Source organism: Mycolicibacterium sp. CBM1 (genome assembly GCF_054073305.1).
Map to the genome: position 1 here is coordinate 57,672 of NZ_JBSXPP010000013.1, position 115,343 is coordinate 173,014.

The 115,343-nt window shown below is 67.8% G+C and carries 102 protein-coding genes, 1 tRNA gene and 2 pseudogenes (2 of these 105 cut by a window edge); 45 read left to right on the forward strand and 60 right to left on the reverse strand.

Annotation, left to right across the window (positions count from 1 at the left end; all coding sequences use genetic code 11):
• The 4 genes from ACXDF8_RS17720 to ACXDF8_RS17735 all read right to left on the reverse strand — a co-directional run.
• A protein-coding gene (locus ACXDF8_RS17720; RefSeq protein WP_457224589.1) for a beta-ketoacyl synthase N-terminal-like domain-containing protein crosses the window boundary here: on the reverse strand, positions 1–2,135 show its 5' end (the start). 4,285 nt of this gene lie to the left of the window's left edge; 2,135 of the gene's 6,420 nt are visible here — the first part of the coding sequence; it begins with the start codon at positions 2,133–2,135; its stop codon lies off the left edge, out of view.
• Positions 2,132–8,635, reverse strand: coding sequence for an SDR family NAD(P)-dependent oxidoreductase (locus ACXDF8_RS17725; RefSeq protein WP_457224590.1), 6,504 nt, complete (start codon positions 8,633–8,635; stop codon positions 2,132–2,134). Before ACXDF8_RS17725 ends, ACXDF8_RS17720 begins: the two co-directional genes overlap by 4 nt.
• A gap of 28 nt (positions 8,636–8,663) precedes the next feature.
• A complete protein-coding gene (locus ACXDF8_RS17730; RefSeq protein WP_457224591.1) occupies positions 8,664–10,274 on the reverse strand; it encodes a PfaD family polyunsaturated fatty acid/polyketide biosynthesis protein in 1,611 nt (536 codons plus the stop codon).
• Positions 10,275–10,524: 250 nt separating this feature from the next.
• Positions 10,525–10,842, reverse strand: a complete 318-nt coding sequence (locus tag ACXDF8_RS17735; RefSeq protein ID WP_457224592.1) for a hemophore-related protein — start codon at positions 10,840–10,842, stop codon at positions 10,525–10,527.
• Between the two features lie 529 nt (positions 10,843–11,371).
• On the opposite strand from ACXDF8_RS17735, the gene ACXDF8_RS17740 reads away from it, so the two are divergent.
• A complete protein-coding gene (locus ACXDF8_RS17740) occupies positions 11,372–11,530 on the forward strand; it encodes a hypothetical protein (RefSeq protein WP_457224593.1) in 159 nt (52 codons plus the stop codon).
• Positions 11,531–11,875: 345 nt separating this feature from the next.
• Here ACXDF8_RS17740 and ACXDF8_RS17745 read toward each other — a convergent pair whose 3' ends face one another.
• From ACXDF8_RS17745 to ACXDF8_RS17800, 12 genes are all read right to left on the reverse strand, one after another.
• On the reverse strand, positions 11,876–12,550 hold the full coding sequence (locus tag ACXDF8_RS17745; RefSeq protein ID WP_457224594.1) for a pyridoxamine 5'-phosphate oxidase family protein: 675 nt from the start codon (positions 12,548–12,550) through the stop codon (positions 11,876–11,878).
• 4 nt (positions 12,551–12,554) lie between these two features.
• Positions 12,555–13,724, reverse strand: coding sequence for an alpha-hydroxy-acid oxidizing protein (locus tag ACXDF8_RS17750; RefSeq protein WP_457224595.1), 1,170 nt, complete (start codon positions 13,722–13,724; stop codon positions 12,555–12,557).
• A complete protein-coding gene (locus tag ACXDF8_RS17755) occupies positions 13,721–14,656 on the reverse strand; it encodes an LLM class flavin-dependent oxidoreductase (protein WP_457224688.1) in 936 nt (311 codons plus the stop codon). Before ACXDF8_RS17755 ends, ACXDF8_RS17750 begins: the two co-directional genes overlap by 4 nt.
• Positions 14,657–14,747: 91 nt before the next feature.
• Positions 14,748–15,872, reverse strand: coding sequence for a TDT family transporter (locus ACXDF8_RS17760; protein ID WP_457224596.1), 1,125 nt, complete (start codon positions 15,870–15,872; stop codon positions 14,748–14,750).
• 214 nt (positions 15,873–16,086) lie between these two features.
• Positions 16,087–16,560, reverse strand: coding sequence for an Rrf2 family transcriptional regulator (locus ACXDF8_RS17765; RefSeq protein WP_457224597.1), 474 nt, complete (start codon positions 16,558–16,560; stop codon positions 16,087–16,089).
• Positions 16,561–16,661: 101 nt separating this feature from the next.
• The gene (locus tag ACXDF8_RS17770; RefSeq protein WP_457224598.1) at positions 16,662–16,907 is read right to left on the reverse strand and encodes a hypothetical protein; all 246 of its coding nucleotides are present in this window, start codon (positions 16,905–16,907) and stop codon (positions 16,662–16,664) included.
• Between the two features lie 211 nt (positions 16,908–17,118).
• Complete coding sequence (locus tag ACXDF8_RS17775) at positions 17,119–18,285, reverse strand: hypothetical protein (RefSeq protein WP_457224599.1); 1,167 nt, start codon at positions 18,283–18,285, stop codon at positions 17,119–17,121.
• 341 nt (positions 18,286–18,626) lie between these two features.
• On the reverse strand, positions 18,627–19,229 hold the full coding sequence (locus ACXDF8_RS17780; RefSeq protein WP_457224600.1) for a cysteine hydrolase family protein: 603 nt from the start codon (positions 19,227–19,229) through the stop codon (positions 18,627–18,629).
• 9 nt (positions 19,230–19,238) lie between these two features.
• The gene (locus tag ACXDF8_RS17785) at positions 19,239–19,967 is read right to left on the reverse strand and encodes a 3'(2'),5'-bisphosphate nucleotidase CysQ (RefSeq protein WP_457224601.1); all 729 of its coding nucleotides are present in this window, start codon (positions 19,965–19,967) and stop codon (positions 19,239–19,241) included.
• The gene (gene cysC / locus ACXDF8_RS17790; protein WP_457224602.1) at positions 19,964–21,814 is read right to left on the reverse strand and encodes a sulfate adenylyltransferase subunit CysN; all 1,851 of its coding nucleotides are present in this window, start codon (positions 21,812–21,814) and stop codon (positions 19,964–19,966) included. The genes ACXDF8_RS17785 and cysC overlap by 4 nt, the downstream gene beginning before the upstream one ends.
• Positions 21,814–22,743, reverse strand: a complete 930-nt coding sequence (gene cysD / locus ACXDF8_RS17795) for a sulfate adenylyltransferase subunit CysD (RefSeq protein WP_457224603.1) — start codon at positions 22,741–22,743, stop codon at positions 21,814–21,816. The genes cysC and cysD overlap by 1 nt, the downstream gene beginning before the upstream one ends.
• A 170-nt stretch (positions 22,744–22,913) precedes the next feature.
• Positions 22,914–23,105, reverse strand: a complete 192-nt coding sequence (locus ACXDF8_RS17800; protein ID WP_457224604.1) for a hypothetical protein — start codon at positions 23,103–23,105, stop codon at positions 22,914–22,916.
• 131 nt (positions 23,106–23,236) lie between these two features.
• On the opposite strand from ACXDF8_RS17800, the gene ACXDF8_RS17805 reads away from it, so the two are divergent.
• From ACXDF8_RS17805 to ACXDF8_RS17820, 4 genes are read left to right on the forward strand one after another with little or no spacing between them, the layout of a single operon-like run.
• Entirely contained in the window at positions 23,237–24,214 is a 978-nt protein-coding gene (locus tag ACXDF8_RS17805) for an oligopeptide ABC transporter permease OppB (RefSeq protein WP_457224605.1), read from the forward strand.
• Positions 24,211–25,152: an oligopeptide ABC transporter permease OppC gene (locus ACXDF8_RS17810; RefSeq protein ID WP_457224606.1), complete on the forward strand. Its 942-nt coding sequence runs from the start codon at positions 24,211–24,213 to the stop codon at positions 25,150–25,152. Before ACXDF8_RS17805 ends, ACXDF8_RS17810 begins: the two co-directional genes overlap by 4 nt.
• Complete coding sequence (locus tag ACXDF8_RS17815) at positions 25,149–26,996, forward strand: oligopeptide ABC transporter ATP-binding protein OppD (RefSeq protein WP_457224607.1); 1,848 nt, start codon at positions 25,149–25,151, stop codon at positions 26,994–26,996. The genes ACXDF8_RS17810 and ACXDF8_RS17815 overlap by 4 nt, the downstream gene beginning before the upstream one ends.
• A 49-nt stretch (positions 26,997–27,045) precedes the next feature.
• Positions 27,046–28,692 (forward strand): oligopeptide ABC transporter substrate-binding protein OppA, encoded by a 1,647-nt coding sequence (locus tag ACXDF8_RS17820; protein ID WP_457224689.1) that lies wholly within the window; start codon positions 27,046–27,048, stop codon positions 28,690–28,692.
• On the opposite strand, the gene ACXDF8_RS17825 is transcribed toward ACXDF8_RS17820, so the two are convergent.
• Complete coding sequence (locus ACXDF8_RS17825) at positions 28,682–29,938, reverse strand: alpha/beta hydrolase (protein ID WP_457224608.1); 1,257 nt, start codon at positions 29,936–29,938, stop codon at positions 28,682–28,684. The genes ACXDF8_RS17820 and ACXDF8_RS17825 overlap by 11 nt on opposite strands.
• A 128-nt stretch (positions 29,939–30,066) precedes the next feature.
• Here ACXDF8_RS17825 and ACXDF8_RS17830 point away from each other — a divergent pair, with 128 nt between their 5' ends.
• Positions 30,067–31,323 (forward strand): acyl-CoA dehydrogenase family protein, encoded by a 1,257-nt coding sequence (locus ACXDF8_RS17830; RefSeq protein ID WP_457224609.1) that lies wholly within the window; start codon positions 30,067–30,069, stop codon positions 31,321–31,323.
• 292 nt (positions 31,324–31,615) lie between these two features.
• On the forward strand, positions 31,616–32,980 hold the full coding sequence (locus ACXDF8_RS17835; protein WP_457224610.1) for a wax ester/triacylglycerol synthase domain-containing protein: 1,365 nt from the start codon (positions 31,616–31,618) through the stop codon (positions 32,978–32,980).
• A 54-nt stretch (positions 32,981–33,034) separates the two neighbouring features.
• On the opposite strand, the gene ACXDF8_RS17840 is transcribed toward ACXDF8_RS17835, so the two are convergent.
• From ACXDF8_RS17840 to ACXDF8_RS17875, 8 genes are all read right to left on the reverse strand, one after another.
• Entirely contained in the window at positions 33,035–33,715 is a 681-nt protein-coding gene (locus ACXDF8_RS17840; RefSeq protein ID WP_457224611.1) for an L-ribulose-5-phosphate 4-epimerase, read from the reverse strand.
• Positions 33,712–34,809 carry an aldose epimerase family protein gene (locus tag ACXDF8_RS17845; RefSeq protein WP_457224612.1) on the reverse strand — a complete coding sequence of 366 codons (1,098 nt, stop codon included), beginning with the start codon at positions 34,807–34,809 and terminating at the stop codon, positions 33,712–33,714. Before ACXDF8_RS17845 ends, ACXDF8_RS17840 begins: the two co-directional genes overlap by 4 nt.
• On the reverse strand, positions 34,809–35,825 hold the full coding sequence (locus ACXDF8_RS17850) for a carbohydrate kinase family protein (RefSeq protein ID WP_457224613.1): 1,017 nt from the start codon (positions 35,823–35,825) through the stop codon (positions 34,809–34,811). The genes ACXDF8_RS17845 and ACXDF8_RS17850 overlap by 1 nt, the downstream gene beginning before the upstream one ends.
• On the reverse strand, positions 35,822–36,712 hold the full coding sequence (locus tag ACXDF8_RS17855; RefSeq protein WP_457224614.1) for a sugar phosphate isomerase family: 891 nt from the start codon (positions 36,710–36,712) through the stop codon (positions 35,822–35,824). Before ACXDF8_RS17855 ends, ACXDF8_RS17850 begins: the two co-directional genes overlap by 4 nt.
• 57 nt (positions 36,713–36,769) lie before the next feature.
• A complete protein-coding gene (locus ACXDF8_RS17860) occupies positions 36,770–38,005 on the reverse strand; it encodes an ROK family protein (RefSeq protein WP_457224615.1) in 1,236 nt (411 codons plus the stop codon).
• Positions 38,002–39,459 carry an APC family permease gene (locus ACXDF8_RS17865; RefSeq protein WP_457224616.1) on the reverse strand — a complete coding sequence of 486 codons (1,458 nt, stop codon included), beginning with the start codon at positions 39,457–39,459 and terminating at the stop codon, positions 38,002–38,004. Before ACXDF8_RS17865 ends, ACXDF8_RS17860 begins: the two co-directional genes overlap by 4 nt.
• Before the next feature lie 254 nt (positions 39,460–39,713).
• On the reverse strand, positions 39,714–42,332 hold the full coding sequence (locus tag ACXDF8_RS17870) for an AAA family ATPase (protein WP_457224617.1): 2,619 nt from the start codon (positions 42,330–42,332) through the stop codon (positions 39,714–39,716).
• Entirely contained in the window at positions 42,329–43,480 is a 1,152-nt protein-coding gene (locus tag ACXDF8_RS17875) for a metallophosphoesterase family protein (protein WP_457224618.1), read from the reverse strand. Before ACXDF8_RS17875 ends, ACXDF8_RS17870 begins: the two co-directional genes overlap by 4 nt.
• 79 nt (positions 43,481–43,559) lie before the next feature.
• On the opposite strand from ACXDF8_RS17875, the gene ACXDF8_RS17880 reads away from it, so the two are divergent.
• Positions 43,560–44,066: a SixA phosphatase family protein gene (locus ACXDF8_RS17880; protein WP_457224619.1), complete on the forward strand. Its 507-nt coding sequence runs from the start codon at positions 43,560–43,562 to the stop codon at positions 44,064–44,066.
• A gap of 76 nt (positions 44,067–44,142) precedes the next feature.
• Here the strand turns inward: ACXDF8_RS17880 and ACXDF8_RS17885 are convergent, their stop codons facing one another.
• Together ACXDF8_RS17885 and ACXDF8_RS17890 are read right to left on the reverse strand one after the other, a co-directional pair.
• Positions 44,143–44,691 (reverse strand): DUF3558 domain-containing protein, encoded by a 549-nt coding sequence (locus ACXDF8_RS17885; protein WP_457224620.1) that lies wholly within the window; start codon positions 44,689–44,691, stop codon positions 44,143–44,145.
• The gene (locus ACXDF8_RS17890; protein ID WP_457224621.1) at positions 44,688–45,254 is read right to left on the reverse strand and encodes a DUF3558 domain-containing protein; all 567 of its coding nucleotides are present in this window, start codon (positions 45,252–45,254) and stop codon (positions 44,688–44,690) included. Before ACXDF8_RS17890 ends, ACXDF8_RS17885 begins: the two co-directional genes overlap by 4 nt.
• Before the next feature lie 167 nt (positions 45,255–45,421).
• Here ACXDF8_RS17890 and ACXDF8_RS17895 point away from each other — a divergent pair, with 167 nt between their 5' ends.
• Positions 45,422–47,176, forward strand: a complete 1,755-nt coding sequence (locus tag ACXDF8_RS17895; protein ID WP_457224622.1) for an ABC transporter ATP-binding protein — start codon at positions 45,422–45,424, stop codon at positions 47,174–47,176.
• An 11-nt stretch (positions 47,177–47,187) separates the two neighbouring features.
• Positions 47,188–49,080 (forward strand): ABC transporter ATP-binding protein, encoded by a 1,893-nt coding sequence (locus ACXDF8_RS17900; RefSeq protein ID WP_457224690.1) that lies wholly within the window; start codon positions 47,188–47,190, stop codon positions 49,078–49,080.
• Between the two features lie 4 nt (positions 49,081–49,084).
• Here the strand turns inward: ACXDF8_RS17900 and ACXDF8_RS17905 are convergent, their stop codons facing one another.
• Together ACXDF8_RS17905 and ACXDF8_RS17910 are read right to left on the reverse strand one after the other, a co-directional pair.
• A complete protein-coding gene (locus ACXDF8_RS17905; protein WP_457224623.1) occupies positions 49,085–49,642 on the reverse strand; it encodes an ATP-binding transcription factor AbmR in 558 nt (185 codons plus the stop codon).
• Positions 49,643–49,784: 142 nt separating this feature from the next.
• Entirely contained in the window at positions 49,785–50,948 is a 1,164-nt protein-coding gene (locus ACXDF8_RS17910; RefSeq protein ID WP_457224624.1) for an adenylate/guanylate cyclase domain-containing protein, read from the reverse strand.
• On the opposite strand from ACXDF8_RS17910, the gene ACXDF8_RS17915 reads away from it, so the two are divergent.
• Positions 50,942–51,460, forward strand: coding sequence for a DNA-deoxyinosine glycosylase (locus ACXDF8_RS17915; RefSeq protein ID WP_457224625.1), 519 nt, complete (start codon positions 50,942–50,944; stop codon positions 51,458–51,460). The genes ACXDF8_RS17910 and ACXDF8_RS17915 overlap by 7 nt on opposite strands.
• Before the next feature lie 18 nt (positions 51,461–51,478).
• On the opposite strand, the gene ACXDF8_RS17920 is transcribed toward ACXDF8_RS17915, so the two are convergent.
• The 3 genes from ACXDF8_RS17920 to ACXDF8_RS17930 form a co-directional block, all read right to left on the reverse strand.
• Positions 51,479–52,513: an N-acetylglucosamine kinase gene (locus ACXDF8_RS17920; protein WP_457224626.1), complete on the reverse strand. Its 1,035-nt coding sequence runs from the start codon at positions 52,511–52,513 to the stop codon at positions 51,479–51,481.
• Positions 52,501–53,784: a 6-phospho-beta-glucosidase gene (locus tag ACXDF8_RS17925; RefSeq protein WP_457224627.1), complete on the reverse strand. Its 1,284-nt coding sequence runs from the start codon at positions 53,782–53,784 to the stop codon at positions 52,501–52,503. The genes ACXDF8_RS17920 and ACXDF8_RS17925 overlap by 13 nt, the downstream gene beginning before the upstream one ends.
• Before the next feature lie 164 nt (positions 53,785–53,948).
• Positions 53,949–55,121, reverse strand: coding sequence for an ROK family transcriptional regulator (locus tag ACXDF8_RS17930; RefSeq protein WP_457224628.1), 1,173 nt, complete (start codon positions 55,119–55,121; stop codon positions 53,949–53,951).
• A gap of 193 nt (positions 55,122–55,314) precedes the next feature.
• Here ACXDF8_RS17930 and ACXDF8_RS17935 point away from each other — a divergent pair, with 193 nt between their 5' ends.
• The 6 genes from ACXDF8_RS17935 to ACXDF8_RS17960 all read left to right on the forward strand — a co-directional run bounded on the left by ACXDF8_RS17935 (position 55,315) and on the right by ACXDF8_RS17960 (position 61,976).
• Complete coding sequence (locus ACXDF8_RS17935) at positions 55,315–56,247, forward strand: ROK family protein (RefSeq protein ID WP_457224629.1); 933 nt, start codon at positions 55,315–55,317, stop codon at positions 56,245–56,247.
• A gap of 215 nt (positions 56,248–56,462) precedes the next feature.
• Complete coding sequence (locus ACXDF8_RS17940; RefSeq protein WP_457224630.1) at positions 56,463–57,998, forward strand: ABC transporter substrate-binding protein; 1,536 nt, start codon at positions 56,463–56,465, stop codon at positions 57,996–57,998.
• A 35-nt stretch (positions 57,999–58,033) separates the two neighbouring features.
• The gene (locus tag ACXDF8_RS17945) at positions 58,034–59,023 is read left to right on the forward strand and encodes an ABC transporter permease (protein WP_457224631.1); all 990 of its coding nucleotides are present in this window, start codon (positions 58,034–58,036) and stop codon (positions 59,021–59,023) included.
• 13 nt (positions 59,024–59,036) lie between these two features.
• Positions 59,037–59,987, forward strand: coding sequence for an ABC transporter permease (locus ACXDF8_RS17950; RefSeq protein ID WP_457224632.1), 951 nt, complete (start codon positions 59,037–59,039; stop codon positions 59,985–59,987).
• Positions 59,980–60,990 (forward strand): ABC transporter ATP-binding protein, encoded by a 1,011-nt coding sequence (locus ACXDF8_RS17955; protein WP_457224633.1) that lies wholly within the window; start codon positions 59,980–59,982, stop codon positions 60,988–60,990. Before ACXDF8_RS17950 ends, ACXDF8_RS17955 begins: the two co-directional genes overlap by 8 nt.
• Positions 60,987–61,976, forward strand: coding sequence for an oligopeptide/dipeptide ABC transporter ATP-binding protein (locus tag ACXDF8_RS17960; protein WP_457224634.1), 990 nt, complete (start codon positions 60,987–60,989; stop codon positions 61,974–61,976). The genes ACXDF8_RS17955 and ACXDF8_RS17960 overlap by 4 nt, the downstream gene beginning before the upstream one ends.
• A 4-nt stretch (positions 61,977–61,980) precedes the next feature.
• Here the strand turns inward: ACXDF8_RS17960 and ACXDF8_RS17965 are convergent, their stop codons facing one another.
• Positions 61,981–63,372, reverse strand: coding sequence for an amidase (locus tag ACXDF8_RS17965; RefSeq protein WP_457224635.1), 1,392 nt, complete (start codon positions 63,370–63,372; stop codon positions 61,981–61,983).
• 73 nt (positions 63,373–63,445) lie between these two features.
• Between ACXDF8_RS17965 and ACXDF8_RS17970 the strand changes: the two are divergent.
• The 4 genes and pseudogenes from ACXDF8_RS17970 to ACXDF8_RS17985 all read left to right on the forward strand — a co-directional run.
• A pseudogene (locus ACXDF8_RS17970) lies at positions 63,446–63,523 on the forward strand (hypothetical protein); the annotation flags it as partial.
• A gap of 13 nt (positions 63,524–63,536) precedes the next feature.
• On the forward strand, positions 63,537–63,671 hold the full coding sequence (locus ACXDF8_RS17975; protein ID WP_457224698.1) for a hypothetical protein: 135 nt from the start codon (positions 63,537–63,539) through the stop codon (positions 63,669–63,671).
• Between the two features lie 25 nt (positions 63,672–63,696).
• The gene (locus ACXDF8_RS17980; RefSeq protein ID WP_457224636.1) at positions 63,697–64,128 is read left to right on the forward strand and encodes an HIT family protein; all 432 of its coding nucleotides are present in this window, start codon (positions 63,697–63,699) and stop codon (positions 64,126–64,128) included.
• A 9-nt stretch (positions 64,129–64,137) separates the two neighbouring features.
• The gene (locus ACXDF8_RS17985; RefSeq protein WP_457224637.1) at positions 64,138–64,578 is read left to right on the forward strand and encodes a nitroreductase family deazaflavin-dependent oxidoreductase; all 441 of its coding nucleotides are present in this window, start codon (positions 64,138–64,140) and stop codon (positions 64,576–64,578) included.
• An 18-nt stretch (positions 64,579–64,596) separates the two neighbouring features.
• Here the strand turns inward: ACXDF8_RS17985 and ACXDF8_RS17990 are convergent, their stop codons facing one another.
• Both ACXDF8_RS17990 and ACXDF8_RS17995 read right to left on the reverse strand, forming a co-directional pair.
• Positions 64,597–65,628, reverse strand: coding sequence for an LLM class flavin-dependent oxidoreductase (locus ACXDF8_RS17990; protein WP_457224638.1), 1,032 nt, complete (start codon positions 65,626–65,628; stop codon positions 64,597–64,599).
• A 39-nt stretch (positions 65,629–65,667) separates the two neighbouring features.
• Positions 65,668–66,495 (reverse strand): uracil-DNA glycosylase, encoded by an 828-nt coding sequence (locus ACXDF8_RS17995; protein WP_457224639.1) that lies wholly within the window; start codon positions 66,493–66,495, stop codon positions 65,668–65,670.
• A gap of 30 nt (positions 66,496–66,525) precedes the next feature.
• On the opposite strand from ACXDF8_RS17995, the gene ACXDF8_RS18000 reads away from it, so the two are divergent.
• Genes ACXDF8_RS18000 through ACXDF8_RS18010 form a run of 3 tightly spaced genes read left to right on the forward strand, consistent with a single transcriptional unit; the run spans position 66,526 to position 69,515 of the window.
• Complete coding sequence (locus tag ACXDF8_RS18000; protein WP_457224640.1) at positions 66,526–67,779, forward strand: multidrug efflux MFS transporter Tap; 1,254 nt, start codon at positions 66,526–66,528, stop codon at positions 67,777–67,779.
• A gap of 9 nt (positions 67,780–67,788) precedes the next feature.
• On the forward strand, positions 67,789–69,156 hold the full coding sequence (locus ACXDF8_RS18005; RefSeq protein ID WP_457224641.1) for an FAD-binding oxidoreductase: 1,368 nt from the start codon (positions 67,789–67,791) through the stop codon (positions 69,154–69,156).
• A 35-nt stretch (positions 69,157–69,191) separates the two neighbouring features.
• Positions 69,192–69,515 carry an EthD family reductase gene (locus ACXDF8_RS18010; protein ID WP_457224642.1) on the forward strand — a complete coding sequence of 108 codons (324 nt, stop codon included), beginning with the start codon at positions 69,192–69,194 and terminating at the stop codon, positions 69,513–69,515.
• Positions 69,516–69,720: 205 nt separating this feature from the next.
• Here the strand turns inward: ACXDF8_RS18010 and ACXDF8_RS18015 are convergent, their stop codons facing one another.
• From ACXDF8_RS18015 to ACXDF8_RS18025, 3 genes and pseudogenes are all read right to left on the reverse strand, one after another.
• Positions 69,721–70,896 carry an alpha/beta fold hydrolase gene (locus ACXDF8_RS18015; protein WP_457224643.1) on the reverse strand — a complete coding sequence of 392 codons (1,176 nt, stop codon included), beginning with the start codon at positions 70,894–70,896 and terminating at the stop codon, positions 69,721–69,723.
• Positions 70,897–70,948: 52 nt separating this feature from the next.
• Positions 70,949–72,119 (reverse strand): annotated as a pseudogene (locus ACXDF8_RS18020) (IS3 family transposase).
• 135 nt (positions 72,120–72,254) lie between these two features.
• Positions 72,255–72,328 (reverse strand) — tRNA-Met (locus ACXDF8_RS18025).
• 315 nt (positions 72,329–72,643) lie between these two features.
• On the opposite strand from ACXDF8_RS18025, the gene ACXDF8_RS18030 reads away from it, so the two are divergent.
• Complete coding sequence (locus ACXDF8_RS18030; protein ID WP_457224644.1) at positions 72,644–73,156, forward strand: hypothetical protein; 513 nt, start codon at positions 72,644–72,646, stop codon at positions 73,154–73,156.
• Here the strand turns inward: ACXDF8_RS18030 and ACXDF8_RS18035 are convergent.
• The 3 genes from ACXDF8_RS18035 to ACXDF8_RS18045 all read right to left on the reverse strand — a co-directional run bounded on the left by ACXDF8_RS18035 (position 73,153) and on the right by ACXDF8_RS18045 (position 78,193).
• The gene (locus ACXDF8_RS18035) at positions 73,153–74,070 is read right to left on the reverse strand and encodes a ribonuclease Z (protein ID WP_457224691.1); all 918 of its coding nucleotides are present in this window, start codon (positions 74,068–74,070) and stop codon (positions 73,153–73,155) included. The two genes, ACXDF8_RS18030 and ACXDF8_RS18035, sit on opposite strands and share 4 nt — an antisense overlap.
• A complete protein-coding gene (locus ACXDF8_RS18040; RefSeq protein ID WP_457224645.1) occupies positions 74,071–77,067 on the reverse strand; it encodes a UPF0182 family protein in 2,997 nt (998 codons plus the stop codon).
• Between the two features lie 103 nt (positions 77,068–77,170).
• On the reverse strand, positions 77,171–78,193 hold the full coding sequence (locus ACXDF8_RS18045) for a YlbL family protein (protein ID WP_457224646.1): 1,023 nt from the start codon (positions 78,191–78,193) through the stop codon (positions 77,171–77,173).
• A 202-nt stretch (positions 78,194–78,395) separates the two neighbouring features.
• Here ACXDF8_RS18045 and ACXDF8_RS18050 point away from each other — a divergent pair, with 202 nt between their 5' ends.
• The 3 genes from ACXDF8_RS18050 to ACXDF8_RS18060 are packed head-to-tail and all read left to right on the forward strand — an operon-like array spanning position 78,396 to position 82,039.
• The gene (locus ACXDF8_RS18050) at positions 78,396–79,763 is read left to right on the forward strand and encodes a zinc-dependent metalloprotease (RefSeq protein ID WP_457224647.1); all 1,368 of its coding nucleotides are present in this window, start codon (positions 78,396–78,398) and stop codon (positions 79,761–79,763) included.
• Positions 79,764–79,821: 58 nt separating this feature from the next.
• Positions 79,822–80,661, forward strand: a complete 840-nt coding sequence (locus ACXDF8_RS18055; protein WP_457224648.1) for a TOMM precursor leader peptide-binding protein — start codon at positions 79,822–79,824, stop codon at positions 80,659–80,661.
• A gap of 1 nt (position 80,662) precedes the next feature.
• Entirely contained in the window at positions 80,663–82,039 is a 1,377-nt protein-coding gene (locus ACXDF8_RS18060; RefSeq protein WP_457224692.1) for a macrolide-binding ATPase MABP-1, read from the forward strand.
• 18 nt (positions 82,040–82,057) lie between these two features.
• On the opposite strand, the gene ACXDF8_RS18065 is transcribed toward ACXDF8_RS18060, so the two are convergent.
• Positions 82,058–82,327, reverse strand: a complete 270-nt coding sequence (locus tag ACXDF8_RS18065; protein ID WP_457224649.1) for a WhiB family transcriptional regulator — start codon at positions 82,325–82,327, stop codon at positions 82,058–82,060.
• Between the two features lie 523 nt (positions 82,328–82,850).
• On the opposite strand from ACXDF8_RS18065, the gene tpx reads away from it, so the two are divergent.
• The 3 genes from tpx to ACXDF8_RS18080 all read left to right on the forward strand — a co-directional run bounded on the left by tpx (position 82,851) and on the right by ACXDF8_RS18080 (position 84,493).
• The gene (tpx, locus tag ACXDF8_RS18070) at positions 82,851–83,345 is read left to right on the forward strand and encodes a thiol peroxidase (protein WP_457224650.1); all 495 of its coding nucleotides are present in this window, start codon (positions 82,851–82,853) and stop codon (positions 83,343–83,345) included.
• A 218-nt stretch (positions 83,346–83,563) separates the two neighbouring features.
• A complete protein-coding gene (locus tag ACXDF8_RS18075) occupies positions 83,564–83,971 on the forward strand; it encodes a hypothetical protein (RefSeq protein WP_457224651.1) in 408 nt (135 codons plus the stop codon).
• Between the two features lie 90 nt (positions 83,972–84,061).
• Positions 84,062–84,493, forward strand: a complete 432-nt coding sequence (locus ACXDF8_RS18080; protein WP_457224652.1) for a hypothetical protein — start codon at positions 84,062–84,064, stop codon at positions 84,491–84,493.
• Here ACXDF8_RS18080 and ACXDF8_RS18085 read toward each other — a convergent pair.
• Positions 84,490–86,625: an ATP-dependent DNA helicase UvrD2 gene (locus tag ACXDF8_RS18085; RefSeq protein WP_457224653.1), complete on the reverse strand. Its 2,136-nt coding sequence runs from the start codon at positions 86,623–86,625 to the stop codon at positions 84,490–84,492. The two genes, ACXDF8_RS18080 and ACXDF8_RS18085, sit on opposite strands and share 4 nt — an antisense overlap.
• Positions 86,626–86,656: 31 nt before the next feature.
• On the opposite strand from ACXDF8_RS18085, the gene ACXDF8_RS18090 reads away from it, so the two are divergent.
• Positions 86,657–86,908 (forward strand): mycoredoxin, encoded by a 252-nt coding sequence (locus tag ACXDF8_RS18090; RefSeq protein WP_457224654.1) that lies wholly within the window; start codon positions 86,657–86,659, stop codon positions 86,906–86,908.
• Positions 86,909–86,978: 70 nt separating this feature from the next.
• Here ACXDF8_RS18090 and nudC read toward each other — a convergent pair whose 3' ends face one another.
• Together nudC and ACXDF8_RS18100 are read right to left on the reverse strand one after the other, a co-directional pair.
• On the reverse strand, positions 86,979–87,896 hold the full coding sequence (gene nudC / locus ACXDF8_RS18095; RefSeq protein WP_457224655.1) for an NAD(+) diphosphatase: 918 nt from the start codon (positions 87,894–87,896) through the stop codon (positions 86,979–86,981).
• Between the two features lie 5 nt (positions 87,897–87,901).
• Positions 87,902–88,975: a potassium channel family protein gene (locus tag ACXDF8_RS18100; protein ID WP_457224656.1), complete on the reverse strand. Its 1,074-nt coding sequence runs from the start codon at positions 88,973–88,975 to the stop codon at positions 87,902–87,904.
• A gap of 63 nt (positions 88,976–89,038) precedes the next feature.
• Between ACXDF8_RS18100 and ACXDF8_RS18105 the strand changes: the two genes are divergently transcribed.
• The gene (locus ACXDF8_RS18105; protein WP_457224657.1) at positions 89,039–89,443 is read left to right on the forward strand and encodes a DoxX family protein; all 405 of its coding nucleotides are present in this window, start codon (positions 89,039–89,041) and stop codon (positions 89,441–89,443) included.
• Here ACXDF8_RS18105 and ACXDF8_RS18110 read toward each other — a convergent pair.
• The 3 genes from ACXDF8_RS18110 to ACXDF8_RS18120 form a co-directional block, all read right to left on the reverse strand.
• The gene (locus ACXDF8_RS18110) at positions 89,418–92,714 is read right to left on the reverse strand and encodes an ATP-dependent helicase (protein ID WP_457224658.1); all 3,297 of its coding nucleotides are present in this window, start codon (positions 92,712–92,714) and stop codon (positions 89,418–89,420) included. The genes ACXDF8_RS18105 and ACXDF8_RS18110 overlap by 26 nt on opposite strands.
• On the reverse strand, positions 92,648–95,791 hold the full coding sequence (locus tag ACXDF8_RS18115) for a PD-(D/E)XK nuclease family protein (RefSeq protein ID WP_457224659.1): 3,144 nt from the start codon (positions 95,789–95,791) through the stop codon (positions 92,648–92,650). Before ACXDF8_RS18115 ends, ACXDF8_RS18110 begins: the two co-directional genes overlap by 67 nt.
• A 71-nt stretch (positions 95,792–95,862) precedes the next feature.
• Complete coding sequence (locus ACXDF8_RS18120) at positions 95,863–96,777, reverse strand: DMT family transporter (RefSeq protein ID WP_457224660.1); 915 nt, start codon at positions 96,775–96,777, stop codon at positions 95,863–95,865.
• A gap of 120 nt (positions 96,778–96,897) precedes the next feature.
• Between ACXDF8_RS18120 and ACXDF8_RS18125 the strand changes: the two genes are divergently transcribed.
• On the forward strand, positions 96,898–97,695 hold the full coding sequence (locus ACXDF8_RS18125; RefSeq protein ID WP_457224661.1) for an alpha/beta hydrolase: 798 nt from the start codon (positions 96,898–96,900) through the stop codon (positions 97,693–97,695).
• 2 nt (positions 97,696–97,697) lie between these two features.
• Entirely contained in the window at positions 97,698–97,994 is a 297-nt protein-coding gene (locus ACXDF8_RS18130; RefSeq protein WP_457224662.1) for an MGMT family protein, read from the forward strand.
• Here ACXDF8_RS18130 and ACXDF8_RS18135 read toward each other — a convergent pair.
• The 3 genes from ACXDF8_RS18135 to ACXDF8_RS18145 all read right to left on the reverse strand — a co-directional run bounded on the left by ACXDF8_RS18135 (position 97,991) and on the right by ACXDF8_RS18145 (position 101,197).
• A complete protein-coding gene (locus tag ACXDF8_RS18135; RefSeq protein ID WP_457224663.1) occupies positions 97,991–98,845 on the reverse strand; it encodes a TIGR02569 family protein in 855 nt (284 codons plus the stop codon). The genes ACXDF8_RS18130 and ACXDF8_RS18135 overlap by 4 nt on opposite strands.
• 36 nt (positions 98,846–98,881) lie before the next feature.
• Positions 98,882–100,048: an adenylyltransferase/sulfurtransferase MoeZ gene (gene moeZ, locus ACXDF8_RS18140; protein ID WP_457224693.1), complete on the reverse strand. Its 1,167-nt coding sequence runs from the start codon at positions 100,046–100,048 to the stop codon at positions 98,882–98,884.
• A gap of 108 nt (positions 100,049–100,156) precedes the next feature.
• Positions 100,157–101,197 carry a DUF3152 domain-containing protein gene (locus ACXDF8_RS18145; protein WP_457224664.1) on the reverse strand — a complete coding sequence of 347 codons (1,041 nt, stop codon included), beginning with the start codon at positions 101,195–101,197 and terminating at the stop codon, positions 100,157–100,159.
• 164 nt (positions 101,198–101,361) lie between these two features.
• On the opposite strand from ACXDF8_RS18145, the gene ACXDF8_RS18150 reads away from it, so the two are divergent.
• The gene (locus ACXDF8_RS18150) at positions 101,362–102,030 is read left to right on the forward strand and encodes an HTH-type transcriptional activator FasR (RefSeq protein WP_457224665.1); all 669 of its coding nucleotides are present in this window, start codon (positions 101,362–101,364) and stop codon (positions 102,028–102,030) included.
• Here the strand turns inward: ACXDF8_RS18150 and ACXDF8_RS18155 are convergent.
• A complete protein-coding gene (locus ACXDF8_RS18155; protein ID WP_457224666.1) occupies positions 102,027–102,278 on the reverse strand; it encodes a DUF3107 domain-containing protein in 252 nt (83 codons plus the stop codon). The genes ACXDF8_RS18150 and ACXDF8_RS18155 overlap by 4 nt on opposite strands.
• Positions 102,279–102,453: 175 nt before the next feature.
• Between ACXDF8_RS18155 and ACXDF8_RS18160 the strand changes: the two genes are divergently transcribed.
• Positions 102,454–103,023, forward strand: a complete 570-nt coding sequence (locus tag ACXDF8_RS18160) for an MmpS family transport accessory protein (RefSeq protein WP_457224667.1) — start codon at positions 102,454–102,456, stop codon at positions 103,021–103,023.
• Between the two features lie 3 nt (positions 103,024–103,026).
• Here ACXDF8_RS18160 and ACXDF8_RS18165 read toward each other — a convergent pair whose 3' ends face one another.
• The gene (locus ACXDF8_RS18165) at positions 103,027–103,707 is read right to left on the reverse strand and encodes a ferritin-like fold-containing protein (protein ID WP_457224668.1); all 681 of its coding nucleotides are present in this window, start codon (positions 103,705–103,707) and stop codon (positions 103,027–103,029) included.
• A gap of 253 nt (positions 103,708–103,960) precedes the next feature.
• Here ACXDF8_RS18165 and ACXDF8_RS18170 point away from each other — a divergent pair, with 253 nt between their 5' ends.
• Positions 103,961–105,493 (forward strand): DEAD/DEAH box helicase, encoded by a 1,533-nt coding sequence (locus ACXDF8_RS18170; RefSeq protein WP_457224669.1) that lies wholly within the window; start codon positions 103,961–103,963, stop codon positions 105,491–105,493.
• A gap of 20 nt (positions 105,494–105,513) precedes the next feature.
• The gene (locus ACXDF8_RS18175; RefSeq protein WP_457224670.1) at positions 105,514–106,743 is read left to right on the forward strand and encodes an Rv3212 family protein; all 1,230 of its coding nucleotides are present in this window, start codon (positions 105,514–105,516) and stop codon (positions 106,741–106,743) included.
• Between the two features lie 8 nt (positions 106,744–106,751).
• Here ACXDF8_RS18175 and ACXDF8_RS18180 read toward each other — a convergent pair whose 3' ends face one another.
• Positions 106,752–107,552, reverse strand: a complete 801-nt coding sequence (locus tag ACXDF8_RS18180) for a ParA family protein (protein WP_457224694.1) — start codon at positions 107,550–107,552, stop codon at positions 106,752–106,754.
• Between the two features lie 73 nt (positions 107,553–107,625).
• Between ACXDF8_RS18180 and ACXDF8_RS18185 the strand changes: the two genes are divergently transcribed.
• Genes ACXDF8_RS18185 through ACXDF8_RS18195 form a run of 3 tightly spaced genes read left to right on the forward strand, consistent with a single transcriptional unit; the run spans position 107,626 to position 109,807 of the window.
• Positions 107,626–108,237, forward strand: coding sequence for an acid phosphatase (locus tag ACXDF8_RS18185; RefSeq protein WP_457224671.1), 612 nt, complete (start codon positions 107,626–107,628; stop codon positions 108,235–108,237).
• Entirely contained in the window at positions 108,234–109,331 is a 1,098-nt protein-coding gene (locus ACXDF8_RS18190; RefSeq protein ID WP_457224672.1) for an isochorismate synthase, read from the forward strand. Before ACXDF8_RS18185 ends, ACXDF8_RS18190 begins: the two co-directional genes overlap by 4 nt.
• Positions 109,332–109,378: 47 nt before the next feature.
• Positions 109,379–109,807 (forward strand): GNAT family N-acetyltransferase, encoded by a 429-nt coding sequence (locus tag ACXDF8_RS18195; protein ID WP_457224695.1) that lies wholly within the window; start codon positions 109,379–109,381, stop codon positions 109,805–109,807.
• Between the two features lie 4 nt (positions 109,808–109,811).
• Here ACXDF8_RS18195 and ACXDF8_RS18200 read toward each other — a convergent pair whose 3' ends face one another.
• Positions 109,812–110,201: a hypothetical protein gene (locus ACXDF8_RS18200; protein ID WP_457224673.1), complete on the reverse strand. Its 390-nt coding sequence runs from the start codon at positions 110,199–110,201 to the stop codon at positions 109,812–109,814.
• A gap of 20 nt (positions 110,202–110,221) precedes the next feature.
• Positions 110,222–110,695: a GtrA family protein gene (locus ACXDF8_RS18205; protein ID WP_457224674.1), complete on the reverse strand. Its 474-nt coding sequence runs from the start codon at positions 110,693–110,695 to the stop codon at positions 110,222–110,224.
• Between the two features lie 91 nt (positions 110,696–110,786).
• On the opposite strand from ACXDF8_RS18205, the gene ACXDF8_RS18210 reads away from it, so the two are divergent.
• Positions 110,787–111,767, forward strand: coding sequence for a diacylglycerol/lipid kinase family protein (locus tag ACXDF8_RS18210; protein ID WP_457224675.1), 981 nt, complete (start codon positions 110,787–110,789; stop codon positions 111,765–111,767).
• 248 nt (positions 111,768–112,015) lie between these two features.
• Positions 112,016–112,270, forward strand: a complete 255-nt coding sequence (locus ACXDF8_RS18215; RefSeq protein ID WP_078020443.1) for a WhiB family transcriptional regulator — start codon at positions 112,016–112,018, stop codon at positions 112,268–112,270.
• An 86-nt stretch (positions 112,271–112,356) separates the two neighbouring features.
• Here the strand turns inward: ACXDF8_RS18215 and ACXDF8_RS18220 are convergent, their stop codons facing one another.
• Positions 112,357–113,853 (reverse strand): two-component system sensor histidine kinase PdtaS, encoded by a 1,497-nt coding sequence (locus tag ACXDF8_RS18220; protein WP_457224676.1) that lies wholly within the window; start codon positions 113,851–113,853, stop codon positions 112,357–112,359.
• Between the two features lie 4 nt (positions 113,854–113,857).
• Positions 113,858–114,073, reverse strand: coding sequence for a biotin/lipoyl-binding carrier protein (locus tag ACXDF8_RS18225; protein WP_457224696.1), 216 nt, complete (start codon positions 114,071–114,073; stop codon positions 113,858–113,860).
• A 116-nt stretch (positions 114,074–114,189) separates the two neighbouring features.
• Here ACXDF8_RS18225 and ACXDF8_RS18230 point away from each other — a divergent pair, with 116 nt between their 5' ends.
• Entirely contained in the window at positions 114,190–114,264 is a 75-nt protein-coding gene (locus ACXDF8_RS18230; RefSeq protein ID WP_011728008.1) for a 50S ribosomal protein bL37, read from the forward strand.
• Between the two features lie 75 nt (positions 114,265–114,339).
• Here the strand turns inward: ACXDF8_RS18230 and rsrA are convergent, their stop codons facing one another.
• Together rsrA and ACXDF8_RS18240 are read right to left on the reverse strand one after the other, a co-directional pair.
• Positions 114,340–114,657, reverse strand: a complete 318-nt coding sequence (rsrA, locus tag ACXDF8_RS18235; RefSeq protein ID WP_457224677.1) for a mycothiol system anti-sigma-R factor — start codon at positions 114,655–114,657, stop codon at positions 114,340–114,342.
• Positions 114,654–115,343, reverse strand: partial view of a sigma-70 family RNA polymerase sigma factor gene (locus tag ACXDF8_RS18240; RefSeq protein ID WP_457224697.1) — the 3' portion only. The gene runs 3 nt beyond the window's last position; only the last 690 of its 693 coding nucleotides appear in the window; its start codon lies off the right edge, out of view; it ends in the stop codon at positions 114,654–114,656. The genes rsrA and ACXDF8_RS18240 overlap by 4 nt, the downstream gene beginning before the upstream one ends.

The following is a 115,343-nucleotide window of genomic DNA, read 5'->3' on the forward strand; positions in this document are numbered from 1 at the left end:
CCCGGCGCGGGCTGCGCCCCGTTCCGGTCGACCCGCACCCGGGTACGCAACGCCTGTGTGCGCGAGGCAATTTCGACAGCCGCGCTGGCCGCGTGAGTGCGGCCGAAGCGCTCCGCGGCGACGTTGGGATCCGACGTGCCGACGGTGCCGTCGGTGTCGATGACGGCGATGATGTCGTCACCCGCGGCTTCGGCGTCGGCGCGCCGTTTGAGGACGAAGGCCACCGCGGCGTCTCCGTGGGGTCCCCACCCGCCGGCTCCGACCGCGTCGGCGGCACGCTCATGTGCCGGTTCACAGCACATGTCGACTGCACCGGCGACGACGGCGTCCAGTTCACCGCGCCGCAGGGCACGCACCGCGATCCGCAGCGCGGTGATCGCGGAGAGCTCCTCGCTGGACACCGTGAAGCCGAACCCGCGGAAATCCCGTTGTGCGTGAATGCGGTTGGCCGGGATGTTGGGCATGGTGCCGACCACGCCGTCGGCGGTCAGCCTTGGAGCCGCATCGCTGTTGGCGGTCAGCCAGTCCTGGTCGTCGGCGTGCAGAACTCGAAGCCGCTGGCGCGCGATGGTGGCGTCACAACCCATCCCGACGATCACCCCGGTGCGTTCCGGGTCGATGCCGATGCCCTCGAGTGCCTGCCCGGCCGCGGCCAACATGGTGGTCTGCTGACTCAGGCTGGCCTTGAGCTCGCTGGGCGGGAAGCCCAGCCGGACGAGGTCGAGTTCCACGGTGTCCAGCGCGGTGGGATGGGCTTCCGGGCCCAGGGCCCTACGCCGGAACGATTCGGCGTCACCGGCGTCTCCGGTTACCACGCCCATACCGCAGATGACGACGTCGCCGGTCGGTGCCGACGGTGGCCGCACCGGACGTGTGGCGGGTATGTAGTTTTCAACGATGAGGTGGGCGTTGTTTCCGCCGAACCCGAAGTTGCTGACGGCTGCCCGCTTGGTGGTCGCGTCCCATGACGTCGGTGCGGTCGCCAGGGTGAACGGTGTATCTCCCAGTGCCGCTGTGGGTTTCTCGCACAGCGCCGGCGGGATGGTCGCGGCGTGCATGGCTGAGAGCACGTTGACCAGGCTCGCCGCGCCGGAAACGGTGATGGTGTGACCGAGGTTGCCCTTGAGTGCGCCCAGCCGTAGCGGCACGTCACCGTAGGCGGCGACGATGCTCTGCAACTCCGTCGCGTCGCCGAGTGGGGTTCCGGTGGCGTGGCAGTCCAGGTAGTCGATGTCGGCCGGCCTAAGCCCGGCCTGTTCGAGGGCGGCCAGCATCGCGCGCGTCTGACCCGCGACAGCCGGTGCCAGGAAGCCGCTTTGCCGGCCGTCGTTCGAGAGGCCGACACCGCGGATCACACCGAGGATCCGGTCACCGGCCTGTTCGGCGTCGGTCAGGCGTTTGAGGGCCACCAGCGCCGCACCGGATGCCGGGACCAGGCCGTCGGCATCGCTGTGGAAGGGCCGGGAGCGCCCAGACGGGCTCAGTGCCTGCAGCGCAGTGAAACCCAGGTGCAGGAACAAGTCGTCGGCGCCGTTCACGCCGCCCGCCAGCATCATGTCGGCCTCACCGTCGTGAAGGGCGTCGCAGGCGAGCTTGATCGCATACAGCGACGATGCGCACGCCGCGTCCAGTGCGAACGCCGGCCCGGTCAGGCCCATCGCACCTGCGACGAGCGCCACGGGCAGACCCGAGGAGAAACGGTTGCGCGGATCGACCTGGCCGCGGCCGGTCCACACACTTTCGACGAACTCGGTGTTGCCCGCCGACGGATAGGAGAGGTTGCCGACGATCAATCCCGTTCGCGGCGCTGCCAGCGGCCCGCCCAACGCTTGTTGCGCACAGTGCGCCAGCCAGTGGGCGATGGGATCGAGGTGTTCGACATCGGTTATCCGCGAGGCAATTTCTCCGAGGGCGGCCGAGGCGTCGATGTAACCACCGGTGGCCGACGAGACCCGCAGCCCGGGCTCGGCGCTGGCCAGCAACGCCGCTGGGTCCACCCCGCGCCAATGTTCGGGGCGAGTGGGTGTCAGCAGGCAGCGTCCGGCCAGCGTTGCGTCGAACAGGGCCTCGGGTGTGGTCGCGCCGGGCAGAATGCAGCCGCGCCCGACGATCGCGACGGGGTCGAAACCACTCACGCCGTCGTATCCGCCCCAGTGCCCGCGACATAGAACTCGACACCCTGCAACTCGGCGACCAACCCTCCGTCGGCGGTCTGCAGCGCGATGTCGAAGTCGACGCGCTTGTCGTTGACCGGGGTGGCGGCGATCCGGCACCGCAGACTGCCACCGTCACCGAGCGGTCGATGCAAGACTGCGCGCCCGATACGCACCGGTAGCACCAGCGGCCGGCCGTGCGCGCAGGCCCACAGGATGCCCAGTTGCAGCCCGCCGTCCACGCTGACCGGATCGAACGCCCAGTCGTTGTCGGGCCAGCCGAGGTCGCGCAGTCCCTTGAGGGTGGCGCTGCCACCGGCGGGCCCAACCGCTCCCAGCTCTTCAATGGCCGCAAACCGGGGCCCGTGGAACAGCGGACCGCCGTAGATCTCTGCCACCGTGAACAGCCACTGCTCACCACTGGCATCCGGGATTGAAATGCTTGGTGCGGAAGCGGATTCGGTCTCCAGGACCGCGCGATAGCGTTTACGGCCCTCGGGATCGGAAACGCTGACGGTGTAAGCCGACCCGGTTGGCTCGAGCCCGAGGGTCAGCGCCTGCTGCTCGCATTCGGCGAAGGTCACTCCGGAGAGCACCTGGAAGTCGTGGACCACCGGCGCCGAGTCCGGCACCAGACCGCGCACCGCGCGCAGCATGGCGTCGAGCACGACCACCACCGGCACCACCACCCGGCCGCGGACCTGATGGTCGGCGAGCACCGGCAGGTTCTCGGTCGACACGTCCCAGTCCAGCCGGGTAGCGCGCAGGCGGCCCTCGGCGGGTGCTGTCACCACGATCGCGGTCGCCGGGGAACGGCGCAGCGCGTGTTCGGCGAAGAACTGTGCGCCCTCGTCGATGGGGATCACGCCGACCCCGGATTCCAGGAACCGATTCTTGAGCGTGGCATCGACCATGCCGCCGTCCCACGGCCCCCACCCGAAGGCACGCGCGACGCACCCGTCACCACGGCGAGCGGCCTCGCGCGCCGCAATGGACTCCAGTACCGCGTTGGCGGCAGCGTAGGCGCACTGCCCCGGGTTGCCCGCTCGCGCCGCGATGGAGGAGAACAGCGAGATGAAGCGCAGGTCGTCCGACGACGTGGCCGCCAACAACGCTTCTGCCCCGATCACCTTGGTGCTGAACACCCGGACGAACTGCTCGTCGTCGAGGTCTTCCAGGCGCCGGTCGGCCAGGACACCCGCGCCGTGAACGACGCCGACGATCGGGCCGACGTTGTGACGTACCTCGTCGAGGACGCTGCGCAATTGCTCCGCGTCGTTGATGTCGGCGGCGAAGTACCGAGCCGCAGTGCCCTGCTGCTCGGCGGCGGCCAGGGTGGCCCGGACTTCTCGCTCGGCGAGCAGGCGCTCAGCCTGTGCCCGCGCCTGCGGCAGGCTGAGGGCCTCGCCCCGGGCCCGGGCAGACGCCGCCAGAGCCGTGGCGATTTCGGTGACGGTAGCGCCTTCCGGCTCGTCTGTGCTCGCGTCCCGCAGGGCGGTGCGGCCGAGCAATACCAGGCGCAGGCCGTGGCGCGCGGCGAGTGCGAGCGCCGACCTGGCGGTGACGCCACGTGCGCCGCCGGTGACCACCACGACGCCGTCGGCGGGAACGCTGACCGTCTCGCCGGTGGGTTCGGCGTCGATGTCGTCGACGACGACCGACCGGGTGCCGTCACTGCGCAGCGCGACCTCCACACCGCTCCCACCGGCGAGCAGTTCTGCGACAAGGCGCTGCGGGTCTAGGGTTTCGATGTCGATGGCCCGCACGGATGCGTTGGGCCACTCCCACGCGGCGGTCTTCGCGACGCTGGCGACGCCGACCGGGGTGTCCGCTTCGGCGAAACGCGCGCCGGTCGACTGCACTGTCACGAAAAGCCTGGAGCGCGAAGAGCTCTTGGCGACACTGCGGGCGGCGTGGAATGCCCTCAGGTGCGTGTCGACGCAATCCTGCGGCGAGCCGGCCGGTCCGAGAGCGGCCAGGCTGATGACCGCGGCGGCTTCGTGCGGTACGACGTCGACGGCGCGGGCCTTGATACCGTGGCTGATCATCACCCGTTCGAGGTCCTCGGCGAAGGCCGCGTTCTCACGGGTGATCAAGACCTCGCCGTCCCGCAGGCCTGCCATGGCGAAACCACTAGGCGGGACCTCGCGAAAGTTCGGCTGCGTGCACTCCAGCCCACCGGACGGCGCGGACGCCGTGGCCGAATGGGCGGCGGGTGCGGATGGTTGGGATCCTCCTCCGGAGGAGGCCATCCCCGATACGGAGTCGACGACGTCCTGCAGGGTGCGCAGGTTAGCCAGCTCGGATGCCGGAATCTCAGGCGCACCGGGGAATTTGGCCTGCAGTGCCGCCAGGATCTCCACCTGCTTGATGGAGTCGATTCCGAGTTCGGACTCCATCTCCATGTCCAGCCCGAGCATGTCGGCCGGGTATCCGGTCTTCTCCGAGACGATCGCCAACACCACCGCACCGGCGGACTGTGACGAGACCGGGGCCAGCGAGGGGTCAGAACTCGCACCGGCGGGGGCCGGTGCACTGGTACCACCGGAGGCGAAGTCGGCGATGGAATCCACGACGTCCTGCAGGGTGCGCAGATTCGACAACTCCGACGCCGGAATCTCCGGGGCGCCAGGGAACTTCGCCTGCAACGCCGCCAAGATCTCCACCTGCTTGATGGAGTCGATCCCCAGCTCGGACTCCATCTCCATGTCCAACCCGAGCATGTCAGCCGGATAACCCGTCTTCTCCGAGACGATCGCCAACACCACCGCACCGGCATCCACCGCCGGCGCCACAGCCACAGGTGCCGGAGCAGCCGTCACACCACCCGGCGCACCCACCGACGCGAAATCAGCCACCGAATCCACCACATCCTGCAACGTGCGCAGATTCGACAACTCCGACGCCGGAATCTCAGGCGCACCAGGGAACTTCGCCTGCAACGCCGCCAAGATCTCCACCTGCTTGATGGAGTCGATCCCCAGCTCGGACTCCATCTCCATGTCCAACCCGAGCATGTCAGCCGGATAACCCGTCTTCTCCGAGACGATCGCCAACACCACCGCACCGGCATCCACCGCCGGCGCCACAGCCACAGGTGCCGGAGCAGCCGTCGCCGGAGCGACCGCCATGGGAGCGGGCTGGACCACCGCAGTCACGGGGACGGATTGGACCGCGGGCACTACCGGCGCCGCAACAGCATGTACGACCGGTGTGGGAGCCTGCACGGGCATGGTCGGCGCCGGTGACGGTGCATGCTGAACAGCGGCGCGTTCACCGACGATCTCAGCCATCATCTGCGCAGACATGTCCAGGAACGCCTGATGGGTGTTGGCCACCGCATCCAAGTAGCGCTCGTGCTGCTGCGCGGTCTCCCGCTGGATGCGGTCGATGACACTCCACGCGTCGGAGGACAGCTCCGCCGGCGCCGCGGTGACGGCCGGCACGCTGGTGCGTGGCAGAGCGGGAGCCGGGGCTGGAACCGTCTGCAGCGCGGGCGCGGCGGCGACGTCGTTGCGTGGCGGCACCGGTGTCGGCGTGGGCATCGCCTGGACCGCAACCGCGGCGGGCGCACCGTTGTGCGCCGCTACCTGCGCGGGAGCTGCCGCCGGCGGCGGCGCGCTCGGCGCGCTCGGCGCGCTCACGCGAGTGCGCTTCGGGGTGATTGTGACCTTGCCGCCAGCAGGCGGATAAGGCTTTCCAACGTTGGCTCCTCCTACCAGGACCGCATGCTTGGGGGCGGGCACATGCTTGGTGGGCTCGTCATAGTCGTCATAGAGCGCCGCGAGGTCGAGTTGCACACCGTCTGCCGCCAGGGCTGCCAGTCCGCGGTGCCAGCCGCGCAACCCGTCGGCCTTCGGATCGTCGAGTGCGACGGCGAGATGCTCTGTCCCCGGCAGGATCTGGCCGACGAGTTTGGTCAGCACCCGGGCGGGGCCGACCTCGATGAAGCGAGTGACACCGTCGCGCGCCATTGCCTCGATCATTTCGCGGAAGTGCACGGGCCTGCGCACCTGATCACCGAGCTGCTCGGCGACCCGATCCCCGTAGACCTGCGCTGTGGCGTTGGCGTACACCGGGAATCGGGCCTGACCGAATTCCATCGTCTCCAGGAACGCCGTCAGCGGCTCGGATGCCGCAGCCACGATCGGCGAGTGGAACGCCGACGCAACCGGTAGCCGGACCGAGGTCCAGCCCGCCGACTTGACTGCCGTCTCGGCCCAGGCGATATCGGCGGCCGGACCTGCGAGCACCACCTGTCCGGGAGCGTTGTCGTTGGCGATCACCAACGCAGCGGCCGCCTCCGGGTGGGAATCGAGCAGTGCCTGAACATCGTCGGCGCCGGCGCTGACCGCGAGCATTGCACCGTCGCGTCCCTGGCCGGCTTCGGCCATCAGCACCCCACGGGTGCGGGCGGTCTCGACCAGTCGCTGCCTCGGGAGCACACCCGCTGCAGCCAGTGCGCTGACCTCGCCGAAGCTGTGTCCGGCAGCAGCTTCGGGGCGCACACCGAGCACGTCGAGCAGCGCGAGCTGCACCAGGCTGGTGGCGGCGATGGCCGGCTGGGCGTTCTGCATCGCGGTGAGCTCGGTCTTCTGGGCGTCACGGGAGACGGCGTCGAAGACGGGTTCGGGGAACACCACGCGGTGCAGGTCGGTGAGGTCGCCGGCCAGCGAGTCCCACACCGCGACCGCCTGGGGGAAGGCCAGCGCGAGATCGGCACCCATGCCGACGTACTGGCTGCCTTGTCCGGGGAACAGGAACGCGGTCTTACCTTCGCGAGGCGCACCGACTCCGACGACGATGTTGGGATCTTTCAGCTGGGTTGCAGTGCCCGCCGTGAGCGCCGCGCGCAATTTCTCAGCGAGTGTCTCCAGCCCAGTCACATCCGCGGCCACCAGACCGGCGCGTGCGGCCTCAGCAGCATCGAACTCGCGCGCCGACTCGAAGGCGATCCGCGCCAGACTCTCGCCGGCGCGTGCCGCGGCGACGATGTCGGCGGCCCGCTTGGCCAGGTCGGCCTCAGATCCCGCGCTGAGCACCACCAGTTCGCTGGGCATCGCCCGTAACCGCTTGGCGCGGTGGTCGCCCCGATACTCCTCGATCGTGACGTGGAAGTTGCTGCCCCCGAATCCGAACGAGCTGACCGCCGCCCGGCGCGGTTGCCCGCCGGTGCGCACCCAGGGGCGGGTCTGAACATTGACGTAGAAGGGCGTCTCTTCCAGGCCCATCGCGGGGTTCGGGCGATCAACCTTCAAGGTACCGGGCAGTGTCGAATGCTGCAGTGCTAGAACAGCTTTGATAATTCCTGCCGCGCCCGCCGCCGCCTTGGTGTGACCTATCTGCGACTTCACCGAGCCCAGCGCGATACGGGCTGAATCGTCGGTGAAGACCTGCTTGAGGCCGGCGAATTCGGCGACGTCACCGGCCTTGGTCGCTGTGCCGTGCGCTTCGAGGAGTTCGACGGTTGACGGCGCATAGCCGGCATTCTCATAGGCGCGACGCAGGGCCTTGGCCTGACCTTCCGAGCGCGGGGCATAGACGCTGGAGGCGCGGCCGTCCGACGACGAGCCCAGACCCCGGATGACGGCGTGGATCGGGTCACCGTCCCGTTCGGCGTCGTCGAGACGTTTGAGGGCCAGCATGCCGACCCCCTCCCCGATGATCGTGCCGTCGGCGGTCTCGGAAAACGGTCGACAGTCCCCGGTCGGCGAGAACGCCGGCGTCTTGGAGAAACACATGTACATCATCACGTCGTTGAGCGCATCGACACCGCCGGTCAACACCATGTCCGACTCGTGTAGGTACAGCCGATGCATGGCGGCCTGCAGCGCCGAGAGCGAACTGGCACAAGCGGCATCGACGACGAAGTTACTGCCGCCGAGATCCAGTCGGTTGGCCACCCGGCCGGCGACCACGTTGCCGAGCAGGCCCGGGAAGGTGCTCTCCTGCCATGCCGGGTACTCGTTGGCGATGTCGCGGCAGATCTCGTCGGCGTCTTCCTCGGAGAGCCCGTTCTCGAGTAGCGCCTTGCGCCAGATCGGCCGCTGCATTCGCGAGCCCATCTGGACCACCAGTTCGGTCGTGGAGGCGACGCCGAGCACCACATCGACACGGTCGAGGTCGACCTCGACGCCCGACCGCATCGCCTCGTCGAGCACCTTGCGGGCGGCGATGAGCGCGAGCAGCTGCGCTGAATCGGTCGACGGCAACGCGTTGGGGGGCAGGCCGAATTTGACTGGGTCGAACAGCACGGGATCGATGAACCCGCCACGCTTGCAATAGGTTCGGTCGACGGCCTTGGGGTCGGGGTCGAAGTAGTCCTCGATGAGCCAGTGGGTGGACGGCACGTCGCTGATCGCGTCGCGGCCACCGGTGATGGTGCGCCAAAAGCCCTCAAGCCCAGGCTCACCCGGATAGATGGCTGTCATACCGACAACGGCGATCGGGGTGACAAGGGGGTGCTGCGTCTGGTCTGTCATAGCGCCTTATCCGGAGAAGGGGAGGAAACTATCCGAGGGGACGTGGACGAAAGTCGAAGGCGGAAGCGGGCATCTGGACGCCCGCGGTGCGCAGTTGGCCGGCGCGGGTCACGGTGGCGGCGCCCTCAAGCAGATTGAGGGCGATCTGGCGGACCGTACGCGCCTGCACCGGCTCCAGGAAACTTCCCCGCACCCACTCGTTGAAGCCACCCATCGCCGGGCCGCACCATATCTGGTAGTCAGCGCGCCGCTCCGATATGCCGTCGCGGGCCCACTGGGACCCCATGAACAGATACCAGCGGAACACGAGCGCCATCCGGTGTTTCGGATCGGTTCGGCCACGTTCGGCCTGCTGCGGGTCGCTTCGGGCGAAGAACGCCTCAGTCTCGGTCCAGATGTCGTCGACGGTGCGGCCAAGCACCGCGGTCTCGAGGCTGCGTATCTCCTCGGCGGGGGCTTCCTCGAACGACGCGTAGCGCCGGTAGAAATCGGCAAGGCGCTGTCCGCGCTGGGCGAACATGGTGCCACGCTTGAGCACCTGCACCGTCACCCCCATCTCGAACATGTCCGAAGCGGGGGCCATCGTCACGTCAGTGGCTTCGGCCTGTGCCAGCAGGGCGCGCGCGTCCGGTGCGAGCCCACTTTCCACCGCAGACTGGTTCACCGACCCGGTCAAGACGTAGGCCGCGCCTGCGGCGAACGCCGCCGCGACGGCCGCGGGGGTGCCCAGACCGCCGGCCGCACCGACCCGCGGCAGCACGGCGTACCCATGGGCGGCCGCGATCTCGTCGCGCAGGGCGATCAGTCCAGGCAGCAAGACCGTCAACGCGCGATTGTCGGTGTGGCCACCGGAGTCGGCTTCGGCGGTGATGTCCTCCGCGATCGGGATCCCGCCGGCGAGCTGAGCTTCATCCGCCGTGATGCGGCCGGCGGCGACCAACGCATTCAACATCGCCTCGGGCGCGGGCGACAGGAACTGACGCGCGACCTCGTCGCGGGACACCTTGCCGAAGATTCGACCGGCCCGGACGATCTGTCCGTCCGGGCCTCGGCGGAGACCCTTGACGGCGTACAGCACGATCGCAGGTGTGAGCCGCATGAATGCTGAGGCGGACACGTATCGGACACCGAGGCGGTGGAAGAGGTCGACGGTCGCCAGCTCAGCGCTTTCGTTGTGCAGGTTGTGGATCAGGTTGGCGCCCCAGCCACCGGCCTCTGGTCCGAGAGCGGCTTGAATTTCCCGCACACCGGCTTCGATGGTGGGCAGATCCAATCCCGCGCTGCCGTAGAAGGCCATCACCCCGGCGCGGACGCCCTCGATCGTCATGTGCGGCGTGGCGATGCCACGCGCCATCTCACCGATCACGTACGGAAACCGCACCCCATGCGTCGCAGTGAAGGCGCGTTCGCCCAGCCACTCCGGATAGATCGCGGGCACGAGCGCCAGCAGATCGCGCCCCTGCAGTTCGGGCGACGCAAGGCCGGCGTCGGTGAGCACGACGGCACGGGGCCCCTGCGCGGACCCCACAACGGCGACCGGTCGACGGATTCCGGCCAGCGCCGCACCGATGCCGGGATCGTCGAGCAGCGCCAATGAAGCGGCATCCGCCATATCAGAGTTAGCCAACGAGGCGCGCATGGTGAGGGACTCTAACCCTTACGCGGGCGACAAATCTCAGTTTTAGAACACGTTCATAGGGAGGACCGTCGATATGCGGTAACCCTGCGGGCGATCGTACGCCGACACCAGTCTGGGCCGTTGCCAAAATCGCACGCATGCGCTCGATGTCGTGGCGCTTTCACGAATAATCGGGTCGGCGAATGGCCAGTCGGCACCTTGCTGCGCAGCTCAGCGCAGACGGTCTGGGCGACCGCCCGAACGGGTGGGATCAGTAATTCATACAGGTGTTGGCGACTTGGGTGATCTGCGGGCCGATCTGGGCGAAGATCATCGCCTGCAACCCGGGCGCGACCGCTTCCTGCTGGGCGAGCGCCTGCTGACGCTGGTCGGCCGACATCCCGAGAAACTGCCGGAGATTGGCCTGCATATCGGGCCTATTGTCGAGCTGGGTCGACAGGCTTGGCGCCTGCGCACGCAGCGCCGCCGTGACCTGACCATAGCTACACGATGTAGTAGCCAGCGCGTCCATGATGGGGTCGGCCGCCGCAGGTCCGGTTCCCGGCGCCAACGGGACTACCGCCAACAAACCGCCAAATATTACGACACTTCGTAAGCACTGTGCTGGTTTCATATTCACAATGCCTTCCGTTTGCCGCGAACCGACGCACATCGGATCGGGGCAAGTTAACCACGGCATTTTCCCGCGATGGACCGAACGCGGATCATTGCCTCGATTTCACCGATGTCCACGGAAGGCACCCGCATGGTGACGGACCGGCCAGGATCGGCCCGCGTCTCAAATCCGTTGAGGCCGGCCACCGCATGCCTCAAGCGGCGCTCCGACGACCGCGGAGGCCCGCGTTGGCCGATTACCACCCCGCGACGTAAAAGGCGCGATTCACCGACATCCCCGGCGATGTCCACGGACTCATCTCCAAGCGGACCGCCGAACCGAGCGGCGTCTCCGTCACCGAAGTCACCTTCGCCCGCGGCGCCCGATGGTCCGCCGACCTCAAGGAGTACGCCGACACAGACCTGTGATCCGCCGACGCCGGGTTGATCGGTCGGTTAACGTGAGACACCGGTTGGCGCCAGCCGGCGACGAAGGACTGCACATGGTTGACCGCAACGACTCCCACGGCTCCCCCGACCGGGAGCGCTCCGCCGGCGCCGAGCCGCCGAACCGGCCCAGGCGCACCACCGAGGACGTCGTCTTCCCTGAGTCGTATCGCAAGTTCTGGCGGCTCCTTCTCGGCCCGTGGGGCCGTCGCTGAATCCCGTTGAAGTCGGCGGACAGTCCGCCGCACCGCGCGGCGCGGGTAATGCAGCGCCGCGCCGGTCCAGGAGCAGCCTTTGTGAACCATTCCCCTGTCGTCGCGCCGGCACCCGACCCGCTGTCCTCACGCCACTCGGTTCCCTCGGTGTGCTCCAGGTCTCCGACGAGGAACCCGAGGCACGCTCCCCGGTATCGCCAACGCCGGCTACGGCATCGGCTTTTCGCTCGGCTTCGCCTGGGCCACAACCGATCGTGGGCTCCGGGACCGACTCCACGTTTGCGGCAGCGTTCTGCAGCTGCGTCGGTATCGGCATCGTCGCATTGGCGCCCCCCAAAGCGGGTGTCAGCGACTCTGCCGGTCCCGATGGTTCGACAGCTCGCCGCACATCGCACTGACCGACGGCGGAATCGGCGTCTTCGGGTCGCAGTCCGGCGCCCGCTGCGGCGTCCCGTACACCGTCGTCAACGGCACCACCCCGGCCCACGCTCCGGCCGCGACGTCCTCGTCGTCGTCTTCGGGCCATCCGTCGCCGATCTTGAGTGACCAGTTGTCGGTCGTGATCGGCATCCGCAACGCCATGGTCGCGGCGAGTTCCCTGCGGTTGCTCGGACGGAGTTCGGCCACCCGCCCGGGAATGAACGTGTCGGTGAGTGTCTCGAGATAACGGACCTTCTCGGCGTCCGGGATCAGTTCGAAGGTTCCGAACAGCACCGCGCTGCGGAACTGGAACGACGACTCGAATCCGCTGCGTGCCACCAAGACTCCGTCGAGCGCCGTGACCGACACGGCAGCGTTCGCACCGTCGGCCAGCTGCCGCATCCAGGGTGAGCCGGTCGAGCCGTGGATGACCAATTCGTCGTCGATCCGGGCGAAACCGATCGGGAAGATCACTGGGTGGCCGTCACGGATCAACGCGATGGTGGCCAGCGGTGTGGCGTCGAGCAACTCGTCGAGCCGGGCGCGGGAGGTGTTCTGCTTCTCGGCCAGGCGGCTGACCCGGGTGGAGGGATGTGACATGGGCCTACTGTCGCACGGCCCGCAGCGCCTCGCGCGTGAGGTCGCTCAGTGCCGGGTAACCGTCGATCGCCATCGTCAGGTCCGTCTCGGCCAGCATCGAGCGCAGTACGTGCACTATTCCGTCGGTGCCCGCCAGTGCGGCACCGTAGGCGTAGGGCCGGCCGATGCCGACAGCGCTGGCGCCGAGGGCGAGCGCTTTGACGATGTCGACCCCCGTCCGGACACCGGAATCGAAGAGCACCGGTACCTCGCCGGCAGCGGCCACCACATCGGGCAGGCAATCGATCGCAGGGAGTCCGCCATTGGCTTGTCGCCCACCGTGGTTGGAACAGTAGATGCCGTCGATCCCGGCGTCCACGGCACGCCGCGCGTCCTCGGGGTGGCAGATGCCCTTCAGAATCAACGGCAGGTCGGTCAACGACCGCAGCCACGGCAGATCGTTCCACGTCAGGGAGTTCCCGAAGATGCTGACCCAATGCAGCACCGCGTTGCGGGGGTCGGCGTCGATGTCGCCGTCGACCTTGGCCCGGAAGTGCGGATCGCTGATGTAGTTGGCCAGACACATTCCGCGCAACTGCGGAAAGTTGGCGGTCGACAGATCGCGTGGGCGCCAGCCCGGCACCCAGGTGTCCAGCGTCACCACGATGCCGGCATAGCCGGCGGCTTCGGCGCGGTGAACCAGGCTCTCGGCGAGCTCGCGATCGGTGGGCGTGTAGAGCTGGAAAAACCCCGGGGTGTCGCCGAATTCGGCCGCCACGTCCTCCAGCGGATCCATCGTCAGCGTCGACACGCACAGTGGGACGTTTGTCCGTGCCGCCGCACGCGCGGCCGCGATGTCACCGTGCCGGTCGGTGGTGCACAACCCGATGACCCCGATCGGAGCCATGAACACCGGCGCGGGCCACCGCCGTCCCCACAGCTCCACCGACAGGTCCCGCTGCGTGGCTCCGACCAACATCCGCGGGATCAGGCCCCACTGCCCGAATGCGGTGGCATTGACCTGCTGCGTCCGCTCGTCGCCGGCCCCGCCGGCGACATAGGACCACAGCGAGGGCGAAAGGGCTTGTTGGGCACGGGCTTCAAGCTCTTGGTACGACATGGGCAGGCTCGGCAGCACGCCGGTGAGCCCCTGGAAGTAGACCTCGATCTGGTAGTTGCCGTAGGGCTGGGTCATGACGTCACACCGGCGGGCCGGCTCGGTGCGGCGAGGTCGGCTGACAGGTCGGCCACCAAGTCGGCGACGCGGCGCAGTTGATCGAGGTCGCCGCTGGTCGGAATGAGATGGACCTCGCTGGTGCCGATCTCGGCGAATCGGCGCAACGTGTCGGCCAGTTCGTCTTCGGTGCCCGCCCAACCGGTGGTCGGCGCCATCGCATCGACGAGCTCAGCCGGTATCCAGTTCATGTAGTGGCGTAGATGCCTGTGGATCTGGGTGCGGGCGGTTGCGCTGTCACCGTCACGGTCGGCGAGGGCGAACCAAAACGACGTCGCCAGATGGGGTTTCGGTCTCCCAGCCTGTGCCCAGGCGTCCCGCGCGACGTCGAACAGCTCGTTCTGCTTGTCGAGGTCGAGGTCGAGTGTGATGCCCGCCAGGCCCTCGGCCCATTGCGCCGCACTGCGCACGGTCTTGGGCCCGATGGTGCCGACCAGCAACCGTGGCCCGCCGTCCTGCGCGGGCCGCGGGCCGACCGGCAGGACGGATTCGGTGATCTTCTCCCCCGCCCACACCCGCTTCATGACCGCGACCCGTTCGGACATCTCCCGCATCGTCTGGCCTTTCGGGTCGGCGCCGACGGCGACATAGTCCTCGTAGCGGCCGCCGATCCCGATGCCGACGGTGAGCCGCCCCCCGCACAGCATGTCGCCGGTGGCCAACCCCTTGGCCAGCATCACCGGATCGTGCAGCTGCGGCACCACCACGGTGGTCACCAGCGGGACGCGCTCGGTCCATCCGGCCAGCGCGCCCAGCAGCGTCAGCGAGTCCGGGTTGCCGAAGGCGATGCGCTCGCCCCAGCACAACGACGAGAACGGTCCCTCGTCGATCGTCCGGGCCCAGCGTTTGAGGACGTCCGCGTCGACGTCCGGTTCCATCACCGGCAAGGTCATGCCAATCTGCACGCTCGCGATTCTGACACGGCGGGTGCGGGCAGCCGCGGGCAACGGCGAACTCGGCGGTCGGCCGCGGGATACCGGACCGCTAGGCCACCGGATCCTTACGAGCGCGCACCGGGCCGGCGTTCGGCGGGGGCCGCAGCAGATTACCGCGCAGGCTGCCTCGCGCCGTGCGTACCGCGACCAGCAGCCAGGTGCCGAGCAGGCCGACGTAGGCGACGACGGCGGCCACCTCGAAGGCCGGCAGGCCAGTGTGCACGGCGAGTTGGGTCGTGCCGGTGACGAAGGTGCCGACCGGGAACGTCAGGCTCCACCAGGTCAGCGCGAAGGGCATACCGCGCCGCAGCGTACGCACGGTCAAGGCGGTGGCCAATGCGATCCACAGCACCGCGAACCCCCAGACCGGCACTCCGAAGATGACGGCGAAGGCGTTCATGCTCTGGGCCAGCGGGGTGTCGGCGGCCAATGCCGCGTTGAGGCCGAGAAGCCCTGCGGCGGTGATGGATTGACCCAGCGGACCTAGCACGATCCACAAGGTCGGCACCCTCGCCGAACCCGAGGTGCCGAACAGGACCAACCTGCTCCAGATCATCGAGATGATGATGAGCGCGGCGACCAGGGACAGACCGAACATCGCGTAACAGCCGTAGAGCATGGTCGCGCGCCCGGTGCCCGGCGCCATGTGCGGGATCAGTAGCGCACCGGTGGCCGCGGACACCATCGGGGGGACCACCGGCATCAGCCACCCGCCGAAGGCGGCGTCCGGCTCGACGTTGTGCTGGGTGAACATCAGGTACGGAATGCTCACCGCGGTGAACAGCCCTCCGACGGTGCCGGCGCTCCACAGCACCCAGTCGAGGTCAACGGCAAGCCGCTCTCCGATGATGTCGCGACCCACCAGAACCGCACCGCCGCCGACTGTCAACAGCGCCATCGGCGCGGCACCGTAGAAGTGCGCCATTTGGGGATTACGCGCGTGAGTGCGCGCCACGGTCGGGTGCCGCAACCAGTGGCCGCCCACCACGATGATGAGTAGGAGCAGCAGTGCCGCGGCGATTACCCACACCACCTGAGTGAAGCCGTGCAGCCCCCACAGCCTGACGGGCAGCGTGGCGCCCGCCGTCGCGACGATTCCGGTGCCCATCACCGATGCGAACCAGTTGGGTCCGATGTTGCCCAGGACCTCTGCGCGGGTCTGCGGTGTCGTCATAGGTCCCAGACCCTACGGTGGCCGGCGACGGTTCGCGTGCTTGTGTTCCAGAAGCGCGCCCGATGCGGCGACGCCGGGCAACCGCAGCTGAACGCTGCGGTCCAACGAGATTGCGGCAATAGCAACGAAAGTGGTTGACCGTCGGCGCGGCTCAGGCCGGCCAATCACTTCCTGGGCACTGTCACCGGACCGTACGGCTCGGGCGGGGCATGATTCAGCCGCTGTGCCCGCGCCGATCCTCCTGGCTGCGGTAGGCGCGCGCGAGATCGGCAACGTGGTCGGGCAGATTGCCGCCGGCCACGTCGGCCAGGCTGGTCTCCTCAAGTACCGATCGCATGCTGGCGCGCAGTGCCCGCCACACGTCGGTCAGTGCCGCTGTCGGTCCGCTGTACGGCAGGTCGCCCAAGCCGATGTCACGCACGCTGGCCAGCGGCCCGTCGATGCAGCGCAGCACATCGGCGATGCTGATCTCGGCGGCGGGGCGGCCGAGTTGATACCCGCCGTCACGGCCACGCTGACTGCGGACCAGCCGGTCGGTGCGCAGGTCGGAGAGGATGTCGACGAGGAACTGCGCGGGGATGCCCTGGGCCTTCGCCAGGTCCTCGGTTTTGACGACCGCGGCGCTGTCCCCGGACGCGAGCTGAATCATGGCGCGAACGGCATACTCCGCTTTCGCCGACATCCGCATGCCGCGAATTGTGCCACTGCGCCGCCGGCGGCCCACCCGCTACCAGGGACGACTGGCCCGGACCGCCATTCGCGACACCTTACGGAAGCGGTCGCCCACGCTCACCATCCGAGCCTCACGACGCCAGCGAACAGTCGGCCCAGCAACCTCTTGACCAGTTCGACAGGGCCGACCTCGACCGGGTCGGCGGCGATGGCCGTCAGCAGCGCGGGCTCGCTCGTGTCGGCCGGCATGCTCGCACCCGCCGAGCGCTCGGAAGCCGGAATCCGGAGGTCCGGCGCTGGCGCGGCGACGGGGTTCGTGACGACCATGCCGGCCCCCACCAGCACAACGCCCGTGGCGACCATAGCGCCGACATTCCGCCGCACCGCGCTCTCCCTCACTGCTATTTGCCCGCCCCGAGGTCACCTTAAGGTACCTGAGACGAAGCTGAGAAACCGGGCAGCCGCCCGAGCGATCGGCGGACTCGGTCCCGGAACATCCCACAACAGCAAGGTGCCCCTCCTTTCGGTAATAAGGAGGGGCACCTTCCTCAGCGCGGCTGATTACTCCGGCTGATTAATCCGAGGACTTGCCGGCCGAAGCCTTGGCCGCCCTCTTGGAGCCGCCCAGGCCGTGCTTGGCCCCCGCCTTGGCCGAGCCACTCTTGGTTTCGCTGCCACCGTTGGCGTTGTCGCCCGGCGTGGCACTGTCGCTGCCGGAGCCCTCGTCGCCCGCGGTCGGCGTGACCTCGGCGGAAGACGACTCCACCGCCGCCGCGGACCGCAGTGCGGCGGCCGACGGCGCGGCCGACTGGGCGGCCGACTGGGCGGCCGCTGGCGGCGGAACCGGGCCGGGGCTCGGCGCGGTCACCGACAGTGCGTCCGCGACACCCTTGACCGCAGCTTGGACGACGCCACGGACGCTGGGAACCACGGTCGTCGCGTCGGTTTGCACACCGGCACCGATGGTCAGGGCGTTGACGACGCCCGGAATCCCGGTGGGACCGAACAGCCCGTCGACGGCGGCATTCCACGTTGCCTCGAAGTCACCGGCCTGGAGTCCGGCCACCACGTTCTGGGCAACCTGGGCGAACGCACCAACCAGCACCTGCGCTTGGCCGAGGGCGCTGTTGACGACCAGGCTTGCCAGTGACGGAACCGCCGACAGCAGCGCGCTCGCCTTGGCGACGACGTTGTTCAGCACGTACTGACCCGACTGCAGAGCCGTCTCGCCGGCCGTCTGAACCGCGGCCAACAGCGTGTTGACCGCGCCGGGGATGTTCAGCGTTAACGCCTCGCCCGCGGCGTTCCACACACCTTCGCTGAGCGTGTACCCGATCGAGTACAGCGCGTTGAACGAGCTGTCCAGGTATGCCGAGCCATTGACACCGAGCTGGCTGATGATCGGCAGGCGGTCATTGATGATCTGCGGAATGATGCCGGTGGCATTGAAGCCGTAACCGGCCTGGATCGTCGCCATGCCGGCCAAGTTGAAGATGAACGGGTAGTCACCCAGCGCATCTCCCGAGCCGAAGATCAGGGTGTTGACCTGACCCAGGGTTCGGAAGATTTCCGAAACCGGACTGTCGAATCCCGCCAGGGCCACATCGATCGTCGACGTGGACGGCATGTGGAGCGCAGGCAGCTGGAGATCGTGCTGTAGCACGGGCGTCATGGCGATGGCGCTAGCGCCAACCACGGCGGCAGTTCCGGCGATGAGGTGTGAGCGTACGGAGATTTGCATGAGAGCCCTCCCGGGACCTGGTCAACACTGACAAAGCTGAAGGTACCTGAGAGGAACCTGAGGGAAAGCAGAAATTGCCGTTTTTGCCAGGAAAATTTTTCGGCGGCGTCAGGAGAACTCAGTCGAGTTAACTTTGCATTACGAGATAAATAAGCTTGACGTGGATAGACACAGACGAAGACCGGTGATGGCTATTTCTTACAGCTTCGTCAGTTGCGGTGTCGGAACGCCGCCCAACCCGACCCAGACCCTAGGAAGTCGGTGCCAGCCAGTTCTCGGTGCTGATTTCTCTCAGGTTGTCCGCTCAGATCCTCAGCAATGAGCGGCGCCTGCGGACGTTCTCAGCCGGGGATACCGGTGCCGTCGGCGACGACGACAGCAAACAAATCCGCCAGGGCTGCCAGGCTGGCCGCCTGCAGGGCCGCCGCGGGCACTGGGGCGGCGGGATCGGGTGAGGGCAGCGCCCGTGTTGCCGTGGCGGCGGCAACCACCGTCGGCGCATAACCGAGGTTGAACGCTCCCCGGGCCGTGGAGTTCACGCACATGTGGGTCATGAACCCGGCGATCACCAGGTTCTCGGCGTTGAGGGCTTTGAGGCGGTCGTCGAGGTCGGTCTGCACGAACGAGTTCGGATAGTTCTTGATGACGATCTGTTCACCCGCGCGGGGAGCGACCAGGGGCACGATCGCCCCGCTCTCACCACTGATGTCGTACAGCGAGCCCGGCCCATCGTCATGCTGGACGTGAATGACGGGGATGCCGGCCGACCGCGCACGGTCGAGCAGCTTGGCCGCCTCCTCCAGCGCGGCGTGCACACCCTCGAGTTCCATGACGCCGCGGGTGTAGGTGTTCTGGCAGTCGATGAGAACCAGCGTCGAGTCGGCCAGGTTCACCGGCTCCAGAGGCAGGCCGGCCAGCGCGCGCAACGTGGTGGGATCGGTCATCCCGCCACGCTACTTCGTGACGGCCAGCACCGCCTCGGCATACTGCGGCAGGCACACCACCAGGTCCGGTAACAGCGGGTCGGGTCGGTTGTACCGCAAGGGCGACCCGTCGATACGCGAGGTATGCAACCCCGCGGCCTGGGCCACCGCCACCGGCGCGGCCGAATCCCACTCGTACTGACCACCGGCATGGACGTAGACGTCGGCGCGACCCTGCACCACGGCAGCGACCTTCGCGCCGGCCGATCCCATCTCGACCAGGGTGCCGTTCAACGCCTCGCGAACCTGCAGGGCGATCGCCGGCGGCCGGGTACGCGACACGACGATGCGCGGCACGACCGGCGCCGGTGGTGGCGGCGCGACGGCCGGAGTGGCGAACGTGACGCCCTGCGCGGGCAGGGCTACCGCACCGGCGATCAGCTCACCACCGGACCACAACGCCACGTGTACGGCCCAGTCGTCCCGGTCGAGTTCGGAGAACTCCCGGGTGCCGTCGAGAGGATCGACGATCCACACCCGCTCGCTGCGCAGCCGGATCGGGTCGTCGGCCCCTTCCTCGGAAAGCACCGCGTCCCCGGGCCGCTGCGCAGCCAGTGCCTCCATAAGATAGTCGTGAGAACGCTTGTCGCCCGCCGCTTTCCGCTCCGCCGCCGACGCCTCGGCCAGTTCGCTGCGCACACCGAGCAGCAACTCGCCCGCCTTGGTCGCCAGCGTGGCAGCCAGGTCGTGGTCGCTCACCTCTGCACGTCCAACAAGTCGATGACCTGCTGAGCCAGATCATCGGGGCGGTATTCCGGGGTGAGCCGCAGATCGGGGTTCTTAGGACGCTGGTACGGGCTGTCGATCCCGGTGAAGTGGGTGATCTCCCCGGCACGAGCCTTGGCGTACAACCCCTTCGGGTCACGTCGCTCGCAGTCCTCCAGCGGCGTGTCCACGAATATCTCGAAGAACTCCACCCCCTGTTCGACATGGACCTTGCGGGCCAGCTCGCGATGCTCCTCCAACGGACTGATCGCCGGCACCAGAACCGTCAACCCCGCGTCGGCCATCAGCGTGGCGATGTGGGCCAACCGGCGCAGGTTCTCGGCGCGATCCGCCATCGAGAAACCGAGATCGGCGTTGAGCCCGTGGCGCAGATTGTCACCGTCGAGAATGTAAGCGGGCCAACCGTGTTCGAGGAGCTTCTGTTCGACCAGGCACGCCACCGACGACTTCCCGGAGCCGGAGAGACCGGTGAACCACAGGGTGCGGCCCTTGGTTAACCGCTCACCCGCACCCACCAGCGACTGGTGCCGCACGGTGTTGGGTGAGGCGCTGCGACTCGCCACCGGAGAGGTGTCGCGAACCATGCCCGCCGCCACCGTCACATTGGTGTCCGGATCGATGAGGATGAAGGATCCGGTAGCCGCGTTGCGGGAGTACTCGTCGAGCAGCAGTGGCACCTGGGTACGCAGCGTGACCCGGCCGAGTTCGTTGAGCTTGAGCGCCGTTGCACTCTTGTCGCGGTGCAGGGTGTTGACGTCCAACCGGTAATCCAGGCCGGCCACCCGGGCGCGGGTGGTACGGGTGGTCTGCTTGATGATGTAGTCGCGTCCGGGTTCCAGCGATGCATCGTCGGCCATCCAGCACACCGTTGCGTCGAATTCCTGTGTGGCAACGGGCTGGTTCTGCGGCCGCGCCAGCAGGTCACCGCGGGAGATGTCGATGTCGTCGGCCAGGCTGATCGACACCGCCATCGGCGGGAAAGCTTCTTCCACCGGGCCGCTGGGCCCGTCGATCGTGGTGATGCGGCTGGTTTTTCCGCTGGGCAGCACAACGACCTCGTCACCGGGGCGAAGCACACCGCTGGCGACCGTTCCCGCGTAACTGCGGTGGTCGGCGTGCTCGACGGTCTGCGGCCGGATCACGTACTGCACCGGGAAGCGTGCGTCGACCAGATTCCTGTCACCGGCGATGTAGACATCCTCCAGATGCGACAGCAGCGGCGGGCCGTCGTACCACGGGGCCTTGTCCGATCGGGTCACCACGTTGTCGCCATTGAGCGCAGACATCGGGATGGTGGTCACATCGTGGATGTCCAGCCGGGCGGCGAAGGCGTGGAACTCCTCGCGGATCCACTCGAAACGCTCACGGTCCCAGTCGATGAGGTCCATCTTGTTGACCGCGAGCACAACATGCTGCACACCCAGCAACGAGGCCAGGAAGGCGTGCCGGCGGGACTGCTCCAGCAGCCCGTGTCGGGCATCGACGAGCACGATGACCAGTTGAGCAGTCGAGGTGCCGGTCACCATGTTGCGGGTGTACTGAATGTGACCGGGGGTGTCGGCGATGATGAATTTGCGCTTGGCCGTAGCGAAATAGCGGTACGCAACGTCGATGGTGATGCCCTGCTCACGCTCGGAGCGCAACCCGTCGGTCACCAGCGCGAGGTCGGTGTAGTCGTTGCCACGCTCACGCGATGTGCGCTCGACCGCTGCGAGTTGGTCCTCCATCACGGCTTTCGAGTCGTAGAGCAGCCGGCCGATGAGCGTGGACTTGCCGTCGTCGACGGAGCCAGCGGTGGCCAGCCTCAACAGAGTGCTCATCAGAAGTAGCCTTCCCGCTTGCGGTCTTCCATGCCGGCTTCGGAAATACGGTCGTCGGCACGGGTGGCGCCGCGTTCGGTCAACCGCGACAGCGCGGTCTCGGCGATCACTTCCTCGACGGTGGCCGCCGTGGACTCCACACAGCCGGTGCAGGTGACGTCGCCGACGGTGCGGAATCGCACCGCGGTCTCGAAGACCTCTTCGTCTGGGTTCGGCTGCATGTATTCGTGGACGGCCAGCAGCATTCCGTCGCGCTGGAACACCGGCCGGGTGTGCGAGTAGTAGATCGACGGCAGCGAGATGCCCTCGGCACCGATGTAGGCCCAGATGTCGTACTCGGTCCAGTTCGACAAAGGGAAGACGCGGATGTGCTCGCCTTTGCGATGCCGTCCGTTGTAGAGGTTCCACAGCTCGGGCCGCTGCGCCTTGGGGTCCCACTGACCCCATTCGTCGCGGAAGCTGAACACGCGCTCCTTGGCGCGCGCCTTCTCCTCGTCGCGGCGCGCCCCGCCGAATGCGGCGTCGAACTTGTTCTCCCGGATGCCGCGGAGCAGCGTGACCGTCTGCAGCGGGTTGCGTGACGGCCCGTTGTCCACCACGCGGCCGGCTTCGATGTCCTCCTCGACGCTGGCGACCACCAGCCGCAGCCCGTATCGGGCGACCAGCTCGTCTCGGGTGGAGATCACCTCTTCGAAGTTGTGCCCGGTGTCGACGTGCATCACCGGAAATGGCAACCGGCCCGGCGCGAACGCCTTGATCGCCAGGTGCAGCATCACGATCGAGTCCTTACCGCCGGAGAACAGCAGCACGGGGCGCTCGAACTCTGCGGCAACCTCTCGAATGATGTGGATTGCCTCGGCCTCCAGGGACCGCAAGTGGCTCAGCTCGTACTGCCCCGGCATGGGGCGTTCGACCACCGGACTCGCCATTATTTCCTCGTAAAGTTGGTAGATTTGACCAGAATTACAAAGCTAACTGGAATTTAGCGACCACCACCGGTGAAGTCAAGAGATTGATTCAGCCATCGAGTCTGCATCCGGAGCGCAAAATCGTGTCCGATCGCGATCTGGGCGCAGACTCGTCTCAGCAGTCCGCGGCGTCAGGACAGCGCCGGGTAGACGCGCGAACCTGCGATGTTCGCGCTCAGCGAACACATTTGGTGGTTGCCGCCACCGGGCAGCGCGGCAGGGCCTCCTGGCTGGTCGACGTCACCGGCCGGAATCTGCACGCCGACGACAAGCACGGTCGCAGCGAGACCGGCGGGCAGCTGCCGGAGTGCGATGTGATTCACAGCCCGGGACTTACCCGGACAACCAGGTGGTAAAGGCCGGGCACCACGACCCGTCACCGCGGCCATTACCGTCGCGTGAGCCCGTCATCTCCTACCCTGTGCTGCATGCACCAAACGGCGGATGGCGGCCCATGACGCGCTTTCTGGCACGCCGCCTGCTGAACTACCTGGTGCTGCTGGCGCTGGCCTCCTTTCTGACCTTCACCCTCACCTCGCTGACGTTCACACCGCTGAACAGCCTGCTGCAGCGCAATCCGCGCCCCCCGCAGGCCGTCATCGACGCCAAGGCCGCGGAACTTGATCTCGACAAGCCGATCCCACTGCGCTACGGCCACTGGGTCGCCGGCGCAGTGCACGGCGACTTCGGTACCACCGTCAACGGCCAGCCGGTGTCCGACGAACTGTGGCGGCGTATCGGGGTCAGTCTGCGGCTGCTGGTGATCGGCTCGGTACTGGGCACCGTGATCGGTGTCGCGGTCGGCGCCTGGGGGGCGGTGCGTCAGTATCGGCTCTCGGACCGCGTCATCACCCTGCTGTCGTTGCTGGTGATCAGCACGCCGACGTTCGTCATCGCCAACCTGGCGATCCTGGCCGCCCTGAAAGTCAATTCCGTTCTGGGACTGCAGATCTTCGAGTACACCGGCGAGACGTCGCCAGACGCCGTCGGTGGGACCTGGAACCAGTTCGTCGACCGCCTCCAGCATCTGATCCTGCCGACCGTCACCCTCGCGCTGGGCGCGATCGCGGGTTACAGCCGCTACCAACGCAATGCGATGCTCGACGTACTCGGCCAGGATTTCATCCGGACCGCCCGGGCCAAGGGCCTCACCCGGCGCCAAGCCCTGTTCCGGCACGGGTTGCGCACCGCGTTGATCCCGATGGCCACGCTGTTCGCCTACGGTGTCGCCGGCCTGGTCACCGGCGCGGTGTTCGTAGAGAAGATCTTCGGCTGGCACGGTATGGGCGAGTGGGTGGTCCAGGGCATTGCCACCCAGGACACCAACATCGTCGCGGCGATCACGGTCTTCTCCGGTGCCGTCGTGCTGCTCGCCGGCCTACTGTCCGACGTCATCTACGCGATCCTCGATCCCCGGGTGAGGGTGACATGACCGACCCAACCAGCACGGCGGCCCAGTCTGGGCTGAAACCCGAGGAGTTCGCCTCGCGGCGCACCCTGGTGCTGCGCCGGTTCGCCCGCAACCGCGCGGCGATGGTCTCCCTGGTGGTGCTGGCCCTGCTGTTGATCGGCTGTTACGCGTTGCCGCCACTGCTGCCCTGGTCCTACACCGAGCTCGACTTCTACGCGTTGCAGGACCCGCCCAGCACCGAGCACTGGCTCGGCACCAACGCGCTCGGGCAGGACCTGTTGGCGCAGATCCTGCGCGGAATGCAGAAATCGATGCTCATCGGTGTGTGCGTGGCGGTGATCTCGACCGCGATCGCCGCGACCGTCGGTTCGATCGCCGGCTACTTCGGCGGCTGGCGCGACCGGGCCCTGATGTGGCTGGTGGACCTGCTGCTGGTGGTGCCCAGTTTCATCCTGATCGCCATCATCACACCCCGCACCAAGAACTCGGCGAACATCGCGCTGCTGATCGTCCTGCTCGCCGGCTTCAGTTGGATGGTCAGCTCCCGGATGGTGCGGGGCCTGACGATGAGCCTGCGTGAACGCGAATACGTCCAGGCCGCCCGCTATATGGGAGTCCCGAACCACCGGATCATCACCCGCCACATCATCCCCAACGTCGCCTCGATCCTGATCATCGACGCCGCCTTGAACGTCGGGGTCGCGATCCTGGCCGAAACCGGTTTGAGCTTCCTAGGTTTCGGTGTCCAGCCCCCGGACGTCTCGCTGGGCACCCTGATCGCCGACGGCACCAAATCGGCGACCACATTCCCGTGGGTGTTCCTGTTCCCCGCCGGGGTTTTGGTGCTGATCCTGGTGTGCGCCAACCTCACCGGTGACGGACTGCGCGACGCCCTGGACCCGGGCAGCGCCACGCTGCGGCGAGGACGCGTGAAGACCACGAAAAAGACCGACACATGACCGAGCCGTTACTGGATGTCACCGACCTGACCGTGACCTTCCCCACCGACAGCGGCGACCTCGCCGCGGTGCGGGGCCTGACCTATCAGGTACACCCCGGCGAGGTGCTCGCCATGGTCGGCGAATCGGGGTCGGGAAAGTCGGCCGCGGCGATGGCGGCAATCGGACTGCTGCCCGAATATGCCGGGGTTTCCGGTTCGGTGCGGTTGGCCGGCCGGGAACTTCTCGGCCGGTCCGACGAGGAGATGTCGACGATCCGCGGACGTCGCATCGGCACCGTGTTCCAGGATCCGATGTCGGCGCTGACCCCGGTCTACACCGTGGGCGACCAGATCGCCGAAGCGATCCGGGTGCATCACCGCGACGTCACCAAGCGGGCCGCCCGGGCCCGCGCAGTCGAACTGCTCGATCTGGTCGGCATCGCCCAACCCGAACAGCGGGCACGTGCCTTCCCCCACGAACTGTCCGGGGGCGAGCGGCAGCGCGTGGTCATCGCCATCGCGATCGCCAACGACCCGGACCTGCTCATCTGCGATGAGCCGACGACCGCCCTCGACGTCACCGTGCAGGCGCAGATCCTCGACGTCCTCAAGACCGCCCGTGATGTCACCGGCGCCGGGGTGCTGATCATCACCCACGACCTGGGCGTGGTGGCCGAGTTCGCCGACCGTGCGCTGGTCATGTACGCCGGGCGCGCCGTCGAGGTAGGCGGTGTCGACGAGCTGTACCGCGATCGCCGAATGCCCTACACCGCAGGGCTGTTGGGCTCGGCCCCCCGCCTTGATGCGCCACAAGGCACCCGGTTGGTCCCGATTCCCGGTGCGCCGCCGTCGTTGGTGGCGCTGCCGCCGGGCTGTCCCTTCGCGCCACGATGCCCGCTGGCGATCGACGAATGCCACACCGCGGAACCGGCATTGGTGGCCGTCGGCCCCGAAGACGGCCACCTCGCGGCGTGCATCCGTACCGACCAGGTGCAGGGCCGCAGCGCCGCCCAGATCTACGGGGTGTCCACCCAGCCTGCTGATACCCCCGATGCTGCCGATCCCCCCGTCGTCGTGCGGGTCCGGGAGTTGGTCAAGACCTACCGGCTCACCAAGGGAGTGGTGTTCCGCCGCCAGATCGGCGAGGTGCGCGCGGTCGACGGGCTGAGCTTCGAGCTGTTGGCGGGCCAAACCTTGGGTATCGTCGGTGAATCCGGCTCCGGCAAGTCCACCACGCTGCACCAGATCCTGGAGCTCAGTGCGCCGCAGTCGGGCACCGTCGAGGTGCTCGGCAACGATGTCGCCACACTGACGTCTGCCCGGCGGCGTGAGCTGCGCAGGGATCTGCAGGTGGTGTTCCAGGATCCGGTCGCTTCCCTGGACCCCCGGCTTCCGGTCTTCGAGTTGCTGGCAGAACCGTTGCAGGCCAACGGCTTCGACAAGTCCGCCATCGACACCCGGGTGGCCGAGCTGTTGGAGATCGTCGGGTTGCGCCGTGCCGACGCCAGCCGCTACGCGCAGGAGTTCTCCGGGGGGCAGAAGCAACGAATCGGCATCGCGCGCGCGCTGGCGCTGCAGCCCAAGATCATGGCCCTCGACGAGCCGGTGTCCGCGCTCGATGTGTCCATCCAGGCGGGCATCATCAACCTGCTGTTGGACTTGCAACGCGAGTTCGGGTTGTCGTATCTGTTCGTCTCGCACGACCTGTCGGTGGTCAAACACCTGGCTCATCGCGTCGCGGTGATGCACCGCGGCGTGATGGTGGAATACGGCGACGCCGATGCCGTCTTCGCCCACCCCCAGCACGAGTACACCCAGACGTTGCTGGCCGCCATCCCGCAACCGGATCCCACTCGCCACTAGCATCGACGGCGTGACCTCATTGATCCGCCGGCACGCCGGCCGAATCGCAGTGCTGGCAATCGTGGCGAGCGTGGTGCTGGCAGGCTGTTCGAGCAGCAAGCGAGACGTCCCGCCGGCGGGCGGCAACGCCGAGGTAGGCTCCACCAGCGACATCAATCCGCAGGACCCGGCCACCCTGCGCCAGGGCGGCAACCTGCGGCTGGCGCTGACATCGTTTCCGGCGAACTTCAACACGCTCAATGTCGACGGCAACGACGGTGACACCGGGGCGGTGCTGCGGCCGACCATGCCACGCGCGTTCGTCATCTCCTCCGACGGATCGATGAAGGTCAACAACGACTACTTCACCAGCGTCGAACTGACCAGCACGAACCCGCAGGTGGTGACCTACACCATCAATCCCAAGGCCGTCTGGTCCGACGGAACGCCGATCACCTGGGAGGACATCGCCGCCCAGATCAATGCCCGCAGCGGCAAGGACAAGGCCTTCGCGATCGCCTCGCCGGACGGCAGTGACCGGGTCGCCTCGGTCACCAAGGGTGTCGACGACCGCCAGGCGGTCATCACGTTCGCCAAGCCCTACTCGGATTGGCGCGGCATGTTCGCCGGCAACAACATGCTCTTCCCCAAGAGCGTGACCGGCAGCCCGGAAGCGTTCAACAAGGGTCAGCTAGGCGGCCCCGGACCGTCCGCAGGTCCGTTCATCGTCTCGACGCTGGACCGCACCGCACAACGCATCACCTTGACCCGGAACCCGAAGTGGTGGGGAACCCAGCCGCTCTTGGACTCCATCACCTTCCTGGTGCTCGACGACGCGGCTCGGGTCCCGGCTCTGCAGAACAACACCATCGACGCCACCGGACTCGGATCACTCGACGAGCTCACCATCGCCCGGCGCACCGCCGGGATCTCGATCCGCCGAACGCCTGGTCTGATGTGGTATCACTTGACCTTCAACGGCGCGCCGGGATCGATCCTGGCGGACAAGGCACTGCGGCTGGCGGTCGCCAAGGGCATCGACCGACAGGCGATCGCCGATGTCACGCAACGCGGGCTGGTCGACAAACCGGTGCCGCTGAACAACCACATCTTCGTGGCCGGCCAGGAGGGTTACCAGGACAACAGTCAGGTCGTCGCGTACGACCCGGAGAAGGCCAAGGCCGAACTCGACGCGTTGGGCTGGAAGCTCAACGGGCAGTTCCGCGAGAAGGACGGCAAGCAGCTGGTCATCCGCGATGTTCTCTACGACGCGCAGACCACCCGCCAGGTCGCCCTCGTCGCGCAGAACAGCCTGGCCCAGATCGGTGTCAACCTACAGATCGACGCCAAACCCGGGAACGGCTTCTTCACCAACTACGTCATTCCCGGTGACTTCGACATCGCCCAATTCAGCTGGGGCGGTGACGCGTTCGCCCTGGGTTCACTGAATCAGATCTACACCACCGGCGCCGAGAGCAACTTCGGCAAGATCAGTAGCCCCGAGATCGACGCCAAGGTCGAGCAGGTTCTCGACCAACTGGATCCGGACAAGGCCCGCGACCTCGCCAACGAACTGGACAAGCTGATCTTCGGCGAAGTGTTCAGCCTGCCGCTGTTCCAGTCCGCCGGTAACGTCGCCGTCCGCAGTAATCTGGCGAACTTCGGCCCGGCAGGTCTCGGTGACCTGAACTACACCGCGATCGGCTTCATGAAGTAGCCCGACCGGTCGGGGTGCGCATGACCGCGACGGGCAGCGCGGCCTCGAGCCGTGCGGCCGCCGAGATCGCCGACACCATCAACCGCACGGCGAGCCGGCTGGGCAGTGCGTCCAGCTCGTCCGCCTGCGCCGGCAGGGTGTCGATCCTGCCGGCGGCTGTGACGCAGGCGATGCGCAGTGCTGCGCGCTCCTTGGTGTCGAGCAAGCTGTGACCCGTGCTCGGCAACCGCACCAGCACCGAACCGTCGACGAGGCCGGCGATCCGCTCGGCAACGGGTCGCGGGGTCGTCAGGTCCCGGCCACCGGAGACGATGACCGTGGGCCAGCTGAACCGTGGCAGCTCGGCGACCAGATCGAAGGGCTCCGCCTCGAACGCCGCCGGGTTGTCAGCGGACTCCCGCATCGCCACGGCCGGGTCGAGCGGCAATCCGTCCGGAGTGGCCGCGTAGTTCAACTCGCGGTAACCGATCCGGCCGACGAGATCGGACTCGTTGTGGTACGGCGTCTTTCGGCCCTCCAGAAGATCGCCGACGCGGCCCATCACCGTCCACAGCAGGTGTCGGCCGGCCACCAGAAGGTCCAGCTGCTGGCTCAGCAGGCTCGCCCCACCGAACCCGTAGACCGCCGCGGCCAGCTGCGCTGCGGACGGCGTCATCACCCCGACGCCGACCAGCTGGCGAACCTTGTGGGCGAGGTCCTCGGTATCGGGTTGGTGCCCGTGCCAGAGCACGCTGCGCAGTGTGCGGCGCACCACCTCGATGTCGTCACCGGCCAGCAGCGGCGAATCCAGGATCATCGCGTGCACGCGGGACGGGTGGCGCACTCCGACCCCGGCAGCGATATAGGTGCCGTAGGAAGTGCCGTAGATAGTTGCCTGATCGACCTTGGCGTCGTCGAGCACGGCGGCGACGTCGTCGACGACCTGTTCGATGGTCAAGGCCTCCGGCGGCAGATCGGCGCCTGCGTCGTCATGGCGTGACATCCCGACGCCGCGGTGTTCGACCATGATCACGTCGAGTCCTGCGGCGGCCGCGCGCCGCCGAAGGCCCCGGTAGAGCGCAATCGAAGCGGCGCCCGGACCGCCGGGGATGATGACCACCGGGTGCCTGCTCTTCCGTCCGGTGCGCACGTAGTACAGGTCGAATTCGTCGCGACCACCCGCGGTCACCGGCCGGCGAACCGGCCGGACACCGGGCAGCGCGGCCAGTTTGCGGTGGGCTCGACGACGTTTCCCGTTCAGAGTCATCGCCGGCCTGCCATCCCTCGATTCTGCCTTCCGCGCGCCGGGAAGGGAATGCGGCCGGTGGCAGGGTCTTAGGTTCGGGGTGAGCCAAAGCAGTGTCCCGCTCGTGGGCCGTCGGTAGAAACAGGGCCATGACCACTGTTGAATCTGTCAACCGCATCCTGCCGGGCACACCGGAGTTCACCGATCTGCTCGCTACCATCCGGTCGGGCGCCAAGGACCGAGACCTGAACGACGAGAACCCGTTCGACCAGGTCAACGCTCTCAAGCGGGCCGGTTTCGGCACGCTGCGCCTGCCCGCCGAGCTCGGTGGCGCTGATTACACTGTCCGCCAGCTGTTTTCGACGATCATCGATGTCGCGGCGGCTGATCCGATTGTGGCGCACATCTTCCGGACACACTTCTGGTTCGTCGAGGAGCGCCTGCGCACTCTCGGCGGAGGGCAGGAGCGAAGCGACCCGGGAATTGGCACAGATCCTCGCTCGCGGCAGTGGCTGGCCAAGGTCGCCGAGGGCAAAATCGTCGGTAATGCGTTCAGCGAGAAGGGATCGAACGCGGTCGGCAGCCTGGTGTTCAACACCCGGTTGTTACCTGCTTCGGACGGCTTCCGGCTCACCGGCGAGAAGTTCTACAGCACCGGAACGTTGTTCTCCGACTACCTGACCGTCACGGCGACCACCGACCACGACTCGGTGGCCACGGTCATCGTCCCCGCCGACCGTGAGGGTGTCCGGCTGATCGACGACTGGGACGGCTTCGGTCAGCGTCGCACCGGAACCGGCACGACGATCTTCACCGACGTCGCCGTGACACCCGAAGAGGTGCTGGCCGACTCCCCCTACGACGCCGACCCGGCGCCGACGGTGCAATACGCCTCCTTGCAGCTCTACATCCACGCCGTGGTGGCGGGCGTGCTGCAGACCATCGTCGACGACGGGGTCGAGCTGCTGCGTTCGCGCACCCGCAGCTTCAGCCATGCACTGGCCGAGAGCCCGGTGGACGATCCGCTCTATCAGCGCCTCCTGGGCGAGTTGGCCAGCACCGCCTACATCGCCCGCGCCGCGGTGCTCGACGCCGCAGGCGCCGTCGAGGCTGCGACGGCTTCGGTACACCCGTCCATCCCGGGCGTGCCGGACGCGGACCTCTCGGTCGAGGCCCAGCTCAAGGTCGCCAAGGTGAAGGTGCATCTGGACGCCGTCGCCCCGGAAGCGGCGACCCGGCTGCTCGAACTGGGCGGTGCCAGTGCGGCCAGCCGGCAACGCAACCTCGACCGGCACTGGCGCAACGTTCGCACGATCACGCTGCACAACCCGGTGGCGTACAAGGCCCGGGTGATCGGCCAGAACCTGTTGCACGGCACGCCTGTGCCGGCCAACGCCTACTTCTGACGCGCTTCCTTCTTCGCCCAAACCGACGTATGGGCGAAGAAGTGCAAGTGGGCAGCACCATTTCGTCGATCTCGACCGACCTTGGAGACCAAAGTCGGCCTCGAGGCCGAGCACGTTGAACGACTTCGTCGACTCGGTGGTGCCGGTACCGCCGATTGCAGGCCGCCGGCTGAGGTGACCCGCAAGGGCGTCCACGCCATCGGACACCTTCGTTAGGGGACAAAGTCCCGAGTTGCCCGCGTGACCTTCTGTCGGGTGTGACCGCCGCCGTAAGTTTGTGACGGAGCACACAATGACTGAATTCATGCGCAGCACCGACGCGTTCACGTGGTCGATGGAGTCCGACCCGCGGCTGAGATCCACCGTGGTGACGGTGATCCTTCTGGACCGGTCACCGGACTGGGAGCTGGTCAGGGAGCGGTTCGCCATCGTTAGCCGCAACCTGCCGATGTTCCGCCAGCGGGTGGTCGAGACCCTTCCGCCGGCGCCCCCGCGATGGGAGTGGGCACCGGACTTCGATCTCGACTTCCACATGCGCCGCGTGTCGGCGCCCCAGCCGGGCAACCTCGACGGCGTGCTGGAGATGGCGCGGCTGGCCGCGATGGACGACTTCGACCGGGCTCGGCCGATGTGGAACGCCACCCTGATCGAAGGGCTCGACGACGGCGGGGCGGCGGTGCTGTGCAAGTTCCACCACGCGCTGACCGACGGTGTCGGCGGAGTGCAGATCGCGATGACGCTGTTCGATCCCACCGAGGAGCCGCGCGCCATCGACTCGGTACCAGACGAGCCGGTGTGGACCTCGTCGCAGCCGCTGGAGGGTTACCGCGACGCCGTGCGCTACGACGCCGGACTTCTCGGCAAGGCGGTCACCGAGACCGTGAAGACCGTTCCCCGCCTGGTGTTCAACACGATTCGGCGTCCACTGCAGACCGCCGCCGCAGCCACCGAGCTGGCCGCATCGGTGTACCGCACCGTGCGCCCGGTGACCGAGACCGGCTCGACGCTGATGAAAAACCGCACGCTGGTTCGCAGGCTCGGTGTCCACGAGGTGTCGCTGCCGGCGCTACGGGAGGCCGCGCACCGCAGCGGCGGCTCGCTGAACGATGCGTTCGTGGCCGGAGTGGCCGGTGGGCTGCGCCGCTACCACGAGAAGCACGGTGTGCCGGTGGGCGAGCTGCACCTGACCATGCCGATCAGCCTGCGGACAGCGGACGACGGCATGGGCGGCAACCGAATCGGGTTGATGCGCTTCGACGTTCCGGCCGGTGTAACCGACCCGGCGCAGCGGATCAGCCAGATCAGTGAGAGGACGGCGAAGGTGCGCGCCGAAAAGTCGCTGCCATACACGCAGCTGATCGCCGGCGCGCTGAACCTGATGCCGCGCTGGTACATCGGCTCGGTGCTGCGGCACGTGGACTTCCTGTGCAGCGACGTGCCGGGCGTCCCGGTACAGGTGTATCTCGGCGGAGCGAAGGTGCGCATGCAGTACGCGTTCGGCCCGACAGTGGGCTCGGCCGTCAACGTCACGCTGCTGACCTACCTCGACACCTGTTCGCTGGGAATCGATGTCGACACCGGCGCGATCCCGGACTTCGAGGAGTTCTCCGACTGCCTGGTGGCGGGATTCGACGAGGTGCTGGCACTCGCCGATTGACGACTCAGGACCCTACCTAGCGCTGCCGCCCCAGCGCAACGGTCACAACTCGGCTCAACTCACCTGGCCGTAGACGTTCTGGTAGCGGTCATAGAGCTGGTCGACGGCCGGTTGGGGAATCGGCAGCGGGTCCCCCAGTTGGCGGGCGATGTGTACGGTCCTGGCCACGTCCTCCAACATCACCGCGGCCTTGACCGCGTCGCGCGCGTCACCTCCCACCGTGAACGGTCCGTGATTGCACATCAGCACCGCCCGGCTTCGATGTCCCCTCAGCGTCTCGACGATGCCGCGGCCGATGGAGTCGTCGCCGATCACCGAAAACGGGCCGACGGGTATCGGTCCGCCGAATTCGTCTGCCATCGCGGTGATCACGCACGGAATGGGCTCACCGCGGGCCGCCCACGCCACCGCGTAGGTGGAGTGGGTGTGAACCACCCCGCCCACCTCGGGCATGTGCCGGTAGACGTAGGCGTGAGCGGCGGTATCGCTGGACGGCTTGCGGTGCGACCCCGTCGAGCCCGCCACGACGGAACCATCCAACGTGCACAGCACCATATCGGCCGGCCCCAGGCGATCGTAGGGCACACCGCTGGGCTTGATCACCATCAGGTCCGTACCCGGCACCCGCGCCGAGACATTGCCTCCGGTCCACACAACTAGGCCGTTGACGACCAGTTCCTGGTGCAGCTCGGCCACCTGCCGGCGCACGTCGTCGATCACCGCCTCGAGGGTCATCGCGGTGCACCCATCGGGAGATCGAGGAGCCCGAACCGGTATTCGATGACGTTGCGGTAGGTCTCACCGGGACGCAACACCACCGACGGAAACTTCGGCTGGTTCGGCGAATCCGCGAAGTGTTCGGGCTCTAGAGCGATGGCGTCACCCTGCCGGTAGATCCGACCGCTGCGACCGATCACGCTGCCGTCGAGGAAGTTACCGGTGTACACGTCGAGGCCCGGCGCTGTCGTCCACACCTCCAGAACACGCCCCGAATCGGACTCGACCAGTTGAGCGGCGCGGCTCACCACGTCGCGGTCAGGGCCTTTGCGCAGCACGTAATTGTGGTCGTAGCCGCGGCCGAGCCGCAGCTGCTCGTCCCCGACACGAACCCGCTCTCCGACAGGACGCAGGTCACGGAAGTCGAAGGGTGTCGCATCGACGGTCGCATATTCACCGGTCGGAACCAGCGAGGGCGTCACCGGTAGATATGCGTCCGCTTCGACTTTCAACAGGTGGTTGGCGACGCTGCCCGAACCCTCGCCAGCCAGGTTGAAATAGCTGTGCCCGGTCAGGTTCACCACTGTGGGCGCATCCGTCGTCGCCTGCAGCGACAGCCGCAGGACGTTACTGTTACGCAACAGCTCGTAGCACGCCGTGATCGTCAATGCACCGGGAAAGCCGTTGTCGCCGTCATCACTTCGTATCGTCAGCAGCACCCCACAGGATTCGGGTTCGTCGAAGGTTTGCAGATCCCAGACGCGCTTGTCCAGGCTCTCGGCCCCGCCATGCATGGTGCCGAACTCGTCGTTGCGATTCAACCGGTACCGCACACCGTCGAGTTGGAAGGTGGCATTGCCGATCCGGTTGGCGCACCTGCCGACAATCGCGCCGAAGTACGCCGTATCCGCCTCGTAGTCGGCGAAGTCGTCGAATCCGAGTACGACGTTGGCGGTCTGTGCATCGTGCCCGGGCACCTCGAGTGTCTGGACGATACCGCCGTAGGACAGTATCGCGACGCTCATCCCGCATCGGTTCACCAGCACCGCGCGCTGCACCGGCGTGCCGTCCCGCGTGACACCGAACGGCTCGGTCCGCACCCCGCCGGTCATCAGCATTGTTTGACCGCCATGTCGTCGATCAGCGCACGCAGGGCTGGTTCATCGGCCTCGAGATCGGTGTTGATGGTGTCGCGGCTGGTCACGCTGAGCGCCGACAGTAGCGATGCGAACGCGTTGGCTGCGACGAGGCCCAAGCCACGCAACTCGCCCATGATCAACCCGGCCAGGTGGGCGTCCCCGGCGCCGGCGGTGTTGACAGCCTGCACGGCCCGAGGCTCACGATGGACCAGTTCCGCACCGTTCCACACCCAGCTTCCGCGGCGGCCAGCGGTGATGCAAAACTGCAGTGCGGGATAGGTTTTGACGAGTAGATCTGCCGCACGTCCGACGATGTCCACCGGATCGGATGGTTCCTGTTTCCCGCCGTGACCGACGAGCGCGGCCGCCTCGTCGGAGTTGATCGACAAGACGTCCACCAGCTCGAGCATGCCCGAGGCGTGAACCTCGGCCATTTCCGCGGACAGGAACGAGGCGAATCGGCGGAAGCGGTACCGGGTGGCCAGCTCGAGCAGGGCCATGCGGGCCGCCAGCCCGACCTCCGGCGCGGCGAGTGCGATTCCTCGACCAGCGTGCTCGACGAACAGCGATTCGGCCGCCCCGATGTCGGCCGGACCGACATCGGCGCTGGCGGTGTCGACGAAGGTGAGGTTGCCGCCGTCGCCGTCAGGGTAGGTGAAACAGATGGAGTTCAGAGTCGGCTTCTGCCTGTCCATCGAGACCAGGGATACATCCATACCTTCAGATGCCATCTCGGTCAACACAGTTCGTCCTGCGGCGTCCTCACCCACACACCCCACCGGGACGATCAGAGGTCGAGGGCGGCTGAGCCGGGCGACGTAATGCAAGATGATGTGCAGCTTGCACCGGTCACGGGAGTCGACCAACCGCACCGCCCTGCTCTCCTCACGCCCAAGCGTGTGATTGCCTTGCATGAGTACAGCGGTTCCCACCCCCAGCCCTCCGGTTCCGACGACGACGTCGTAGCCAGCTGAGGCGACGTGGCTCACAGCGCAAAGTCCCACTCGGCATGCAACGAAATCGGATGTGTTGCAGTCTCTTCGGTGGCCGTCAACAGCGCATCAGGGTGCTCCTGCAGCAAGGTCATCGGATACTCGGGCGTCGGATCGCCGAACAACGCCACACGCAGGGCCGTCTGCTTCCAGGCGCCGGTGTCGCTGAACAGCCGCACCTTGCGCGCCGCGAGGATCTCGCGCATGCCCAGCGTCACCGACATCGGCGGAACGAACTGATAGGCGCCGCCCAGGGTCCGCTGCGCCAACGCGATGATGGTGTCGACGTTGTTGTCCTGCATCCGCGCAACAGAATTGCGAATGTCGTCGACCGACAGTTCACTGAACGGATTGCGCCGCGCCTGGTTGTAGGCGACGTGGCCGTCCTGCCCCCACCCGCCGTAGGCGAGGTCGGCCGGGTCTTCGATGAGTGCAGCCGACATCTGCAGGTAGGTGTCGGGTCGAAGCCAATGCCGGAATTCCAGCGGCGGCCGCAAGTGTTCCTCGAGTGCGCCGTAGAACTCGCGCTCCATGGTGCCGCGGAAGCTGTAGGGGTGATCCAACGGCAGTTCGCGCCCCTGCCAGTCCAGGCACTCGTCCATGTGGAACACCTCGACGTTGTGCAGGTTCACCTGCCGGGCGTTGACGATCGCTGCGAACGGCGCCATCCAGGCCATCGGCCCGCACGGAAGAATCACCCGGAAGATCCGACCGGCGAACTGCGCATCCGTGATCGCCGTGACGAGTTCCTCGGCCATCGTCTCACCCATGACGGCCCGATCGGCGACGATCCGTAACGGCACCCGGCGGTCCGGGTGTGCCTCCAGATCGGCGGCAGGCACCGAGCACCACTGCAACAGGGCATGCTTAGAGATAGTTTCCACTACTTCATTCCTTGTCGTGATTGATTCCGCTACAAGCGGTTTGGTCAGAAAATTGGATCAAGGAAGCGGATTGAGCGCGTCCAGCGCACGTTCCGTTGCCTTGAAGATGGCGCCGACCACACCGCCGTCGGCCCCGAAGGCAGCCAGACGCATGTTCGGCTTGATCGGGACGAGATCGTTGACCTCAGCGCGTAACGCCTCGATCAATAGATCACCGCCCCGCGACAACCCGCCGGCGATCAGAACGCACTCGGGGTTGATGACGCATACTGCCGACGCGATGCCGGCGGCGATGCGACGAGTCATACGATTGAACACCGCGAGCGCCGCGGCGTCGCCCTCGTGGACGCCGCGGAAGATCACCTCGGCGTCCACGTCGTCGGGATCTCCGCCGGCGAGTTCGCGAAGGCGCGCACCGCCGGGTTCCATCGCGGCAGAGCGCCCGTGCCGCGCCCAGGCCCGGCCGCCGGCCGCCCACTCCCAGGCGCCGATGCCGCTGCCGACCGGCGGCTCGTCACCGAAACTCAAAGGCAAATAACCTAATTCGCCCGCGGCCCCGAGAGCACCGGTGCACAGTCGGCCACCGACGATGATCCCGCCACCGATGCCGATACCGAGGTGGACGTACAGCACGGTGTCGATTCCCTTGGCCGCGCCGGCGATCGACTCCGCCAACACCGACAGATCGGTCTGCCGTTCGACGAACACCCGCTCGGTGTCGATATCGAGGCAATCCGCGATGGCCGCTTGCAGATCGGTCCCGTCCCAGCCCAGGATCTGCGGTGCCAGACTGACCACCTGAGTCTTGGGATCCACGACACCCGGCGTACTCACGACGACGGTGTGGAAATCGACACCGCTCAGACCATCTTCCGCACCGATGGCCGCCACCGACTTCGCGACCAGACTGAGCAGGTACTTACGATCCGGCTTCTCCCGCCGAGTGCGAATCTCCCTGCTCGCGACGATTTCTCCGGTGAGGCTGGCCACCCGCGCATGGACTTTGTCGGCACCGATGTCGATGCCGAGCAGCAATCCGTGTTTGGTCGCCACCCGCAGGCCCAAGGCGGGCCGGCCCTGCCCTCGTTTGGCAGGCTCTGGCGCAAACTCCTCCAGCAGGCCCTCGGTGATGAGGTCGTCGCAGATCTCCTTGATCGCCGTCTTCGACAGCTTGATGATCGCGCCGAGCTGGGCCCGGGTGATACCGCCGCTGCTCTGCACGACGTCGAGGATCAAGCGGCGGTTACGTGCCCGCGCCCGCTGCGGGCTGTCGAATGCGACGACCGACGTCATCGGCGCTCGTCCGGCGTCGCGGGCAACAAGCCGGTCGCAGCCGAGGTTTCCGGTGAGAGATCGGGCGCGACAGTCACCACGGCAGGCTCGGCACCGCGGCGAGCGAAAAGGGCTGCGGTGGCGGCGCATACGATGAACACGATGGCTGCGATGTTACCGATGTTCCCCGGGTAATCCGGCCACGGCACGAACTGGAAGTACAACGGCGCCAGCAGGATGACGATCGCGAGCGCGGGGAACACCACATGGATCACCATGTTGGCGCCGTCTCGGTGGTCGACGAGGTGGTACTTGATGCATGCCGCGCAGGTCATGATGTAGATGATGATGGCGAACACCGTGATGAGCGCCCCGAGCACGGAGAAGGTGACGACCGGGCCCAACACGAGGCCGAGCACGAGAGCCACGCCGATCGATATCGCGGTCTGGAAGTAGATCGCAAAGACCGGTGTCGCATGCACTGGATGCGTGTCGGCGAAGCGTGCCGGCAATCGGCCCATCCGGCCCAGAGCGAACACGATGCGCGACGCGGCGATGGTGCCGGCATTGGCGTTACCGATGAAGCTGTTGACCAGCGCGAGCAGGACCAGGACCCAGGCCGGCCCCCAGAACTTGTGGGCCAGGGTGATCCACGGGCTGTCCGCCGTGGCGAAGCTGTCCATCTTGTCGAAGCCCCATCCGATGACCGAGGCGTAGGAACACAGGATGTAGAAGGCTCCACACGCCACAGCGGAGTACATGATCGTCCGCGGAATGGTGCGACGGGGATCCTTGACCTCTTCTGCCAGCGGCGCGGCTGTCTCAAAACCCTGGAACGCCAGGATCGAGAACACCACCGCTTTGAAGATGCCCGCCCAGCCGGGTTCGAGTGCGTGCGCGGGGTTGAACACCGCCAGCGTGTTCTCACCGCTGTTGGACACGATCATCCAGACCGCCAGCACCACGAAGATGCCCAGTTCGGCGGCTCCCATCACGACGCCCGTCGCGGTCGACTGCTCGACACCTCTGATGTTGAGCAGGCAGACCAGCAGCGCTGCGGGGATCACGAAGACCCACCAGGGGATGTTGACGTGCAGCGCGGCGTCGACGGTGCCGGACAGGAACTGACCGAAGAACACCAGCACGATCGGTGCGATCAGCAGTTCCAGGGGTGCGTACAGCCACCCGACGAACGCACCGGCTTTCGGCCCGAAGCACTGCTCGACGTAATCGGCCAGGCCGCCGGCGGTGCTGAACACCTTCGCCATCGAGCCGACCGCCACCCCGACGAGCAGGATGACGATCAAGGCCAACAGAACCGCCAGCGGAGTTGCCGGGCCGGCGAAACCGACCGCGACCAACAACGACGAGGCAACCCCGGCGGCCGGCCCCATGTGGGTGAGCGCTTGAAAAACACCCTGGACCAACCCGATGGATTCGCCATTGAGGGATTTGTCCTGCGTCGGTGTCGCCACGTGATCTCCTAATTAGATCGGACACTGTCCTTATTAAGGGAGAAGGTAGACCCTGACGCTGCGCTCGGCAAGAGGAGCGGCGTTACCAATCTGTAAATCCACCCGGTAGAGCCCAGCAAAGTCGCAACCGTCGTCGGCGCGAACAGATCGCGGATCGCCGACACCGCGCGTAGGCCGCTGTCTCATCGACAAGCCGATGCCTCATCGACGAATGTCAGAAGGGCCAGGTGGCGCCGCCCGGTGGCGCGTCGCCGTCAGGCGGTCAGTTCGATGACGTGCGCGTCCTGCACGCCCAGGTACCGTGCGGGCGTGCAGGTCAACACGATCACCTGTCCGTGGTCGCCAACGCTGTCGAAGACGGCACCCATCTTGGTCAACCGGTCGGGATCGGTGAACCCCAGCGCGTCGTCGATGACCACCGGTACGGCGTCCTCCTTGGCGACCAGCGCGGCACCCGCCAGCCGCGCGAGGATCCCGAGCTGCTCCTTGGCTCCCCCGGACAACGACTCGTAGGGAACCGTGCGACCGTCCAAGGTGCGGTTGCCGATTCGCAGATCGCTGTCGATCTCGACTTCGAAGGACGGCCCGAAAACCGGGCGGCCCAATCGCTCTATCTCCGCTCGGAACGGGGCGACGTAGCGCTGCCTGGCGGTGTCGCGGTGGCGTGACATCACCGACCTCAACAGCTGTGCCGCGCGGGCGCGGCGGGAGATCCGCGCATGTTCAGCGGCGGCGTGCTCACGGGCGATCTGCGCGGCGTCGAGCTTGCTCTGGCGGCCTTCGCTTCCCATCAGCCCCAGCTCGACGGTGATGTCGCGCAGCGCCTGTTCTATCGCGGTGTGTTCACGCTCCCGCTCCGCGGCGGCCGCCTTGACCGCTGCCAGCTCCGCCTCGACCGCTGCAGGATTCGCCGCGGCATACCGCTGGGCAAGTTCGGCCACTGCGGCATCTGCGCGGCTTTGCGCCTCGGCGTCAGCGGCGGCTCGGGCAGCCAGCTGCTCGTCCCCGGTGAGCGCACGAAGCTGCGTCAGCCGTTCGTTCGCGCGATCGAGCTCCGCGGCGGCATCGGCGGTCTTGGCACGCAAAACCGTGAGCGCCGTGGCCTTTTCGGCCAGTTGCGCTTCGGCTTGTGTCACGGCGCGCCGGTGCAGGTCCGCCTGGGCACGCGCCTGGGTGAGCGTCTCGGTGCGGCTGGCGAGCTCGGCGCGCACGGCCGCGGCGTCGAGTTCGTCACCCAGTTCCGGCGGGACGGCCGCTTGCAGGGCGGCCAGGCGCGAGCGCATCTCGTCGACACCGTCGCCCTCGCACAATCCCGTCAGAGTCGCGGTGAGCTCAGCGCGCCGGTCGGTCAGCGTGCGGCGATGCCCCTCGATCAGGCGGGCGTGCGCAAGATCAGCGGCACCGCCCTGGCTCAGTGCCTCGGCCAGTACACCGCGCGCGGCGTCGAGTTTGACCTGAGTGTCGGTGGTGGTGGCGCCCGGGTCGATGCGCACAGTGAGCACCCCCGGCAGGTCCACCGTCGCAGGCGAGGAGTTCGCCGGCATCCACCGCTGCCCTGCCGCGAGACGCACCGTCTGATCGCCGACGGTGAACTCCAAGTCCGTCGCGGCGGTGAATTCCACCGTGGTGGCGGTCGAGGAAAGCTGGGCGACAAGGCGATCCACCAGCGACACCGCCGCCTCGATATCGGCCATCACCTCAGTGCTCAGCGTGATCGCCGAGAGCTGCTGAGCCAACTGAGCGAGTTCGCGCTGGGCGGCGTCGACGCGATCAAGTCGCGCAGCGAGACGCTCCACCTGATCCCTGGTAGCCAGACCGTCCACCACCCGACGGGCGGTGTCGGCTGCGATGCGCGCCGCCTCGACGGCCGCGTCCGACTCCTCGGCAGCGGCACAAGCCATCTCGGCGACCTGACGCGCAGTCGACTCGGCCTCGATCGCGGCGGCAAGGCCGGCGTCGAGTTCGGCGACCGCAGCGCTGCGCGCCTGCAGCTCCCCGCACAACCGAACTCGCTCGGCCTGTGCGGCGGCCGACGCGCCACTCGTCGCCCGAGCTGCGGCAGCCACGAGCGTGGCGTCCTGCAGTTGGTCGGCCAGCAGGTTCAGGGCGGCGGAGGCGGCCTCGGCCGCGGTCAACCGCGCCGCAACCTCGTGCCGCTGGTCGGCCAGGAGGGTCGCCCTGCCGGCCAGCTCGGCATGCCGATGGACCCGGTCGTCGACCTCGGCGACCGCTGCCGCGCACCGCGTCACTTCGTCGTCGGCGGCCCGCAGTGACGCGATCGCGGCGGCCCACTGCCCGGTTGGCCGGCCCGTCGAAGTGAAGTACCTGGCGTGCTCCTCGTCGATGCGTTCAATCAACAGCGGCTCGGTGCCGGAGAGTGCCGCGTCGTCGCCGGCCGCCAGGTCGAGCGCGCGGGATAATGCGTCGCATTCCGAAAGATCAACCGCTGCAGTCGATCCGGCCTGCAGAACCCTTTGGGCATGCCACAGTCGGGTGTCCACCGTCTCGCCGAGCATCGCGAGCACCCGGTCGTGGGCCTCGTCACCGGTGAGCTGTTCGCGGCGCGGCTCGAGGATGGTCAGCTCGGTCTTGGGTCGCTTGTGGAAGCACTTGGTATAGACGAATCGGTATGGGCCCGTGCTGATCTCGGCGAGCACCTCGGACCCGACGTCGGCATGGGTGGGCTTGACCTGCTTGACGTCCTTCTTCGTCGAGCGGTCCTTGGACTCCAGCAGCAGGTCCAGCGCCTCGATCATCGACGTCTTGCCGACCTCGTTAGCTCCGCACACCACGACGACACCGTGATCGGGGAATTGGATGTCGCGGTGGGTGATTCCGCGATAGTTGGTCAGAACCAACCGGTGCAGCTTCATGCGGCACTGCCCCCGGCCAGCCGCAACAGCAGGCCGAGCGCACCCTGGGCGTCCTGCGCCGCCTCCCCATCGCCGTTTCGTGCGGTGGCGATCAGTTCGTCGAGTGCCGTCGCGGCGAACCCACCGATACCGAGGCCGTCGAACTCCCCGTCGGCCGGCATCACCGCAATGTCGGTGTGCCGATCCCAGGTACCCAGGTAGGCGAACAGCCGGGAGTACTTGTCCAGGCAGGCGTCCAGCGCCGCCCGGTCGGTGACGGTCAGTGTGCCGGTGAGCCCCAGTTGCACCACCGTGCGGTCTTTGTCGGTCATCAAGTCGAGGTTGAGGTCGAGGTCGGCGATGTCGCGGCTGTCGTTGACCGGCCGGTGCAGGGTGAGAAAACGCCAGCGCCCGACATCGTGGGTGGCCACCGTGACGGGGTGGGCGGGATCGTCCTCGTCGATGTCGACCACCAGGACGTGACCCGGGTCGGACTCCACGTGGTCGTAGTTGGTGACTTCCGGTGAACCGGAATACCACACCCGGCCGCTGTCCCCCACGCAGGTGCGAGAGTGCTTGTCCCCCAGGGCGACATAGTGCACCGCACCACGGCCTAGCGCCTCCGACAGACCGGACATCGCGATCAGCGACGGCTTCCCGGGATCGGGATCGAGGACGTCGACGCCGCCGTGCGCGACCAGGATGCGGGTGGTTCCGTCGGCGGGCAGGTCCGCCAGTACCGGGGCGACCAGATCGGCGGTCGGGGCTTTCGAGCGCCACGGCGCGGCGACGAGTTCGGCCCCCGGCCGTACCACCCACACGCCCTCACGGTCGAGCACGACCACGTTGTCCGGGCACTCGGCCCGGAACAAGGCGCTGGTGTACACCGACGACGCGTCCAACGGGTCGTGATTGCCCGGCAGAAGGTAGACCGGAACACCGATGGCACGCATGGCTTCCAACGACTGACTGATCACTTTCGGAGCCAGCTGGTTGCTTTCGAAGACATCCCCGGCGACCACGACAAACTCCGCACCGGTGCGCTGCGCCAGCTCGCCGAGGCCCGCGACCGCATCCCGCCGCGCAGCCGAATAGCGCGGCTGCGCCTCCCCCTCCAGGAAGTGGCGCGTCATGCCGAGCTGCCAGTCGGCGGTGTGCAGGAATCGCATGGCGGCGAGTCTATGGCGGTGCGCCGACAAGTCCGTGGACCTCGATCGGCATGTGGGCGCCAGGTTCTACGCTGACTGCGTGACAGCCGCAGAACGCACCCTCGTGGTGATGCGCCACGCCAAGTCGGACTATCCCGACGGGGTGGCCGACCATGACCGTCCGCTGGCGCCACGCGGCGTCCGGGAGGCAAGCCTGGCGGGTGATTGGCTGCGCGCGAGCGTGCCGCCAATCGAGTTGGTGCTCTGCTCGTCGGCCACCCGAACGCGGCAGACCCTGGACCGGACCGGGATCAGCGCCCCGGTGAGATTCTCCGAGCGGCTCTACGGCGCCACCCCGGGCACCATGCTCGACGAAATCAACCAGGTCGGCGATGATGTCACGACCGTGCTGGTCGTCGGCCACGAACCGACCGTCAGCCAGCTGACGCTCGGCCTGGCCGACCTGGATCGGTCGAACGCGGACGCCACCGCTGGGGTGGCGATGAAGTTCCCCACCTCCGGCATCGCCGTGCTGCGGGTACCGGGCTTGTGGTCGGCTCTCGAACTCGACGGCGCGACGCTGGCGTCGTTCCACATACCCCGATAGCCCACCGCGCGCATCGAGTCAGACCTGAGAGCGAGTTCGACGACGAATCGTCGCTGCCAGTTCTGAATGGTCGCCGCTAGGAGTTCGTGGCCAGCGTCAGCTCCATCAACTTGATGGCCTGACCGCACGCGTCGATCCCGGGTGCCTGCGGATTGATCCACCACCCGACGACACCGCCGGCGTCACTGGCCACCCCACAGGCCCCGTTGGGGTCGGACGTGCGCATGACGATCGACGGCACACCGGCGATCGACCGGTTCTCGATCTGGTACTTGAGGAACTGGGCCACCGCGCGCTCGTTGTCCAGGCTGCCCTGCTCGTACCAGAACCGGGTGATGTCCACCAGGCCCGCCGGATTGGCCGCCTGCCAGCGGCAGACCGCACCGACGAACGTGCTCTGGATGTCCAGCGGATCGGCCCCCACGGTCTTGGCCAGGATGTCCGTGGTCAGGACGTCGCACTCCTTGAGCAGGTTCGGGTACTGCTGAGCCGAGTTGTCGTTGCGGGGCACGCTGCCCGAACCGGACTTTGCCGCGGTGCCGTCGACCGTGCGTGCGCAGCCGCTGACCATGACGAGGGCCGAGAGCACTGCCACGGCGCTCACTAGAAGCCGGCGCGCGCTCATTTGGAGTTCACGATCGACTGCCGGGTCAGTTCCTTGGCCACGTCGCAGGCCGGCGGGAACGGCTTCTCGGCGAAGCTGACCGACCATTCGATGAAGTCGTCGTTGAACTGGATGCCGACCTCGCACAGGTTGTCCCCCAGAGTCGGATCGGTTCCGACGGCGATGAAACCGCTGTGGCCTTCGATGTTGATGTCCTCGACGCTGGTGCGCGACAGCTCCTCGGTCTTGCGTTCGCGCCCGATGGGGCTTCCCCGATACCAGGTGAAGGAGAAGTGCGGACCGAGGATGCCGCCGCCGGCGAGCCACTGACAGCCGATGGAGTTCTTCGCCGTGTTCACCAGCCCAGTCACTCGGGTCTGCTCGGCCATCGTCTGGTCACTGATGCCGCCGCACTCGGGGAACATCGGCCCGTGCTTGGCGTTGCCCGGCTGCGGCCCGGCGGACTGGGTCGCCTGCGGCTGGTCAGAGCCGCCACCGGAATCCGAGCATGCACCCAGAGCCGGAATTGCAGCCATGATGGCTACCGCCCCTGCGGTCAGCGCCAATTTGCGCGTCGCTGTCATGCGCACCTGCTGCGAGTCACAGCATGCACTGTAGCGGCCACCCCTCGGTGCAACCACCGACATGCCGCTTGACCTGCCACTTTGCTAACAATCTGCGGCACGGGACGCGACGCGGCTGCGCAGGCCGGCGAGCGCTGGACCACAACCAGGTATGCGACAGTAACGACATGCTTCTGGCACTGCTGCGACAGTATGTCCGGCCGTACCGGTGGCTGGTCGCTGCCGTGATGGTGCTGCAGACCATCAGCACGCTGGCCTCGCTCTACTTACCCACCGTCAACGCCGCCATCATCGACGACGGGGTGGCCAAGGGCGACACCGGACTGATCGCCGAGCTGGGCGGGGTGATGCTGGCGGTGACAGCGCTGCAGGTGGTGTGCGCTGTCGGCGCGGTCTACTTCGGGTCCCGCACCGGTATGGGTTTCGGCCGCGACCTGCGCTCGGCGATGTTCCACCACGTCACGACGTTCTCCGATCAGGAGACGGCCCGGTTCGGGGCGCCGTCGCTGCTGACCAGGACCACCAACGACGTCCAGCAGATCCAGGTGCTGACCCAGATGACCACCACCACCCTGGTCACCGCACCCATCATGTGCGTGGGCGGCATCCTCATGGCGGTCCACCAGGACGCCGGCTTGTCCTGGCTGTTGCTCGTCAGCGTCCCGGTGCTGGCGCTGTCGAACTATTGGGTGGTTTCGCGGATGCTGCCCATCTTCCGCAGCATGCAGCGGCTGATCGACGGCATCAACCGGGTGTTGCGCGAACAACTGTCCGGCATCCGGGTGATCCGGGCGTTCGCCCGCGAACCCTTCGAACAGCAGCGTTTCGCAGCGGCCAACGCCGCGGTGTCCGACACAGCGCTGGCCGCCGGCCGGTGGCAGGCCCTGATGCTGCCGGTCACCACGCTGACTATCAACGTCTCCAGCGTCGCGCTGATCTGGTTCGGTGGTCTGCGCATCGACGCCGGGCAGATGCAGGTGGGCTCGCTGATCGCATTCCTGTCCTACTTCATGCAGATCCTGATGGCCGTCATGATGGCCACCCTGATCCTGGTGATGCTGCCCAGGGCCGCGGTGTGCGCCGAGCGGATCACCGAGGTGCTCGCCACCCGCAGCGCGATCAGCAGCCCCGCTTCCCCGCGCCACCCCGATGGACCGATCCGCGGCACCGTCACCCTGGACAACGCGACCTTCTGCTACCCCGGCGCCGAACGCCCCGTGCTGGAAGGTATTTCGCTGACCGCGCGGCCCGGGACGACGACGGCGATCGTGGGCAGCACCGGGTCGGGGAAGTCGACCCTGGTGTCGCTGATCTGCCGGCTCTACGACGTCACCGACGGGGCGGTGCGAGTCGACGGCATCGACGTGCGCGACTACGCCACCGAAACCCTCTGGGCCACCCTGGGGCTGGTTCCGCAACGCGGCTACCTGTTTTCCGGAACTGTCGCCGACAATCTGCAGCTCGGGGCGCCTCCCGGCCAGGTGGCCACCGAGGACGACATGTGGTCGGCGCTGCGGGTAGCCGCCGCCGACGACTTCGTGCGTGACCACCCCGAGGGGCTGAACATGCGGGTGGCCCAGGGCGGCATCAATTTCTCCGGCGGCCAACGCCAGCGACTGGCGATCGCCCGCGCGGTGATGCGTCGCCCGGCGATCTACCTGTTCGACGACGCGTTCTCCGCGCTGGACGTGCACACCGACGCCCGGGTCCGCGCCGCCCTGCGCGAGGTGTCGGCCGAGGCCACGGTGATCATCGTCTCGCAGCGGATCTCCACCGTCGTGCAGGCCGACAGCGTCGTCGTCATCGACGGCGGCCGCGTCGTCGGCACCGGCACCCACGAGACGCTGCTAGCCGAGTGCCCCACCTACGCCGAGTTCGTCGACTCGCAGTCGGTGGGCGCGGTCGTCGGGGGCGGCTCGTGACCGGGCCGGCGATGCGCGGCGGGGGCATGCGCGCGTTGGCGCAGGATCCGCGCCAGGCCCGCTCGCGGGACTTCACCGGATCAGCGCTTCGGCTGGTGCGCCGCCTGACGCCGCAGCGGTGGCCAACCGTGGCGGTGATCGTGCTGTCCGTGCTGGGCATCGCGCTCGGCGTGATCGGGCCGCGCATTCTGGGCCACGCCACCGATCTGCTGTTCAACGGTGTGGTCGGCCGGCAGCTGCCCGCTGGGATCACCAAGGACCAGGCAATCGCCGCGGCCCGAGCGCGCGGCGACAACACGTTCGCCGATCTGCTGTCGGGGATGAACGTGGTGCCGGGGCGCGGCGTCGACTTCACCGCGGTGGGCCGCACGCTGCTGCTGGCGCTGGGCCTGTATCTGCTTGCCGCGCTGCTGGTGTGGGCGCAGGCGCGGCTGCTCAACGTCATCGTGCAGCGCACAATCATGGCGCTGCGCGCCGACGTCGAGGACAAGGTGCACCGATTGCCGTTGTCCTACTTCGACTCCCGTCAGCGCGGTGAGCTGCTCAGCCGAGTGACCAACGACGTGGACAACATCCAGTCGTCGGTGTCGATGACGATCAGCCAGCTGCTCACCTCGGTGCTGACGGTCGTCGCCGTGCTGGCGATGATGCTGAGTATCTCGCCGTTGCTCGCGCTCATCACGGTGGTGACGGTTCCGCTCTCGTTGTGGGTGACCCGGGTGATCGCGCGGCGCTCACAACGGATGTTCGTGGCGCAGTGGACCAATACCGGCCGGCTCAACGCTCACATCGAGGAGACGTACAGCGGTTTCACGGTGGTCCGCACCTTCGGGCACCGCGCCGCCGCCCAGGAGAAGTTCCGCGAACTCAACAGTGACGTCTACCAGGCCAGCTTCGGGGCTCAGTTCTTCTCCGGGCTGGTGTCGCCGGCGACGACGTTCGTCGGCAACCTCAGCTATGTAGCGGTCGCCGTGGTGGGCGGCTACCAGGTCGCGACGGGCCAGATCACCCTGGGCAGCATCCAGGCGTTCATCCAGTACGTGCGCCAGTTCAATCAACCACTCACCCAGGTCGCGGGCATGTACAACACTCTGCAGTCCGGTGTGGCCAGCGCCGAGCGGGTCTTCGACTTCCTCGATGAGCCCGAGGAATCCCCTGACGGCACAACGACATTGCCGCGCACCGGTGGTGGGCGCGTCGAGTTCCGCAACGTGTGGTTCGGCTACCGGGAGGCCACCCCGGTGATCGAGGATCTGTCGCTGATCGCCGAGCCCGGCAGCACGGTGGCTATCGTCGGGCCGACTGGGGCGGGTAAGACGACGCTGGTGAATCTGTTGATGCGCTTCTACGACGTCGACTCCGGACAGATCCTGCTCGACGGTGTCGACATCACGACGCTGACCCGCGAGTCGCTGCGCTCGCGGATCGGCATGGTGCTGCAGGACACCTGGCTGTTCGGCGGCACCATCGCCGAGAACATCGCCTACGGCAAGCCGGGCGCCACTGAGCAGGAGGTGATCGACGCGGCACGCGCGGCCTACGTCGACCGGTTCGTGCACTCCCTGCCCGACGGCTACCAGACCCGCGTCAGCGACGACGGTGGCAACATCAGCGCCGGGGAAAAGCAGCTGATCACCATTGCCCGGGCGTTCCTCGCGCGGCCACAACTACTGATCCTCGACGAAGCGACCAGTTCGGTCGACACCCGCACCGAAGTGCTGATTCAGCATGCGATGACCGAATTGCGGCGGGAGCGAACGAGTTTCATTGTCGCCCACCGCCTCTCGACAATCCGCGATGCCGACACCATCCTGGTGATGGAGGCGGGGCGGATCGTCGAGGCGGGCACTCACGCCGAGCTACTCGACCGTCGTGGCCGCTATTACGCCATGACGCGGGCCTGATTCCTCAGAGCCCGGGCCCTTCCGCGCGCAGGTCGTCGACTTCGGCCATCGCCGAGCGGAGCTTGGCCAGCCACTCGTCGGCGTGCTCGCCGACCAGGCGTACACACCACGCCAGCGCATCGGAGCGCGAGCGAGCGACACCGGCGTCGACAAGGGTGTCCAGCACCCGGCGTTCGGGTTGCCTGAGCCGCGTCATCACCGGAACAGCGATGTGGGTGAACATGATTCGCTCGCCGCCAGCCTCGACACCCCAGGACACCTTGCGGCCGTACTTGTTCTCGGCCTCGTCGGCGATCCGCATCCGCTCGTTGCGGGTGTCCTCCCGGAACCGCGAAGCCCTGCCCGCGGCGCGGGCTTCGCTGTCAGGTTGGTCTGCGGCGTCGGGCAGCCGCCCGACGACGGTGATCTCCTCGCGGTCGACGATGACCGTGGGGTCAGCGCTGAACCAGTTCTCCGGGAGCCGTCCAGCGAACCATTCGCTGGCATCGGTCGCGTCGGGTTGATCGGCCTGTTGCCAGCCGCCGGGGCGGCCGGGGCGGCGATGGGCGTGTTGATGTTTCATGCATTACATAATTACAGTGAGGCATCACCCGGGCCACTGTTTCACTGCGGGCGAACTCCTCGTCCACTGTGGGCCCTATGCACGGAAAACGGCCCAGGGGCGTACATAAGCCCCACACTCGGCACCCCCACACTCAGCGCAACTACGCGCCGGCCCGCCGCGCACGGAAGAGTTTCACCTCGTCCTGGATGCCCTTGAGCCGACGCGCCTTAGCGAACGACCAGCTGAACTGCGGGTCATCGCCGATCTGCTCACGGGCCGCCTCGGAGACCAGGACCGAGCCGGGCCGCGCCACCGAGGTCACGCGGCTGGCCAGATTCACCGGACTGCCGAACCAGTCGCCGGCACGGCTGACCGCCGGCCCATGGGAGACACCCACCCGCAGTCGCGGTAGCTCCTGATCGGCGTCGGTGGCCTCGACGAGCGTCAGCATCGCGTCGAGCAGTGCCGCGGTATCGGCCGACACCAGCATCACGGCGTCACCAATCGTCTTGATGAACCGGACCGGCGGCACAGCCACCTCGCGGGCGACGTCGCCCAGACGGTTGGCGAGGTGTTCGAGTTCCTCCGGCGGCACCATCTCACCGAGCCGGGTGAACCCGACGAGATCGGCGAAGGACACGGCGACCATCCGCGCGCCGGGCAGGGGCGCGCCCGTGGCGCGCTCGTTGGCGTTGACCGCTTCGGTCTCCATCGCGTGCCGCAACTGCAGCATCAGCATGTCCTGGACCATCGGGCCCAGCAGCGGCGCCGCGGCGCTGACCAGGGCCTGCGCCCCTTGGGCCATCTCGAGTTCGGTGGTTCCGGGGCGCAACATCGTCGTCGCAACGGCGGTGTGGCGCATCGCCTCGGCGGCGCGCGAAAGCCCTTCCGCCAGAAGCCGAACCACCGTGAGCAACTGATCGGGGTCGATACCCAGGCTCAGGAACTTCTTGATGTGGATCGCCGATTCCGCGTCTGGCCGCAGATACACCTGCGCGTCCGGATCATCGACCGTCGCCAGCCCACTGGCGCGCTGGAAGCGCATCAGCTGGTCGATGTCCAGACCGGTACTCTCGCTGATCTGGCGCGCCGAGAGCCGGGTGCCGTCGTCGCCGACGATGCGGCGGGCCGGCAACAGCACCGGGGCGAAGGATGCGCCGATCTCTTCGGCGGTGATGCCCTGGCCGAGCAACCAGGCGACCAACTCGGCCCGCTCGGCGCGGGCCTGCCCGGTCAGTCCGTCGAGCAGTCCCGACGATTCGATGGACTCGGGGCCGGGATGTTGCGTCACCGCCTCAACGTATACCGTCAGTACCGATGTCACGATCGCCACTGTTGCGCGGACTGGCGCCGATCGTGGGCGCAGAACCCCGATTGCTCATCCTGGGCAATATGCCCAGCGCCATGTCATTGTCGAGCGGCCAGTACTACGGCAATCCGCGAAACGTCTTCTGGCGCATCACCGCGGAGGTGTACGGGTTCGATTCCGGCGGATCTTACGGCGAGCGGACCGAGGCCCTAAGCAGCAACCGGGTCGCCGTCTGGGATGTACTGCGCAGTTGCCGGCGGGTGGGCAGTCTGGACTCGGCAGTCGAGCCGGACAGCATGGTGGCCAACAACTTCGAAGCGTTCTTCGCCGCACATGTGTCGATCGAACGGGTCTGCTTCAACGGCGCTGCCGCACAACAGAACTTCACCCGGCTGGTCGGCGCGTTTCCCGCATGGGCCGGTATCGGCTTCGTACGTCTGCCCTCGACCAGCCCGGCGCACACCATGAGCTTTGCCGACAAGCTGACTGCCTGGCGCGAAGGACTGCGGCTACCGCAGGCACCCTAGGGTCAATCCGGCGCGGTACTACAACCGGTCGCTACTGCCGTTCACCGCGGTCATCGCCGCGGCGATTGCCCGACGCACCGTCGGCTCGTGGGGCGGGCGCCCCCAGCCCGGTGCGCCGGCAAGCTCGGCGACCCCCAGCAGGGCGGCGCCCACGACGGGCGGTTGGTCAGGGATGGTGATTCGCACCGCGGGACACACCTGCGTCAGGCCGGCGGTGATGTCGGCCAGCAGCAACGGGTCGCGCGCGGCGAGGATGCCCCCGCCGAGAATAACCTCGCAGCTCTGATCGCTCAGGTGAAGGGCGGTGATCGCGACCCGGGCCATCGTGACCACCTCGGCGGCTTGTTTGTGCACCAGATCCAGCGCGTGCTGATCTCCTTGGGCGGCGACCTGGAAAAGCAGCGGCACCACCTCATGCATCCGGTCGGCCGGAATCCGGTTGGTGCTCAGCGCGATCCCCGCGTCGACCGCGGTCGGGGTGTCGAAGTGGTCGGCGATGGCAGCGCTGAGCGCGGTCTGTGGCCCGCGCCCGTCCTCGCCCCGGCAGGCCAGGAAGATCGCCGCGGCGGCTAAGGCACGACCACCGCCCCAGTCGCCGGTCAGTTCGCCCAACGCGGGGAACCGCACCTGCCGGCCGTCTGTGCCGACCCCGATGCAGTTGATCCCGGCTCCGCACACCACCGCCACCCCGGCCGCCCCCGATCCTCCCGACCGCAGCAGCGCCAACATGTCGTTGCCGACCACCACCCGCTCGGACAACCCCGCGGCTCGCAAGTAATCAGCGTAGAAGGCCTCCTGCTCTGCGAAATCAGCATTAGCCAGATAGGCCGCGACCAGCGCGACGGACGGCTGCCCGCACTCGCCGATCACCGCCTGGATACCGACGGCCAGCCGATCCAGTTCGACCTCCACACCGTCGTCGTGCGGTCTGAACCCACCCTGGCGGCGGTAGCCGGCAACCGTACCGTCGGGTGCGAGCACCAGGACGTCGGTCTTGGAGTTGCCGGCATCTACCGCGACCAGGTGCCCTTGGCGCGACGTCAGCGGGTCCACCGAAGGTACGCCTTGTTCTCGGCAATCAGCCTGTCCGCCAAGGTGTTCGCAGCATCCCATTGGCCGATGAGCGGGTGCGCGAGCAGTGCGTGGACCACGCGGTCGCGACCACCGTGCAGGGCCGCCTCTAGCGCCAGTCGCTCGTAGCCTGCGGTGTGACCGATCAAGCCGGCCAGGTCCGGGGCCACCGGGTCGAGTCTGACCGGGCTCGCCCCGTCCGCGGTGATGGTCGCCGGAACCTCGATCACCATGTCCGGCGGCAGGAACGGCAGGGTGTCACCGTTGACAGTGTTGACCACCTGCACATCGCCGCGGCCGTTGACCAGTGAGGCGACCAGTCCAATGGCGGCCTCGGAATAGTAGGCGCCGCCGCGTTGCGCGAGGATGTCCGGCTTGCGATCCAAGCCGGGATCGGAGTACATGGCCAGGAGTTCGTCCTCAATGGCGGCGACCGCCTTCGCCCGAGGCACGCTGCCGCGCAGCTCGTCGACCACACGGTCGTGCTGATAGAAGTAGCGCAGGTAGTAGGACGGCACGCTGCCCAACAGGCTCAGTAGCTCGGCGGGCAGCTCCAGATGCTCGGCGATCGCGTCGAGGTGGTCGGCCAGCAGCGCCGGCAGTACGTCGCTGCCGGTGTCGAACGGAGCACCCGCCTCGGGCAGCACCCGCACCGCGCGCTCCCACGTCAGGTGGTTGAGTCCGACGTGGTCCAGACTCACCCGATCCGGTGTGACGCCGAGGAATTCGGCGAACTTGCGCTGCAGGCCGATGGCGACGTTGCACAGGCCGACGGCCTTGTGCCCGGCTTGCAGCAGCGCCCGGGTGACGATGCCGACAGGATTGGTGAAGTCGACGATCCAGGCATCGGGGTTGACCGACCGTACCTGCTCGGCGATGTCGAGAACCACCGGGACGGTGCGCAACGCCTTGGCGAAACCTCCTGCGCCGGTTGTCTCTTGCCCTACGCAACCGCACTCCAGCGGCCATGTTTCGTCGCGCTCACGCGCGGCTTGGCCGCCGATGCGAAGCTGCATCAGCACGGCGACCGCCCCGTCGGCGGCCTCGGCGACCTCGGTCGAACCCCGAACGAGTGTCGGGGTGCCATATCTGGTCAGGATCCGCTGGGATACCGCGGCGAGCAACTCGCGGCGATCCTTGGCCGGGTCGACCAGAACGACCTCGGTGATCGGGAGATCCCGGTGAAGTCGGGCGATACCGTCGATCAGTTCGGGGGTGTAGGTGGAACCACCACCGACCACCACGATCTTCATGAAATGCTCCTTGTACCAGAACCATATTCGAGCGCCACCCCGGGACTCGGACGGTTTTGTCCAGCCACCAATCGCCCCGCATGACCCGCACGATTAGAAAGTAGTTTTCCAATAAATTAGCCCCGCGGTGGGGTGCGGTCAAGTGGGCGGGGAGCCGCTCGGCCTCAGAAGCGCGCGAGGTTCGCCCACGCCCGTACCACACCGGCCGCCAGGCATCCGTCGACCACACCAGCTTCACCCAGCGCACTGACCCGCAGCTCCGGTATCACCGGTGAAATCTGGCCGAGTTCGGCTTTGACGCGTTCGGCGAACCCATTCGCCCGGCCGATGCCGCCACCGATGACCACCAACTCCGGATCGGCCACCGCGACCACCGAGCAGATCGCCTTGGCCACCATGATGGCCTCGTTGGCCACCACCTTCTCGGCACGGGCATCGCCCTTGCTTGCCGCCGCGAAGACCCGCTCAGCGGAGATCACTCCAGTCATACCCGCGCGGCGCGCCGCCCGGACCACCCCGGCGGCCGAGGCCGATGCTTCCAGCCGCCCGCGGCGACGAGCGTCGCGTTCGTCGGTACTGCTGGCGTCGACCAAAGGCAGATAACCGATTTCACCGGCGACGCGGTGTGCCCCACGGTGCAGTTTCCCGTCCAGGATCAACCCCATGCCGATGCCGGTCCCGACCGATACGAAAGCGAAGCTCTGCACGTCCCGGCCGTGCCCGAGCGCCTGTTCAGCCAGTGCCGACGCGTTCACGTCGTTCTCGAACATGACATTCTGGCCGAACTCGGCCCGCAGCTCCCGCACCACCGACGGATGCCCCCAGCCGGAGAGCACACTGGCCAGCCGGATGGCGTCATTGTCGGCGTCGAAGATGCCGGGCGTACCGATCACCGTCTGGGTGATGGCCTGACGAGACAGGTTCGCCATCTTGGCCAGCTCGGCACGCAACTTCACCAACTCACGAATGGCCGCGCGGCTGCCGCCGGTCGGCGCTTTGACCTCGCACCTGGCCAGCGGCTGACCGGTGAGGTCGCACACCGCGCCACGCAGGTAGCGGTGGCCGACGTCCAGGGCGAGCACGTGCCCGGCGTCCGGCGAGAACTCGTAGAGCTGCGCAGACGGACCGGGGACCCCCACCCGGTGGCCGCTGATCCGCACCAGCCCAGCATCCGTGAGTACCGACAGTGCCGCCGACACAGTGGGTTTGGACAGCCCGGTGAGCTCGGCGAGCTCGGCGCGGGAGAGCTGCCCGCCGGCCCGCAGATGGTCGACCAGAAGCTGTTCGTTCATCGCCTTGATCGACCGGCGCCGTCCCGGCCCCTGCACTACGTCCACCACACGGTGCCCTCCTTCGCTACTCGACGTCCGGCACATAGGGTAGCGATTCTTCAACACTGCCAGACGACTTCGGCATCTGACGACACGCCGACGCCGGTGAATCGCAGTGAGCGAATGCTCGTTTCGGTTGCAGGTAGTTAATTGGAAGAGTACTTTCCTTCCAATCGGATCCTACCCATGGAGTCAATTGATGCCAGCACCGGTGATCGTCGCCTTCGACTTCGGCGGCACCAAGACCGGCGTCGCGGTGTGCGAACCCGACGGCACCCAGTTGGACACTGCGGCCGTGCCGGTCTCTGCGAGCGCTGGTGCGCAGCATAATCTGCACGGCGCCATCGAACGTGTGCGGGCGATGTTGGCCGCGTCCGCCCGGGGTCGCCCGATCGCCGGGGTCGGGGCCGCCACGTTCGGGATCCCTATGTCGACCGGGATCGCGCTCGCCACCGCCGTCGACGGCTGGGCCGAGCTGGCGCTGGAGTCGGAGCTACGCGTCGCCTTCCCGGACGCTACGGTATCGGTCGCCAACGACGTGAAGGCCGCCGCCGCGGCCGAGGTCACCTTCGGCCGGCTGGCCGGCTGCGATCCGGGGATCTACCTCAATCTCGGTACCGGCCTGGCCGCCGCGATCGTCGTCGACGGGACCGTGCTCAACGGACGCCACGGCGCATCCGGCGAGATCGGTTACAACCTACGGTCCCGGGAGGCGATCGATCGCCCCGATGACCGCACGATCTTGGAGGACTTCGTCTCCGGCGGCGCGCTGTCGCGTCGTGGCGAGGTCCTCTTCGGACGTCCCGTTTCCGCCGCGGAGGTGTTGTCGGTGGCCGCGACGGATCACCGGATCCGTTATCTGGTCGACGATTTCGTCGGTGAGCTGGCGTTCCATCTGGTCAATCTGGCCAACGCCGTCGATCCGCAGCGGATCGTTTTCGGCGGTGGGATGACCGCAGCCTGGCAGCTGCTGCATCCCGCCCTGCGCGCCGCGCTCGACGCGGCAGTCCCCTATCCGCCGGAGTTGGTTCAGGCAGCTTTCCCAGATACCGCTGCTCTGATCGGCGCCATTGCACTGGGCACCAGGGCGGCGACGTCGCCGCCCGCCGCCCAGGCCAGCCACAACCACTGATCACGAATTCCCAACCTAGGAAGACAGAGCCAATGCGCCCATCACCCGTCCGTCGCGGTCTGGTAGCCCTTGCCGTCGCCGGTGTTGCGTTGTCGGGTTGTTCCACCAGCGGCACCACCTCGACCACCGGTTCACCAACGGGTTCGCAGCCCTCCGGCCCCACCGGGGTGCCGACCGGTAGCCACAAACAAGGCGGCCAGCTCACCATAGTCAACGTGACCGGGCAGACTTGGGGCTGCGCGTTCAACCCCTTCAATCCGTCGGTCAACCAACAGTCGCAGGGCTTCGTCTACGAGCCACTGGTGTTCGTGAACATCCTCAACAACGAGGCCGAGACACCGTTGCTGGCCAGTAGCTACGCCTGGGCACCCGATGGCAAGTCCATCGAGTTCGTCATTCGAGACGGGGTGAAGTGGAGCGACGGCCAGCCGCTGACCGCCAAGGACGTCGAGTTCACCTTCAACCTGCTCAAGCAGTCCCCGGCCCTGGATTCCTTCGCGCTGTGGACCGGCGCCGGTCTGCAGAGCGTGACCGCCGACGGCAACAAGGTGACGATGCAGTTCGCCGCGCCGGCCAAGTCCTACTTCTTCAACTTCGCCAACCAAGTGCCCATCGTTCCCCAACACATCTGGTCCACCGGCGACGCGGCCGCCCACCCCGACACCTGGAACGACGAAAAGCCTATTGGCACAGGTCCTTTCACGGTCAACAACTGCAATCCGAACAACATCGAGTTCACCGCGAACCCGAGCTACTGGCAGCCCGGCAAACCGTTCATCCAGAAGGTCGAATACCCCGCCTACCTCGACAACGGCCCGGCGAACCTGGATCTGGCCACCGGCAAGGGACAGTGGGGCAGCCAGTTCATCCCGAACATCAAGACGTTCTACCTGGACCGTTCACCGGACAACCGCACCTGGTCGCCGCCGGTCACCAACCTGTCGCTGTATCCGAACCTCGACCCGTCACGGCCGGCGACCAGCAAGCTCGAAGTGCGGCAGGCGATCGCGATGGCGCTCGACCGTTCGAAGGTCGCGACCGTCGGTGAAGGCGGGCAGCAGCCGCCGGCCAACCAGACCGGCATCGTCACCCCGACGTTCGACAAGTACTTCGACTCCGCCGCACTGGCCAAGGCCGGCTACGACAAGCCGAACCCGGACAAAGCCAAGCAGTTGCTGGCCGCCGCCGGTTACGGTCCGGATCATCCGTTGGACCTCAGCGTCATCACGATCACCGGCTATACCGACTGGGACGCCTCGCTGATGGTCGTCAAGCATCAGCTGGCTGATGTCGGGATCAACCTCACCGTTCAGGATCTGGCCCAGGAGACCTTCAACGACAAGCTCTACAACGGCGACTTCGACCTGGCTTACTTCGGGCCGGCCGGCGGACCGACACCCTACTACGAGATGCGGCTGAACCTGTACTCGAAGAACAGTGCGCCGATCGGAAAGCCCGCCAGCTCCAACTACTCCCGCTACAACAACCCGGACGTCGACAAGTTGCTCGACCAGTACCCGCTGGCCGACAGCGCGGCGCAGGTGGACATCGTCAAGCAGCTCGGCGAGGCGATGCTGCGCGACGTACCGGTCATCCCCGTCACCGAGAGCGTGGACTGGTTCCAGTACAACACCAAGGACATCGACGGCTGGCCGACGGAGGCCAACCCCTACGCTCAGCCGGGCGCCTTCAACATTCCCGACAACGGAATCGTGTTGACGTCGATCTGGTCGAAGTCCGCTCAGGGCTGAGATGAGACGACGATGAATACCGAGGAGCTGGCCGGGTGAGATATCTGCTGCGTCGTCTCGGCTTCTTCGTGATCACCCTGTGGGTGGCGCTGACGCTCAACTTCTTCATTCCGCGGATGATGCCGGGAAACCCCGTCGACGCGCTGCGCACTCGCACCCATGGCCGACTGTCCACCGATGCGTTGCAACAGCTGCTGACGTCGTTCGGCTACAAACCGGATGCGAATGTCTTCGGCCAGTATCTGGACTACTTGGGCAACATGTTCACGGGTCGGTGGGGGGTATCGGTCGGCGCCAACCTCGGCCAACCGATCACCCAGATCATCGCCCAGGCCTTACCCTGGACCGTCGGTCTGGTCGGGGTGTCCACGGTGGTCGCCTTTGCATTCGGCACCCTGATCGGCGCAGTGGCGGGTTGGCGGCGCGGTGGGGTGCTCGACTCGGTGCTGCCCACGGTTTTCGTGATCACCTCAGCACTGCCCTACTTCTGGGTCGCGCTGCTGCTGATTCTGGTGTTCTCGGTCTCGACGGGTGGTTGGCTGCCCCACGATTTCAACTACGACTCGAACCTCACCCCGGGCTGGAGCGGGCCGTTCATCCTCAGCGTCCTGGTACACGCGGTCCTGCCCGCCTCGACGATCGTGATCACCGCGGTCGGCGGGTGGGTGCTGACGATGCGCAACAACATGATCACCACGTTGTCGGAGGACTACATCCGGATGGCCCGGGCCAAGGGACTGTCCGGCTGGAAGATCATGACCGGCTACGGCGCCCGAAATGCGGTACTGCCCAACTTGTCCGGATTCGCGATGTCACTGGGCTTCGTCGTTTCCGGCGCCATCCTGGTCGAATACGTCTTCAACTATCCGGGACTGGGCTATCTGCTCTACAACGCGGTGCAGAATACCGACTACCCGCTAATGCAGACATTGTTCATGTTGTTCACCGTCGCCGTCCTGGTGGCGGTACTGGTATGCGATTTCGCCATCGTTGCTCTAGATCCGCGTGCCAGGGCCAAGGCGTGAGGAGGCCGACACGATGAGTGTGGTGGTTCCCGCCGCGACAGCGGCGCCCGACGAAGCTCTCGCGCAGGCGAGGCGCAAAGGCGGGTTCTGGCGGTCACTGGTGCGCAACCCGAAAGCCGTGGCCGGAATCGTCATCTTCCTGATCTTCACGGCGATGGCGGTGTGGCCAGGACTGTTCACCTCCATCGGCGACCCGAACGCACTGGACTTCGCCCCCGCCCAACCGCCTTCCGGTGACCACATTTTGGGCACAACCGCGCTGGGGCAGGACATCTGGGGTCAACTGGTGTTCGGCGCCAGACAGTCTCTGATCGTGGCGCTGGTTGCCGGCGGTTGCGCGACGGCGCTGTCGGTGCTCGTCGGCGTCAGCGCCGCCTACCTGGGCGGGATCGTCGACGACATCCTGTCACTGTTGACCAACGTCATCCTGGTGATCCCGGCCTTCCCGCTGATCATCATCTTCGCCAAGTACGCCGGCCAGGGCGGCCTGCCGGTCATTCTGCTCGTCCTCATCATCACGGGCTGGTCGTACGGCGCCAACCAACTCCGGGCGCAAGCACTTTCACTGCGCAATCGGGACTTCCTGGAAGCGGCCCGGGTACGCGGTGAGCGTCGGTCCTACATCATCCTCGCCGAGGTGTTGCCAAACCTGGCCTCGCTCATCGTCGCCACCTTCCTCGGTGCCGCATTGTATTCGGTGCTGACCGCCGCCGGTCTGCAGTTCCTCGGGCTCGGGGATCCGAACACCACGAGCTGGGGCACAATGCTCTACTGGTCGCAGAACCAGCAAGCCCTAATGACCGGAATGCCGTTGTGGTCCATCGCTCCTGGGTTGTGCGTGGCCCTGCTGGGTGCCTCATTCGCATTGATCAACTACGCCTTCGACGAGATCAGCAATCCGGCGTTGCGACCGGTCAGAAAGAAGCGCTTGCGAAGCTCGGGCAAAGCGGGTGGCGATGACTGAGATCTCGGGGGTCTCGGCGCCGCTGCTTTCGGTCAGGCAGCTGTCGGTGGCTTACGGCACGCCCTCCGGCCCGGTCACCGCGGTGGACAAGGTCGAGTTCGACGTGCGTCGCGGTGAGTTCGTCGGGGTGGTCGGCGAGTCCGGCTGCGGCAAGTCGACGATGTTGTTCGGCATCGCCCGGTTGCTCACCGAGCCGGCCGAGATCGTCGGCGGCAGCGTGCTGTTCAACGGGCGCAACCTCGTCACCATGACCCAGCGGCAACTGAATGTGTTGCGCTGGAAGGACTACTCGGTGGTCATGCAGAGCGCGATGAATGCGCTCAACCCGGTCACCTCCATCGCCGCGCAGTTCGACGACGCGCTGGACGCCCACGCCACGATGTCCAAGCGGGCCAAGTTGGAGCGGTCCCGCGAGGTGCTGGATCTGGTGGGCATCGACCCGGCCCACCTGTCCAGCTATCCCCACCAGCTCTCTGGCGGGATGCGACAACGAGCGATGATCGCAATGGCGTTGCTGTTCACCCCCGAGTTGATCATCATGGACGAGCCGACGTCCGCGTTGGACGTCGTCGCCCAACGGTCGCTGATGATGCAGATCAAAGATCTGCAGCGGCGCCTGGGTTTCGCAGTCGTGTTCGTCACCCATGACATGTCGCTGGTCAGCCACTTCTCCGACCGCCTGCTGGTGATGTATGCCGGGCAGGTGGTCGAGGACGGACCCACCCGTCAGGTATTCGACAGCCCGGCGCATCCCTACAGCAGGGGCCTGCTGGAGGCATTTCCCTCGATCCGGGGGCCGCGGGTGCCGCTGCTCGGAATTCCCGGCAGTCCGCCGTCGATGTCCCGGCTGCCCAGCGGGTGCCGGTTCCAGCCGCGCTGCCCGGTGGCCGTCGAGGACTGCCTCGATGTGCAGCCCCCGCTGCTGCCCTCCGGACCACCCGGGCACTCGACAGCCCGCTGTCTGCTGCTTGACCCGATCCATCGGCGCGGGGGCGAACAATGACCAGTCCGGATACCACCCCGTTGTTGCAGACGCGCGGCCTGACAAAACATTTCAAAATCGGTGGTGGACTCTTCCGCAAGACACTGCACGCCGTCGACGACGTGAACCTCACCGTCGCGGACCGAGAGATCGTCGCCCTGGTCGGTGAGAGCGGGAGCGGCAAGAGCACCGTTGCCCGGCTACTGGCCGGGGCGCACCGGCCGACGGCCGGCGACATCCTGTTCCAGGGTCGGCCGGTGTCGGAGATGAAGGGGCGCAAGCAGTTACTGGACTACCACCGCGCGGTGCCGATGGTGTTCCAGGACCCGTTCTCGTCGCTGAATCCCGCCTACCGGGTCTCGCACGGGATTGACCGCTGCCTTCGGCTGCATCGCCCCGAGTTGACCGCGGCGCAGCGCCAGGTCGAGTCCGAGCGGGTGGTGGAGGCCGTCGGGCTGCGCCCCGCCCGGGACGTGCTGGAGCGCTATCCACACGAACTGTCCGGTGGGCAGCGCCAACGCATCGGTTTCGCTCAGGCGCTGTCGTGCCGCCCGAGGCTGATCGTCGCCGACGAGCCGGTCTCGATGCTGGACGTCTCGATCCGCATCGGGCTGCTCAACGTGATGGCCGACTTGCGGTCCGAACTGGGGGTGTCGATTCTCTATATCACCCACGACATCGCCAGTGCGCGTTACATCTCCGATCGCATACTGGTGATGTACGGCGGACATGTGGTCGAATCCGGGCCCACTGAGCAGGTGCTCTCGGCACCCGCCCATCCGTACACCCAGCTACTGCTGTCGGCTGTTCCCGATCCGCGGGCACCGCTGCCCGAAGCCGTCGAGGCCGACCGAGGTGAGCCGCCCAGGGTGATCGACCCGCCGCCCGGCTGCCGGTTCCGCCACCGCTGCCCGGTAGCCATCGACCGTTGCGCGTCCAGCGAGCCGGCATTGCTGCCGCTGGCCGACGGGCAGTCGGCCGCCTGTCATGTCCGGGCCGGTGTGTGAGGGCTCAGGAGACCGGCGGCCGCCGATGCGCCCACGGCCGAACCGTCTCGATCTGATGGCTCAGCGACAGCAGGGTGGCCTCGTCGGAGGGCCGGCCGACCAGTTGCACCGACACCGGCAGGCCATCGCCGTCGAGTCCCCAGGGAACGACGGCGGCAGGCTGGCCGGTCGCGTTGAATATCGCCTGGAACGGCACTCGGGAGGCCACCATGGCCAGTGTCGTCACCCCTCCGCGGTGCTGGTACTGCCCGATGCGCGACGGACCCGTCGCCGTGCCAGGGGTGACCAGAACGTCGACGTCGTCGAAGATCGACTGGACCCGGGCCGACAGCGCCGGTTCCGCGGCGCGGATCCGGGCAATGCGGGCATCCGAGATCAGCCGGCCGAGCCGGGCGATGCCCTTGGTCCGGGGTTCGAGTCGCTCGGCGTGCGGTAGGGCCGTGACATCGTCGTAGGCGCCGCGCCACATCCGCGGCAGCACATGGCCGTACACCGCCCAGGCCGGATAGTCCGGATCGCGCCAGAACACCTCGTGACCGAGGTCGCGCAGCAGCGCCTCCAGGCCGTCGAGGGCGGACTGTTGAGCTCGTCCGACCCGGCCCACCATTGTCGGAGGGAGCTTGGTGCTCAGCGCAATCCGCAACCGGCCCGGCTCGCGTCCCGCGGCCGCGACGAAGCCGCCCGGCGATCCGGGCTGCGCGGTCGTCGCGTCGAGGAACAGCGCGGCGTCCTCGACGGTCCGGGTCATCGGACCGTTGACGCTCAGGCCGCACCAGGCGCCGTCGTGGGGCGCCATCGGCACGCGGTCACGCTGCGGCTTGATCCCGAACAGCCCGCACCACGTCGACGGAATGCGGATCGACCCGGCGCCGTCGGAGCCCAGCGCCATCGGGGCCAGACCGGCGGCCACCGCCGCTCCGCTGCCGCCACTGCTGCCGCCCGGCGTGCGCGCCAGATCCCAGGGATTGTGCGTCGCGCCGAAGGCGACCGTCTCGGTGAACGGCCACAGCATCATCTCCGGGACCGCCGTCTTGCCCAGGATCACCGCCCCGGCCTCGCGCAGCCGACGTACCACCTCGGCGTCGGCCGTCGGCGCCAGACCGTAGGCGCTGCTGCCGTAGCAGGTGAACTCGTCGGCGACGTCGACGTCGTCCTTGATCGCGACCGGCACACCGAGCAGAGGTTTGCGCTGCCCGGCGGCGAGCAGCTCCTGGGCAGCGGCAGCCTCCCGGCGTGCGCGTTCAGTGAAGACCACCCGGTAGGCGCGCAACTCGCGGTCGACGCGCGCGATCCGCTCGAGGTAGAGCTCCAGCAGAGCCGGTGCGGTGATGGTTCCGTTGACGAGCATGCGCGCCTGTTCGGCGGCGCCGGCGAAGGCGATGTCGGTGGAGTCCATCTGCGGCAGCGTAGCGCTGTAACGGGCCGCGGTTCGCGCCACACTGACATCGAGGACGGCAACACGGCAGACGATGGCCTGCGCCCAGCTGGTGAAATTGCTCAGTGACTACTACGCGGGCGCCCTGGACACGCTGACGGCGGCTCGCGTCCGGTGGCACCTGAATGCTGTGCCGGGGCTACCGCAGCCAGCTGGCCCAGTTGCGCACCACCATCGCCGCCGTCGGGCGGATCACCGAGGAGGACGTCGACCCAGCACTGCGAACGCGCCTGCTGGCGGTGTTCCGCGACTGGCGCTGACCCGACCACCGACTACGGTGGCGGGATGGCTTGTGTGTTCTGCGAGATCGTCGCCGGCACCGCGCCGGCGATCCGGGTCTACGAGGACGACAACTTCCTGGGGATCCTCGACATCCGTCCGTTCACCCGCGGGCACACGCTGGTGGTGCCCAAGCGCCACAGCGTGGACCTGACCGACACCCCCGCCGAGACATTGGCCGGGATGCTGGCCGTGGGCCAGCGAATCGCGCAGGCGACGCGGGCATCGGGGCTGGGCGCGACGGGCAACAACATCGCCATCAACGACGGCAAGTCGGCCATGCAGACGGTCTTTCACATCCACCTGCATGTGATCCCCCGTCGCGACGGCGACAAGCTGTCCTTCGCCAGGGGGATGCTGCTGCGCCGCGACCCCGACCGCGAGGGCACCGGGGCGATCCTGCGCGCCGCACTGACCCAACTCGACACGACCGGATGAGGACTTGAGATGACGTCGCTGGCCGACAAGGCACTGCTGCAGTTCGTGAAGGTGCACGACGCCGTCTACCAGCGCAGCCACGGGTGGATCGGGCACCGGATTCCCGGCGCCCCGCCGTCGCTGATGCTGCACACTATCGGCGCCAAAACCGGTGCGCCGCGCACCAATTCGCTCGCCTACTACCGCGACGGCGAGGACTACCTGGTGGTCGCGTCCAACGGCGGGGCCGACCGCAATCCGGGTTGGTACCACAATCTGCGCGCGAACCCCGACATCGAGATCAACCTCGGTCCGCGCCGAGTACCGGTCACCGCGCGCATCGTGGCGCCCGACGACCCGGACTACGCACGGCTGTGGAGTATCTGCGACTCGAACAACTCCGGGCGCTATGCCGCATACCAAGCGGCAACCACCCGCCCGATTCCGGTCATCCGCCTGACGCGGCGCTGAACGCTCCCCGCCACGGGTCTAGAAAAGCTCTTTGGCCAACAGCTCCAGCGTCGCCTCACGGTCCGGTGCGGTCGCCGGATCGGTCCCCCGGTGCGCCGAGGCGACCGGGCTCACCATCACCTCGTCGACGTCGAACTCCGCCGCGATGGCGCGGATACGGTCGGCTGCCTCGGCCGGCGCGCCGACGACGGTCTTGGCCCGCCCGGCCGCGATGATCGCCTCGGCTTGCGGGTGCATGGTCAGGGCAGCCGCGTCCTCGACCAGGTCGACCGCACTCAGCGGCTGACCGGTGCGCAGCCGGGCCATCATCTGCAGGTTCGGCAGCAGCAGTGCTTCAGCCTCGGCGCGGGTCGGGGCGACGACGGCGTTGACCGTCATGAACGTGACCGGCTCGGCGGCCACCTCCGAGGGCCGGAACTCCGACCGGTACACCTCCAGCGCCTCGGCGGTGCCCTGCCCGGAAAAGTGGTGGGCGAACACGTAGGGCAGGCCCTTGGCGGCCGCCAGATGCGCCGAATACATCGAGGAGCCCAGCAGCCACAGCCGCGGCTCCCCCACCGCACTCGGCGTGGCCTTAAGGATGTAGTCCTGGCCGCGGATCGGGATGCGCACCCCGCGTGCGCTCATCAGCGCCGCGACGTCGTCGAGGTACTGCGGAAAGTTCTCGACATCGGAATCGTCACGAGAACCCCGCAGCATGATCGAGGTCACCGGATCCGAACCCGGGGCCCGTCCGATACCCATATCGATGCGGCCTGGCGCGGCGGCCTCCAGCAGCGCGAACTGCTCGGCGACGGCCAGCGGCGCGTGGTTGGGCAGCATCACCCCGCCCGAGCCGAGTCGTATGTGTGACGTCTGGGCGGCAAGGTAGGCGATCAACACTGGCGGGCTGGTGGCCGCGACCGCGGGCATGTTGTGGTGCTCGGCCAGCCAATATCGGGTGTAGCCCAGCCGGTCGGCGCTCTGGGCGAGGCGCACGGTCGCCGCCAGTGCATCGGCGGTGGTCTGGTCGGTGCGAACCGGGACGAGGTCGAGGACGGAAAGCCGCATAGCAGTCGCAACGATACGGGCGGGCGCATCCTTCCCCGCTCAGCCGCGCAACCCCGCCCGCCTCCTGGCGTCGGTGATGACGTCGTCGAGCATCGCCGGCGTGAGCCGGCCGGTGAACATGTTCTGCTGACTCGGGTGATAACAGCCGATGAGCTGTCGGCCCGACGTCAACTCGGCGACCACACCGTGCCCGAACTTCGGCTTGACGCCGCGGGGCAGATCATCGGCCAGCAACCGCAGCGCGGCCTGCCAGGCGAACCCGCCGAGCGTCACGATGACCCGGACAGAGGGGGCGATCAGTCGCCACTCCGCGGTCAGCCACGGCTCACACGTCGCGCGCTCGTCCGGTGTCGGCGCATTACCAGGTGGAGCGCACCGCACCGCGGCGAGTACCCGAATGCCCTTGGTGCCCAACCCGTCCGCGGCGTCGATGCTGACCGGTGAATTCACCAGCCCGGCCCGGTGCAGTGCGGCGAAGAGCTGATCGCCCGACCGGTCGCCGGTGAACACCCGGCCGGTCCGGTTGCCGCCGTGCGCGGCCGGCGCCAGCCCCAGGACGAGAATCTTGGGACGCCCCGAACCCCAGCCGGTGATGGGCCTGCCCCAGTACGGTTCACCGGCGAACGCGCGCCGTTTGGTGATCGCCACCTCCTCGCGCCAGGCCACCAGTCGCGGGCAGGCGCGGCACACACTGACCATGGCGTCGAGTCCGTCGAGGCCCGTCGCCGACGCCGCAAGCTCGGCCACTTCTCGGGCGTCGCCGGCCACCGGCGTCTCGGGCACCGCAGGATCGCCCGGCCACCCGACACCAGGCGGCACCGGCGATTGGAAGGCCACACCGGTGCGGGGATGGGCGTGTGCGGTCACCCGTCCACTGTGCACGCATAGGCTTCGCCGGTGCGCACCACCACGCGCCTTCCCGCGCTGCTGATCCTGTCCTCGACATTCCTGGCGGCCGGCGCCAACGGGATCTCCATGGTGGCATTTCCCTGGCTGGTGTTGCAGCGCACCGGAAGCGCGGTCGACGCCTCGATCGTCGCGGGCGCCGCGACCCTACCGCTGCTGTTCGCGACGTTGATCGCCGGAACGGCGGTCGACATCATCGGCCGGCGCCGGGTGGCGATGCTCTCCGACTTGCTGTCGGCCGCGTCGGTCGTCGCGATTCCAGTGCTGGTAATGGCGGTCGGTGCCGACGTGCTCACCACCGCAGTGCTCGCGGTGCTGGCGGCACTGGGCGCGTTGTTCGATCCGGCCGGAATGACCGCGCGCCAGGCCATGCTGCCCGAGGCCGCGGGCCGCGCGAACTGGACGCTAGACCACACCAACAGCCTCTACGAGGCGGTCTTCAACCTCGCCTACATCACCGGCCCCGGCGTCGGCGGTCTGCTCATCGCGACACTCGGTGGCGTCGACACGATGTGGGTCACCGCGGCGCTGTTCGTTCTGGCGATCCTGGCGATGGCGGTGCTGCGCCTGGAGGGCACCGGCCGGCCGGCCCGCGACACCCGCCCCGACAGCGTGGTCTCCGGCGTCATCGAAGGTCTGGCGTTCGTCTGGCGCAACCGGGTGCTGCGCACCCTGGGCCTCATCGATCTCGCCGTCACCGGGCTGTACCTGCCGATGGAGAGCGTGCTGTTCCCCAAGTACTTCACCGACCGCGACGAACCCGTGCAGCTGGGCTGGGTGCTGATGGCGCTGGCGGTCGGCGGGCTAGTCGGGGCGCTGAGTTGGAGCGTGCTGTCCCGGCTGGTCAGCAAGCGGACCACGGTGCTCACCGCGGTGTCGACATTCGGGGTGGCGGTCATGGTGATCTCGTTCCTGCCGCCGCTGCCGGTGATCCTGTCGTCCGCGGCGCTGGTCGGGCTGGTTTACGGGCCCATCGGACCGATCTACAACTCGGTCATGCAGACCCGCACCCCACAGCATCTGCGCGGGCGGGTGGTCGGGGTGATGACGTCGATGGCCTACGCCGCCGGTCCAATCGGTTTCGTCCTCGCCGGTCCGCTGGTCGACGCGTTCGGCCTGAAGGTGACATTCCTGGTGCTCGCGGTGCCGATTCTCGTGATCGCGGCGGCCTGTCCGTGGCTGGCGGCGCTTCGCGAACTCGACTCAGATACCGATGACCCCGAGGGGCGGCCGGCCCGCGCCTAGGATGGGCGCATGGCCGTGAGTGCCCTAGCCGAGCTGGCCGCTGAACTGCCCGACGGTGTCGTCGTCACCGACCCGGACATCCTGGCGTCCTATCGGCAGGACCGGGCCGCCGATCCCGCGGCCGGAACCCCGCTGGCCGTGGTCCGGCCCACCCGCACCGAGGAAGTCCAGATCGTCCTGCGCTGGGCGAGCACCCACCACGTCGCAGTCGTACCGCGCGGAGCCGGCACCGGGCTCTCCGGCGGCGCCACCGCGCTCGACGGCGGGATCGTGCTGTCGACGGAGAAGATGCGCGACATCACCATCGACCCGGTCACGCGCACCGCGGTGGTACAGCCCGGCCTGCTCAACGCCGAGGTGAAGAAGGCCGTCGCCGAGCACGGGCTGTGGTACCCACCGGACCCGTCGTCGTATGAGATCTGCAGCATCGGCGGCAACATCGCCACCAACGCCGGCGGCCTGTGCTGTGTAAAGTACGGCGTCACAACCGATTACGTGCTGGGCCTACAGGTCGTGCTGGCCGACGGGACGGCGGTGCGCCTCGGCGGTCCACGGCTCAAGGACGTCGCGGGACTGTCGTTGACCAAGTTGTTCGTCGGCAGCGAGGGCACGCTCGGCGTGGTCACCGAGGTGACACTGCGCCTGCTGCCACCGCAGCCGTCGGCCTGCACGGTGGTCGCGACGTTCGACTCGGTGGAGGCCGCGGCCGGCGCGGTCGTCACCATCACCGGCAAGATCCGGCCCTCGATGCTGGAGTTCATGGACGCCGTCGCGATCAACGCCGTCGAGGACAAGTTGCGGATGGGCTTGGACCGTTCGGCGGCGGCGATGATGGTGGCCGCCTCCGATGACCGCGGACCGGCTGGCGCCGAGGACGCCGAGTTCATGGCGCGGGTATTCACCGAAGCCGGTGCCACCGAGTGCTTTTCGACGCACGACCCGGCCGAGGGCGAGGCGTTCGTGGCGGCCCGGCGCTTCGCCATCCCCGCGGTGGAGGCCAAGGGCTCGCTGCTGCTCGAGGACGTGGGCGTGCCGCTGCCGGCGCTGGCCGAGCTGGTCGGCGGGGTGGCCAAGATCGCCGCCGACCGGGATCTGACGATTTCGGTGATCGCGCACGCCGGAGACGGGAACACCCACCCGCTGATCGTCTTCGACCCCGACGACGCCGCCATGGCGCAACGAGCGCAGCTGGCATTCGGCGAAATCATGGATCTCGCGGTGTCGCTGGGCGGCACCATCACCGGTGAGCATGGTGTCGGCCGGCTCAAGAAGCCTTGGCTAGCAGGTCAACTGGGGCCTGAAGCCATGGAGCTCACCCGCCGGATCAAGACCGCGCTTGACCCCGCGGGGATCCTCAATCCCGGTGCGGTGATCTAGAAAGTCCGCTCTGGCCCGCTCCGAAAGGAAGATTCGTGTCCGAAACCAAGATCACCGTCATCTACGACAATCCGACCGATCCGGACGAGTTCGAATCCGCCTATGTCGCGGCGCAACTGGAGGCCGCACGCCAGATTCCCGGCTACACCCGGTTCGAAGCGTCCAAGGTGTGGCCGAAGGAGGACGGCAGCCCGACGCCGGCGTACCGGATGATCGACCTGTACTACCCGGACTACGACGCCGCATGCCTGGCAGTGACGACGCCGGAAGCGGGCGCGTTCTTCAGCGCGATGGCGCAGCTGTCCACCGGCGGCGTACGGGTATTGATGTCTGACGTCGAGGTGCCCGCGTCTCGCTGAGTCGGAGCGGAATTGTAGGTTCCCGTGTCCAGTGTCATTCGAGGCGGCCGTGACCTGCTGCGACCTGGGGGTGTCCCAAACCTTCTCATAGGCAATTCGTCCCAGAGTTGTGTCATTTTTCGGGTTCGCGCCCAGAGCCCGGCACTACCGCCTTTCGGACAAGCCTGTCTCGTTTTTGAACAATGCCGATGACTGAGATCCTGTCTCAGCAGCGATGTTCATCTAGATGTGCGCGGAATCTCTGCATGCCGGGATATCTCTCGCCTAGAGGGGTGACGGTGAAGCCGGTCGCGGCGTAGAAACCAACTCCGTCAGCGTCCGTCTCTGCAACCAGCGGCAGGTCGGCGGCTCGGCGTACCTCCGTAAGAAGGCAACGTCCTAGCCCCGTCCGCCGCGCGGACTGGATTGTCGCGATATGCAGCAGGGTGATCGCGGATCCCCCCACCGTGTAGCCAACTGCTCCGACGGGCATGCCGCGATCCGTCGCGACAAGCAGCCTGACCGCCTGGTCATCTCGGTATCGGTCAACGGTCGCACGGATCTTCTGCGGGTCGTCGCCAATGGCCAACGTCACCAGATCCGCTACACCTAGCTCGTCGATGTCGGCTGCTCGTACGATCACTTCGCCTCGGCACAGCTCGGAAACGATTGCCTGCCATATCTCTGGATGGGTGTGCCAGAAGTTGTGCGGGACCCCTTTCACGTCGCGGAACTGTCCCCGTGGAACCAGCGCGGCGAGCTGGCGAAGCGGCCAATCGGGCCGAATGTCCTCACCTGCGGCCACGAACGTCATCGGAACACGGCTGTCGGCCAATTGCCGGAACAACTTCGGCTGGTGAATCCACTCGATGAACGATGCACTGAGTGATTCGTGCACAGCGGCATCCCACGCGATGACCAGGCTGTCTTCAATGTGGCGGTGCGCAGCGTAGGTCTGCGACCAGGTGCGGTCCTTATGCAACCCGTGTCCAGCGATTCCGACGACCGACGTCACGTGCTCAGGGTGATCCATTGCGTAGCGAACGCCTAGGTCTGATCCGAACGAGTGACCAAGCACTGTCCAGGAATCCACACCCACCGTCGCTCTGATCACTTCGAGATCAGCAATGGCTTGAGCGAGGCCATGGGCACCGCCGCCAGACCGGCCAACGCCCCGCGGCTCGGGAAACCACGCGCGTGTACCTGCTGGGGCCAAGCCGTCGTGTTCCAGATAATTCACACAGCCTGGGCCGCCCGATAACACCACCACATCGGGCCCGTCGCCCACCGCACCGACGTGCAGCTGCGTCCCATCGCTACAAGACACCGTCAACGACTCCACCCGACCAAGTCTGCCGTGCCGGACACTCGTCACCGGCCAGGTCGGAGAGGTCCGTCTCACTCCTGGAGATTCGAGGTCGATCAGATCCGCCCCGGCATGTCGGGAGGTTCTCTTATCTGAGTGCCTCCTCGGTCTGAGGGTGCCGGTGGCGATGGTAGTAGAGCGCTTCAGCCCGATCCGGCGTGAGGTCCTGGCAGTAGCCGTTGGGCCGCTGGCGGTTGTAGAAGGCTACCCATTCGGCGGTGGCCAGGGACAGCTCGGTGGCGCCGGGATAGAGCGGCTGGTGGTCGCCGAGTTCGGTCTTGTAGCTGCTGTTCACCGATTCGGCCAGAGCGTTGTCGAAACTATCGCCCACCGATCCCACTGACGGCAGGATGCCTTCGACGGACAACCGTTCAGTGAAGGCAATCGCGGCATATTGCGAGCCCGCGTCGCTGTGATGTATGAGCGACTCCAAAGAGTTCGCGCCGTAACGTTTTCGGGTGTCAATGGCGTGATTGATCGCATCGGTCACGAGCTTCTGGGTCATCTCGGTGGCCACCTTCCAGCCCACGATCTTGCGAGCGTAGACATCGGTGACGAAGGCCGTGTAGGCCCAGCCGGCCCGCGTTCGGCAATAGGTGAAATCGGCAACCCATAATCGGTCGGGCGCCTCGGCGGCGAACCGCCGAGCCACACGGTCCGGTGCCCGTGTAGCCGACGGGTCGGCGATGGTGGTGCGCACCCGGCGCCGATTGCAGGCACCGCGCCATCCCATCAATCCACGTCTTGCGGGCACCCAGAATCTTGTACAGCGCATTGGACGCACGGAGCCGGTAGATCGCGTCGATGATCTGCGCGTCGGCCCAATCGGCCTTCGAGGGGCCACCGCGGGCGCGGTGGGCGTAATACGTCGACGGGGCGATCGTGATCCCGTACTCGGATAAGACGGCGCACATCGACTCGACACCCCACTTGAGACCATCAGCGCCCACCCGCTGGTGCTGGTGGTCGCTGATGAACTCCACGACTACTGAGAGGGCCGGTCGAGTTCGGCGGCGAAGAAAACCGACGCCGCTTTCAAGATCGCATTGGCTCGCTTGAGTTCGGCATTCTCGCGGCGCAGCTTGCGAAACACCTCAGATTCCTCGCTGGTCTGCCCAGCCCGATCTCCGGCGTCGACCTCGGCCTGGCGGACCCATTTGCGCACCGTTTCAGCAGTCCCGACGCCCCCCCAGCAGGTCAGCGACCCGACCCATCGCCTCCCACTCCGAGGTCGTGTCGCTGCGCAGATCGGCCACCATCTGCACCGCCCGCTGCTTCAACTCGTCTGGATACCGGCGACGAAGTTGAGGTCAGAAGTCCTGACGTTCACAGATCCGTTCACAAGCCCAATGAAAACGGCTCCCGGAGTTACCTCCGGGAGCCGTTTTACCTAGTAGCGGGGACAGGATTCGAACCTGCGACCTCTGGGTTATGAGCCCAGCGAGCTACCGAGCTGCTCCACCCCGCGTCGGGTGAACGCAACGTTACCGAACACCAAGCAGTGGAACCAAATCGCGTGCTCAGAGGCTCGCGGAGGCACTCCAGCACCGCAGATACCGGCCAGAATCCCACTGGTGTGACGCACCCGGCACCCAGTTGAGCCCTATTCGCTTGCTTCTCGCAGCAGAAGTCGACAGGCTCGAAAGAGATGAAACGAAAACACGCCTCCCGCTGTGCAGCAGCATTGACGATTGCCGCTCTTGCCCTTGGAACCGCTGCCTGTGACACCCAATCCGGTGTCAGCTCAAGCACATCCGCCGCACCCAAGTCCGTCGTGTCCAGTGTGACGACCACCACAACCACGAGCGCCAAGCCGGCCGCCGCATCGGTGGACTACACCCGGTTGCTGTTGAAGGCGCGCGACATCTCCGGCACCGGCGACACCTACGTCGACCAACCGCCCACCGCGAATCCCGACACCCGCCCCGGCGCTGAGGTGCTGCTGGTCAACGAGGACCAAACCAAGGCCGTCAGCATTCTGCTCATCGCCCTCGACAACCCCGCCGCCGCCCCCTCGGCGCTGGCCGAGGCCCAGGCCAGCCTGACCAAGTCCGTTACCCCCGGCCCGCCGCGGTCCTCCCCCGTCGGCACCGGCGGCTCGGTCGTCTCGGGTAACGCCCCCGACGGCTCTAAGTCGGTGACCGTTCTGCTGTTCACCCAGGACAACGTCCTGGCCCGCGTGGAGTTCGACGGCCTGCCCGGCCAGCCCGCGCCGGCGGACTTCGTCACCAACGTCGGCCAGAAGCAGGAGATCGCGCTGCGCGTCGGGCTGGCAAGTCCTAACGCCAAGCCCTAACGCCGCGCCGGCACCGGCACCCGCGTCAAATCTTCAACCACCACGATCTCGCCGCTGAACGCCTCAGCGGCCTCCTCGCTGTAGCGCAGCGCCCCATCGGGGTATCGCTGCGAAAAGTGCGTCAACACCAGCGTGCGCACCCCACAGGCCGCCGCAACGCCCGCCGCCTGCCGCGCCGTCAGATGGCCGTACTCCCGCGCCAGATCCTCGTCCTGGTGCAGGAACGTCGCTTCGATGACGAGCATGTCGGCGCCGTCGGCCAACTCGTACACCGCATCGCACAACCGGGTGTCCATCACGAACGCGAAGCGCTGCCCGCGCCGCGCCTGGCTCACCTGCGCCAGCTCGACCACCCGCTCCCCCACCTGGATGGCACCGGTTCGCTCCAGCACGCCCACATCGGGCCCGTTGATCCCGAAGTGCGCCAACAACTCCGGCACGAAACGCCGCCCGTCGGGTTCGACCAGCCGGTAGCCGAACACATCGATCGAATGGTCCAGCGCCCGCGCCTGGAGCGTTCCGAAGGCCGCCGTGGCCACCGTCCCGTCGGCGGTGATCGGTTCCTCCCGGACGTCGACGGCGTCATAGAACACCGACGCGTACCGCAGCCGGTCGAAGTAGACCTGCCCCGACGCCGGGAAGTGCGCGGTGATCGGATGGGCGACCCGGTCCAGCGACGCGCGCTGGATGACGCCGGGCACACCGAGGCAGTGATCGCCGTGAAAGTGCGTGAGACACAACCGCGTCACCGCGCCGGCGGCGACTCCGGCCAGCACCATCTGACGCTGCGTGCCCTCGCCGGGATCGAACAGCAGGCCTTCGCTGTCCCAGCGCAGCAAGTACCCGTTGTGGTTGCGGTAGCGCGTCGGCACCTGACTCGCCGTGCCGAGCACCACCAGCTCCCGCACGGCTATCTACTTGGTCGACTCGTACTTCTTCATCGCGTCGTCCAGCCGTTGCAGCGCGTCACCGTAATCGGCGAAGTTGCCGTTACGCTGCGCCTCCTGCACCGCACCCAACGCGGTCTCGACATCCTGCAGCGCAGCCGCTTTGGGCCCCGACAGGCTGGTCGCCGGACCCGGTGTGGCGGGAACTCCCGCAACCGGCACCGGCACTTCCGGTGCGCTGCCCGGCACCGGCGTGGCCGCCGGCGGCTTGGCACCCGGGGGCTGACCGCCCGGCGGGGTGGCCGGCGCGGGACCGGTGGCCGTGGCCCCCGCCCCGGCGCCGAAGATGCCGTCGAGCGCGGTACTGACCGTCGGCCCGTAGCCGACCTTGTCGTTGTACATCATCGCCACGCGAATCAACCGCGGATACGACGACGCCGCGTCACTACTGCCCGGCGAGGCATACACCGGCGAGACGTAGATCAGGCCGCCCTGACCCACCGGCAGTGTCAACAGATTGCCCCACCGGATCCGGTTCTGGTTGTCCCGGCCGATCACGCCGAGGTCCTGGCTGACCGCGGTGTCGGTACTGATCGCGTTGAACGCCAGCTTGGGACCGTTGACCTGACCGGGAATGGTCAACACCGTGATCCGGCCGTAGGTGTCCGGATCCGAGCTTGCACTGATGTAGGCGGCCAGGAAGTCGCGCCGAAACCGGTTCATCGCACTGGTCAGCTGGAACGACGCCGAATTGTCATTACGGGCAATGTCTTTGGCCACGATGTAATACGGCGGCTGGTAGCTGCTGGCCGTGGGGTTCGGATCCAGCGGCACGTCCCAGAAATCCGAGGTGGAGAAGAACGTCACCGGGTCGTCGACGTGATACTTGGCCAGCAACATGCGCTGCACCTTGAACAGATCCTCCGGATACCGCAGGTGCGCGGCCAGATCCGGGCTGATATCGCTCTTCGGCTTGACCGTGCCCGGGAAGACACTCATCCACGCCTTGAGCACCGGATCGCTCTCGTCCTGCGCGTACAGCGTCACCGTGCCGTCGTAGGCGTCGACGGTGGCCTTCACCGAGTTGCGGATGTAGGACACCTGCTTATCCGGCGCCAGCCGGTTCACTGCCACCTCGTTGGAGTCGGCGGTGGCCGACGACAACGACGTCAACTCCGAGTAGGGATAGTTGTCCAGCGTGGTGTAGCCGTCGATGATCCACACCATCCGCTTGTTGACGATGGCCGGATACACCGTGCTGTCGGTGGTCAGCCACGGCGCCACCGCCTCGACGCGCTCCGCGGGATCCCGGTTGAACAGGATCTTGCTGTTCTCCCCGATCACGTTGGAGAACAAGAAGTTCCGCTCGGCGAACTTGGCGGCGAACACCGAACGGGCCAGCCAGTTCCCAATCGGCACGCCGCCGCTGCCGGCGTAGGTGTAGTTCTTGGTCTCGGTGTTGGTCTCGTAGTCGTACTCGCGGTCGGCGCCGTTCTTGCCGACGATCGCGTAGTCGGCCGCGGTGTTGGAGATGACCGGGCCGTAGTAGATCCGCGGCTGGTCCAGTGGCGCAGGCCCCGGCGAGATGACGCTGCCGTTGGCGCCGACGACGCTAGCCAGGAACTCCGGGTAACCGCCGTTCTGGTTGGGGTCGTTGGCGATGCCGCGCACCGTGTTGGCCGGCGAGGCGATGAACCCGTTGCCGTGGGTGTACACGGTATGGCGGTTGATCCAGTCGCGCTGGTTGTCGATCAGCCGGTCGGGGTTCAGCTCGCGAGCCGCCACCACGTAATCCCGCAGATTGCCGTCCGGGCCCTGGTAGCGGTCGATCGAAAGCTGGTCGGGAAAGTAGTAGAAGTTCTTGCCCTGCTGGAACTGGGTGAACGCCGGGCTGATGATCGTCGGATCCAGCACCCGGATATTGGACGTCGTCGCCCGGTCGTCGGCCACCTGCCGCGCCGTCGTCGGCGCGGTGCCGCTGTAGTCGCGGTAGGTCACGTGATCGTTGGTCAAACCGTAGGCCTGCCGCGTCGCGGTGATACTGCGGCTGATGTATTCGCTTTCCTTCTGCGCCGCATTCGGTTTGACGCTGATCTGCTCGACCACCAGCGGCCAGCCCGCCCCGACGATCAGCGAGCTCAGCAGCAGCAGCACCAGACCGATCGCCGGGATCCGCAGGTCCCGCAGCACCAGCGCGGAGAACACCGCCGCCGCGCAGATCAGCGCGATCGCCAGCAGGATCAGCTTGGCCGGCAGCACGGCGTTGATGTCGGTGTAGCCGGCGCCGGTGAACGGCTTGCCGCCGCGGGTGTGGCTCAACAACTCGTAGCGGTCGAACCAATACGCCACAGCCTTGAGCAGCACCAGCAGACCCACCAGCGCCACCAGCTGGATGCGCGCCGGGCGGCTCAGCACCCCGGCGCGCCCCGCCAGCCGGATACCGCCGAACACGTAGTGGCTGACCAGGCTGGCCAGGAACGCTAGGAACACCGCGACGAACAGATAGGTCAGCACCAGCCGGTAGAACGGCAGATCGAAGGCGTAGAAACCCAGATCCTTGCCGAACTGCGGGTCGGTGACCCCGAAGCTGCCACCGTGCAGGAACAGCTGCACCCGCGTCCAGTAACTCTGCGCGACCACCCCCGACAGCAACCCGATCACCGCCGGCACCCCGATGCCGAACAGCTTGAGCCGCGCCATCACCGCGGTGCGGTAGCGGGCGACGGGATCGTTGGGGCCCACGGTCGGCACGAACACCGGTCGGGTGCGGTAGGCCAGCGCCAACGCGGCGAAGACGATCGCCCCGACCAGCAGGCCGGCGACCAGGAATACCACCAGCCGGGTCAGCAGCACGGTGGTGAACACCGAGCGGTAGCCGAGCTCGCCGAACCACAGCCAGTCGACGTAGGCGTCGATCAGCCGCGGCCCCACCAACAGCAGGACCACCACCACCAGCGCAGCGCCGATCAGAATCCGGCTACGCCGGGTCAACTTCGGCATCCGAGCGCCCGGCCGCATACTCACCTGTCAGACTCCTGGTTCTTGTCGGACGGCGGAGACACGCCGTGGCAGAAGTACGGCCCCAACTCTACGCATCACGACGACGGGCCTGTGCTGCAGCAACGCGCTAGCACGAAGGCGGCCGGCCCCCGGCGGTCAGCGTGTGCAGTGAATCGACCGCGCCGGCCAGGGTGTCGACCTTGACCAGCTCCATCCCGTCGTCGCGCATCGACTTGGCCTCGTCGCAGTTGTCGGCGGGCACCAGGAACACCGACGCGCCGGCCTCCTGGGCGGCCAGCATCTTGTGGGTGATGCCGCCGATCGGGCCGACCTTGCCGTCCTCGCTGATGGTCCCGGTGCCGGCGATGAACTTCGATCCGTTGAGGTCACCGGTTGTCAGCTTGTCGATGACGGCCAGGCTGAACATCAGCCCCGCCGACGGGCCGCCGATATTGGCCAGGTTGAAGTCGATGGTGAACGGCGCCCACGGCGCGTCGAGCACCGCTACCCCCAGATAGCCGTAGTCGCGATCGGTGTTGGTACCCAAAGTGATTCGCGCCGTGCCCGGTGGGGCGTTCTTGCGCCGGTAGTCGACGACGATCTCCTGGCCGGGCTTGGTGGCCTTCAGCAACGACGTGAACGCCTTGACGTCGGCCACCTTGGTGCCGTTGACGGCGTCGATGGCATCGCCGGCCTGCAGTTTGCCCGCCGACGGCCCCGGGTCGTTGACCTTCTCCACCCGCACCGCCTCCGGGTACTTCAGGTAGCCCAGCGCGGCGTACTCGGCGCTGTCCTCGGAGCGCTTGAAGTCCGCGTTCTGATCCTTCTCGACATCCTCACGGGACTTGTCCGGTGGGAACACCAGATCCCGCGGCACCAGCTGCTCACGTCCGGACGCCCACAGCGTCAGCGCCTGCCCCAGGGTCAGCCCATCGCGCTGGGCCACCGTCGTCATGTTCAGATGCCCCGAGGTCGGCTTGGTCGGGGTGCCCTCGATGGCCACCACCTGCTTGCCGTCGACCTCCCCGAGGGTGTTGAAGGTGGGGCCGGGTCCCAGCGACACGAAGGGCACCGTCACGACCGCTAGCAGCACACCGAAGACGACAATCGGCACGAGCGCCGTCATCAGTGTCAGAATCCGCCTGTTCACGCCGCCCAGAGTAGATCCGGCGGGCAGGAGCGAAGCGACCCGGGGAATACACCGGCGGGCAGGAGCGAAGCGACCCGGGGAATACACCGGCGGGCAGGAGCGAAGCGACCCGGGGAATACACCGACCCGCGCGAAGCGACGGTTCGCTGACAGCGTGATCGCCCGTTACCCGCCTGCCAGCCGAGTTGAGTACGGTTGAGGCATGTCCGACCTGCCCTTCGGCTTTTCCGCTGGAGACGATCCCGACCGCGACAAGCAGGGGAAGGACCGCAACTCCGGCGCCGGCAACCCGTTCGGCTTCGGCGGCGGCGACTTCAACATGGCCGATCTCGGCCAGATCTTCACCCAGCTGGGCCAGATGTTCAGCGGTGCCGGTGGCCCGATGGGCGGCTCGTCCGGGCCGGTCAACTACGACCTGGCCCGCCAGCTGGCGTCGAACTCCATCGGGTTCGTCGCGCCGATCCCGGCGAGCACCACCACTGCCATCGCCGACGCCGTGCATTTGGCCGACACCTGGCTCGACGGCGCGACCGCGCTGCCCGCCGGCGCCACCAAGGCCGTCGCCTGGACCCCCAATGACTGGATCGACTCCACCCTGGGCACCTGGAAGCGGTTGTGCGACCCGATGGCCGAGCAGATCGCGTCGGTGTGGGCCTCGGCCCTACCCGATGAGGCCAAGGCGATGGCCGGCCCGCTGCTGGCGATGATGACCCAGATGGGCGGCATGGCGTTCGGCTCCCAGCTGGGCCAGGCGCTCGGCACGTTGTCCCGCGAGGTGCTGACCTCCACCGACATCGGCTTGCCGTTGGGCCCCAAGGGCGTCGCGGCGTTGCTGCCTGAGGCCATCGAAGTCCTCTCCGAAGGACTCGAGCAGCCCCGCAGCGAGGTCATGACCTTCCTGGCCGCCCGCGAGGCGGCGCATCACCGGCTGTTCAGCCACGTCCCGTGGTTGTCCAGCCAGCTGCTCAACGCCGTCGAGGCCTACGCCAAGGGCATGAAGATCGACATGAGCGGTATCGAGGAATTGGCGGCGGGCTTCAACCCGGCCTCCCTGGGCGACCCGGCCGCCATGGAGCAGTTGCTGAGCCAAGGCATGTTCGAGCCGAAGGCCACGCCGGAACAGACCGCCGCCCTGGAACGCCTGGAAACCCTGCTCGCCCTCGTCGAGGGCTGGGTGCAGACCGTGGTCAGCGCCGCGCTCGGCGATCGGATCCCCGGCACCGCGGCACTCTCGGAGATGCTGCGGCGCCGGCGAGCCACCGCCGGGCCGGCCGAGCAGACCTTCGCCACACTCGTCGGCCTCGAACTGCGGCCGCGCAAGATGCGCGAGGCCGCGGCGTTGTGGCAGCGGCTGACCGATGCCGTCGGCATCGACGCCCGCGACGCCGTCTGGCAGCACCCCGACCTGCTGCCCAACTCCGCCGACCTCGACGAGCCCGCCGCCTTTGTCGACCGGATCATCGGTGGGGACGCCAGTGAGCTGGACGAAGCATTCAACCAGGCGATCGCCGACCTGGAGAACGGCCCCGGAACTGGCCCCGAGCACGGGGACGACAACCCCAAGGCCTGACCAGCCAGGCTGTGGATAACGCGATGGGCCCACAGCGTACCGGTGGCACAGTCGTCGCATGCGGCGCTACGCCCTCGATCCCACCCTGCCGGTGCTACTGCGCCCCGACGGCACCGTGCAGGTCGGGTGGCACCCGCGCCGCGCCGTGCAGATCCATCCCCCCGCCGGCCTGAGCGCCTCCGGCCTGGCCGCCGTGCTGCGCGGCATGCAGGTCCCGATGGACGCCGCCGGTCTGCAGCGTCTGGCCGCCGCCCACGGCATGACCGACACGACGGGCTTCGACGAATTGCTGACGGCGCTGGTGTCCGCTGGAGCGGTGCGCGACCGCAGCGCCGCACCGCCTGCCCGAGCCCTGGCCATCCGGGTGCACGGCTGCGGCCCCCTCTCCGATCTGCTGGTCGACGCCCTGCGCCGATCCGGGGCGCGCATCAGCCACACCAGCCACGCCAACGCCGCGGTGTCGCCTGCCAGCGCCGACGTCGTCGTGCTCACCGACTATCTGGTCGCCGACCCGCGCCTGGTGCGCGACCTGCACGCCGTGGGCGTGCCGCACCTGCCGGTCCGCGTCCGCGACGGCGCCGGACTGGTCGGCCCGCTGGTCATCCCCGGCGTCACCAGCTGCCTGGGCTGCGCCGACCTGCACCGCACCGACCGCGACGCGGCATGGCCGGCGGTCGCCGCTCAGCTACGTGACGTGATCGGCAGTGCCGACCGCCCGACGGTGTTGGCCACGGTTGCCGTCGCCCTGGGCCAGCTGAACCGGATCATCACCGCGGTGCGGGACTCCGAATCGCCCGGCGCGCCGCCCTCGACGCTGAACACCACCTTGGAAGTCGATGTGAACGCCACCACGATCTCCTCCCGGCGCTGGTCACGGCACCCGAATTGTGGATGCTGACATCTATGGTTGCCAGGGCGACCGCGTCGGGGATGATGGTGTGGTGGCAGACATCAAGCGCGGCCGTGCAGCCCGCAACGCAAAGCTGGCGACCATTCCGGTCGGCTTTGCGGGCAGGGCTGCGCTGGGGCTCGGCAAACGGCTGACCGGCAAGTCGAAAGACGAGGTCAATGCCGAGCTGATGGAGAAGGCTGCCAACCAGCTGTTCACCGTCCTCGGCGAGCTCAAGGGCGGCGCGATGAAGGTCGGGCAGGCGCTATCGGTGATGGAGGCCGCCATCCCGGAGGAGTTCGGCGAGCCCTACCGCGAAGCGCTGACCAAACTGCAGAAGGACGCCCCGCCGCTGCCCGCGGCCAAGGTGCACCGGGTGCTGGACGGGCAGCTGGGCACCAAGTGGCGCAGCCGGTTCACCTCGTTCGACGACACCCCGGTCGCGTCGGCCAGCATCGGCCAGGTCCACAAGGGCGTCTGGTCCGACGGCCGCGAGGTCGCCGTCAAGATCCAGTACCCCGGCGCCGACGAGGCCCTGCGCGCCGACCTCAAGACCATGCAGCGCATGGTCAGTGTCTTCAAGCAGCTCTCCCCCGGCGCCGACGTCGAGGGCGTGGTCGACGAACTCATCGAGCGCACCGAGATGGAGCTGGACTACCGGCTCGAAGCCGACAACCAGCGCGCCTTCGCCAAGGCCTACACCGACGACCCGCACTTCGTGGTGCCGCACGTGGTGGCCAGCGCCCCCAAGGTGATGATCACCGAGTGGATCGAGGGCGTCCCGATGGCGCAGATCATCCGGGAGGGCACCGTTGACGAACGAGACCTGTGCGGCACTCGGCTCATCGAGCTGACTTTCGACGCCCCGGGCCGACTGGGCATGATGCACGGCGACGCCCACCCCGGGAACTTCATGATGCTGCCCGACGGTCGGATGGCCGTCATCGACTTCGGTGCGGTGGCCCCGCTGCCCGACGGGCTACCCGTCGAGATCGGGATGATCATCCGGCTGGCTCGCGACAAGGACTACGACCGGCTGCTGCCCACCATGGAGAAGGTGGGCTTCATCCAGAAGGGTGAACAGGTTTCGGCCACCGAGATCGACGACATGCTGCGCCAGTACGTCGAGCCCATCGAGGTCGACGTCTTCCACTACACCCGTAAGTGGCTGCAGAAGATGGCCGCCGCCAACATGGCGGTCTCCTCGCAGCAGATCAAGACCGCCCGCCAGATGGATCTGCCCGCGAAGCTGGCCATTCCGCTGCGGGTGATCGCCTCGACGGTGGCGATCTCGGCGCAACTCGACGCCCACGTGCCCACCCGGGCGCTGGCCGAGCGATTGGTTCCCGGGTTCCTCGAACCCGTAGAACCCGAAGCCGTGCGCTGACGGCTTCGGGTCCGGCCCTCAGGCGGCGATGACGTCCTTGCGGGGACGTCCACGCGGCCGCTTGCGGGCCACCACGGTGCCGCGTTCGACGATCTCGCCACCCCAAACACCCCATGGCTCACCGCGTTCCAACGCGGCGGCAAGGCACTGCCGCCGGATCGGGCAGTCCCCGCAGAGGACCTTGGCGCGCTCCAGCTCGACGGGCGTCTCGGCGAACCACAGGTCGGGATTCCCGACGTGGCACGGCAACACCGGCAGCTTCTCCTGGCGGACTGTCGATGTCGACATGTCCTGCTCACCTGCTTCCTGGTCGTATCGCTTACGTATCGCTTCGGTGGGAGATCCGGACCAGGAATCTTTGAGGAAAAACAATGGCCACGGATCCTGTGACTTCGGGTCCGTGGCCAGTGGCTGTGTCTGGGAGCTTTCCTAGTTGAAGCTCCTGTCCACGGACGCGATGGTCGGGGCGGCGTTGCGGCGCTTACGCTGAGCCGCAATGGCGGCGGTCGCCCCGGCGGGGTGAGCACCGTAGGCAGCATGCGCAGGACGCGGGGTCGCCACGACGTCCTGGAAGGACCACATGCGATGCGTAAAGCCGGCTACGCCATAGTCAGCGGTGATCATCGTCAGGCCCCTCCTCTCGTACCGTCGGGCAGTGCGAAAAATTTCGGTTTTGAGGCTAACCCCAAACCCTGATTCGCCACAAGCGAATTTCTGACCTGCAGTTTCGTGGCGGGCGCGGCCCTGCGCCGAGAGCCGGGATGCCGACCCGGCCCACCATCGCAACGCCGGGGCTGACAAACTATTCCTCATGGCACAGATAACCCTGCGTGGAAATGCGATCAACACCGTCGGCGAGCTGCCCACCGTCGGCGACCAGGCCCCCGAATTCAGCCTGACCGGTACCGACCTCGGCGCCGTGGACAGCGGCCAGTTCGGCGGTAAAGCGTTGGTGCTCAACATCTTCCCGTCGGTCGACACTCCGGTGTGCGCCACCAGCGTGCGCACCTTCAACGAGCGCGCCGCCGCGACCGGCGTTCCCGTGGTGTGCGTGTCGAAGGATCTGCCGTTCGCCCTCAAGCGCTTCTGCGGCGCCGAGGGCATCGAGAACGTCGTCTCGGCGTCGGCGTTCCGCAGCAGCTTCGGCGAGGACTACGGCATCACCATCGCCGACGGGCCGATGGCCGGCCTGCTCGGGCGCGCCGTGGTGGTCGTCGGCGCCGACGGCAAGGTGACCTACACCGAACTCGTCCCCGAGATCGGCCAGGAGCCCGACTACGACGCTGCGCTCGGCGCGCTCGGCTAGCCAAAACCTCTCCCCCCAAGAACGGGACGGATACCGCACTTAGGTGCGGTATCCGTCCCGTTTTTGGTGTTGCTACTCGACGGCGCCGTTCGGAGGTCGTTTAACCTCCAATCAACGTTGCCAAGCGTAACCTTTCTCAATATCACCTGAATCTGTCTGTTACGCGAACGAGAGGGTGCTGAAAAATGAACAATAGGCGAACTACCTTGGCGGTTCATGTGACGACACTGGCGGCCCTGGTCACGTTGGGCGCCGCCCCTCTCGCGTCCGCCACGCCCATGGATCCCGGTCTGGGTTCCGGGGAATCGGGAGCGGTCACCGGCGCCGGGTTCGGACCGAGTCAGGGTGTCGGCGACGCGTCGAGCTATACCGGCGGTGGGACGTCGAACAACCTGTGCGGCGCGCCGTCGGCGGTGACGGGCATCAACGGCGAGAACTGCGCCGGCGCTTCCATCGGCGTCGGCGGCCCCTCGAGCTACACCGGCGCCGCCACCGCCAACAGCACGGGGGGTACCGCCAGCCTCGGCGTCGGCGATGTCAGCAGCTACACCGGCCAGGGCACACCGGGGACAGCGGATAACGGAACGAACGCCACCACGAGGACCGTGAATTACGGTCCCGGATAACGCAGCCGGGTCAGTCGCCCGACACTCGGATAGATATTTCTTCGGTATGAGTCACGTGACCCGGCCGGACACCGCAGCCATCCTTGAGACATGCAACCGATAGCGCGAAATGACCACACGCACAGTCCGATTCGACATTCGCGGAGCATTCTGACAGCCGGCGCCGCCGCGTTGTTCGCGGCGATCACACTGTCTGGCTCGCCCGTCGCCGCGGCGGACACTCACGGCGAATCCGGCGCGGTCACCGGCGCCGGCGGTGGACCAAGCCTCGGTGTCGGCGGCCCATCGAGCTACACCGGCGGTTCGACGTCCAACAACCTGTGCCATACGCATTGCTCCGGCGCCACCGTCGGCGTCGGGGGCCCATCGAGCTACACCGGCGGCGCCACCGCCAACCACCCTGGCGGGACGGCAAGCCAAGGCGTCGGCGACGTCAGCAGCTACACCGGCGGGGGCATCCCGGGGATAGCGGACAACGGCACCAACGCCACCACGAGGACCGGCAACTACGGTCCCGGCTAGTGGCGGGCGCGCACCAGGTCGAGCACGTCGGGGCCGAACTGCTCGAGCTTGCGCGCCCCGATGCCGGGGATGGCCACCAGCGCCGCGTCATCGGTGGGCAGGGCCTCGGCGATCGCGATCAGGGTGTTGTCGGTGAACACCACGTAGGCCGGGACCTTCAGTTCCTTGGCCGTGCGCGAACGCCAGTCCTTGAGTTGGCCGAGCAGCTCATCGTCGACGTCGACCGCGCAGGTTTCGCAGCGGCGCAACATAATCGCCGGTGCACTGGTGAGCACCGCGTTGCAGACCCGGCAGCGCGGTGTGCCGCCCTTCTGGCGACGCGGTTTGGTCGGTGACGGCTCAGCCTGAGTCTGGGGCGCGATGCCGTTGAGGAACCGGGATGGACGCCGGCCCTGCCGCCCGCCGGGGGTGCGGGCCAGCGCCCAGCTGAGCTCCAAATGCACACGCGCACGGGTGATTCCGACGTAGAGCAGGCGCCGTTCCTCCTCCACGGCCTCACTGTCGGGACCGTGGGCCAGCGCATGCGAAATCGGCAGTGTGCCGTCGGCCAGGCCGACGAGGAACACCGCATCCCACTCCAGCCCCTTGGCGGCATGCAGCGATGCCAGCGTCACGCCCTGCACGACCGGTGGATGGCGGGCATCGGCACGGGCGCGCAGCTCGCTCATCAAGGCGGGCAGTTCCAGCTCTGGGCGAGCGGCCACCTCGTCGTCGACCAACTCGGCCAGCGCGGTCAGCGCTTCCCAGCGTTCGCGGGCTTTGGTGCCGGCTGGTGGTTCGGCGGTCAGTCCGAGCGGTTCGAGCACGGCACGCACGATCTCCGGCAGCCCGCCCTCGGTCTGGCCACCCCGCTCCGCGACCCGCTGCAGCGCGACCAGGCTCTGCCGGATCTCCTGGCGGCTGAAGAACCCCTCACCGCCGCGCACCTGGAACGCGATACCAGCCTCGGTCAGCGCCTCTTCATAGGCCGCGGACTGGGCGTTGATGCGGTAGAGCACCGCGATTTCGGCTGGCGGCGTTCCGGATTCGACGAGGCGCTTGATGGTGCGCGCCACCGCCGTGGCCTCGGCGACCTCGTCGGGATGTTCGTGGAAGGTCGGCGACGGGCCGGGGTCGCGCTGGCCGATCAGGTGCAGCTTGCTGCCGGCGACCCGGCCGCGGGCAGCGGCAATCACCCGGTTGGCCAGAGACACCACCTGCGGCGTGGAGCGGTAGTCCCGTTCCAGGCGCACCACCGTCGCCTCCGGGAACCGCCGCGAGAAGTCCAGCAGATAGCGCGGCGAGGCACCGGTGAAGGAATAGATGGTCTGGTTGGCGTCGCCGACGACCGTCAGATCGTCACGATCCCCCAGCCACGCACCGAGCACCCGTTGCTGAAGCGGGGTGACGTCCTGGTATTCGTCGACGACGAAACAGCGGTAGCGATCCCGGAATTCGGCGGCGACCGCCGCGTCGTTCTCGATCGCGGCGGCGGTGTGCAACAGCAGGTCGTCGAAATCGAGCAGCGCGATGCCGTCGCGGTTGGCCTTGAGCTTCTCGTACCCGGCGTAGACGGCGGCCACCTTCTCGGCGTCCAGCGGGATGTCGCGGGATTCCTTGGCCACTGCCGCGGCGTAGCCCTCCGGGCTGATCAACGACGCCTTCGCCCATTCGATCTCGCCGGCGAGGTCGCGGACGTTGTCGGTACTCACCTGCAGGCGGGCGCGGCTGGCGGCCTGGGCCACCACCGAGAACTTGGTGTCCAGCAGTTGCCAGCCCGTGTCACCGACAACCCGCGGCCAGAAATACTGCAGCTGCCGGCGGGCGGCGGCGTGAAAGGTCAACGCCTGCACCGAGGATACCGGCGTCCCCGCGGTGTCGGCCGACTCCATTCCCCGCAGCCGGGCCCGCATCTCACCGGCGGCCCGGGAGGTGAACGTGACCGCCAGCACCTGACCCGCCGCGACGTGGCCGTTGGCGACCAGGTGGGCGATGCGGTGGGTGATGGTGCGGGTCTTGCCGGTGCCCGCACCGGCCAGTACACACAACGGTCCCCGAGCGGCCAGCACGGCTTCGCGCTGTTCGTCGTCGAGACCGCTCAGATGATCGACGGACAACGGCATGGACACCATCTTGGCAGGGGGTGGGGACATCGCACGTCGGCGCTCCGCTAGGTTCGACCTCATGAGTGGCAACGAACCCCAGCTCACGATGTACAGCACCGTGTGGTGCGGTTACTGCAAGCGCCTCAAGACCGCACTGACGTCGGCGGGCATCGCGTTCACCGAGATCGACATCGAGCACGACATGGAGGCCGCCAAGTTCGTGATGTCGGTCAACGGCGGCAATCAGACGGTGCCCACGGTGAAGTTCGCGGACGGCAGCGCGCTGACCAATCCCAGCCTCAAAGAGGTCCAGGCCCAGCTGGCGTCCTAAGCAGCGCCGAGATCGACGTAATGCTGCGTTCTTCTCGCACCTTCGCGGCGGTTTGTCGGTTTGGGCGCAATTAGGCGTGGGCCGCCCAGGATTCGATGATCTCGCGGGCGATCGAGATCGATCCGGGCAGCAGCAGCTTGGACGCCGAGTCGCTACTCCAGTCGCCCTGCTCGAGGGCCGCGCGCACCTCGGCGCGGGTGAACCATGCCGCCTCGGCGATCTCGCCGTCGTGAAAGACGAACTCCTGCTCGGGGTCGGCGACGGCGTGGAAGCCCACCATCAGCGAGCGCGGGAACGGCCACGGCTGGCTGCCCAGATATTCGACGTCGGTGACGGCCAGCCCGATTTCCTCGGCGACCTCGCGCACCACACAGGTCTCGAACGACTCACCCGCTTCGACGAAACCGGCGATCAGCGAGAACAGCCGTTGCGGCCAGTTCGTCTGGCGGGCCAGCACCGCCCGGTCGTGGCCGTCGTGCACCAACACGATGATGGCCGGGTCGATGCGGGGGAACTCCTCGTGGCCGGTGAGCGGATTGAGTCGCGACCAGCCACCCTTGACCGGCCGTGTCGGCGCGCCGTCGACCGCGCTGTAGCGGGCCTGGTCGTGCCAGTTGAGCAGCGCCAGCGCGGCGGCGATCAGCTGGGCGCTGGCGTCGTCGACGAACTGGCCGCCGCGGCGCAGGTCGGAGACGTCGGCGTTGCCGTCCGCCGGCGCCTCCAGTGCGGCCCGGATTCCCCACACGTGCCGTCCGTCGGGCAGGCGGCCCAGGAAGACCGCGTCGGCGGGCGGCTTGTCGCCCAGTGCAGTGGTCGACCCGAGCACGACGCGGCCGTCGGCGACCATCACCTGGTTGCGGTGATCGACGCGCAGCAGCGCCGCATCCGACCAGCCGGCGATCGCGGCGTCGACATCGGTGCGCAGTTGATCGGCGCGGTCCGCGCCCACCCGAGAGAGCAAGGGAACGTTGCGCAGTCGGAAAGCCACCGCGCTCAGTCCCCCGCGCTGCGCACGTAGAGCAGCCGGTCGGTGGTCTCCAGGGCGTCGGCGTCGGGATCGTCGACCCGCAGCAGCTTGCCGCCGCGCACCACCCCGAGCACCAGATCGGGCAGGTGGCGCGGCGAACCGCCGACCTCCTTGGGCTCGACCTCACGTTCGGCGATCGCGAACCCCGCATCGGGGGTCAACAGATCCTCGATCATCTCCACCACGCTCGGCGTGCTGGTGGCGATGCCCAGCAGCCGGCCCGCGGTCTCCGACGACACCACCACCGAGTCGGCGCCGGACTGGCGCAGCAGGTGCTGATTCTCGGCTTCGCGGACCGAGGCGATGATCTTGGCCTTCGGGGCCAGCTCGCGGGCGGTCAACGTCACCAACACCGCGGTCGGGTCACTGTTGGTGGCGACGATGATCGAGTGGGCGTGCTGGGCGCCGGCCAGCCGCAGCACGTCGGACTTGTTGGCGTCGCCGCGCACGGTGACCAGACCGGCCGCATTGGCGCGGTCCAGCGAGACCTGGTCGGTGTCCACGACGACGATGTCGGCTGGCGCGGCGCCGTCACCGATCATCGCGGCCACCGCCGTCCTGCCCTTCGTCCCGTACCCGATGACGACGGTGTGGTTGCGCACGCTGTTCCTCCAACGCTGGATCTTGAGAGCCTGCCGCGACGCCGTGGTCAGGGTTTCGACGGTGGTACCGACCAACACGATCAGGAACGCCACCCGCAGCGGGGTGATGACCAGGACGTTCACCAGTCGCGCGGTCTCCGTGTACGGCGTGATGTCGCCGTAGCCGGTCGTCGACAGCGACACGGTTGCGTAGTACAGGCAGTCCAGGAAGGTCAGTGGGCCCTCGCGGACGTCGCGGTAGCCGCCACGATCGAGGTAGACGATGATCACCGCGGCGAACAGCGCCGTGAGGGCGTAGAGCAGGCGGCGGGCGATGCGCCGGCCCGGGCTGACGAACTTCTCCGGAATGTGGAGATAGTCCACGAGCGCGCTGTCGGGCTTGGCTGCCAGGTTCTCGTCGATCGCCTCGAGCCTGCGCCGCAACCTACCCTTGGCCACGCGTCTCCGTCATCGTGCCCAACCGCTTCGCCCCAGCTCCCACCACACGAGCATTATGTACCCATGCCGACGACGACGACCGAATCCGCACGCCCCGCCAGCCAACTTCCCGCGTACCGCACCGCCGCGATGCTGATCGGCATCGGGCTCGGGCACTTCGTGGCCCCCAAGCCGTTCGACACCATCGTGCCCGCCGAGCTGCCGGGTGATCCGCGGTTCTACACCTACGCATCCGGAGTGGCCGAGGTCGGCATCGGAACGATGCTGCTGGTGCCGCGGACCCGCCGCGCCGGCGCGCTGGCCGCGATCGCCCTGTACCTGGCGGTGTTCCCGGCGAACATCAACATGTGCCGGTTGTGGTGGGGTAAGCCGCTGCCGATGAAGCTGGCCTCGCTTGCGCGCCTGCCGTTGCAGATCCCGATGATCGTTCAAGCGGTCGCGATCAGGCGCAACGCTCCGCGCTACTAGCGGTAGCGAGCAGAGCCACCAATTCCTCCGGGCCGGGCAGGGCGTCCGGCCTGACGGTGGTACCCGCGCGCACATAGTGGAACGCCGCGCGCACGGACTCCACCGGACAGTCTCGCAGCGCCGCCCACGCCAGCCGATACACCGCGAGCTGGACGGCGGCGTGCCGGCGGGCGTCTTCGTCGGCCGGTGGTTCGCCGGTCTTCCAGTCGACCACCGTCATGCCGCCATCGGGGTCGGCGAACACCGCGTCGATGCGTCCACGCACGACGGTGTCCCCGATCGCCATCTCGAAGGGCACCTCCACATCCAGCGGGGTGCGCGCCGCCCACGGTGACGCGGTGAACGCCTCCTGCAGCGCCGACAGCTCGCGGGTTTCGGTAGGTACACCGTCGACCGCGCCGGGCAGGTCGTCGAGGTCGAACAGCCGCTCGGCGCCGTAGAACCGCTGCACCCACTCGTGGAATGCGCTGCCCAGCATCGCGTGCGGGTCGGGGCGCGACGGCAGGCGGCGGGTCAGCCGCTGCAAGGCTGTGGGATCGCGGTCCAATTCGACCAACGCGCTGACCGAGAGCTGGCTGGGCACGGCGACCGGCGCCGGGGCGGCCGAGCGGGCCCGCTCGGCCAGCAGTGCGTCGACGTCACCGGCCCAGTCCTCGGGATCGTCGGTGTCGGCGTCGGGGATTGCGCCGGTGATCGCCGCCCGCACCAGGGCGGCGCCCCGCTCGACGTCACCACGGCCGGCGCCGAGCGGATCGGCCGGCCACAGCGCCTCACGAACGTTGTCGCGCAACGGATTCGGTTCTCCGTCGCCCGGCGCCGGCGCCCACTGTTCGACCTCGCCACACGGTTGACCCGCCTCGGCGGCAGAGGTAATGATCTCTTTGATCTCGCAGAGGAAGTCCGACGGGCCGCGCGGCTTGGCTTCGCGTGGGCCCCAGTGATGCCCGGACACCAGCAGGGTGTCCTCCGAGCGGGTGATCGCGACGTAGAGCAGGCGACGTTCCTCGTCGAGACGACGCTGTTCGAGCTGGTCGCGATGCGCCATGATGATGTCGGACAACATCTTTCGATCGCTGACGGTCGAAGTGTCCAGCACCGGGACGCCATGCAGGCCGGCGACGGCACGGTCACCGCGCAGCAGCGGCGGCAGATCGGCCGGATCGGTCAGCCACGTGCGTTTTGACGCCGTGGACGGGAACACCCGCGCCGAGAGATGCGGTACCGCCACCACCTCCCATTCCAGCCCTTTGGCCGCGTGCACGGTCAGCACCTGGACCCGTCCGGCGGCCACGGTAACCTCGGCGGGCGCCAAGCCGTTCTCGACCACGGCGGCGGCATCGAGGTAGGCAAGCAGACCGTCGACTCCGGCGCCGAGCCGCTGCGCGTAGCCGGCGACCACGTCGGCGAAGCGATCCAGGTGCTCGGCGCCGGCCCATCCCGCGGCGACCGGGCTGGCCGCGCGCACCTCGACGTCGACACCGAGGACACGACGCACCTCGGCGACCAACTCCGGAACGGGATGGCCCAGGAAGGTCCGAAGGCGCGCCACTTCGTCGGCCAGCGCTGTGATCCGTCGGTAGCCGTCGGGCGAGTAGCCCTCCGCCGGTCCCGGATCGGCCAGCGCGTCGGCCAGGCTCGCGCCGTCGGCGTCGGGGGCCACGGCGGCGATGATCTGCTCGGCGGTGGCTGCTGCCGGCCGCGTTCCGTCGAGGGTCACGGCCCGCCGCCACAGCGCGGCGACATCGCGCGCGCCAAGCCGCCACCGCGGCCCGGTCAGCACCCGCATCGCCGCCGCGCCCGCGGCGGGATCAGCCACCAGCCGCACCATGGCCACCACATCGGCGACCTCGGTGATGGACAACAGCCCGGCCAGGCCCACCACTTCGACCGGGACACCGCGGGCCACCAGCGCCTCGGCGATCGGACCGGCGTCGGCGTTGCGGCGCACCAGGACCGCCGCGGTCGGCGGCGCGGCGCCCACCGCGGCGGCACCGGCGTAGCGTTCGGCGATGTGGTCGGCCAGCCAGTCGCGTTCGGCGGCCACATCGGTCAGCAAGGCGCACCGGACCGTGCCCGCTTCGGCGCCCGGACGCGGCCGTAGTGCCCGTACCGCAACGGATCTGCGGCGGGCTTCGGCCGAGACCGCGTTGGCGATGTGCAGCGTGCTCGGCGGGTTACGCCAACTGGTGCGCAACTCCAGGGTCGGGGCCGGCGACCCGTCGGGGCGTGGGAAGTCGGTGGTGAACCGTGGCAGGTTGGCCGCCGACGCGCCCCGCCAGCCGTAGATGGACTGGATCGGGTCGCCCACCGCCGTGAGCGCCAGGCCCGCGTCGGCTCCGCTGCCGAACAGCGAGGACAACGCGATGCGCTGGGCGTGGCCGGTGTCCTGGTATTCGTCGAGCAACACCACCCGAAACCGCTCCCGCAGCTGCGCACCGACCTGCGGGCACGTGGAAGCCAGGCGCGCCGCGGCCGACATCTGTGAGCCGAAGTCCATCACCTTCTCCGCCCGCATCCGGTCGTGCAGCGCGTCGATGAGCGGCACCAGCGCGCTGCGCTGGGTCTGGGTGGTCAGCATGCTCAGCAGCCACTGGCTGGGACCGCGGTCGCGCTGATAACGCCCGGCCGGCAGGTGGTGCACCAGGTTCTCCAGTTCGAGGTGGGTGTCGCGCAACTGGTCGGTGTCGACGAGATGCTCGGCCAGTTCACCGGAAAGCCGCAGCACCATCGCGGTGACGCCGGCGGGGTCCTTATCGGTGTGCAGCGGGCCGCGGTAGGCGCTGACGACGTCGAACGCCAGCTGCCAGAGCTCGGTTTCGGACATCAGCCGCGCGTCGGGTTCCACCGGCAACAGCGGTCCGAACTCGCGCAGCAACGCCCCGGCGAACGCGTGATAGGTGCTCACCGTGGGGGCACCGACGGTGGCGGCGCCGAGGTGGCCGGCCAGCCGGGCCAGCCTGGAGCGGACCCGGCGCAGCAGCTGCCCGGCCGCCTTGCGGGTGAATGTCAGGCCCAGCACCTGGCCGGGGTCGGCGAAACCGTTGGCGACCAACCACACCACCCGTGCGGCCATGGTCTCAGTCTTTCCCGCACCGGCGCCGGCGATGACGACCAGCGGCCCCGGCGGGGCACAGATCACCGCCGCCTGCTCGTCCGTGGGAGCCGGAAGGCCCAGGGCGGCAGCAAGTTCCGCGGGTGTGTAGGTCATGACGGATCCGTTCGTGGTGCGGTGTGGGCCGGGCAGGCGGAGCGCATCGGGCAGTGCGTGCATCCGTCGTTGACCCGGGCGAGGAACTGCGGGCCGGCGGTGGCACCGGCCGCCTGCTGCACACTGTGCCGCCACTCGGCCTGGCTGTCCGGAGTCATCGCGGACTGTTCGCGCTCGGTAGCACCGGCGCTACTGGGCTTGCCGAGATAGACCAGCCGTCCACCGCCGGGCCGGTCGCCTTCGCTGAGAACACCTTCGGCGATGGCCAGTTGATAGAGACCCAGCTGGGCGTGGCGCTGCGCCTCGTCCTTGGTGGCCGGGCTCTTGGCGGTCTTGAGGTCGACGATCACCAGCCGACCCTCGGCGTCACGTTCGAGCCGGTCGACCCGTCCCCGCACTCGCACGCCGGGCAGCTCGTCGCCGGGTTCGGCGATCACGCCGTCGAACTCGACCTCGGTTCCGATCTCGGTGAGCTCGTGGCGCGTCGCGGAGCGCCACGCCACGAACGCCTCCAGCATCGCCCGATGCCGGGCGAGCTCGTTGTCGGCGTACCAGCTCGAGTCGAACGGAATAGTCCCCCAGAGCTTCTCCAGATCCGCTACCAACGTGTCGACGGCAGCGGTGGCGTCGGAGACCAGCGCGTGCACTACCGAACCGAGCGCCGAACGCAGCTGTCGCCGATCGCTGCCACCGTGGCGTTCGGTCAGCCAGCGCAGCGGACAGTCGGACAGAGTCTGCAGGGTCGAGGGACTCAGCGTGACGGTGTGTTCCGCCCCGCTCCACAGCGGCTCGTGGGTGCTCAGTTCCGTCGTGGCGTACCACTGCGCGGGGTCGGCACCTGCGACGCCCTCAGCCGCCAGGCGGGCCAATTGCCTTGCCGCGGTGACGCGTTGACCCTCGGTTACAGCCCCGTCCGGTGCGCAGACGACTGAGCGCAGCCGACCGACCACGGCCGCCGGCGAGAGCACCGCCGGTGCGACTATGGGGTCGGAGGTGACGGCCCCCGGGGCGGTGGCCCGATCGATGGCATAGCCGGTGAGTTCGGTGACGAACGGTGACGGCAGGGCCGCCCCGTCACCGCTGTCGCTGTCGACGGCGGTGACGAGCAGCCGTCGCCGGGCACGGCCCATCGCCGCGATGAGCAGCCGGCGCTCCTCGGCCAGCAGCGGGGCACGCAGCGACACGTCGTCACCGAGGCCGTCGAGGACGTCGAGCAACCGTGAGGTACCGAGCACGCCGCCGCGCGGGGTGGTGTTGGGCCACAGACCGTCCTGCACCCCGGCGATGACCACCAGGTCCCAGTCCCGCTCCAGCGCCGCGTGTGGGCTGAGCACGGCGACCGTCTCGGTCGGTGCCGGACCGTCGGCACGTGTCCGCGGAAGTTGCAGGGCGGCAACGTGATCAAGGAAACCTGGCAGCGAGGCTCCGGTGGTGCGCGAGGCGTAATCTTCGGCGACGTCGAACAGGCTGGTGACCGCGGCGAGATTGCGCTCGGCCAGCGCCCCCTCGGTACCGCCACGTTCGGCCGCCGACAGACACCGCCGCTGCAGCCCGCTACGTTCCCAGGCCTGCCATAGGGTATAGCGCGGATCGTTGTGCCGCTGATGTGCACGGGTTGCGGCGGCCAGCACCGCACGGACCCGGTTGACGGGGCGCGCAAGTGTGGCGGGCAGCCCGACCGGCGCCGCGGTGAGCGCCGCGACGAGCAGCGCGCCGAACTCACCGGACCCGCCGCGGCGCAGCGCGCGCCGCAGCTGCCGCAGCGACACCGGGTCGACGCGGCCGATCGGCCCGGTCAGCAGCGCCAGCGCGCGTTCACCGTCCAGGCCGTCGGCGGTGGCGGCCAAGACGGTCAGCAGAGCGTTCGCGGCCGGCTGCTCCCCGATCGGCCCGGCCGGATCGGGCGACGCGACGGGCACACCGGCCACCGCGAGCGCCCGGGGCAACGCCGCGGCGGCCGACACCGAACGGACGAGGACGGCCAGCGACGACCACGGCAGCCCGTCGACGAGGTGGGCGCGGCGCAGCGCGTCGGCGATCAGCGCGGCCTCGGCATGCGCGGAGGCCGCGATGCGCACGCTCACCGAGCCGCCGTCGTCGCCGTTGCCGCCCAGTCCGCGCCAGGCGCTGCTGCCGGGCAGGCCGGCGGCGATCCCGCTGATCGCCGCCGCTACCGCGTCGGAGCAGCGATGGGAACGGGTCAGCTCGACGGCGGGCGTGTCAGGCGTCGTCAACAACTCCGGATCGGCTCCACGGAAGCCGAACACGGCCTGGTTCGGGTCGCCGGCCAGCAGGGTCAGGTCCGCTCCGGCTGCCAGCACGCGGACCAGGCGGGCGGCCTGGGGGTCCAGGTGCTGGGCATCGTCGACCAGCAGCAGGCGGATGCGGGACCGCTCGGCGGCCAGCAGGTCGGCGTCGGTGCCGAGCGCCTCCAGCGCGGCGCCGACCAGTTCAGCCGCCCCTAAGGCGGGCACGGTCGCCTGTGGTGCGGCGGTGCCGACCGCCGCCCGCAACAGCATCACCTGTTCGTACTGCTGGGCGAACCGGCCCGCGGCCACCCACTCCGGGCGCCCGGACAAGCGGCCGATGCGCTGCAGCTGCAGCGGGTCCACACCCCGCTCGGCACACCGGGCCAGCAGATCGCGCAGCTCCGTGGCGAAACCCGCGGTGGTCAACGCCGGGCGCAACTGATCGGGCCACCGCGACGCCGCCGCTGCACCGTCTTCGATGTCACCGGCCAGCAGCTCACGGATGATGCCGTCCTGCTCGGCCCCCGTGACCAACCGCGGCGGGGGGTCCCCGGCGCGGGCGGCCGCCTGCCGCAACACCGCGAAGGCGTAGCTGTGCAGCGACCGCACCAGCGGTTCGCGCACCACCGCGCGGCACGGCTCATCCGAGCGGGCCGCCAGCAGCTGCGTGGTCAGTGCGCTGCGCGCCGACGTGGCCAGCCGCCCCGAACCCGTCAGCAACAGAACCGATTCGGGGTCGGTTCCGGCGCCGATGTGCGCCGCGGCCGCCGCCACCAGCAGGCTGCTCTTACCGGTACCCGGACCGCCGACGATCCGGACCGTGCCACGCAGGCCGGGACGCAGCAGGTCACTCGGTTGGGGCTGCGGGGCCAGGCGGGCGGGTGTGGTCATGACGGGCATGACATCACGCGGGTCCGACAAGTTCTCGGCGCCTGGGATGCACCGACCGGTCGGGGCTTCCGTCAACCGGGCAATGTGGCTTGAGATTCCGCCTGGACAGGACCTCTGATGCGGGTGAGCGCAACTCCGATGACGACGAGGCACCCGCCCAGTGGCTGGTTCCACGCGAGCTTCTCGGCCAAGACGACGACACCGAGAACGACCCCCACCAGCGGGGTGAGGTAGGTGACGGTGGACGCGCCGGTCGCTCCCCACGCGGTCACCACGTTGACGTTCCAGATGTAGGCCAAACCCGTCCCGAACACCCCGAGCAGTGCCATGCTCGCGATGACTCGGCCGGATAAGTGCATGGGCTGCAAGACGATTGCCGGCGACAACACGACCATCACCAGTGCGCCGGTCCCCACCTGCATTGCCGCGACGACCAGCGCGGGCAACTGGTTCGGCAGCAGAAATCGGCGCAAATAGACGTACGCGGCCCCGTAGCTAGCGGTCGCCAACAGACAGGCAGCTTGCGCGGCGCCGCTGCCGGCGAGAAATCCCTGCCACGGCGAGAGCACCACGATCACGCCGGCTAAGCCGCACACCAGTCCCACCACCCGCCACCCGCTCGGACGATCCTCGGGCAACGCGACCGTCGCGATCAACATCGTCATCAACGGTGTCGATGCGTTGTAGATCGCCGCCAAACCGGACGTAATGTGCTGCTCGGCCATCGCGAACAACAGGAACGGCAGCACGCACAGCAGCACGCCCACCACCCCCGCGTGCGCCCAAACCGACAGCGACCTGGGTAGCGGCGCACGCGTCGCGGCGCAGAGCACCGCCAAGGTCAACGCCCCACCACCCAATCGAGCCAAGACGACCTGCGCCGGCGAGAGCCCCTCCAGGCCGACCTTGATGAACAGAAAACTCGCCCCCCAGGTCAAGGCCAACAGAATGAACTGGGCCAACACCCGCGAAGATCCACCGATCACGACGTCGAAGTTTCGTCCGGGCGCCGCACGGACGCTGGCGGGAATCCGACGCCATGGATCGGGGGGACTGAATCCCGACGCCCGGGTCGCTTTGCCCCTGCCCGTCGGACCACTGGCAGCATGGACGCCGTGACCTCCCCTCTCCACCTCCACCGCTATGGTCCGCCCGGCCCCGTGCAGGTTCTGGCCATCCACGGTCTGACCGGCCACGGCCGCCGCTGGCGGACGCTGTCAACCGTCCACCTGCCCGAATTGGCCGTCGCCGCACCCGATCTGCTCGGCCACGGCCGCTCGTCGTGGGCGGCGCCCTGGACGATCGACGCCAACGTGGCCGCGCTGGCGAGTCTGGTCGAAGACACCGCCGACAGCCCGGTGCTCGTCGTCGGCCATTCCTTCGGCGGCGCGATCGCGCTGCACCTGGCGGCGGCGTGCCCGGATCTGGTGTCCGGGCTGGTGCTGCTCGATCCCGCGGCCGGACTGGATGGGCAGTGGATGCGGGAGAGCGCCGAGGCGATGCTCGACTCCCCCGACTACACCGACCGCGACGAAGCCCGCACCGAGAAGTTCACCGGATCGTGGGCCGACGTGTCCCCCGTCGAACTCGACGAGGATCTCGACGAACATCTCATCGCCTTACCCAACGGCCGGTTCGGCTGGCGGGTGAGCGTGCCAGCGATGGTGTCGTACTGGAGCGAGCTGGCCCGCGATATCGTGCTGCCGCGGGAGGGAACCCCGACCACGCTGGTGCGGGCGCAGTGGACCGATCCGCCTTACATCAGCCAGGAACTGATCGGCGGGTTGTCGACCCGGCTCGGCGCGGACTTCACCCTGGTCGACTTCGCCTGCGAGCACATGGTTCCGCACGCCAAGCCGGCTGAGACGGCGGCCGTCATCCGGGGCATGCTCGAGAGCCGCTAGCGATGGCGCCGATCACCGACGAACAGGTCGAGCGGGTGCGCCGGCTGGTCGCCGCCATCCCGCCCGGCCGGGTGGCGACCTACGGCGACATCGCCTCGGCGGCAGCGCTTTCCAGCCCGCGCATCGTCGGCTGGATCATGCGCACCGATTCCTCCGACCTGCCGTGGCACCGGGTCATCACGGCCTCGGGCCGGCCCGCCGCGCATCTGGCGACCCACCAACTCGAGCGGCTGCGCGCCGAAGGGGTGTTGGCCCGGGATGGCCGTGTGGACCTGAGCCAGGCCCGCCACACGTTCTAGAGGATCAACCGGATCAGCGCGGCGGTGCGCGCCAGACCGGGGAACGCCGCCGCCGTCGACCGCGGATGCAACGCATGAACGGCGAGCCGGAACATCAACGCCCGCAACAGCATCTGCGGCCACTCTGGCAGGGCATCCCAGCGTTCGATGAGACCGTCGTCGGCTTCGCCCCACGCCAGTGCGTCGACGACGACGACACCCGCCGCCCACGACGCCGGCCGCCAGTAGGGCGTGATGTCGGTGATTCCGGGCGCGGCGGTGCCTGCGAACAATACGGTGCCGTACAGGTCGCCGTGGACCAGTTGGCTCGGGCTCTTGGTGGGCCGGCGCAAACTGGCGAGCTGGTTGATCAGGTCCACCGAACGCTCGCCGTCGGCGGAGCCGGGCGAGACCACCGCACCGGGCGGCAGGGAGTGCAACGGACGTTCCTCCCAGGCGGCGCGGTCGGCGGCGATGAAGACGTCGACATCGCTCCACGGCGCGACCGGGGCCTGGGTCAGGAACCGGGGCCGCTCGAGTTTGGCGGTCGCCTCGTGCAGCCGCACCCCTGCCGAGACCACCTCGTCGTGGCGGGGTTCGGGAGTACCGGCGACGAATGTGTCTGCCCGCCAACCCGAGACCACGTAGCGGCCGTCGGTCGAACGCACCGGCCGGGCCAGCCGCACGCCGTCGACGAACAATGTCTCGCGTACCTTCGCCGACCAGGCGGCCCTGGCGTGGTCGGCGATCACCGACAAGACGACCTCGCCGCAGCGCCAGCCGCCCTCCCACCCGGCACCGAGCGATTCGGGGTCGGCGTTCTTGAGACCGAACGCCGCCAAGACATGCTCCGGCGGTCGTTCGTCAGTCACCCGGACAGCCTAAGGTGTCGCGGCGCGTGCACGCCGTCAGTACATGACCATGTCGGGTTCGAGTTGTCGCGCCCACGCCACAATGCCGCCCTGCAGGTGCAGCGCATCGGAGAAACCGGCCTTCTTGAGCACCGCCAAGGCCTCCGCCGAGCGCACACCGGTCTTGCAGTACAGCACCGGGATGCGGTCCTGCGGCAGCCTGGCCAGGCCCTCGCCGGTCTCGATGACGGACTTCGGCAGCAGTTCGGCGCCGGAGATGTGGTTGATCTCCCACTCCACCGGCTCGCGGACGTCGATCAACGCCACCTTGGTCCCGGAGTCGAGAAGTTCACGCAGTTCGATGGGCGTGACGGTGGAGTCCGCCGCCGCGGCGGCAGCGGCCTGCGACACGACGCCGCAGAACTCCTCGTAGTCGATGAGCTCGGTGATCTTGGGCGTCTGCGGATCCTTGCGGATCCGGATCGTGCGGTAGGTCATGTCCAGGGCGTCGTAGACCATCAGCCGACCCAGCAGCGTCTCGCCGATGCCGGTGATCAGCTTGATGGCCTCGGTACCCATGATCGAGGCGATCGAGGCGCACAGGATGCCCAGCACGCCGCCCTCTGCGCATGACGGCACCATGCCTGGCGGCGGAGGTTCGGGATAGAGGTCGCGGTAGTTCAGGCCCAGCCCGTCCGGGGCGTCCTCCCAGAACACCGACGCCTGACCCTCGAAGCGATAGATCGAGCCCCACACGTAAGGCTTGTGCGCCAGGACGGCGGCATCGTTGACCAGGTAGCGGGTGGCGAAGTTGTCGGTGCCGTCGACGATCAGGTCATACTGCTCGAACAACTCCACCGCGTTGTCGGGTTCCAGGCGCAGCTCGTGCAGCCGCACCGTGACCAGCGGGTTGATCTCCAGCACCGAGTCGCGGGCGCTCTCGGCTTTGGGCCGGCCGACGTCGGACTGGCCGTGGATGATCTGGCGCTGCAGGTTGGACTCGTCGACCACGTCGAACTCGACGATGCCGATGGTGCCGACACCGGCCGCAGCCAGGTACAGCAGGGTGGGCGATCCGAGACCGCCGGCACCGATCACCAGCACCTTGGCGTTCTTGAGGCGTTTCTGCCCGTCGACGCCCAGGTCCGGGATGATCAGGTGGCGGCTGTAGCGCGCCACCTCCTCGCGGGTCAGCTCGGCGGCCGGCTCGACCAGCGGTGGCAACGGTGAAGACACCGGTCACTCCTCGGGTTCGACTCTTCCCCGCCCATCTCAGCAGGTAGACCAATCAACGGCAAACGTCGCCGGAAGCTTCCCCGCGGCTGGTCCGGCTCAGGCGATCGGGTACGGCCAGGGGTTGAACCGGCAGGTCTTGCCGTCGGCCTTGACGTACTCCGGGTCGAACTTCGACGCGTCGTCGTCCGATGTCGAGAAGGTCTGCTGCATCATCACCGGCGCCAGGCCGCCGTTCTCGTCGCACGGCTCGTGGTGCTGATAGCCGATCGCGTGGCCGACCTCGTGGTTGACCACATACTGCCGGTAGGACCCGATGTCTCCCTGGAACGGCACCGCGCCGCGCACCCAGCGCGCCTCGTTGATGAACACCCTGGGCTGGGCATCGGGCCCGTAGGCCGGGTTGTAGCAGGACGACTCGATGGGGATCTCGTAGCCGCACCCCTCCCGCACCGTCATCGGCGAGGTCAGCGACACCCGGAAGTCGGGTTTGACGTCGGGGCTGCTGGCGTCGATGCGCTGGAAGGCGAACTGCGGATTGTGGATCCAGCTCTTTGGATTACTCAGCGTCTCGCTGACCATCCGGGCGAAACCCTCGTCCCCGCCGAATGGCGTGGTGTCGATCCCGTCTTCCACCTCGACGGTGTAGGTGAACGTCTTGGCGGTGCCCTCACCGACCTTCGGGGTGGTCCCCTCGACGATGTGCCACGTCTTCGCACCCGCCTCGGTGAAGACGCCGCCGTCGGGCAGGATCCCGGTCGGCAGGTTGGCGTCGAACTCGGTCAGTCCGCGCGGCGGGGCGCCGATGATCGACGTTCCGCTGGAGCCGATGGTCGGTGGCCCCTGCACCGCGTCGTGGCCAGCGTGCGGCGCGGGCGCCGCGGTGCCGGTGATGGTCTGGTAGAGCACGATCCCGGTGATCGCGATCAGCACGGGAAGGGCGTAGGCCCGCCAGCCGTAGGTCGAGACGAACCGCCCCAGCCACGTCTGTTTGCGCCACTGCCGACGTTGATCACGGTTGGACCGAACCCGGCCGGACTCCCCGGCCACGGGGTCGCGCTGGGCGCGCAGCGGCTCACGCCACTCGTCGCGCAGCACCGGTACACGACCGCCCCCGCGGTGCCCCGGGTCGTAGGTCACCGACCCAGGATGGCACAACAGCCTGATCGAACCGTCCCGGCGCGCCCGGACCATCCCCCGCGCCCACTACGGGCGAGTAACCCGAACCGAGTAGTAGTGTCGGTGCGACGAGGCTGGGAGCATGCCGACCCGCACGCCCCGCCAGCAGAGCAGATTGAGGGCCCATGAGCGAACTCGCCGACACGGCCGAGCGGAAATCCGCTCGCACGGCCAATGGCGACCGACCCGCGAATCGGCGCGGCAGCCGGCTGCCGCGCGACGAGCGACGGGGCCAGTTACTGGCCGCTGCCAGTGAAGTCTTTGTCGACCGCGGCTATCACGCCGCAGGCATGGACGAGATCGCCGACCGTGCCGGGGTGAGCAAACCCGTTCTCTACCAACACTTTGCGAGCAAGCTCGAGCTGTATCTGGCGGTCCTGCAACGCCACGTCGACAACCTGGTGTCCGGTGTGCGTCAAGCCCTGCGCACCACGACCGACAACCGGCAGCGGCTGCGCGCCGCGGTGCAGGCCTTCTTCGACTTCATCGAGCACGACGGTCAGGGCTACCGGCTGATCTTCGAGAACGACTACGTCACCGAACCGCAGGTCGCCGTGCAGGTGAAGGTGGCCACCGAGGCGTGCACCGACGCCGTGTTCGATCTGATCAGTCGCGATTCCGGGCTGGACCCGCACCGCGCCCGGATGATCGCGGTCGGACTGGTCGGCATCAGCGTCGACTGCGCACGCTACTGGCTGGACGCCGACCGCCCGATCACGAAGGAAGACGCGGTCGACGGGACGGTGCAGTTCGCCTGGGGCGGACTGTCACACGTCCCGCTGACCCGCGGCTAAGCGCCCGCTGCCGGGCTCGCGCCGATACCGAAGCCGACCCGGCGAGTGTCGGCGACACCGATCTCGATATAGGTGATCTTGCTGCTCTGCACCAGGAACCGGCGACCCTTGTCATCGGTCAGGCTCAGCACACCAGAGCCGCCCTCCGACAATGCCGACGTCACCAGCTCTTCGACCTCGCTGGGCGTCTGAGAGCTGGCGAAGACCAGCTCACGTGGGCTGTCCGAGACACCGATCTTGACCTCCACGCTGGACCCTTCCGTTCGTAGGCGCGTTACCCCAGAAGGCTAGTGGACACCCGCCCGCACAGTTACGCCCAGCCGTTCGCGTTTAGCGAATAGGGCGTCAAGCTGCGATAACAGCATGGCAACGAGCAGGCGCGGCGCGCCGTCGCGAACACCGCACGGTCCCTAGCCTGATCTGGTGACCGACAAGAAGCGCCGAGGTGGCCTGGTGCAGTGGCCCCGGGTGGCCCTGACCGTCGCCGGCGTGCTGGTCGCGACCTCGGCGACGACGTTCGTCGTGCGGACCGGCGACGCCGCCACCACGATCCCGGACATCGGCAGTGCCTCCCCCAAACGCACGGTCACCGCTACCCCCGGCCCGCTGACCTCCACCCCGCCTGCCGCGCCGGTCACCGTCACGGTGCCGGGCCTGCCCGTCGAGACTCCGGTCGTCATCGCCCCGAGCACTCCCGCCGCCGCGCCGCTGGCCCAACCGCTAGTCGATGCCCGCCAGGTGATCTACACGGTGGCCGGTAACCAGCGCCCCGACGACTCGGTGACCATCGTCTACGCAGACGAGACCGGCGCACTGCGCACCGTCGAGAACGTCGCGCTGCCGTGGCGACTTGCCGTGATCCCCACCGTCCCGGTCAACTACGTCACCGCCAGCAGCGGCGGAAGTCAGCTCAACTGCTGGATCACCGACGCCGGCGGGGCGACCGTCGCAGCCCAGACCGACAACACGATCTCGGCGACCTGTAATCGCTAGGGGTCAGGCCAGACCGAGCTGACGCATCCGGTCGTCGTGGGTGCGCTGCAGCCGGCCGAAGAACTCGGTGACCTGTCCAAGGCCACCCGGGCCGGCCAACACCAGGTCGACCAGTTCGTCGTGGTCGGCCAGCACGTACTGGGCCTGGGTGATGGCCTCGCCCAGCAGCCGCCGCGACCACAACGCCAGCCGGCTGCGCTGCCGGCCGCTGGCGGTCACCGCCTGGCGGACCTCGGCGACCACGAACTGCGAGTGGCCGGTCTCGGAGAGCACCCGGCGCACCACCGCGGCCACCTCGTCGGGCAGGACGTCGGCGATCTCCAGGTAGAAGTCGGCGGCCAGCGCGTCGCCGACGTAGGTCTTGACCAGGGCCTCCAGCCAGGTACTCGGCGTGGTCAGCCGGTGGTAGTTCTCCAGCGCTGAGGCGTAGCGCGTCATCGCCGGCACCACGTCGACCCCGCGGGCCTCCAGTGCGTCATGCAGCAACTCGTAGTGCACCATCTCCGCGGCGGCCATGCTGGCCATGTTGATCCGGCCGCGCAGATCCGGCGCCATCCGCGCTTCCTCGGTGAGCCGGTAGAAAGCCGCCACCTCGCCGTAGGCCAGCAGAGCGAACAACTCCGTGACGCCGGGATGGTCGGCAGCAATTCTCGACGGCGATGCCGCGGGCTGGGAGGCGGTCATGGCCGCCACTGTAGTCCCGGGCGGAGCGCCGATCAGTCCCGGCAAGCCCGACCAGCTACAATGGGCTCTGACTACCGCCGTCAGGCGGCGTCAAGGAAATGTGCGTGCACGCAGTGGGCCCGCCTCCCTCAGTGCAGGGCCCGGCGAATCGGCATCGAACTTCTTGAAGCCGACTCCATTCCGAACGTCAGAACTCGTGCGCGCTTTGGAAGCACTAACGAGGAACGACATCGGAAGGCACAGCGCCCCAAGCATGACACCACTGACAACTCATCCCCAGACCTCATTCGCCGAGCTCGGCGTCCGTGACGAAATCGTCCGGGCACTTGCCGAAGACGGCAAGGAATTCGCGTTCGCCATCCAGGAACTGACCCTGCCGATGGCTCTGGCCGGCGACGACCTCATCGGCCAGGCCCGCACCGGCATGGGCAAGACCCTTGCCTTCGGCGTGCCGATGCTTCAGCGCATCACCACCGACCCCGAGCGTGAACTCACCGGCATCCCGCGTGGCCTGGTCGTCGTGCCGACCCGCGAGCTGTGCCTGCAGGTGTACGAAGACCTCGCCAGCGCCGCGAAGTATCTGCGCGCCGGCGATCGCAAGCTGTCGGTCACCTCCATTTACGGCGGGCGCCCCTACGAGGCCCAGATCGCGGCCCTACAGAAGGGCGTCGACGTCGTGATCGGCACCCCCGGCCGGTTGCTCGACCTCGCTCAGCAGGGTCACCTGCAGCTCGGCGGGCTGAGCATGCTGGTGCTCGACGAGGCCGACGAGATGCTCGACCTGGGCTTCCTGCCCGACATCGAGCGCATCCTGCGCCAGATCCCCGACGAGCGGCAGGCCATGCTGTTCTCGGCGACCATGCCGGACCCGATCATCACGCTGGCCCGCACCTTCATGAAGCAGCCGACCCACATCCGGGCCGAGGGCGTGCAAGGGGCGGCCACCCACGACACCACCGAGCAGTTCGTCTACCGCGCGCACGCGCTGGACAAGGTCGAGATGGTCGCCCGCATCCTGCAGGCCGATGGCCGCGGAGCGACGATGATCTTCACCCGCACCAAGCGCACCGCGCAGAAGGTCGCCGACGAACTCGCCGAGCGTGGGTTCAAGGTCGGCGCGGTGCACGGTGACCTGGGCCAGATCGCCCGCGAGAAAGCCCTGAAGTCGTTCCGCACCGGTGATATCGACGTGCTGGTGGCTACCGACGTGGCAGCTCGAGGTATCGATATCGACGACATCACCCACGTCATCAACTACCAGATCCCCGAGGACGAACAGGCCTACGTGCACCGCATCGGCCGCACCGGCCGGGCCGGCAAGACCGGTATCGCGATCACCCTGGTCGACTGGGACGAGCTCGAGCGCTGGTCGATGATCGACAAGGCCCTCAAGCTGGACTGCGCCGATCCCGCCGAGACCTACTCCAACTCGCCGCACCTCTACGCGGAGTTGGGCATTCCCGCCGACGCCACCGGCTCCGTCGGCACCGCGCGTAAGCCGCGGACGTCCGCCAGGGGCGCCACCAAGACCGAGGACAAGGACGCCACCCGGATCAGCTCCACCGACTCCACCCGGGAACGGTCCGGTCGCACCCGCTCGCGTCGCCGCACCCGCGGCGGCGAAGGCGCCACCGGCCATGTCGAGAATGCCGCCGAGAAGACGTCGGACGGTCAGCCCGACGGGTCGGCTGCCGAGTCCGCCTCCGGTGACGGCAGCCCGGCCCGCAAGCGCCGGCGCCGTCGTCGCCCGAACAAGGCGGCCGAGGCCGGCGCGACCGCCGGCTGACGACCACTATCGTCGCCTAGATGGTCAGACCCGAGCGCCGTACCAAAGGCGATCTCGTCGCCGCGGCGACGATCGCGCTCGTCGTGGTCGTCGTGGCCGGACTGTTCTGGTGGAACAGTTCGGCACGGGCCACGATCAGCCGCCCCGCTACCACGGCGGCGCCCAATCCCGTTCCCGCGCGGGTGGTTCCCGATACGCTGCACCAGCTGTGGACGGCGGCCAGCCCGCGCACGCTGAGCCCGATCATCGTCGGCGGCACCGTGGTGACCGGCGATGGGCAGGCCGTCGACGGCCACGACCCACAGACCGGCCAGGTCCGCTGGACCTTCGCCCGCAATCTGCCGCTGTGCGGGGTGTCCTACGTCTACGACCTTGCCGTGGCCGTCTATCCCGACGAGCGCGGCTGCGGGCAGGTCAGCAGCATCAACGGCGGCACCGGCCGGCGCGGGCCGACCCGCACCGCCTACGCCGATCAGCGGGTTGTGCTCAGCTCCAACGGCAGCGCTGTGCTGTCCGCCGGGCCGACCCGGCTGGAACTGTGGCGCTCGGATCTGGTCCGGATGCTGTCCTATGGCGAGATCGACGCCCGAATCAAGCCGGTCAACCAGGGCATCGGCGCCGGTTGCACGCTGATGTCGGCCGCGGCCAGCGACGAGGCCGTCTCGGTGCTGGAAGCCTGCCGCGACCAGAAGGACCTGCGCCTCACTCTGCTGCGGCCTGCCAAAGAGGAAGACGAGCCCGACACCAAGAACGTGCCGCTGCCCGGGGTGGCCGCCGATTCCGAAGCTCGAGTGCTGGCCGTGGCGGGCACCACCACCGCGGTCTATCTGCCCTCGCCGCGCCCGGAGATCGCCATCTACGACGACACCGGCACCAAGGTGTCCAGCACACTGCTCAAGAAGGCGCCGATCCTGGCCAACCCGGCGCAGGCGGTCACCCGCGCGGGTGACCTGTTCACCTGGTGGACCGGCGACAGCGTCGAGGTTTTCGACGGTCGGCTGAGCTACCGCTACACCATCGAGGCGGCCGGGCCGGTGGCGCCGTTGGGTCCCGCCACGATGATGGCCGGCCGGCTGCTGATCCCGCTCACCACCGGCCTCGGCGTGTACGACCCGACCAGCGGCGAGAACCAGCGCACCATCGCCGTAACCCACCCGGCCGGCAACGGTCCGGTGGTACCGGGCGTGACCGGGTCGATCGTGATCGAGCAGCGCGGGGACACGGTCGCGGCGTTCGGGCCGAAAACCTAACGCCCGCTCTACAACTCGGGTGCGAAGGTGGGCAGCACCTTGCCCGACTTCCAATATTTGAGCAGCGCGTCGGCAAGCTCCCGGTACGCCGTGCCGCCCTTGTTCTTGCGGCCCGCGAGCACCGACGACCCCGACGCGCTGGCCTCGGCAAACCGCACAGTGCGCGGGATCGGCGGGGACAGCACCGGAAGGTCGTAGCGGTCGGCCACGTCGAGCAGCACGTCGCGGCTGTGCGTGGTCCGCGAGTCGTACAGGGTGGGCAGCGCGCCGAGCAGTTTGAGGTCCGGGTTGGTGATCTGCTGGACATCGGCGACCGTGCGCAGGAATTGCCCGACGCCGCGGTGCGCCAACGTCTCGCACTGCAGCGGCACGATCACCTCACCGGCGGCGGTCAGCCCGTTGAGCGTCAGCACCCCCAGCGACGGCGGGCAGTCGATGATCACCACGTCGAACTGATCGTCGAGCTTCGCCAGTGCCCGCTTCAGCGCGTACTCGCGCCCAGCCCGCATCAGCAGCATGGCCTCGGCGCCCGCCAGGTCGATGTTGGCCGGCAACAACGTCATGCCCTCGGCGGTGGTCACCAGCGCGGCGCCGGGCTCCACGTCGCCCAGCAGCACTTCGTGGACCGACACCGGCAGCTTGTCCGGATCGGCACCCAGCGAGAACGTCAGACATCCTTGCGGGTCGAGGTCGACGAGCAAGACACGCTTGCCCGCATCGACGAGAGCCGCCCCCAGAGACGCGACCGTGGTCGTCTTGGCCACCCCACCCTTCTGGTTGGCCACCGCGAGTACTCGGGTCACGACCACCATCCTTGCAGGTTCTGCGCGGAAGCGTCCCGGCTGCCACGCCACACCTGGTCATCGGGCACAATCGGTGGACGTGAGCGTCGGCACCCATCGGTTGGTCCTGCTTCGACACGGCGAGACCGAATGGTCCCGTGATCGCAAGCACACCAGTACCACCGACATCGACCTCACTGAGCAGGGGCGCGAGCAGGCCAAGCTGGCCGCCCACACCATCGCACACCTGGACCTGGACAACCCGCTGGTGTTGAGCAGCCCGCGCAAACGTGCGCTGGCCACCGCCGAATTGGCCGGCCTGACCATCGACGAGGTGTCCCCGCTGCTGGTCGAGTGGGACTACGGCGACTACGAGGGCATGACCACCCACGACATCCGCACCGCGACGCCCGGCTGGCTGCTGTGGACCTACGGATGCCCGGGCGGGGAGAGCGTCGACCAGGTCAGCATGCGCGCCGACCAAGCCGTCGCCCGCGCGTTGGACGCGATGCCCGAACGTGACGTGGTGTTCGTCAGTCACGGCCACTTCTCCCGCTCGGTGGTAACCCGGTGGGTCGAGCAGCCGCTGCGCGAGGGTGCCAGGTACGGCTTCGGCACCGCGGCTGTGGCGGTGTGCGGGTTCGAGTACGGGCTGCGGCAGCTGTCCGCCCTGGGCCTGACCAGCCACCGCGAGCCGGTCACCGGGACGTGACCGCGCGCCCTCGCTTCGTGCTGAGCGAGCCCGCCGGGACGGTCGTCGCCGACGGGATCACGGCCGGTTTCGCCGACGTCGCCGCCGCGTCGGCGGCGCTGGCCGACGGCACAGCCGAGGTGGTGGTGGGCGCGTTGCCCTTCGACATCCGGGAGGCGGCGGCGTTGCTGGCACCGGAGTCGATGACGTTCGGTGACACCCTGCCCGAGTGGCCGCGCCACGACCTGCCGCCGGTACACATCGCCGAGACCGTGCCCGCGCCCGACGTACACCGGGCCCGCATCCGGGCCGCGCTGCGGAGCCTCACCGACCCGGAAAACCCTTTGCAGAAGGTCGTTCTGGCGCGCGCGCTGCGGCTGGTCGCCGACAGCCCGCTCGACGAATTGGAAATCCTGCGCCGCCTGGTCGCCGACGACGCCGAAGCCAGCGCCTACTTCGCCGACCTGTCACCCGCCGGCGGCGAGTATCTCGGCACCGCCCTGGTCGGGGCCAGCCCTGAGTTGCTGGTCGCCCGCCGCGGGAGTGTGGTGACCTGCCAGCCGTTCGCCGGTTCGGCACCCCGCGCCGCCGACCCCAGCACGGACGCAGCCAACGGCGCGGCCCTGGCCGAGTCGGGCAAGAACCGCCACGAACACCAGTTGGTCGTCGACACCTTGCGCGCCGCGCTGGAACCGCTCTGCAGCGATCTCGAGGTGGCGGCCAGCCCACAGCTCAGCCGCACTGCCGCCCTGTGGCATCTGTCCACCCCGATCCGCGGGCGTCTGCGCGAGACGTCGACGACCGCCCTCGATCTGGCGCTGGCGCTGCATCCCACGCCGGCGGTCGGCGGTGTGCCGACGCAGACCGCGGTCGACGTGATCGCCGAACTGGAAGGTGACCGCGGCTTCTACGCCGGGGCGGTGGGCTGGTGTGACGCCCGTGGTGACGGCCGCTGGGTGGTAGCGATCCGTGGTGCGCAGCTGTCCGCCGACCGGTGCGGCGCGCTGGCGCTGGCCGGCGGCGGTATTGTCGCCGAATCCGATCCCGACGACGAAGTCGCCGAGACGACAACCAAATTCAGGACCATCCTCTCGGCATTGGGGGTAGAGCAGTGACCGTGATCCGTCGAGCGCGGCCCGGCGACGAAGGCGAGATCGTCGCGATGATCCGCGAACTCGCCGAGTTCGAGAAGGCCGCCGATCAGTGCACGGTCACCGAAAGCCAGATCGCCGCAGCGCTTTTCGCCGACAACCCGATCGGCTTCTGCCATCTCGCCGAGGTCGACGGCGAGGCGGCCGCGGTGGCCCTGTGGTTCCGGAACTTCTCCACCTGGGACGGAGTGGCCGGCATCTACCTGGAGGACCTGTTCGTCCGTGACGGGTTCCGCCGCCGGGGCCTGGCCCGGGCTCTGCTGGCGACGCTAGCCAAGGAATGCGTCGACAACGGCTACTCCCGCCTGGCCTGGGCGGTGTTGGACTGGAATGTCAACGCGATCGCGCTCTACGACGGTGTCGGCGGCAAGCCGATGTCGGAGTGGATCACCTACCGGGTCACCGGTGACAAGCTCACCGGGTTGGCCGCCGAAGCCTGATCTCTCACTCCCCCGCCCGCGACGCCCAGCGAACCGCCGCCGGGCTGAACAGCAGGCCCAGCACGACCACGGCGACCGCGCCCATTGCGATCGCGTAGATCGGCTGGTGCGACCGCACGATGTACCAGGCCACCGGCAACAGCAACAGGTTGGCGAACACGGTGATGCCGCGACCCCAGCGCCGTCCGGTGGCCAGCGCCCAGCCGGCGGCCAATACCGCGGCGCCCATCACGGCGAACCAGGCGGCGGTGCCGAAACCGTTGACGATGTGCTGGTCGGCGCCGGTCAGCCCACGCACCACCAGCACCGCCGCAACAACGAGCGCGACCACCCCTTCGGCAGCGGTCACGACACCGGCATAGCGCACCACGGGCGGGAATCGGACATCCGTCACGCCAGTACGGTACCGAGCGCTCAGCGCCGGAACACCACCCACCGCATCGCGCAGTACATGTAGACGCCTTCGCACGCCCCGGCCGCCATCCGCGCCACGTGGTACTCCATCCCGAACGCCCGCAGCGCGCTGGAGACACCGAGGATGAACGCCGCATAGTTGACGATCACCACGACGACGTAGACGGCGATCTGCGGCCCGACAGCACCGTGCGAGCGGAAGTTGAGTACCCGGTTGAGTACGTAACTGACCGCGAACGCACACCCGTAGGCCGCCGATACCGCCAGACCGAACGGCACCCGCAGCGCACCGTGCAGGACGGTCAACAGCGCCAGGTCCAACGCGAAGGTCAGCGAGTTGATCACCACGAAGCCCAGAAATGTCGGGGCCACAACGGAATTCAGGCCGAATGGCAACCGTGCGGCAACAGCCTCGCACGCGCGGTGAAACCAGCCGACGGCGCTGGCCGGGCTGACTTGTGACCCCACAACCACGCCGCGAGCATCTCACCGGCAGCTGTCCGCTTCGTGATGCGCAGGCAAACAGTTCAAGCTGGGCGACGGGACCCGGTTAGGCTCGAACCTCGTGCGTGCCGTCCTGATCGTGAACCCCAACGCCACTTCGACCACCGCTGCCGGCCGCGACCTGCTGGCCCACGCGTTGGAGAGCCGGGTGGAGCTGACCGTCGTGCACACCGACCACCGCGGCCATGCGATCGAGATCTCCGCCGCAGCCAGGCGCGACGGCATCGACGTGATCATCGTCCACGGCGGCGACGGCACAGTGAACGAAGTCGTCAACGGCCTGTTGGGTCTTCCCTCTCAGGATCGGCCGGCCCCAGCTGTGCCGCTGCCCGCGGTGGCGGTGGTCCCCGGCGGGTCAGCCAACGTCTTTGCCCGCGCCCTGGGCATCAGCCCTGACCCGATCGAGGCCACCAATCAGCTCATCGACCTGCTCACCGCGCGGCGAAACGGCGCCGAATGGCGCCGCATCGGATTGATGGACTGCGGCGAGCGGTGGGCGGTGTTCACCGCCGGCATGGGCGTCGACGGCGACGTGGTCGCCGCCGTCGAGGCGCAGCGGGCCAAGGGACGCAAGGTCACCGCAGGCCGCTACGTGCGGGTTGCGGTGCGCGAGGTGCTGGCCAGCGTGCGCCGGGAACCTCGACTGAGCCTGCAGCTTCCGGGCCGTGAACCGGTGGCGGGGGTGTACTTCGCGTTCATCTCGAACTCGAGTCCGTGGACCTATGCCAACACCCGACCGGTGTGGACCAACCCCGACACGACGTTTGAGACCGGGCTCGGCGTGTTCGCCACGACCAGCATGAACGTCTGGAAGAACCTGATGCTGGTGCGGCGCATGCTGTCGAAGAAGGCCGACATCAAGGCCAGCCACCTGATCCGCGAGGACGACGTGGCCTGGGTGCGGATCACCGCATCCGAACCGGTCGCCAGCCAGATCGACGGAGATTTTGTCGGACTTCGAGCGGAAATGACTTTCCGTGCGGCGCCAGGGGCGCTGAGCGTGGTCGCTCCACCCAGCGAGATCGCGCCTGACCAGCGGTAATGCCGTGAAACCTGCCGCTTCAGGGCGCAGGTGGATTAAGTGTAGTACAAACGGGTAGAGGGTTTTTGAACAGGCCCCCAGCCTGAGGTTGTAGTGACGTTGCACACGTGTTAACTGAGTCCTATTGACATCCGTCAGGGCTGTGAAACGATCGGATGCAACAGCACAGAAACATTTATGTGCACGCGTTAACAGCCGAAGACAAATCGAGTGCGTTTCATCGCGCGCATAGTAAGGAGTAGCGACAAATGGATTGGCGCCACAAGGCGGTCTGCCGTGACGAAGATCCGGAACTGTTCTTCCCCGTGGGGAACAGCGGCCCGGCTCTCGCCCAGATCGCTGACGCGAAGCTCGTCTGCAACCGGTGCCCAGTAACCACCGAGTGCCTGACCTGGGCTTTGGATTCCGGCCAGGATGCCGGTGTCTGGGGCGGCATGAGCGAGGACGAGCGTCGTGCGCTCAAGCGGCGTAACGCCCGCACCCGCGCACGCAGCACCGTCTGAGCCTCGGCTCAACCTAAAGATCGCGACTCTGGGCAAATGCCCGGGGCCGCGATCTTTATTTTCGGATGTTGATTGGGTCACATTTGCTATTGCGAAAGGCGCGCGCTTGATCTGCGCCCCAACGGGACTCGCAACACGACGTCCGTACCACCGCCGGGAACGTCGTGCATTCCGAGGGAACCGTCGAGTTCGGCGGTGACCAGTGTCCGCACGATCTGCAGGCCCAACCGGTCGGACTTCTCCAGACTGAAGCCCTCGGGCAGCCCTCGCCCGTCGTCGTGCACCACCACGTCGAGCCAACGCGCCGAACGCTCGGCGCGGATGGTCACACTGCCGCGCTTGGCCGAGGACTCGAAGGCGTGCTCGATGGCGTTCTGCACGAGTTCGGTGACCACCATGACCAAGGCGGTTGCCCGGTCGGCGTCGAGCACCCCCAGCGCCCCCTCCCGGTTGATCCGGATCGGGGCGTCCACCCGGGCGACGTCGTTCATGATCGGCAGGATCCGGTCGATCACCTCATCGAGGTTGACCTCTTCGTCCACCGACATCGACAGCGCCTCGTGAACCTGGGCGATGGAAGCCACCCGGCGCACCGATTCCATCAGGGCCTCGCGGGCCTCCTCGTTACTGGTGCGGCGGGACTGCAGCCGGAGCAGGGCCGCGACGGTCTGCAGATTGTTCTTGACCCGGTGATGGATCTCCCGGATCGTCGCGTCCTTGGACAGCAGGGCGCGGTCGCGGCGCTTGACCTCGGTGACGTCCCGGATGAGCATCGCCGCCCCGGCAGCGGCGCCGTGGACCACCAAGGGCAGCGTGCGCAGTAGTACCGCCGCCCCGCCGGCATCGACCTCCAGCCGCATGCTCGCCCCGCCGGCCAGCGAGTCGCGCACGTGCGCGGCCAGTTCCTGGGCTTCGAACGGGTCGGAGATCAGCGGTCGGGTGATCGCTACCAGGTTGTGGCCTTCTAACTCGGCGCTCAGGCCCATCCGGTGGTACGCCGACAATGCATTGGGGCTGGCGTAGGTCACCACCCCGTCGACGTCGAGGCGGATAAAACCGTCGCCCACGCGCGGGCTGGAGCGGGACAGCGCCAGATCACCGACGTTGGGGAACGTCGCCTCCGACAGCATGTGCAGCAGGTTGCCGGCACAGTCCAGGTACGCCTTCTCCAGCGGCGACGACGTGCGCCGCTCGGCAAGCACAGCCTGATGGGTCAGGACCGCCACGACCTGGTTGTTGTAGCGCACCGGGACGGCTTCGACGTTGAGTCCCGGCTCGCGCAGTGCGGTGTCGGCATCGCCGCGCCGGATCGCGCCGGAGGTGAACGCGACGGCCACCAACGGCAGGTCCACCTCGGCGACGACGGTGCCGACCGCGTCCTTGAGTAGGACGGTCGGGGCGGTGTTGGGCCGGCACTGGGCGACGCACACCAGTGCGCCATCGTCGCGGCGCACCCACATCAGGTAATCGGCGAAGGACAGGTCCGCCAACAGTTGCCACTCACCGACCACCGCGTGCAGGTGATCCACGGCGCCGCCGGGCAGCACCGTGTGCTCGGCGAGCAGGTCACCGAGGGTCGACACGAAGCTAGTCGATCACGGCAATAAGGTCGCCCGCCTGGATGACGTCACCCACCGAGACGTTGACCTCGGTCACGGTGCCGCCCACTTCGGCGAGCACCGGGATCTCCATCTTCATCGACTCGAGAAGCACCAGGATGTCGCCCGCACCGATCTGGTCTCCCTGGTTGACCACAACCTCGAGCACACTGGCCACGATTTCGGCGCGCACATCCTCGGCCATCTTCACCCTCACTCCTGTGTCTAGATCGGCTCTATCGAACCACAACACCGGGTGGTCAGCGGTTCGGTAGGGCCGTGAGACACTGTATGCAAGCGTCGACCCAATGGAGGTACATCATGGCCAAGCGTGGCCGGAAGAAGCGTGACCGCAAGCACAGCAAGGCCAACCACGGCAAGCGGCCCAACGCCTGACATCTGTCAGCTGATACACGAAGTGCCCGGCAGCTTGCCGGGCACTTTTGTGTATGCGGGTGGTGATGCGAGCGGCTATCCGCGGCGGATGATCGTGGTGCGGCTGATCTCCAAACGCACCCGCTCCAGCAGGTGATGCGGGGCTTTCTCGCCGCTGCACTTCTTGGCGACCAGGCTCTTGATGCGTTCTTCGACGCCGTAGTGGCGCAGGCAGGTGGGGCATTCCTCGAGATGGTGCCGGAGCCGATCGCGGGTCTCGGCGGTGCACTCGCCGTCGAGCAGCGTCCACACTTCGGCGATCACCGCCGCGCACTCGGGATGGTCCGGATCGATAGGTCCGATCGGCGGACGCCACTCCGCCTCGCCGCCGGGTACCGCCTGGTCGCCAGTCATGACGACACCTCCTCGGGCTCGTCCTGAATCTGTCCGCTGAATTCATCCCCGGGTTGTTCCACTCCTGCCCGCCGGGTGAACCCGCGTTCCTTGGCAACGTCGGCCAGCAAGGTACGCAGCTGTCGTCGGCCTCGGTGTAGCCGAGACATCACTGTCCCGATCGGAGTGTCCATGATCTCGGCGATCTCCTTGTACGGGAAGCCCTCGACGTCGGCGTAGTACACCGCCATCCGGAAGTCCTCCGGAAGTGCCTGAAGAGCTTCTTTGATCTCGGTGTCCGGCAGCAGCTCGAGTGCTTCGACCTCGGCCGATCGCAAGCCTGTCGACGTGTGCTCGGCGTTGGCCGCCAGCTGCCAGTCGGTGATCTCCTCGGTCGGATACTCCGCCGGTTGGCGCTGCTTCTTGCGGTAGCTGTTGATGTAGGTGTTGGTCAGGATCCGGTAGAGCCAGGCCTTCAGGTTGGTTCCCGCGCGGAACGATCGGAAGCCGGCGTAGGCCTTGACCATGGTTTCCTGCAACAGGTCTTCGGCGTCTGCGGGGTTGCGCGTCATGCGCAGCGCACCACCGTAGAGCTGGTCCAGGAGCGGGATCGCGTCGCGCTCGAAGCGCGCGGTCAGTTCCGCGTCGGATTCCTCGCGCGTCGCGGTCGGGGCCGCACCCGAGTCGTCGGCGGCGTCGATGTCGGT

Bases quoted from the DNA above. Each gene is read 5' to 3' on its own strand.
- ACXDF8_RS17845 (WP_457224612.1), bottom strand. From the start codon at position 34,809: ATGACCGGCGGGGTGCGGACCGAGCCGTTCGGTGTCACGCGGGACGGC.
- ACXDF8_RS17870 (WP_457224617.1), bottom strand. From the start codon at position 42,332: ATGAAGCTGCACCGGTTGGTTCTGACCAACTATCGCGGAATCACCCAC.
- ACXDF8_RS18050 (WP_457224647.1), top strand. From the start codon at position 78,396: ATGTCCGACCTGCCCTTCGGCTTTTCCGCTGGAGACGATCCCGACCGC.
- ACXDF8_RS17730 (WP_457224591.1), bottom strand. From the start codon at position 10,274: ATGCGCGCCTCGTTGGCTAACTCTGATATGGCGGATGCCGCTTCATTG.
- ACXDF8_RS18085 (WP_457224653.1), bottom strand. From the start codon at position 86,625: ATGTCCCCACCCCCTGCCAAGATGGTGTCCATGCCGTTGTCCGTCGAT.
- ACXDF8_RS18065 (WP_457224649.1), bottom strand. From the start codon at position 82,327: ATGTCGACATCGACAGTCCGCCAGGAGAAGCTGCCGGTGTTGCCGTGC.
- ACXDF8_RS17830 (WP_457224609.1), top strand. From the start codon at position 30,067: ATGACCACTGTTGAATCTGTCAACCGCATCCTGCCGGGCACACCGGAG.
- ACXDF8_RS17975 (WP_457224698.1), top strand. From the start codon at position 63,537: ATGCTGTGCCGGGGCTACCGCAGCCAGCTGGCCCAGTTGCGCACCACC.
- ACXDF8_RS18215 (WP_078020443.1), top strand. From the start codon at position 112,016: ATGGATTGGCGCCACAAGGCGGTCTGCCGTGACGAAGATCCGGAACTG.
- ACXDF8_RS17890 (WP_457224621.1), bottom strand. From the start codon at position 45,254: ATGACAGCGACGCGCAAATTGGCGCTGACCGCAGGGGCGGTAGCCATC.
- ACXDF8_RS17905 (WP_457224623.1), bottom strand. From the start codon at position 49,642: ATGAAACATCAACACGCCCATCGCCGCCCCGGCCGCCCCGGCGGCTGG.
- ACXDF8_RS17835 (WP_457224610.1), top strand. From the start codon at position 31,616: ATGACTGAATTCATGCGCAGCACCGACGCGTTCACGTGGTCGATGGAG.
- tpx (WP_457224650.1), top strand. From the start codon at position 82,851: ATGGCACAGATAACCCTGCGTGGAAATGCGATCAACACCGTCGGCGAG.
- ACXDF8_RS17990 (WP_457224638.1), bottom strand. From the start codon at position 65,628: ATGCGGCTTTCCGTCCTCGACCTCGTCCCGGTTCGCACCGACCAGACC.
- ACXDF8_RS18005 (WP_457224641.1), top strand. From the start codon at position 67,789: ATGGCCGTGAGTGCCCTAGCCGAGCTGGCCGCTGAACTGCCCGACGGT.
- ACXDF8_RS18110 (WP_457224658.1), bottom strand. From the start codon at position 92,714: ATGCACGCACTGCCCGATGCGCTCCGCCTGCCCGGCCCACACCGCACC.
- ACXDF8_RS17840 (WP_457224611.1), bottom strand. From the start codon at position 33,715: ATGACCCTCGAGGCGGTGATCGACGACGTGCGCCGGCAGGTGGCCGAG.
- ACXDF8_RS17770 (WP_457224598.1), bottom strand. From the start codon at position 16,907: ATGGTCGCCACGGGCGTTGTGCTGGTGGGGGCCGGCATGGTCGTCACG.
- ACXDF8_RS17965 (WP_457224635.1), bottom strand. From the start codon at position 63,372: ATGGACTCCACCGACATCGCCTTCGCCGGCGCCGCCGAACAGGCGCGC.
- ACXDF8_RS18150 (WP_457224665.1), top strand. From the start codon at position 101,362: ATGAGCGAACTCGCCGACACGGCCGAGCGGAAATCCGCTCGCACGGCC.
- ACXDF8_RS18105 (WP_457224657.1), top strand. From the start codon at position 89,039: ATGCCGACGACGACGACCGAATCCGCACGCCCCGCCAGCCAACTTCCC.
- ACXDF8_RS17805 (WP_457224605.1), top strand. From the start codon at position 23,237: ATGACGCGCTTTCTGGCACGCCGCCTGCTGAACTACCTGGTGCTGCTG.
- ACXDF8_RS17950 (WP_457224632.1), top strand. From the start codon at position 59,037: ATGAGTGTGGTGGTTCCCGCCGCGACAGCGGCGCCCGACGAAGCTCTC.
- ACXDF8_RS17725 (WP_457224590.1), bottom strand. From the start codon at position 8,635: ATGACAGACCAGACGCAGCACCCCCTTGTCACCCCGATCGCCGTTGTC.
- ACXDF8_RS18165 (WP_457224668.1), bottom strand. From the start codon at position 103,707: ATGACCGCCTCCCAGCCCGCGGCATCGCCGTCGAGAATTGCTGCCGAC.
- ACXDF8_RS17895 (WP_457224622.1), top strand. From the start codon at position 45,422: ATGCTTCTGGCACTGCTGCGACAGTATGTCCGGCCGTACCGGTGGCTG.
- ACXDF8_RS17745 (WP_457224594.1), bottom strand. From the start codon at position 12,550: ATGTCACATCCCTCCACCCGGGTCAGCCGCCTGGCCGAGAAGCAGAAC.
- cysD (WP_457224603.1), bottom strand. From the start codon at position 22,743: ATGGCGAGTCCGGTGGTCGAACGCCCCATGCCGGGGCAGTACGAGCTG.
- ACXDF8_RS17810 (WP_457224606.1), top strand. From the start codon at position 24,211: ATGACCGACCCAACCAGCACGGCGGCCCAGTCTGGGCTGAAACCCGAG.
- ACXDF8_RS17750 (WP_457224595.1), bottom strand. From the start codon at position 13,724: ATGACCCAGCCCTACGGCAACTACCAGATCGAGGTCTACTTCCAGGGG.
- ACXDF8_RS17740 (WP_457224593.1), top strand. From the start codon at position 11,372: ATGGTTGACCGCAACGACTCCCACGGCTCCCCCGACCGGGAGCGCTCC.
- ACXDF8_RS18080 (WP_457224652.1), top strand. From the start codon at position 84,062: ATGCAACCGATAGCGCGAAATGACCACACGCACAGTCCGATTCGACAT.
- ACXDF8_RS17755 (WP_457224688.1), bottom strand. From the start codon at position 14,656: ATGACCTTGCCGGTGATGGAACCGGACGTCGACGCGGACGTCCTCAAA.
- ACXDF8_RS17960 (WP_457224634.1), top strand. From the start codon at position 60,987: ATGACCAGTCCGGATACCACCCCGTTGTTGCAGACGCGCGGCCTGACA.
- ACXDF8_RS17775 (WP_457224599.1), bottom strand. From the start codon at position 18,285: ATGCAAATCTCCGTACGCTCACACCTCATCGCCGGAACTGCCGCCGTG.
- ACXDF8_RS17985 (WP_457224637.1), top strand. From the start codon at position 64,138: ATGACGTCGCTGGCCGACAAGGCACTGCTGCAGTTCGTGAAGGTGCAC.
- rsrA (WP_457224677.1), bottom strand. From the start codon at position 114,657: ATGACTGGCGACCAGGCGGTACCCGGCGGCGAGGCGGAGTGGCGTCCG.
- ACXDF8_RS17875 (WP_457224618.1), bottom strand. From the start codon at position 43,480: ATGCGATTCCTGCACACCGCCGACTGGCAGCTCGGCATGACGCGCCAC.
- ACXDF8_RS17925 (WP_457224627.1), bottom strand. From the start codon at position 53,784: ATGAAGATCGTGGTGGTCGGTGGTGGTTCCACCTACACCCCCGAACTG.
- ACXDF8_RS17915 (WP_457224625.1), top strand. From the start codon at position 50,942: ATGTCACGATCGCCACTGTTGCGCGGACTGGCGCCGATCGTGGGCGCA.
- ACXDF8_RS18225 (WP_457224696.1), bottom strand. From the start codon at position 114,073: ATGGCCGAGGATGTGCGCGCCGAAATCGTGGCCAGTGTGCTCGAGGTT.
- ACXDF8_RS18125 (WP_457224661.1), top strand. From the start codon at position 96,898: ATGGACGCCGTGACCTCCCCTCTCCACCTCCACCGCTATGGTCCGCCC.
- cysC (WP_457224602.1), bottom strand. From the start codon at position 21,814: ATGAGCACTCTGTTGAGGCTGGCCACCGCTGGCTCCGTCGACGACGGC.
- ACXDF8_RS18175 (WP_457224670.1), top strand. From the start codon at position 105,514: ATGGTCAGACCCGAGCGCCGTACCAAAGGCGATCTCGTCGCCGCGGCG.
- ACXDF8_RS18195 (WP_457224695.1), top strand. From the start codon at position 109,379: ATGATCCGCGAACTCGCCGAGTTCGAGAAGGCCGCCGATCAGTGCACG.
- ACXDF8_RS18170 (WP_457224669.1), top strand. From the start codon at position 103,961: ATGACACCACTGACAACTCATCCCCAGACCTCATTCGCCGAGCTCGGC.
- ACXDF8_RS17815 (WP_457224607.1), top strand. From the start codon at position 25,149: ATGACCGAGCCGTTACTGGATGTCACCGACCTGACCGTGACCTTCCCC.
- ACXDF8_RS17980 (WP_457224636.1), top strand. From the start codon at position 63,697: ATGGCTTGTGTGTTCTGCGAGATCGTCGCCGGCACCGCGCCGGCGATC.
- ACXDF8_RS17765 (WP_457224597.1), bottom strand. From the start codon at position 16,560: ATGCGGATGTCGGCGAAAGCGGAGTATGCCGTTCGCGCCATGATTCAG.
- ACXDF8_RS18115 (WP_457224659.1), bottom strand. From the start codon at position 95,791: ATGACCACACCCGCCCGCCTGGCCCCGCAGCCCCAACCGAGTGACCTG.
- ACXDF8_RS17885 (WP_457224620.1), bottom strand. From the start codon at position 44,691: ATGAGCGCGCGCCGGCTTCTAGTGAGCGCCGTGGCAGTGCTCTCGGCC.
- ACXDF8_RS18090 (WP_457224654.1), top strand. From the start codon at position 86,657: ATGAGTGGCAACGAACCCCAGCTCACGATGTACAGCACCGTGTGGTGC.
- ACXDF8_RS18055 (WP_457224648.1), top strand. From the start codon at position 79,822: ATGCGGCGCTACGCCCTCGATCCCACCCTGCCGGTGCTACTGCGCCCC.
- ACXDF8_RS18130 (WP_457224662.1), top strand. From the start codon at position 97,698: ATGGCGCCGATCACCGACGAACAGGTCGAGCGGGTGCGCCGGCTGGTC.
- ACXDF8_RS17760 (WP_457224596.1), bottom strand. From the start codon at position 15,872: ATGACGACACCGCAGACCCGCGCAGAGGTCCTGGGCAACATCGGACCC.
- ACXDF8_RS17935 (WP_457224629.1), top strand. From the start codon at position 55,315: ATGCCAGCACCGGTGATCGTCGCCTTCGACTTCGGCGGCACCAAGACC.
- ACXDF8_RS17900 (WP_457224690.1), top strand. From the start codon at position 47,188: ATGCGCGGCGGGGGCATGCGCGCGTTGGCGCAGGATCCGCGCCAGGCC.
- ACXDF8_RS17860 (WP_457224615.1), bottom strand. From the start codon at position 38,005: ATGACGTCGGTCGTCGCATTCGACAGCCCGCAGCGGGCGCGGGCACGT.
- ACXDF8_RS17780 (WP_457224600.1), bottom strand. From the start codon at position 19,229: ATGACCGATCCCACCACGTTGCGCGCGCTGGCCGGCCTGCCTCTGGAG.
- ACXDF8_RS17825 (WP_457224608.1), bottom strand. From the start codon at position 29,938: ATGACTCTGAACGGGAAACGTCGTCGAGCCCACCGCAAACTGGCCGCG.
- ACXDF8_RS17955 (WP_457224633.1), top strand. From the start codon at position 59,980: ATGACTGAGATCTCGGGGGTCTCGGCGCCGCTGCTTTCGGTCAGGCAG.